Origin of the sequence: Phenylobacterium sp. (assembly GCF_004299445.1) — a bacterium.
Taxonomy (GTDB): Bacteria; Pseudomonadota; Alphaproteobacteria; order Caulobacterales; family Caulobacteraceae; genus Phenylobacterium.
Window position 1 is genome coordinate 55,223 of record NZ_SCTC01000050.1, and the last position, 82,207, is coordinate 137,429.

At 68.6% G+C, this 82,207-nt stretch carries 97 protein-coding genes and 2 tRNA genes (1 of these 99 only partly in view); 51 read left to right on the forward strand and 48 right to left on the reverse strand.

Annotated features, from left to right (window positions below; all coding sequences use genetic code 11):
* A protein-coding gene (locus tag EPN98_RS13370) for a hypothetical protein (RefSeq protein ID WP_293363265.1) crosses the window boundary here: on the forward strand, positions 1-57 show its 3' portion. The gene continues 1,077 nt to the left of window position 1, outside the view; 57 of the gene's 1,134 nt are visible here — the last part of the coding sequence; the start codon falls outside the window, past its left edge; its stop codon occupies positions 55-57.
* Between the two features lie 19 nt (positions 58-76).
* Here EPN98_RS13370 and EPN98_RS13375 read toward each other — a convergent pair whose 3' ends face one another.
* The 4 genes from EPN98_RS13375 to EPN98_RS13390 all read right to left on the reverse strand — a co-directional run bounded on the left by EPN98_RS13375 (position 77) and on the right by EPN98_RS13390 (position 3,545).
* Positions 77-1,429 carry a hypothetical protein gene (locus EPN98_RS13375; RefSeq protein WP_293363266.1) on the reverse strand — a complete coding sequence of 451 codons (1,353 nt, stop codon included), beginning with the start codon at positions 1,427-1,429 and terminating at the stop codon, positions 77-79.
* A complete protein-coding gene (locus tag EPN98_RS13380; RefSeq protein ID WP_293363267.1) occupies positions 1,426-1,794 on the reverse strand; it encodes an EamA family transporter in 369 nt (122 codons plus the stop codon). The genes EPN98_RS13375 and EPN98_RS13380 overlap by 4 nt, the downstream gene beginning before the upstream one ends.
* The gene (locus EPN98_RS13385; protein WP_293363268.1) at positions 1,791-2,426 is read right to left on the reverse strand and encodes a methyltransferase domain-containing protein; all 636 of its coding nucleotides are present in this window, start codon (positions 2,424-2,426) and stop codon (positions 1,791-1,793) included. Before EPN98_RS13385 ends, EPN98_RS13380 begins: the two co-directional genes overlap by 4 nt.
* 66 nt (positions 2,427-2,492) lie before the next feature.
* A complete protein-coding gene (locus EPN98_RS13390; RefSeq protein WP_293363269.1) occupies positions 2,493-3,545 on the reverse strand; it encodes a glycosyltransferase family 2 protein in 1,053 nt (350 codons plus the stop codon).
* A 136-nt stretch (positions 3,546-3,681) separates the two neighbouring features.
* Here EPN98_RS13390 and EPN98_RS13395 point away from each other — a divergent pair, with 136 nt between their 5' ends.
* On the forward strand, positions 3,682-4,515 hold the full coding sequence (locus EPN98_RS13395; RefSeq protein WP_293363270.1) for an ABC transporter permease: 834 nt from the start codon (positions 3,682-3,684) through the stop codon (positions 4,513-4,515).
* Positions 4,512-5,258, forward strand: coding sequence for an ATP-binding cassette domain-containing protein (locus tag EPN98_RS13400; RefSeq protein ID WP_293363271.1), 747 nt, complete (start codon positions 4,512-4,514; stop codon positions 5,256-5,258). The genes EPN98_RS13395 and EPN98_RS13400 overlap by 4 nt, the downstream gene beginning before the upstream one ends.
* A 7-nt stretch (positions 5,259-5,265) precedes the next feature.
* Here the strand turns inward: EPN98_RS13400 and EPN98_RS13405 are convergent, their stop codons facing one another.
* On the reverse strand, positions 5,266-6,963 hold the full coding sequence (locus EPN98_RS13405) for a glycosyltransferase family 4 protein (protein ID WP_293363273.1): 1,698 nt from the start codon (positions 6,961-6,963) through the stop codon (positions 5,266-5,268).
* Between the two features lie 97 nt (positions 6,964-7,060).
* On the opposite strand from EPN98_RS13405, the gene EPN98_RS13410 reads away from it, so the two are divergent.
* Positions 7,061-8,566 carry a hypothetical protein gene (locus tag EPN98_RS13410; protein WP_293363274.1) on the forward strand — a complete coding sequence of 502 codons (1,506 nt, stop codon included), beginning with the start codon at positions 7,061-7,063 and terminating at the stop codon, positions 8,564-8,566.
* A gap of 21 nt (positions 8,567-8,587) precedes the next feature.
* On the opposite strand, the gene EPN98_RS13415 is transcribed toward EPN98_RS13410, so the two are convergent.
* Both EPN98_RS13415 and EPN98_RS13420 read right to left on the reverse strand, forming a co-directional pair.
* Complete coding sequence (locus EPN98_RS13415; protein WP_293363275.1) at positions 8,588-9,325, reverse strand: alpha/beta hydrolase; 738 nt, start codon at positions 9,323-9,325, stop codon at positions 8,588-8,590.
* A gap of 22 nt (positions 9,326-9,347) precedes the next feature.
* The gene (locus EPN98_RS13420) at positions 9,348-10,130 is read right to left on the reverse strand and encodes a class I SAM-dependent methyltransferase (RefSeq protein WP_293363276.1); all 783 of its coding nucleotides are present in this window, start codon (positions 10,128-10,130) and stop codon (positions 9,348-9,350) included.
* Between the two features lie 260 nt (positions 10,131-10,390).
* On the opposite strand from EPN98_RS13420, the gene EPN98_RS13425 reads away from it, so the two are divergent.
* Positions 10,391-11,479 carry a GSCFA domain-containing protein gene (locus EPN98_RS13425; protein ID WP_293363277.1) on the forward strand — a complete coding sequence of 363 codons (1,089 nt, stop codon included), beginning with the start codon at positions 10,391-10,393 and terminating at the stop codon, positions 11,477-11,479.
* Positions 11,472-12,278, forward strand: a complete 807-nt coding sequence (locus EPN98_RS13430) for a hypothetical protein (protein WP_293363278.1) — start codon at positions 11,472-11,474, stop codon at positions 12,276-12,278. The genes EPN98_RS13425 and EPN98_RS13430 overlap by 8 nt, the downstream gene beginning before the upstream one ends.
* Before the next feature lie 217 nt (positions 12,279-12,495).
* Here the strand turns inward: EPN98_RS13430 and EPN98_RS13435 are convergent.
* A tRNA-Gly gene (locus EPN98_RS13435) sits at positions 12,496-12,570 on the reverse strand.
* A 112-nt stretch (positions 12,571-12,682) separates the two neighbouring features.
* On the opposite strand from EPN98_RS13435, the gene EPN98_RS13440 reads away from it, so the two are divergent.
* Both EPN98_RS13440 and EPN98_RS13445 read left to right on the forward strand, forming a co-directional pair.
* The gene (locus EPN98_RS13440) at positions 12,683-13,276 is read left to right on the forward strand and encodes an HD domain-containing protein (protein WP_293363279.1); all 594 of its coding nucleotides are present in this window, start codon (positions 12,683-12,685) and stop codon (positions 13,274-13,276) included.
* A 4-nt stretch (positions 13,277-13,280) separates the two neighbouring features.
* The gene (locus tag EPN98_RS13445) at positions 13,281-14,225 is read left to right on the forward strand and encodes a hypothetical protein (protein WP_293363280.1); all 945 of its coding nucleotides are present in this window, start codon (positions 13,281-13,283) and stop codon (positions 14,223-14,225) included.
* A gap of 5 nt (positions 14,226-14,230) precedes the next feature.
* Here EPN98_RS13445 and EPN98_RS13450 read toward each other — a convergent pair whose 3' ends face one another.
* The 3 genes from EPN98_RS13450 to EPN98_RS13460 all read right to left on the reverse strand — a co-directional run bounded on the left by EPN98_RS13450 (position 14,231) and on the right by EPN98_RS13460 (position 15,849).
* A complete protein-coding gene (locus EPN98_RS13450) occupies positions 14,231-15,115 on the reverse strand; it encodes a TraB/GumN family protein (RefSeq protein WP_293363281.1) in 885 nt (294 codons plus the stop codon).
* Between the two features lie 28 nt (positions 15,116-15,143).
* Positions 15,144-15,341, reverse strand: a complete 198-nt coding sequence (locus tag EPN98_RS13455; RefSeq protein ID WP_293363282.1) for a helix-turn-helix transcriptional regulator — start codon at positions 15,339-15,341, stop codon at positions 15,144-15,146.
* A 91-nt stretch (positions 15,342-15,432) separates the two neighbouring features.
* Positions 15,433-15,849: a hypothetical protein gene (locus EPN98_RS13460; RefSeq protein ID WP_293363284.1), complete on the reverse strand. Its 417-nt coding sequence runs from the start codon at positions 15,847-15,849 to the stop codon at positions 15,433-15,435.
* A 280-nt stretch (positions 15,850-16,129) separates the two neighbouring features.
* Here EPN98_RS13460 and EPN98_RS13465 point away from each other — a divergent pair, with 280 nt between their 5' ends.
* On the forward strand, positions 16,130-16,288 hold the full coding sequence (locus EPN98_RS13465) for a hypothetical protein (RefSeq protein WP_293363285.1): 159 nt from the start codon (positions 16,130-16,132) through the stop codon (positions 16,286-16,288).
* A gap of 57 nt (positions 16,289-16,345) precedes the next feature.
* On the opposite strand, the gene EPN98_RS13470 is transcribed toward EPN98_RS13465, so the two are convergent.
* On the reverse strand, positions 16,346-17,365 hold the full coding sequence (locus EPN98_RS13470) for a 2'-deoxycytidine 5'-triphosphate deaminase (protein WP_293363287.1): 1,020 nt from the start codon (positions 17,363-17,365) through the stop codon (positions 16,346-16,348).
* A 297-nt stretch (positions 17,366-17,662) separates the two neighbouring features.
* On the opposite strand from EPN98_RS13470, the gene metZ reads away from it, so the two are divergent.
* Positions 17,663-18,847, forward strand: a complete 1,185-nt coding sequence (gene metZ / locus EPN98_RS13475) for an O-succinylhomoserine sulfhydrylase (protein WP_293363289.1) — start codon at positions 17,663-17,665, stop codon at positions 18,845-18,847.
* On the opposite strand, the gene EPN98_RS13480 is transcribed toward metZ, so the two are convergent.
* Positions 18,844-19,662 (reverse strand): amidohydrolase family protein, encoded by an 819-nt coding sequence (locus tag EPN98_RS13480; RefSeq protein ID WP_293363290.1) that lies wholly within the window; start codon positions 19,660-19,662, stop codon positions 18,844-18,846. The genes metZ and EPN98_RS13480 overlap by 4 nt on opposite strands.
* 82 nt (positions 19,663-19,744) lie before the next feature.
* Here EPN98_RS13480 and EPN98_RS13485 point away from each other — a divergent pair, with 82 nt between their 5' ends.
* A complete protein-coding gene (locus EPN98_RS13485; protein ID WP_293363291.1) occupies positions 19,745-20,194 on the forward strand; it encodes a MarR family winged helix-turn-helix transcriptional regulator in 450 nt (149 codons plus the stop codon).
* Here the strand turns inward: EPN98_RS13485 and EPN98_RS13490 are convergent.
* Positions 20,191-21,084 carry an Hsp33 family molecular chaperone gene (locus tag EPN98_RS13490; protein WP_293363292.1) on the reverse strand — a complete coding sequence of 298 codons (894 nt, stop codon included), beginning with the start codon at positions 21,082-21,084 and terminating at the stop codon, positions 20,191-20,193. The two genes, EPN98_RS13485 and EPN98_RS13490, sit on opposite strands and share 4 nt — an antisense overlap.
* Positions 21,085-21,265: 181 nt before the next feature.
* Positions 21,266-22,861: a serine hydrolase domain-containing protein gene (locus tag EPN98_RS13495; protein WP_293363294.1), complete on the reverse strand. Its 1,596-nt coding sequence runs from the start codon at positions 22,859-22,861 to the stop codon at positions 21,266-21,268.
* A gap of 293 nt (positions 22,862-23,154) precedes the next feature.
* On the opposite strand from EPN98_RS13495, the gene EPN98_RS13500 reads away from it, so the two are divergent.
* Positions 23,155-24,018: an SDR family oxidoreductase gene (locus EPN98_RS13500; protein WP_293363295.1), complete on the forward strand. Its 864-nt coding sequence runs from the start codon at positions 23,155-23,157 to the stop codon at positions 24,016-24,018.
* Between the two features lie 193 nt (positions 24,019-24,211).
* On the opposite strand, the gene EPN98_RS13505 is transcribed toward EPN98_RS13500, so the two are convergent.
* From EPN98_RS13505 to EPN98_RS13520, 4 genes are all read right to left on the reverse strand, one after another.
* Positions 24,212-24,853, reverse strand: coding sequence for a hypothetical protein (locus tag EPN98_RS13505; protein WP_293363297.1), 642 nt, complete (start codon positions 24,851-24,853; stop codon positions 24,212-24,214).
* A gap of 204 nt (positions 24,854-25,057) precedes the next feature.
* Positions 25,058-25,369: a hypothetical protein gene (locus tag EPN98_RS13510; protein ID WP_293363298.1), complete on the reverse strand. Its 312-nt coding sequence runs from the start codon at positions 25,367-25,369 to the stop codon at positions 25,058-25,060.
* A gap of 63 nt (positions 25,370-25,432) precedes the next feature.
* Complete coding sequence (locus tag EPN98_RS13515) at positions 25,433-25,732, reverse strand: hypothetical protein (protein ID WP_293363300.1); 300 nt, start codon at positions 25,730-25,732, stop codon at positions 25,433-25,435.
* A gap of 63 nt (positions 25,733-25,795) precedes the next feature.
* Positions 25,796-26,251 carry a hypothetical protein gene (locus EPN98_RS13520; protein WP_293363301.1) on the reverse strand — a complete coding sequence of 152 codons (456 nt, stop codon included), beginning with the start codon at positions 26,249-26,251 and terminating at the stop codon, positions 25,796-25,798.
* 263 nt (positions 26,252-26,514) lie between these two features.
* On the opposite strand from EPN98_RS13520, the gene EPN98_RS13525 reads away from it, so the two are divergent.
* Positions 26,515-28,083, forward strand: a complete 1,569-nt coding sequence (locus tag EPN98_RS13525) for a winged helix-turn-helix domain-containing protein (protein WP_293363303.1) — start codon at positions 26,515-26,517, stop codon at positions 28,081-28,083.
* Positions 28,084-28,235: 152 nt separating this feature from the next.
* Here EPN98_RS13525 and EPN98_RS13530 read toward each other — a convergent pair whose 3' ends face one another.
* Together EPN98_RS13530 and EPN98_RS13535 are read right to left on the reverse strand one after the other, a co-directional pair.
* Positions 28,236-29,204: an HWE histidine kinase domain-containing protein gene (locus EPN98_RS13530; RefSeq protein ID WP_293363304.1), complete on the reverse strand. Its 969-nt coding sequence runs from the start codon at positions 29,202-29,204 to the stop codon at positions 28,236-28,238.
* 138 nt (positions 29,205-29,342) lie between these two features.
* Positions 29,343-30,098, reverse strand: coding sequence for an alpha/beta hydrolase (locus EPN98_RS13535; protein ID WP_293363305.1), 756 nt, complete (start codon positions 30,096-30,098; stop codon positions 29,343-29,345).
* Positions 30,099-30,155: 57 nt separating this feature from the next.
* Here EPN98_RS13535 and EPN98_RS13540 point away from each other — a divergent pair, with 57 nt between their 5' ends.
* The 5 genes from EPN98_RS13540 to EPN98_RS13560 all read left to right on the forward strand — a co-directional run bounded on the left by EPN98_RS13540 (position 30,156) and on the right by EPN98_RS13560 (position 35,130).
* Positions 30,156-31,319, forward strand: a complete 1,164-nt coding sequence (locus EPN98_RS13540; protein WP_293363307.1) for a glycosyltransferase family 4 protein — start codon at positions 30,156-30,158, stop codon at positions 31,317-31,319.
* Positions 31,319-32,293: a glycosyltransferase family 9 protein gene (locus EPN98_RS13545; protein ID WP_293363308.1), complete on the forward strand. Its 975-nt coding sequence runs from the start codon at positions 31,319-31,321 to the stop codon at positions 32,291-32,293. Before EPN98_RS13540 ends, EPN98_RS13545 begins: the two co-directional genes overlap by 1 nt.
* Positions 32,294-32,412: 119 nt before the next feature.
* Positions 32,413-32,934, forward strand: coding sequence for a translation initiation factor IF-3 (infC, locus tag EPN98_RS13550; RefSeq protein WP_293363309.1), 522 nt, complete (start codon positions 32,413-32,415; stop codon positions 32,932-32,934).
* Positions 32,934-33,806, forward strand: a complete 873-nt coding sequence (gene bla, locus EPN98_RS13555) for a subclass B3 metallo-beta-lactamase (RefSeq protein WP_293363310.1) — start codon at positions 32,934-32,936, stop codon at positions 33,804-33,806. The genes infC and bla overlap by 1 nt, the downstream gene beginning before the upstream one ends.
* Positions 33,807-33,891: 85 nt before the next feature.
* The gene (locus EPN98_RS13560; protein ID WP_293363311.1) at positions 33,892-35,130 is read left to right on the forward strand and encodes an MFS transporter; all 1,239 of its coding nucleotides are present in this window, start codon (positions 33,892-33,894) and stop codon (positions 35,128-35,130) included.
* A 58-nt stretch (positions 35,131-35,188) separates the two neighbouring features.
* Here the strand turns inward: EPN98_RS13560 and EPN98_RS13565 are convergent, their stop codons facing one another.
* The gene (locus EPN98_RS13565) at positions 35,189-35,377 is read right to left on the reverse strand and encodes a hypothetical protein (protein ID WP_293363312.1); all 189 of its coding nucleotides are present in this window, start codon (positions 35,375-35,377) and stop codon (positions 35,189-35,191) included.
* Between the two features lie 303 nt (positions 35,378-35,680).
* Here EPN98_RS13565 and rpmI point away from each other — a divergent pair, with 303 nt between their 5' ends.
* The 6 genes from rpmI (at position 35,681) to pheT (ending at position 40,584) form a co-directional block, all read left to right on the forward strand.
* Positions 35,681-35,881: a 50S ribosomal protein L35 gene (rpmI, locus tag EPN98_RS13570; protein WP_293363314.1), complete on the forward strand. Its 201-nt coding sequence runs from the start codon at positions 35,681-35,683 to the stop codon at positions 35,879-35,881.
* Positions 35,882-35,894: 13 nt separating this feature from the next.
* Positions 35,895-36,251 (forward strand): 50S ribosomal protein L20, encoded by a 357-nt coding sequence (gene rplT / locus EPN98_RS13575; RefSeq protein ID WP_293363316.1) that lies wholly within the window; start codon positions 35,895-35,897, stop codon positions 36,249-36,251.
* A gap of 112 nt (positions 36,252-36,363) precedes the next feature.
* Positions 36,364-37,473 (forward strand): phenylalanine--tRNA ligase subunit alpha, encoded by a 1,110-nt coding sequence (gene pheS, locus EPN98_RS13580; RefSeq protein ID WP_293363317.1) that lies wholly within the window; start codon positions 36,364-36,366, stop codon positions 37,471-37,473.
* Positions 37,474-37,526: 53 nt separating this feature from the next.
* Positions 37,527-37,880: an ASCH domain-containing protein gene (locus tag EPN98_RS13585; RefSeq protein WP_293363318.1), complete on the forward strand. Its 354-nt coding sequence runs from the start codon at positions 37,527-37,529 to the stop codon at positions 37,878-37,880.
* Positions 37,880-38,212: a DHCW motif cupin fold protein gene (locus EPN98_RS13590; protein ID WP_293363320.1), complete on the forward strand. Its 333-nt coding sequence runs from the start codon at positions 37,880-37,882 to the stop codon at positions 38,210-38,212. The genes EPN98_RS13585 and EPN98_RS13590 overlap by 1 nt, the downstream gene beginning before the upstream one ends.
* 2 nt (positions 38,213-38,214) lie before the next feature.
* Entirely contained in the window at positions 38,215-40,584 is a 2,370-nt protein-coding gene (pheT, locus tag EPN98_RS13595; protein ID WP_293363322.1) for a phenylalanine--tRNA ligase subunit beta, read from the forward strand.
* Positions 40,585-40,596: 12 nt separating this feature from the next.
* On the opposite strand, the gene EPN98_RS13600 is transcribed toward pheT, so the two are convergent.
* Entirely contained in the window at positions 40,597-41,100 is a 504-nt protein-coding gene (locus EPN98_RS13600) for a winged helix DNA-binding protein (RefSeq protein ID WP_293363323.1), read from the reverse strand.
* A gap of 138 nt (positions 41,101-41,238) precedes the next feature.
* Here EPN98_RS13600 and EPN98_RS13605 point away from each other — a divergent pair, with 138 nt between their 5' ends.
* The 6 genes from EPN98_RS13605 (at position 41,239) to EPN98_RS13630 (ending at position 47,596) form a co-directional block, all read left to right on the forward strand.
* Positions 41,239-42,471, forward strand: a complete 1,233-nt coding sequence (locus tag EPN98_RS13605; protein WP_293363325.1) for a cytochrome P450 — start codon at positions 41,239-41,241, stop codon at positions 42,469-42,471.
* 56 nt (positions 42,472-42,527) lie between these two features.
* Complete coding sequence (locus EPN98_RS13610) at positions 42,528-44,981, forward strand: TonB-dependent receptor (RefSeq protein ID WP_293363326.1); 2,454 nt, start codon at positions 42,528-42,530, stop codon at positions 44,979-44,981.
* Between the two features lie 30 nt (positions 44,982-45,011).
* Positions 45,012-45,404 (forward strand): nuclear transport factor 2 family protein, encoded by a 393-nt coding sequence (locus EPN98_RS13615; RefSeq protein WP_293363327.1) that lies wholly within the window; start codon positions 45,012-45,014, stop codon positions 45,402-45,404.
* Between the two features lie 277 nt (positions 45,405-45,681).
* The gene (locus EPN98_RS13620) at positions 45,682-46,386 is read left to right on the forward strand and encodes a PEPxxWA-CTERM sorting domain-containing protein (RefSeq protein ID WP_293363328.1); all 705 of its coding nucleotides are present in this window, start codon (positions 45,682-45,684) and stop codon (positions 46,384-46,386) included.
* A 94-nt stretch (positions 46,387-46,480) separates the two neighbouring features.
* Entirely contained in the window at positions 46,481-46,933 is a 453-nt protein-coding gene (locus EPN98_RS13625; protein WP_293363330.1) for a VOC family protein, read from the forward strand.
* 105 nt (positions 46,934-47,038) lie between these two features.
* Complete coding sequence (locus tag EPN98_RS13630) at positions 47,039-47,596, forward strand: TIGR00645 family protein (RefSeq protein ID WP_293363331.1); 558 nt, start codon at positions 47,039-47,041, stop codon at positions 47,594-47,596.
* A 15-nt stretch (positions 47,597-47,611) separates the two neighbouring features.
* Here EPN98_RS13630 and EPN98_RS13635 read toward each other — a convergent pair whose 3' ends face one another.
* The gene (locus EPN98_RS13635) at positions 47,612-48,268 is read right to left on the reverse strand and encodes a DUF1134 domain-containing protein (protein WP_293363332.1); all 657 of its coding nucleotides are present in this window, start codon (positions 48,266-48,268) and stop codon (positions 47,612-47,614) included.
* A gap of 157 nt (positions 48,269-48,425) precedes the next feature.
* On the opposite strand from EPN98_RS13635, the gene EPN98_RS13640 reads away from it, so the two are divergent.
* Both EPN98_RS13640 and lepA read left to right on the forward strand, forming a co-directional pair.
* Entirely contained in the window at positions 48,426-49,196 is a 771-nt protein-coding gene (locus EPN98_RS13640; protein ID WP_293363334.1) for a pYEATS domain-containing protein, read from the forward strand.
* A 61-nt stretch (positions 49,197-49,257) separates the two neighbouring features.
* Positions 49,258-51,063 carry a translation elongation factor 4 gene (lepA, locus tag EPN98_RS13645; protein WP_293363335.1) on the forward strand — a complete coding sequence of 602 codons (1,806 nt, stop codon included), beginning with the start codon at positions 49,258-49,260 and terminating at the stop codon, positions 51,061-51,063.
* A gap of 9 nt (positions 51,064-51,072) precedes the next feature.
* Here the strand turns inward: lepA and EPN98_RS13650 are convergent, their stop codons facing one another.
* Positions 51,073-51,486 (reverse strand): DUF4279 domain-containing protein, encoded by a 414-nt coding sequence (locus EPN98_RS13650; protein WP_293363337.1) that lies wholly within the window; start codon positions 51,484-51,486, stop codon positions 51,073-51,075.
* 163 nt (positions 51,487-51,649) lie between these two features.
* Here EPN98_RS13650 and EPN98_RS13655 point away from each other — a divergent pair, with 163 nt between their 5' ends.
* Complete coding sequence (locus EPN98_RS13655; protein WP_293363390.1) at positions 51,650-51,907, forward strand: alkylphosphonate utilization protein; 258 nt, start codon at positions 51,650-51,652, stop codon at positions 51,905-51,907.
* Positions 51,908-51,917: 10 nt separating this feature from the next.
* On the opposite strand, the gene EPN98_RS13660 is transcribed toward EPN98_RS13655, so the two are convergent.
* Both EPN98_RS13660 and EPN98_RS13665 read right to left on the reverse strand, forming a co-directional pair.
* On the reverse strand, positions 51,918-53,204 hold the full coding sequence (locus EPN98_RS13660) for an amidohydrolase family protein (RefSeq protein ID WP_293363339.1): 1,287 nt from the start codon (positions 53,202-53,204) through the stop codon (positions 51,918-51,920).
* Between the two features lie 70 nt (positions 53,205-53,274).
* Positions 53,275-53,472 carry a hypothetical protein gene (locus EPN98_RS13665; RefSeq protein WP_293363340.1) on the reverse strand — a complete coding sequence of 66 codons (198 nt, stop codon included), beginning with the start codon at positions 53,470-53,472 and terminating at the stop codon, positions 53,275-53,277.
* Between the two features lie 251 nt (positions 53,473-53,723).
* On the opposite strand from EPN98_RS13665, the gene EPN98_RS13670 reads away from it, so the two are divergent.
* On the forward strand, positions 53,724-53,834 hold the full coding sequence (locus tag EPN98_RS13670) for a hypothetical protein (protein ID WP_293363342.1): 111 nt from the start codon (positions 53,724-53,726) through the stop codon (positions 53,832-53,834).
* Between the two features lie 3 nt (positions 53,835-53,837).
* Positions 53,838-54,029: a hypothetical protein gene (locus EPN98_RS13675; RefSeq protein ID WP_293363343.1), complete on the forward strand. Its 192-nt coding sequence runs from the start codon at positions 53,838-53,840 to the stop codon at positions 54,027-54,029.
* Positions 54,030-54,052: 23 nt separating this feature from the next.
* Here EPN98_RS13675 and EPN98_RS13680 read toward each other — a convergent pair whose 3' ends face one another.
* From EPN98_RS13680 to EPN98_RS13705, 6 genes are all read right to left on the reverse strand, one after another.
* On the reverse strand, positions 54,053-54,256 hold the full coding sequence (locus EPN98_RS13680) for a hypothetical protein (RefSeq protein ID WP_293363344.1): 204 nt from the start codon (positions 54,254-54,256) through the stop codon (positions 54,053-54,055).
* Positions 54,257-54,258: 2 nt separating this feature from the next.
* The gene (locus EPN98_RS13685) at positions 54,259-54,537 is read right to left on the reverse strand and encodes a hypothetical protein (protein ID WP_293363346.1); all 279 of its coding nucleotides are present in this window, start codon (positions 54,535-54,537) and stop codon (positions 54,259-54,261) included.
* A gap of 16 nt (positions 54,538-54,553) precedes the next feature.
* Positions 54,554-54,766 carry a hypothetical protein gene (locus EPN98_RS13690; RefSeq protein ID WP_293363347.1) on the reverse strand — a complete coding sequence of 71 codons (213 nt, stop codon included), beginning with the start codon at positions 54,764-54,766 and terminating at the stop codon, positions 54,554-54,556.
* A complete protein-coding gene (locus tag EPN98_RS13695; RefSeq protein ID WP_293363348.1) occupies positions 54,763-54,945 on the reverse strand; it encodes a hypothetical protein in 183 nt (60 codons plus the stop codon). Before EPN98_RS13695 ends, EPN98_RS13690 begins: the two co-directional genes overlap by 4 nt.
* A gap of 32 nt (positions 54,946-54,977) precedes the next feature.
* The gene (locus EPN98_RS13700) at positions 54,978-55,184 is read right to left on the reverse strand and encodes a cold-shock protein (protein WP_293363349.1); all 207 of its coding nucleotides are present in this window, start codon (positions 55,182-55,184) and stop codon (positions 54,978-54,980) included.
* A gap of 306 nt (positions 55,185-55,490) precedes the next feature.
* Positions 55,491-55,916 carry a tautomerase family protein gene (locus EPN98_RS13705; RefSeq protein ID WP_293363351.1) on the reverse strand — a complete coding sequence of 142 codons (426 nt, stop codon included), beginning with the start codon at positions 55,914-55,916 and terminating at the stop codon, positions 55,491-55,493.
* Positions 55,917-56,020: 104 nt separating this feature from the next.
* Here EPN98_RS13705 and EPN98_RS13710 point away from each other — a divergent pair, with 104 nt between their 5' ends.
* Positions 56,021-56,572, forward strand: a complete 552-nt coding sequence (locus EPN98_RS13710) for a TetR/AcrR family transcriptional regulator (protein WP_293363352.1) — start codon at positions 56,021-56,023, stop codon at positions 56,570-56,572.
* Positions 56,573-56,591: 19 nt separating this feature from the next.
* Here the strand turns inward: EPN98_RS13710 and EPN98_RS13715 are convergent, their stop codons facing one another.
* Positions 56,592-58,169 (reverse strand): winged helix-turn-helix domain-containing protein, encoded by a 1,578-nt coding sequence (locus EPN98_RS13715; protein WP_366558479.1) that lies wholly within the window; start codon positions 58,167-58,169, stop codon positions 56,592-56,594.
* Positions 58,170-58,254: 85 nt separating this feature from the next.
* On the opposite strand from EPN98_RS13715, the gene EPN98_RS13720 reads away from it, so the two are divergent.
* Both EPN98_RS13720 and EPN98_RS13725 read left to right on the forward strand, forming a co-directional pair.
* Positions 58,255-58,935 carry a PEPxxWA-CTERM sorting domain-containing protein gene (locus tag EPN98_RS13720; protein ID WP_293363354.1) on the forward strand — a complete coding sequence of 227 codons (681 nt, stop codon included), beginning with the start codon at positions 58,255-58,257 and terminating at the stop codon, positions 58,933-58,935.
* A 6-nt stretch (positions 58,936-58,941) separates the two neighbouring features.
* Positions 58,942-59,895, forward strand: a complete 954-nt coding sequence (locus EPN98_RS13725; protein ID WP_293363356.1) for a calcium-binding protein — start codon at positions 58,942-58,944, stop codon at positions 59,893-59,895.
* Positions 59,896-59,904: 9 nt separating this feature from the next.
* Here the strand turns inward: EPN98_RS13725 and EPN98_RS13730 are convergent, their stop codons facing one another.
* The 3 genes from EPN98_RS13730 to EPN98_RS13740 all read right to left on the reverse strand — a co-directional run bounded on the left by EPN98_RS13730 (position 59,905) and on the right by EPN98_RS13740 (position 61,619).
* Complete coding sequence (locus EPN98_RS13730) at positions 59,905-60,933, reverse strand: hypothetical protein (RefSeq protein WP_293363357.1); 1,029 nt, start codon at positions 60,931-60,933, stop codon at positions 59,905-59,907.
* A 24-nt stretch (positions 60,934-60,957) separates the two neighbouring features.
* Positions 60,958-61,338, reverse strand: coding sequence for a DUF2784 family protein (locus EPN98_RS13735; RefSeq protein ID WP_293363359.1), 381 nt, complete (start codon positions 61,336-61,338; stop codon positions 60,958-60,960).
* 86 nt (positions 61,339-61,424) lie between these two features.
* On the reverse strand, positions 61,425-61,619 hold the full coding sequence (locus EPN98_RS13740) for a hypothetical protein (protein ID WP_293363360.1): 195 nt from the start codon (positions 61,617-61,619) through the stop codon (positions 61,425-61,427).
* A 282-nt stretch (positions 61,620-61,901) separates the two neighbouring features.
* On the opposite strand from EPN98_RS13740, the gene EPN98_RS13745 reads away from it, so the two are divergent.
* The 5 genes from EPN98_RS13745 (at position 61,902) to EPN98_RS13765 (ending at position 64,913) form a co-directional block, all read left to right on the forward strand.
* Positions 61,902-62,039, forward strand: coding sequence for an entericidin A/B family lipoprotein (locus tag EPN98_RS13745; RefSeq protein WP_293363362.1), 138 nt, complete (start codon positions 61,902-61,904; stop codon positions 62,037-62,039).
* Between the two features lie 68 nt (positions 62,040-62,107).
* Positions 62,108-62,503: a DUF983 domain-containing protein gene (locus tag EPN98_RS13750; protein WP_293363363.1), complete on the forward strand. Its 396-nt coding sequence runs from the start codon at positions 62,108-62,110 to the stop codon at positions 62,501-62,503.
* Positions 62,504-62,587: 84 nt separating this feature from the next.
* Entirely contained in the window at positions 62,588-62,746 is a 159-nt protein-coding gene (locus EPN98_RS13755; RefSeq protein ID WP_293363365.1) for a DUF3309 family protein, read from the forward strand.
* Between the two features lie 112 nt (positions 62,747-62,858).
* Positions 62,859-64,193: an MFS transporter gene (locus EPN98_RS13760; protein WP_293363366.1), complete on the forward strand. Its 1,335-nt coding sequence runs from the start codon at positions 62,859-62,861 to the stop codon at positions 64,191-64,193.
* A complete protein-coding gene (locus tag EPN98_RS13765) occupies positions 64,194-64,913 on the forward strand; it encodes a DUF599 family protein (RefSeq protein ID WP_293363368.1) in 720 nt (239 codons plus the stop codon). It abuts the gene before it with no gap.
* Here the strand turns inward: EPN98_RS13765 and EPN98_RS13770 are convergent.
* From EPN98_RS13770 to msrA, 3 genes are read right to left on the reverse strand one after another with little or no spacing between them, the layout of a single operon-like run.
* Positions 64,879-65,220 (reverse strand): MmcQ/YjbR family DNA-binding protein, encoded by a 342-nt coding sequence (locus EPN98_RS13770; protein WP_293363369.1) that lies wholly within the window; start codon positions 65,218-65,220, stop codon positions 64,879-64,881. The two genes, EPN98_RS13765 and EPN98_RS13770, sit on opposite strands and share 35 nt — an antisense overlap.
* A complete protein-coding gene (locus EPN98_RS13775) occupies positions 65,217-65,561 on the reverse strand; it encodes an MmcQ/YjbR family DNA-binding protein (protein ID WP_293363371.1) in 345 nt (114 codons plus the stop codon). The genes EPN98_RS13770 and EPN98_RS13775 overlap by 4 nt, the downstream gene beginning before the upstream one ends.
* 10 nt (positions 65,562-65,571) lie before the next feature.
* Complete coding sequence (gene msrA / locus EPN98_RS13780; protein WP_293363372.1) at positions 65,572-66,225, reverse strand: peptide-methionine (S)-S-oxide reductase MsrA; 654 nt, start codon at positions 66,223-66,225, stop codon at positions 65,572-65,574.
* Between the two features lie 134 nt (positions 66,226-66,359).
* Between msrA and EPN98_RS13785 the strand changes: the two genes are divergently transcribed.
* The 3 genes from EPN98_RS13785 (at position 66,360) to EPN98_RS13795 (ending at position 68,362) form a co-directional block, all read left to right on the forward strand.
* Positions 66,360-67,283 carry a tetratricopeptide repeat protein gene (locus EPN98_RS13785; protein ID WP_293363373.1) on the forward strand — a complete coding sequence of 308 codons (924 nt, stop codon included), beginning with the start codon at positions 66,360-66,362 and terminating at the stop codon, positions 67,281-67,283.
* Positions 67,250-68,224 carry a hypothetical protein gene (locus EPN98_RS13790; protein ID WP_293363374.1) on the forward strand — a complete coding sequence of 325 codons (975 nt, stop codon included), beginning with the start codon at positions 67,250-67,252 and terminating at the stop codon, positions 68,222-68,224. The genes EPN98_RS13785 and EPN98_RS13790 overlap by 34 nt, the downstream gene beginning before the upstream one ends.
* A gap of 48 nt (positions 68,225-68,272) precedes the next feature.
* Positions 68,273-68,362: transfer RNA gene (locus tag EPN98_RS13795), tRNA-Ser, on the forward strand.
* Between the two features lie 371 nt (positions 68,363-68,733).
* Here the strand turns inward: EPN98_RS13795 and EPN98_RS13800 are convergent.
* Positions 68,734-69,399 (reverse strand): hypothetical protein, encoded by a 666-nt coding sequence (locus EPN98_RS13800; RefSeq protein ID WP_293363375.1) that lies wholly within the window; start codon positions 69,397-69,399, stop codon positions 68,734-68,736.
* A gap of 115 nt (positions 69,400-69,514) precedes the next feature.
* Between EPN98_RS13800 and EPN98_RS13805 the strand changes: the two genes are divergently transcribed.
* A complete protein-coding gene (locus tag EPN98_RS13805) occupies positions 69,515-70,222 on the forward strand; it encodes an IS6 family transposase (protein ID WP_293363376.1) in 708 nt (235 codons plus the stop codon).
* Positions 70,223-70,362: 140 nt separating this feature from the next.
* Here the strand turns inward: EPN98_RS13805 and EPN98_RS13810 are convergent, their stop codons facing one another.
* Together EPN98_RS13810 and EPN98_RS13815 are read right to left on the reverse strand one after the other, a co-directional pair.
* On the reverse strand, positions 70,363-71,208 hold the full coding sequence (locus EPN98_RS13810) for a hypothetical protein (protein WP_293363377.1): 846 nt from the start codon (positions 71,206-71,208) through the stop codon (positions 70,363-70,365).
* The gene (locus EPN98_RS13815) at positions 71,205-72,980 is read right to left on the reverse strand and encodes a hypothetical protein (RefSeq protein ID WP_293363378.1); all 1,776 of its coding nucleotides are present in this window, start codon (positions 72,978-72,980) and stop codon (positions 71,205-71,207) included. The genes EPN98_RS13810 and EPN98_RS13815 overlap by 4 nt, the downstream gene beginning before the upstream one ends.
* Before the next feature lie 218 nt (positions 72,981-73,198).
* Here EPN98_RS13815 and EPN98_RS13820 point away from each other — a divergent pair, with 218 nt between their 5' ends.
* From EPN98_RS13820 to EPN98_RS13835, 4 genes are read left to right on the forward strand one after another with little or no spacing between them, the layout of a single operon-like run.
* Entirely contained in the window at positions 73,199-73,843 is a 645-nt protein-coding gene (locus EPN98_RS13820) for a hypothetical protein (protein WP_293363379.1), read from the forward strand.
* A gap of 12 nt (positions 73,844-73,855) precedes the next feature.
* The gene (locus EPN98_RS13825) at positions 73,856-74,347 is read left to right on the forward strand and encodes a hypothetical protein (RefSeq protein ID WP_293363380.1); all 492 of its coding nucleotides are present in this window, start codon (positions 73,856-73,858) and stop codon (positions 74,345-74,347) included.
* Positions 74,348-74,381: 34 nt separating this feature from the next.
* Positions 74,382-74,729, forward strand: coding sequence for a hypothetical protein (locus EPN98_RS13830; RefSeq protein WP_293363381.1), 348 nt, complete (start codon positions 74,382-74,384; stop codon positions 74,727-74,729).
* A gap of 23 nt (positions 74,730-74,752) precedes the next feature.
* Positions 74,753-75,559, forward strand: coding sequence for a hypothetical protein (locus tag EPN98_RS13835; RefSeq protein ID WP_293363383.1), 807 nt, complete (start codon positions 74,753-74,755; stop codon positions 75,557-75,559).
* A gap of 6 nt (positions 75,560-75,565) precedes the next feature.
* On the opposite strand, the gene EPN98_RS13840 is transcribed toward EPN98_RS13835, so the two are convergent.
* The 5 genes from EPN98_RS13840 to EPN98_RS13860 all read right to left on the reverse strand — a co-directional run.
* Entirely contained in the window at positions 75,566-76,165 is a 600-nt protein-coding gene (locus EPN98_RS13840; protein WP_293363384.1) for a hypothetical protein, read from the reverse strand.
* Positions 76,159-77,916: a hypothetical protein gene (locus tag EPN98_RS13845; RefSeq protein WP_293363385.1), complete on the reverse strand. Its 1,758-nt coding sequence runs from the start codon at positions 77,914-77,916 to the stop codon at positions 76,159-76,161. The genes EPN98_RS13840 and EPN98_RS13845 overlap by 7 nt, the downstream gene beginning before the upstream one ends.
* A 15-nt stretch (positions 77,917-77,931) precedes the next feature.
* On the reverse strand, positions 77,932-79,443 hold the full coding sequence (locus EPN98_RS13850) for an Hsp70 family protein (RefSeq protein WP_293363386.1): 1,512 nt from the start codon (positions 79,441-79,443) through the stop codon (positions 77,932-77,934).
* Positions 79,444-79,453: 10 nt separating this feature from the next.
* Complete coding sequence (locus EPN98_RS13855) at positions 79,454-81,226, reverse strand: hypothetical protein (RefSeq protein ID WP_293363387.1); 1,773 nt, start codon at positions 81,224-81,226, stop codon at positions 79,454-79,456.
* Between the two features lie 101 nt (positions 81,227-81,327).
* Positions 81,328-82,207 (reverse strand): hypothetical protein (locus tag EPN98_RS13860; protein ID WP_293363389.1); only part of this gene is annotated, 880 nt, incomplete at its 5' end.

Here is an 82,207-nt window from a genome sequence, read left to right on the forward strand (position 1 = left end):
CAGGCGGTGCTGGAACAGGTCGAGATCGCCGTGAACGAGGCGCTGACGGGGGGATAGTCCCGAACGCCGTGGCGCGTCAGGTCGACCGGCGCAGCCTCGGGTCCAGGGCGAGGTAGAGGGCGCCGGTGATGGCGGCGACGTCCAGGACGTAGAGGTAGCGATAGTCGCAGGCCAGCGAGATGACAAAGAAGCTCGCCGTGAACGCCAGCGCGCCAGCCAGCAGGCCCGCGATCATGAGATCGGCCGGGTCGCGACGGATCAGCAGGACGACGCCGACCACCAGGGCCAGCCCGGCGAAAGCCACGTGGCTCATGGCCGGGGTGTCCAGGAACCAGGTGACGTAGTTGTAGAGCCGGCCGTCGTCGCGGTCGCGGCGGGGCGGCATCTTCAGGTCGGCCAGCGCGGCGGCCGGCCCCTCGACGCCCAGGTGCACGGGCAGGCAGCGGTCGATGTCGGGCGTGGCGAACACCCAGCGGAAGACGTCCGCCCGGAGGCGCAGATAGAGGCCGGGGTCATCGGTGACGAGGCGCAGCCACTCGGCCCGGATGTCGCCGCGCTCGGCCTGCTTGATCACGGGCCCCAGCACGGAGTCGCCGACGATCGGGTCGGCGCGGACGGGGGTGTAGATCGACGGCGCCTGCTGGCGGATCACGTCGTCCAGGTCGGGACGGACGCGGTCCAGCTCCGGCATCTGACGGCCGGGATCGAGGGCGGCGGCGCCCACCAGGTCGTAAGTCTGCAGGATGCGCAGGCCGCGGCCGCCGGCGCTGTCGGGCGGGCCGACGCCCGTGGGCTGGGCCACGATCGAGAGCACGAAGGTCAGCGCGGCGACGCCGCCCAGCCAGCCTGCGCCAAGGCCCAGCGCCCGGACGCGCCCGGCGGGCCAGGCGACCACGGCGATGGAGAGGCCGGCGAAGACCGCCAGGATCAGACCGTTCTGCCGGAACAGTCCGGCGGCGGCGAACAGCAGCGCCGACAGCGCCAGCGCGAGCCAGGGCCGCTCGAGGCGGGTGCGGGCGGCCACCGCGAGGGTGACGAAGCCGGCTATGGTCGCGGTGGCGAACAGGACGTCCTTCCAGACGATGGCCGGATAGATCATGGCCTGGGGCAGCGCGATGGCGCAGAGCGCCGCGACGGGGCCGAGCCAGGAGACCTGAGGCCGCAGCCGCGCCAGCCCCATCCAGGCCCCGAACAGCAGCACGCCGTTCAGCACCACGATGGCGGCGGCCCCGGGCGTGATCCGGTCGCCGAGACCCAGCAGCCAGCCGTAGATCGCCGGGTTCCAGGTCTCGCGGACGCCGAACCGCCCCTCGTGCAGGCCCAGCACCGAGTCGACCGAGAGGTGACCCGGCAGGTTCAGCCGCAGCATCAGGCCGAGCCCGGCCGCCAGGATCAGCACATAGACGAGTCGCGCGGCGTTCAGGCTCACGACCAGGACCGCCCGATCACCGCCAGGCCCGCCACGATCAGGGCGACGCCGGCCCAGTAGCTGGGCGACACCGTCTCACGCAGCAGCACGAAGCTGCCCAGCGGGACCAGCACGAAGCTGAGCGCCATCAGCGGATAGACCCGGCCCAGGGGCGCATGCTTCAGCGCCGCCACCCAGAGCAGCGTCGCCGCCGCGTAGAGCGCGAGCGCGACGCTCAGCACCAGCAGGCCCTTGGGCGCGTCCAGCGGTCGGCGGAAGTCGACGCTGGCCGAGGCGATCTTGAAGAGCAGCTGGCCGGTCGAGATCACCGCCACGCACGTGAGCGGCGCCAGCAGTCCCCACCAGAGTCCGGGCTGGGCGTTCACGGCCGCTTCGCCCGCCAGGCGCTGAGCGCGAACAGCGGGATGCCCGCCGGCTGCAGACTGCGCGCCTCGCGCCGGAAGCAGGCCTGCGCCTGGCGCTCGATGTCGTAGATGGTCTGCACGTGATAGTGCCCGTCGAAGCCCGCGAGCCGGCGGCCGAGACGGTAGAGCGCGTTCTCGGTGGGGCCCGAGAGGATGAACACGCCGTCGGGCCGCAGCGACCGGGCGATGGTCTCCAGGATCGGGCCGATCTCTTCGTTATGCTCGAGGCTGTCGAGGGCGAACACGGCGGCGAACCGGCCTTCCCCCAGTTGGGCGCCGTCCTCGCGCCGCGCTTCGGGGATGTTCCTCTTCAGCGCGCCCACCAGCACCTCGTTCTGCTCGACGAAGTGGTAGTCGCCGCGGATCGGCTCCAGAACCTGACGCAGTTCCCCCGTAGCCGAGCCGAAATCCAGCACCGGGCCGGCGGGCGCGAAGCGGGCGTACAGGCGGGCCGCGGCGGTCAGCCGGCTCCAGGCGGTCCAGGCGGCCAGCGGGTTGCGGTGCACGTAGGAGGGCACGCAGCTCTCCTCCAGCGTCTCGAACTCCCGACGGACGTCGAACTGGGTGCGCAGCGCCGCGCGGCGGGATTTCACAGTGTTCGAGAAGAGCATTGCGTTGTGGATACACCCGCGCCCGCCCAAGTGGTCAAGCGCGCCGGGTCAGGCGTCGGCGCGGGACGCCATCTCCTGGATCGCCCGCAGATAGGGGTGGATCGGGCGATTGGGGACGTTCAGCACGTCGAAGTTCATGGCCTGCAGCAGGAACTGGGCGCCCAGGATCACCGGCAGCGCCGCCAGCATGACCACGCCGGCCGAGGCCGCCTGGCCCGGCACGCGGTTGGCCAGATAGCTCAGCGCATAGCCGACGCCGAACAGCAGCGAGAACAGGCCGAAAACCAGCTCCAGGCTGGCGGCGTTGAAGTCGCGGACGAAGTACTGGCCGACCACCCGCTGAGCGAAGTTGCGCATGTGCTTCAGCGCGAAGGGGCCGACGATCTGGCCGATGCGGATGTTCGAGACCTCGTCGGCATAGCGGGCCGGCATGGGCACGTCGCGCACCACGGCCCGCAGCGTGCCCAGGTGGTAGAGGAGATCGGTCTCGAAGAAGAACCGGCGCGAGACCCGCTTCTCCATCACCAGCCGCCCGACCGTAGCCTCCATGGCGGTGTAGCCGTTGGTGGGGTCGAAGATGTTCCAGTAGCCGGTCGACAGCTTGGCCGCGAAGCTGAGCATCGCGTTCCCGAGCACCCGCACGGTCGGCATGGTGGTCAGGTGGCTGATCGAGGTGAAGCGGTTGCCCTTGGCGTAGTCGGCCTCGCCCAACAGGATCGGCGCCACCAGATGGGCGGCATGGCTCAGGTCCATCTGATCGTCGCCATCGACCTTGACCATCACGCGGGCGCCGCGCTTCACGGCCTCGGCGTAGCCGGCCATCGTGGCGCCGCCGACGCCCTGGTTCCTGGCCAGCCGGACGACCACGACCCGGGGGTCCTTGTTCTCGGCCTCGATGAAGTCGCCCGAGCCCTCGGGACAGGCGTCGTCGACGCAGACGATCCCCTCGAACCACGCCGGCGTCTTGGCGATCACCCGCAGGATGTGCGCCTTGACCTTGTAGCAGGGCACGACCAGCCAGACGCCGGCGCCTTCCAGCGACGGCATCGGGAGCGCCGGGGCGGCGCGATCGACGACGGGCGGGGGCGCGTTGCGGGACACGCGTCCGGCTAACACGGAAGCCTGCGCCGTGGCAAAGCGCCGCCCTGCACGCCGTCTCCATGAAATGCCATCGGGCGCCGTCCTTGCGCCAGGGTACCCCGGCTGTTACCTCGCACGCCTTCTGTCGGGAGAGGCCATGGACTCCGCCACCCACATGCTGCGGACCGGTCGGCGCGGCGCGCTGTTCCAGTTGCAGATGGCGCTGAGGGACCTGCAGAACTCGTTCGCGAGGATCGGACTGGCGTGGTCGCTGGCCACCCACGACGTGGGTTCGCGCTATCGGGGTTCGGTGCTGGGCCCGTTCTGGATCACCCTTTCGATGGGGCTGATGGTGCTGGGGATCGGTTTCCTCTACGCCAGCCTCTTCAACCTGGCCCTGGACCAGTTCCTGCCCTACGTGGCGCTCGGCATCGTGTTCTTCGGCGTGATGACCGGCATCATCAACGAGGGTTGCGACACCTTCGTGCACGCCGCCAGCATGCTGTCCCAGACGTCGCTGCCGATGTTCACCTTCGTGTGGCGGGTGGTGTTCCGGAACCTGATCAACCTGGCGCACCACCTGGTGATCGTGGTGGGCATGCTGGCCTTCTACGGCCAGTGGAAGGTGGCGAACGTGCCGCTGGCGCTGCTGGGCATCTTCCTGATGCTGCTGAACGCCAGCTGGGCGTCGCTGCTGGCGGGGATCGCCTCGGCCCGCTTCCGCGACATCCCGCAGATCGTGATCTCGGTCATGCAGTTCGCGATCTTCATGACCCCGGTGTTCTGGCTGCCCGACCGCTTCGGAAAGCACCAGGTGTTCCTCGACTTCAACCCGTTCTACCACCTGCTCCAGTCGGTCCGGGCGCCCTTGCTTGGCCAGACCGTGTCGGGTCACTCGTACGTGGTGCTGGTGACGATGGCGGTGGTCGGCTGGCTGGTCACCTTCCTCGTCTTCGCCCGCACCCGCCGCCGGATCGTCCACTACCTATGACGAAAGCATCGATCACCGTCTCGGACCTGACGATCCGCTTCCCGGTCTATGGGGCGGACGCCAAGTCGCTGAAGAAGGCGCTGGCCCGGGCGGTCAGCGTCGGCGGCGCGCTGGGCCGCCACGCCGGCGTCACCGATGTGACCGCGCTGGCCAATGTGAACCTGCAGCTCAAGGCCGGCGACCGGCTGGGGCTGATCGGCCACAACGGCTCGGGCAAGACCACGCTGCTGCGGGCGCTGTCGGGCGCCTACGAGCCGGACGAGGGCACCATCGATGTCCACGGCCGGATCGCGGCCCTCTTGGACCTGTCGCTGGGGATCGATTCGACCGCCACGGGCTACGAGAACATCCGCCTGCGGGGCCGCATCGCCGGCCTGTCGACCCGCGAGATCGACGAGCGGATGGACGAGATCGCCGAGTTCACCGGCCTGGGCCCATTCCTCTCCATGCCGGTGAAGACCTACTCGGCGGGCATGCAGGGGCGGCTCGCCTTCGCCGCGGCCACGGCGCTCGAGGCCGACGTCCTGCTGATGGACGAGTGGATCGCCGTGGGCGACGCCGAGTTCCAGAAGCTGGCCCACAAGCGGCTGCTGAAGCTGGTCGAGCGGGCGGGGATCCTGGTGCTGGCCACGCACGAAGCCCCCCTGCTCAAGCTCTACTGCAACAAGGTCATGAAGCTGGAAGGCGGCGTCGCCTCCGAGGTCATGGACATCCGCCGCCTGGATGAACTGCTGGCCGGCTAGCCTGGTCCTACGCCAGCCAGTCGACCAGCCCGTACTTGGCCATCCACGCGATCCCCAGCTCGACGGCGCGGCGCTGGGGCGGCTCAAAGGCGAGCAGCACGTCGCGCACGGCTGTCCCCGGCTGGGCCGCGACGATGTCGAACGCCCGGGCGCAAAGCTCGGGCGGCGCCCGGAATGCCGGGAAGGCCATGTCCAGCGGAATCGAACCCTCCGCCAGCACCGCCTCGCGAGTGACGCCGGGCGCGGGCGAGAGCCTCGTTTCGAGAGTCAGCGTCGTGGTGGCGAAGCCGGCGAAGTCACGGAACGGATCGCCCTTCACCGGATCGGACGGCGGACGCGGAACGGGATCGGCGGATGCCGCCCGCACCTGCGCCAGCTCGTCGGTCAGGTCGTGGATCTGGCGCGCGACGACAGGCCAGTCGAACGCCTCGGCCACCCGCCTGCGGCCGGCCGCGCCCATCGTCCGGCGCAGATCGGGCGAGGCGATCAGCTGGGCCAGGGCGTCGGCCGCCTTGCCTATGTGAACCGCTGTATGCTGGGCCACGCCGCCGACGTAGGCCTGGTACGTCTGGGCCTCGATGGTGTGCCGCTCGACCATCCGGGCGCCCAGGCCGCCGCCGGCGGGGCCCAGCAGGGTCGGGATCAGGAAGCCCTCGGTTCCGTGGCGCACGGTCGAGCGATAGCCGTCCCAGTCGCTGGCCACCACCGGCAGCCCGGCCGCCATGGCCTCCAGCGGGGTGATGCCGAAGGTCTCCTGGATGTTGTCGACCAGCGTCAGGAAGATGTCAGCACCGGCCCAGAGGTCGCCCAGCAGAGCCCGGTCGTTGCCGTCGAGAAAGCGCACATCGACACCGGGCGCATGCGCGCGGGCGGCCGCCTGGTAGTGGCCGCGGTCCGGCTCGGCGGGGAACCAGCCGGCCATGGCGAACACCACCTTGGCCCCGGTGCGAGCGCGGGCCTGTTCCACGGCCTGGAACATGGGCTGTGGAAAGGCCTTCTCGTAGTACGACAGCCGCCCCACCCACAGGACCAGGATGTCGTCGGGCGACAGCGCTAACTGCGCGCGCGCGCGGGCCCGCGCGTCCGGTCGGTCCGCCAGCGCGGCGAAGGCGGGCGCGTCCACGCCCAGCGGGATGACCGGCAGCGCCGGCTGTGGCGGTGGCCGCCCGCCGGTCCGCTCGGCCAGATGCTCGCCCCAGCCGGCGAACATGGCGCTGAGGTTGTCGCGTACGCTGGGCGAGGTGCAGATCAGCGCGTCCCAGGGATGCATGGGCCCGGCCGCCGTCATGGCGATGATCTGGCGCATCGCAGGCGGCCCAAGGGTGTGGATCAGTCCGACCAGGCTGTAGGCGCGATCCGACACGAGTCGACGGCGCATCCAGGCCAGGTCGTACAGCTCGGGCTGCCCGCGCAGCAGCACGCCCGCTTCCTCAGGCGCGCGGCTCTGGGCGAGCGGCGCGGTCGCGATCTCGGTCGACGGCGCGCGGTTCTCGAACAGCGCGGCCCTCAGCTCGGCGAGCTCGGCCGGCTGGACGCTCAGGACGTCGAGGCGCTCGTAGCCGCCATGCCGGGCCAGCGCCTGCCAGAGCTGCAGGTTCGCGACGTCCTTGCCGAACGGGTTGGTCCCCAGCCCCATGCGCCCCGGAGGGTGCAGGATGGCCAAGCGGCCGCGCGGCGCGGTCCCGGACGTGGCGACGTTACTCATCCCCGCTCTCTTAGAGCCCCAGGCGCCGCCCCGTCGACCCGGGCGGTTCCCCTGTTCTCGCGAACCGGCTAGGCAGGCCCTCGGATCGGAGGTGTCGATGCACGGCGCAGACGCGGCCCCGCTGAGGGCCCTGGACGGACGGGAAACGGCGGTGCTGACGCGAACGCCGATCGCGGCCACGCGGTTGCGCTACCTTGCCGACGACCCCGCGCCGTTCGGCGCCGCCCACCTCGCACGCAACCCCAAGACCGAGCTGGCCAGCGATCCGGCCGACCGTTCGGCGGTCGAGGTTATGGCCGCGGACGACATCGACCGGCTGCTCAGCCACCCGGACGCTGACGCCCTGCTGGCCGCCTGCGACACCGTGGTGGCCGCCGTGCCGCCAGCCGGCGCCGACGCGCTGGATCGACGGCTCAAGGCGCTTGCCGACCAGGGCTTCGAAATTGTCGAGCTGCAGCCGTCCGACGCCCAACGCGGCTACTTCGACGATCGCGCGACCAACCTGGCGCCCGCCTGGCGCGCCGGCGCCCTGCCCGCCGAAGCCAGCATCGAGACGCTTGTGGTCGTCGGGGTCCGCGCGGGGGGCCGCCCGCCTCTGCACCTGCGCCTCATCACCTTCGCGCCGACCCTGATGGACATCCGCACGCGACTTCCTGCCGAAGCGATGCGGACCGAGGCCGATATGATCGTCACCCACGAGAAGGTGCCGGCGCCGATGCCGGCTTTGCCGGTGGACGAACCCAAGATCTCTGTGTTGCAGAGGCCCGCGGCCATGGAGCCCAAGGCCTGGCGCGACGCCATCGCCGCCCGGGCCAGGGCCGGCTGGATCGTCGTGCTGGAATACGACGACCATCCCGAGCTGGTGGCCCGCGTGCGCAACCGCACCCTGGGCCCCGACGACTGGCTTCGCTTCTCCCACGTCCACGCCGTGCAGACCTCGACCCCACCGCTGCTGAAGCTGTTCGGCCAGCACAATCCCGAGGTCCGGATGCTGCCCAACGCGGTGTTCCGGCTGGAGCGGTTCCCGGAACGCCTGCCGCGGCGGGTGTTCTATGGCGCGGTGTCCCGCGGCCCGTTCGCGGCGGGCGTGGCCGCCACCCTGGGGCCGGTGATCGAGGAGTTCCCCGACGTGGAGTTCATCGTCGTGGGCGACCAGGCGGTGTTCGACGCCCTGCCCACCCAGCGCAAGCAGCTGCGCGGCTACATGCCGTACGACGAATACCTGCAGCTGATGGGAACCTGCGCGGTGTCGCTATCGCCCATCGAGGGCAGCGAGCATCAGGAGACCAAGAGCGACGCCAAGTACCTCGACGGCGCCGCCCGTGGCGTCCTGACCATCGCCTCGCCCACGATCTATTCCGGCGTGATGCGCCACGGCCGCAACGGCCTGATCGCCGAGACCGTGGCCGACTGGGCGCCGCTGCTGGCCCAGGCCCTCCGGGACGAGGACGCCAGCCGCGTCATGGCGCGCAACGCCTGGGACTACGTCGCCGGCGCGCGGATGTTCGCGGACCAGATCCGCGACCGCCACAACTGGTACCGCGATCTCTGGGCCCGCCGCGACGAACTCAACGCCGCGCTGTTCAGGCGGTTCGAGGCCTAGCCTTCAATCCGAGACCGGGCGCTATCCCGCGATGGCCTGGCGCAGGGCGGCCAGGAAGACGGCCTGAGATTCCTGGAGGACGTTATGGCCGGCGCCGGGGGCGACGCTGAGCCGGATCATCGGGTGGGCGGCCATCAGGGCGCGCTCGGGTTCGTCGACCAGGCTGGGCAGCTTCTCGAACGGCGCTTCGGGGAACAGCGGACGGTCGCCGACCAGGACACGCGCAGGCTTTCGCAGGGCTTCCAGCAGGCCATCGTAGCGCCGTTCGGCCACGGCGGTCTCGGTCACGCCGAAGACGTTGACGATGAAGTCGCGCTGCGCCTTGTCATCGGGGCCGGCGGCCAGCTTGTGGCGCAGCGTCGGCCACATCGGCCACACCTTGCTCATCACCAGGGGCGGTTCGATGACCAGCAGGTTGCGCACCTGCGGCGCGCGCAGGCCCAGGGCCACCAGCCCGCCGATCGAGGCCCCGCACCCGATCACCGTGCGGCCCGCGAACGCATTCGCGATCACGTGCGAATAGGCCGAGGCGTACACCCCCACCGACGCCGAGATCAGCGTCGGGCAGTGGTTGCCCGGCAGGTGACCCGAGACCACGTCGCAGTCGCCGATGTGGGGCGCCAGGTTGAACAGCGGACCCCGGGCGATCGCAAACGCGCCGGCGATGGTGACCAGCAGGGGCCGCGTTCCCTCGAACGCGGCGGCCTCGCCCACGAGAACGATGGGCCCGAACGGCGTGTCAAAGGTGCGGCTTTCCACGACGCTGCGTCCGGTATGGCCGCTACGGCCGGGCGAACAGCGACAGGTTGAAGTAGCCGGTAATGGCGTCGGCCTGAATGGGCCGGTTGGTCTTCCAGTAGGCCTCGAACAGCTCCGGCGTCAGCTGGAGGGGCAGGTACTTGTCGAGGATCTCGAAGTATCGGTCGTACAGCACGGTCGAGCTCGGATCGAGGTTGCTGACCATGATACTGCCCGTGGGGCGCACATCGACGGGCGTGATCCGCAGGTCGGGCCGCAGCTCGCGCAGGACGCTGACCACCTTCCAAACGTCGCCCGTCCACCAGCCCGCGATGGCCTTGTCCTGGCGCAACTCACGCCTGTGCTCGCGCTCGGTCATCTCAATGTTCACCGGCAGGCAGTCGTCCAGCAGGATGAGCGAGTTGCGGTCGCAGAACCGTTCGGTGTTGAGGAAGTCGCGCAGCAGATACTCGAAGACGTGCAGGCCATCGAGGAACGCCACGTCCACGGTCCCGCCGAAGATGGCGCGCGGGTCATGGTCGCGGAAGAACTCGTCGCTGGTCATCTGGTAGAGGTGCAGGACGCGCTTGGAGCCCACCGGATTGCGGTCGATCACGAAGTTCGGATCGACACCGATGGTCGGGCAAGGCGCCACGGCCACGGTCTCGCCGGCGCGGACGCCGACCTCGAGGTAGTTGCGCGCCGCCTTCTTCGTCAGCACCTCGCTGATGAACTGGCGGTAGGTCGGACCAATCAGAGCCTTGCGCGGCGGTGGTGGCGCGGCGGCGGGGATCGGGGCGGGGGCGTCTGCGCTGGGGTCGCTCATGAGCAGTCGGGAAGGTCCGTTGAAGCGGGTTTGTCCTTAGGCGATGGGCGGCGACGCCTGTCAACCGGGCGGCTTGTCGTCGTTGGCGTCTGACGCGCCCCAGTGTCGATGATCGCCGTTTCGGCGGCCACGTCGATACGGTCGACTCGTCTAACCGCCGCCCGATGCCAGCGATCCGTCTCTTTGCAGCGCCCGTGCGGCAGGTGGCAGTCTTGGCGGCGAGCGCGTAAGGTCGCCCGACACTGAACCGGAACTATAAATTGGCTGGCGATAATCCCTACGACGGTCTCCCGAAATCCGCCTTCTGGAAATCCGGTGTCGTCACCGAATCTCCGCTATCCCTCGAAGGCCTCTACGAGCCCAAGTTCCGCATTACCCAGCAGGATCGGATCGCGACGGCGGGAAGCTGCTTCGCGCAGCATATCGCGCGTTTTCTGAAGGCGCGGTCGTTCCAGGTCATGGACGCTGAACCGGCGCCTCCGTTTCTCCCAGAAGGCCTGCGGCAGGCCTACGGCTACGCGACCTACTCGGCCCGCTACGGCAACATCTATTCCTCAACCCAGCTTCGCCAGCTCGCCGCCGAGATCTTGGGGGAATTCCGTCCGCAGAACTTCGTCTGGCGGAAGGGCGCGGCGTTCGTCGACGGCCTGCGCCCCGCCGTCGAGCCCGACGGCTTCGCCAGCGAGGACGAACTCCGGGTCAACCGCGCGTTCCACCTGAACCGCGTTCGCGCCCTCTTCCAGAACATGGATGTCTTCGTCTTCACCCTGGGCTTGACCGAGACTTGGCGAGACCGCGCCTCGGGGACCGTCTTTCCCACCGCGCCCGGCATCCTGGGCGGCCGCTTCGACCAAGCCGCCTTTGAGTTCCACAACCTGACCTACGGCGAAGTCTTCGCGGCGATGACCGACTTCATCCGGCTTGTATCAGCCCTGCGTCAGGGCCGCCCGCTGAAGATCATCCTGACGGTCTCGCCCGTGCCGCTCACCGCCACGGCCAGCGGCAAGCACGTGATCAGCGCCACAGCCTACTCCAAGAGCGTACTGCGCGCCGTCGCCGGCGACCTGGCCGCCGCCCACGACTTCATCGACTACTTCCCGTCGTACGAGATGGTCACCAATCCGGCCGCCCGGGGTCAGTTCTTCACCGACAACCTCCGCACCGTGAGGGAGTCCGGCGTTCAGGCGGTCATGGCCGCGTTCCTCCGGGCGCATGGCGTCGAGACGGCGCAGCCGGCGGGCCTGACGCCGCCACCGCCCGACGTGCACGGCGAGGCCGACTTCACCCTCGACGGCGGCGCCAGCGAAGCCCAGTGCGAAGACGCGTTGCTCGAGGCGTTCGGTGGCTAAGGCGCTGGTTCTCGGCAATTCGCACGTCGCCGCGGTGAAGGTCGCCTACGACCAGAACCGGACCCTGTTCGGCGATATCGCGTTCTTCGGCGCCACCGGCCTCGACCTCGCTTTCACGACGGTCGAGGAGGGACGGATCGTGGGCGCCGACCGCGCCTGCCTCGACATGACGATCCTCAAGCACTTCTCGCCTGAGGCGAAGGTCGAGTACCTTGAGAAGTACCTCGCCCAAGGCCGCCCAAGCCGAGCGGTGGGCGAGCAGTTCCAGGCGACCGGCGGCTCGGCCCGGATCGAACTCGGCGACGTCAGCGCCATATTCTACGTCTGCGGCGCGTCGCCCTACGACTTCGCCCGCGCCGGCGAAGGCTTCGCGCCCATCTCCAGCGGGATGCGCCGGGTCCTCCTCGGCGAGTCGCTGGACAAGCAGTTCCTCCTTCGCAACCAGATCCTGGCTCTCAGAGCGCAGCGCCCCGGCCTCCGCCACTACCTGGTGGGCTCGCCACTCCTCGCCCGCGCCAACGTCAAGGCCGACGCCGTAGGCATGGCCGCGGTTCGCCAGAAGCGCGCAGCCATCCAGGACCTGGCCAGGAACTATCTCTTCGACGACGTCTTCATGCCGGACGAGGCTGTCCTCGAGCCCAACCTCGTCGCCACCCGCGCCGAGTTCTTCCAGAGCGGCCGGGAGCACGCGCTCGATTTCCAGCGGGACGCGCCCGAGGCCCGCAAGACCGACCACTACCACGTCAACGGCGCCTACGGACTCCATGTGCTCAGCACGTTCGTGGCCCCGCGCATGTAGAATGGGTCCGGCGTACACCGGCGGCCTTTGCGCCTGAAGCGTTTACGGGGGCTCAGAGGCCGAGACGTTGGCGTAGGGCGAAGAGAAGGCCGGGCGGATCATCAACCGCTCCGTCGGTCGCGACGCCGGATCAGGTTTGACGAGCCCGCGAGAATGCCGCCGGAACGGGGACCGTCAAACCGGGTGCAAACTCGCCTAGCCAATTTGGGTTAAGTGTTGGAGCGGCCGGGGGGAATCGAACCCCCGACATTCAGCTTGGGAAGCTGACGTTCTACCTCTGAACTACGGCCGCATCGCAGAGGGGCCTTCATAGCGGCGGGGCCTGCCGCAGCCAAGGCCCGACATTGACCTCGGCGCCCCCCGGCCGCACGATCGTTCCTGAACAACGATAGTGGGAGGCTGCGATGGCGGATGACGCTGCGATGGACCGGGCGAAGTTCACGGCGATGACCGAGGGCACCGCCGAGGACTGGGCCGCCATCGGCCGGGCCAGCCAGGCCCACCGGGGCGAGCACGTGGACCGGATCGTCAGCCACCTGAAGCTCCTGGACAACGACTACGGCGGCTTCTCGGTCGATCGGCTGGAACATTCGCTGCAGACCGCCACGCGGGCGCACCGGGCGGGCCAGGACGAGGAATATGTGGTCTGCGCCCTGCTGCACGACATCGGCGACATCCTGCTGCCGGCCAGCCACGCCGAGTTGGGGGCGGCGATCCTGAAGCCCTACATCTCGGAGCGGAACCACTGGATGCTGGAGCACCACGGCATCTTCCAGGGCTACTACTTCTTCCAGCACCTTGGCCTGGACCGCGACATGCGCGAGCAGTTCCGCGGCCATCCCGACTTCGAATACACGGCCCAGTTCTGCCACCTGTACGACCAGAACTCGTTCGACCCGGCCTATGACTCCATGCCGCTGGACGCCTTCGTGCCGATGATGCGGCGGGTGATGGACGTCCCGAAGCACTCGATCTACCGCAAGCCCGCCGCGGCCTGAGGCCTTGGCGCGCGGGATCGGACTGCCGGCGCTGCTGACCGCGATGGCCCTGGCCGGCTCGGCGCTGGCCCAGCCGCCGCCGCAAGCCCAACGGCCGATCTCGCCCGGGGAGCGCGCCCGCGAGGGCGAGGCGATGCTGAACGCCGCCACGTTCCAGCGGCGCGGCGAGGATATTCTCAACAGCTGCGGCCGCTCGGTGCGGCCCCGGCCCGCGGCCGCCGACCTGAACGGCGACGGCCGCCCCGAGGCCATCATCATCGACGTCGATCCCGCCTGCTACGGCGGGACGGGCGAGGCGTTCTGGGTGATCCAGCGGCAGGGGCCGGCCCAATGGGCGCTGGTCGGCGCGGGCCGGGGCCGCCTCAAGCTTCTCGACACCCGCACCAACGGCTGGCGCGACTGGACCCTGGATGGGGCCGGCTGCCAGCGGACGTGGACGTTCCAGCCGGGCCAGGGCTACGTCTCGCTGACGCCCTGCCCAAGCGACGGCGGCGCGGGCCCTGCGGCGGCGTCCCCGATCTCGCCCCCTTCATCCCCGCCAGCGGCCAGTCCCGCCGACCGGGCCGGGGCGTTCCGGGCGGCGGGCTTCACCGCCACCCGCGGCAAGTACCTTGCCTGCGATCCGCGCCAGGAACTGGAGATCGAGATTCGCGACCTGAACGGCGACGGGCGGCCCGACGCAGTGATCAGGAACACCGGCCTCGAGTGCTTCGGCAATACCGGCCAGGGCTATGTGCTGGTGACCAAGGAGGCCTCGGGCGCCTGGCGCAAGCTGTACGAGACCAGCGGCGTCCCCGAGTTCCTGCCCACCCGCGGCGTCGGCGGCTGGCCCGACATCGTCAACGGCGGGCCGGGGTTCTGCTTCCCCGTGATGCGGTGGAACGGCCAGGATTACGCCACCGTCCGCTGGAAGGAAGAGCAGCGCGGCGCCTGCGCGGGGCGCCGCTAGAGCGGCTACTGCCGCTCGGCGGTGACGCCCAGCTTGGCGAGTTCGACCTGCAGGCTGTCGGGGCCCACCAGGTGGCCCGCGCCCACCGTGACGAACGAGGTGCCAGATCCGGCCAGCTTGGCCTTGAGCTGTCCGGCCCAGTCGCGGTTGCGGCGGGCCAGCATGGCCTCATAGACCGCCGGGTCGTCGAGGCCGCCCTCAGCCAGGAACACGGCGGCCAGTCGCTCCTGATCGGCGGCCAGCCAGGCGGCCAGCATCTGCTCGGTCATCGGCACGGACTTGTCGAAGTCCTCCAGCGTCGCCTTGAGCATCGCCAGCTCGACGGCAGGCGGCAGGTCGGCCAGGAAGCGGATCTGCTGCTCCAGGGTCTCCAGGCCGCTGATCGGCTTGCCCGCGGCCTTGGCCTGGGCAGTGAGGCTGAGTTCGACGCCCGCCTTGGGGTCGAAGCCCGCCTTCACCAGCGGCAACGTGGAAAGGCTCATCGAGGCCAGCCAGGGGCGCATCACCTCCACCGCCTGGGGCGGCGTGCCGGTGGCCGCGACTGCGGCGGCCAGGCGCTCGCGGTCCACGGGCTCGAGGCGGGTGGACAGCTTGGTGGTCAGGTCGATGCCGTACTTGGGCAGGATCGCCTGCATGGCGGCCACGTCATCGGCCCCGACCACCTCCAGCACCAGGTCCTGGCTGGCGGCGAACGCCCTGTCGATCTTGGGCGAGCGCCACTCGGTTCCGGGTCGCAGGATGTGGATCGAGCCCAGGATGTAGATGGTCGAGTCGTGGTCCTTGATCGCCCAGAGGGCGGGCGCGGCGGCGGCCGGCGCCGCCAGCGCGGTCAGGGCGAGGGCGCACGCGGCCAGGGCGCGGCGGGCGCGATGGGTAAGCTTGGTCAGCACAGTTTGCTCCGAATGCGTCGAGAGGGGTCTAGACCGCCTCGTCTTGAAAAATCTCTTCGATCGAGAGGCCGAACAGCCGGGCGATCTTGAAGGCCAGCGGCAGGCTGGGATCGTACTTGCCGGTCTCCAGGGCGTTGACGCTCTGGCGCGAGACGCCCAGGCGCTCGGCGAGGTCGCCCTGGCTCCAGTCGCGCTCGGCGCGCAGCACTTTCAGGCGGTTCTTCATCCGAGCACCCACTGGACGAGGCCGCCGACGCAGAAGCTCACGACCAGCGCGGTGGAGAGCAGCAATAGGAGGGCGGAGTTCATCGGCGAGCTCATCGACGGCTCCACCACCAGCCGGCCCAGGCCACGAGGTATCCCGCAAGCTGCGACATCAGCACGGTCACAGCGCCGGCGCTGAACGCGTCGGACGCGGACGGCCCCATGATCAAAGGCGCCTGGATGACTTCGCGCTCGACCAGCATCATCACCAGGCAGGCGACCATGATCCCGGCCGAGCCGCCCCAGTACCAGGCGAACTTGTGGGCTTCCTGGGCCACCTCATCCAACAGCCGCCACCAACGCAGCGTGAGGTAGCCCGCAGCGGGGAGGACGAGGACCACCAGGGCCAGCGCGCCCCACGCCGGCAGGCGGAAGCCCGCAAAGTGCTGAGCCGAGGCAATGAAGCCGGTGATCATCCCCAGCAAGATCAGTCCGCCCCATACGGCGCGGCGACGTTGTTCCAGAGTCACGAGTAAGGTCTCCTTGTCTGAGTGACAAGGAAACATGACAGAACGGATCTGTCAAGCACACTAGACAAAATGTCGCCTCAGCTTGTCTCAGGAAAAATTTCGCAGGCGCCCCTGGCGGCGGAGGCGATCAGTCCCAATGTCTATCTGGCGGGACCGGGCCCCTCTGACGATCAGGGTTGATCGTGATGTCGGACCGCACAGGTGCGCCTGGGGCCCGGCGGTCAGCGCCTCTCCCCCCTCGCCCCCCGGACTCCGGGCGCGCCTCCCTCAGGAGGAGCTCATGCGTGACCACCCCATTTCCAAGCTTCGCAATCTGTACCGGCTGCTCGAGCAGCGGCTTGGCGACGAACGGCGCAAGCCGCGCCCCAACCGCTGCACCCTGCAGGCGCTGGAGCGCCGCAGGCTGCAGGTAAAGGCCCAGCTGTCAGGCGCCCGATAGTCTCCCAGCTGCGGGAGGGTGGGCCGAAAGGCCTGCCCTCCCGACTTCTTGGGAATGCTATTCCCCCCAGATGCGGAAGTGCTTGGAAAGCTTCAGGCCCTGGCGCTGGTAGTGGGATCCGCTCTCGCCGTAGAGCCGCGTGGGCCGCTCGGTCAGGGGCTCGTAGACCAGGCGCGCGACGGTCTGGCCGTCTTCCAGGATGAACGGGGTCTCGTGGCTGCGCACTTCCAGCACGCCCTTTGACCCCTTGCCGTGCGCCTCGTCGGTGCCGAAGCCGGGGTCGAAGAAGCCGGCGTAGTGGACGCGGAATTCCCCCACCGACGGATCGATCGGCGTCATCTCGGCCGCCTCCATCACCGGGATCTCCACCGCGCCCTTCGACGCCAGGATGTAGAACTCGCCGGGATCCAGCAGCAGCTGGCCGTTCCGCGGGATCAGCGGCTCCCAGAAGTCGCGGGGGTCGTGGCCGTCCTCGTGATCCAGGTCGACGACGCCAGCGTGGCGGCGGCCGCGGAACCCGGCGATCTCGCCCGTCAGGTCGACGCCGACGCTCTCGGTGCGCAGCCGCTCGGGCACGCCCGCCTTCAGCCGCAGCTGGTTCAGCCGCGTGCCGGACCGCACCAGCACCGAGAAGGTCTGCGGCGCGATCTCCATGTAGAGCGGCCCGTCATAGCCCTCGTCCACGTCGTCGAACGCGTGGCCATAGTCGGTGATCACCCGCACGAACACGTCGACGCGTCCGGTGGAGCTCTTGGGATTGGCGCGCGCCGACACGCCCCTGGGCAGCTTCACGGCCTCCTGCAGCTCGGCGATGTAGACGCAGCCCCGCTCCAGCACGGCGCCCTTGGTGAGGTCCAGCTCGTGCATCGCCACTTCGCGGATGCGGTCGCGCACCTTGCCGTGGCGCGGCAGGAACGAGGCCCGCACCCGCCACGCGCGTCCGGCCAGCCGCAGGTCGAGGCTGGCCGGCTGCACCTGATCGGCGTCGAACGGCGTCGTCGACGTGATCGCGCCTGTGGCGATCAGGGCTTCGATGGACTGGCAGGGCAGGATGCCCGGGACATGTAAGTCGCTCATGGGCGGCGAAGCCTTAGCGCAGAACGGCGGGCGCGCAAGGCTTAGACTCCTCTCCGCCCGTGAAGCGAAGCGGAACGGAGAGGGAGAGGGAGAGGGTAGGGAGAGGGCGGCTGGGTGACGGTGCGGTCGGTCTAGAAACCACCGTGGATGCGGCGCGTCGAGCGCCACCCTCTCCCTGCCCTCTCCCTCTCTCGCTCCGCTCGGGGGAGAGGAGAGTGGCCGCAGCATCGAAAGCGGACCTTGACGCGGCGGGGCGCCAGGGCGTTCAAGGCCCGCAGTTTTGAGCTGGAGGCCGTTATGGCGGAAGACCCGCGCGATTGGGATATCGAGACCCGAGCGGTGCGCGGCGGCCTCATGCGGACCGAGCACGGCGAGATCTCGGAAGCCCTCTTCCTGAACCAGAGCTTCGCCTACGAGAGCGCCGCGGCGGCCGACGCCCGGTTCGCCGGCAATGCGCCGGGCTTCATCTACCAGCGCTTCGGCAACCCTACGACGCAGATGTTCGAGGACCGGCTGGCCCTGATCGAGGGCGCCGAGGCCTGCAAGGCCACCGCCTCGGGCATGTCCGCGATTCAGCTCTCGCTGATGGGCCTGCTGCGCGCGGGCGACCACCTGGTGGCGGGCCGCGCCCTGTTCGGGTCGTGCCGCTGGATCGTCTCGGAGCTTCTGCCGCGCTTCGGTGTCGAGACCACCTACGTCGACGCCACCGACCTCGACGCCTGGAAGAACGCGGTGCGGCCCAACACCAAGGCCTTCCTGGTCGAAAGCCCCGCCAACCCGCTGCTGGAGGTCACCGCCATCGGCGCGGTGGCCGACATCGCCCACGCGGCCGGCGCCAGGCTGGTGGTCGACAACGTGTTCGCCACGCCGATCTTCCAGAAGCCGCTGGCGCTGGGCGCCGACGTCGTCGTCTATTCGGCCACCAAGCACATCGACGGCCAGGGCCGGGTGCTGGGCGGGGCGATCCTGGGCGCCGCCGACCTGCTGACCGAGGCGTACAAGGACATGCACCGGCACACGGGCCCGGCGCTCTCGCCCTTCAATTCCTGGGTGCTGCTCAAGGGGCTCGAGACCCTGGAGCTGCGCGTGCGCAAGCAGACCGAGAACTGCGGCAAGGTCGCCGACGCGATCGCGGCCCATTCCAAGGCGCTGAAGACCATCTACCCCGGCCGCCCCGACCACCCGCAGGCCGCGATCATCGCCAATCAGATGACCGGCGGCGGCAATGTCGTGGCCTTCGACCTGGGCAGCCGCGAGGCCGCCTGGCGCTTCCTGGACGCGCTGCAGATCGTCGACATCTCGAACAACCTGGGCGACGCCAAGTCGATGGCCACCCACCCCTGCACCACCACCCACCGCTCGATGCCCGAAGCCGAGCGGCTGGAGATCGGGCTCACCGAGGGCTGGGTGCGGATGAGCGTGGGACTTGAAGGCGCGAACGACCTGATCCGCGACGTCAGCCGGGCGCTGGACGCGGCTTAGGCCGCCAGCCGGAACACCTTGCGCGCCGCGCCTTCCAGGAACAGCCCGCGCGCCCGTTCGTCGAGGCCCAGGTCGTCCAGGCCCGCCAGCGCGTGCTTGGGCGAGATCATCGGCCAGTTGGTGCCGAAGAGGACGCGGCCGGCGCCCTGCCCCTTCATGAAGTCGACGAGCGACGGCGGCAGGCGCTTCACCGTGTAGGCCGAGGTGTCGACGTAGAAGTTGGGGTACTTCCGAGCCAGCGAGAACACCTCGTCCATCCAGGGATAGCCCACGTGGCCGCCCACGACCTTCAGTTCCGGGAAATCGAGCAGCACGTCGTCCAGGTAGGGGATCGGGCGGCCGGGTTCCGAGCGGCACAGCGGGCCGGTGTGGCCGATCTGGGTGCAGAACGGCAGCCCCGCCTCCACGCACGCCACATAGACCGGATAGTAGCGCCGGTCGTTCGGCGGCAGGTCCCACAGCCATGGCACGACGCGTACGCCGACGAACGCCGGGTTCTGCGCCTGCTCGCGGATGGTGCGCACGCAGCCCATGGGGTCGTTCAGGTCCACCGAGAGCAGGCCCCGCAGCCGGTCGGGCGCCTCGGCGCAGGCGGCGGCCACTTCCTCATTGGTGATCAGCCAGCCGCGCGGGCCGCACCAGGCCGACAGGATCGTGACGTCGACGCCGCCGTCGTCCATGGCCGCCAGGGTGCGGGCTGTGGTGACCAGCGGCTCGTCGCCGGTCTTGCCGGTCCAGCGGTTGAGCGTCGCCAGCCACGGCTGGGACTGGAACAGGGCGTTGGGCTGCTGGGCCCAGACGTCGATGGCGCCCATCGCGGTCGCTCCCGATTAACTTCACATGTGAAGTAAATGCAGTCATTGAGCCGCCGTGTCAACGCGGGCTAGCGTTGCGCCCATGGATCCTGCCGGCCGCGAGCGGCTCTACCACCTGCTGCAGACCGCCGCGCACCGGCTGAAGACCCGCGCCGACCGCGACAGCCAGGGCGTGGCCGGGATCAGCGCGGCCCAGGCGGCGGTCATGTTCGTGATCCAGCGCGAGGGCGGCGCCACCCAGCGCCGCGTGGCCGAGCAGCTGAAGCTGAACGAGAGCGCGGTGACCGCCATGGTGGGGCGGCTGATGGAGGCCGGCTTCGTGGACCGCGCGCCCAGCGCCACCGACGGCCGGGCCTGGACGGTGTCGCTGACACCCGCGGGGACGACGGCGCTGGAGACCTTCCGCGTCAGCCTCGACGCCATGAACGCCGAGATCACCGCAGCCCTGGGCGGCGAGGCGGCGGTGGTCCGCTTCGCCGAAGGCCTGCGGGCGCTGCTGGAGATCCCTGCGGCGCGCAGGGACCCCGGCTAGACCGTCGCCAGCTCCTCGGGCGCCACGGCATACACCCGGCTGCAATACTCGCAGGTGACATGGATCTTGCCGTCGGGCTCGACCATGTCCTCGCGCTCGGCCGCGTCGAACGACTTCAGCACGGTGACGATCCGCTCCTCGCTGCAGCGGCAGAAGGCCCGCAGCGGCTGCGAGCCGAACACGCGCACGCCGTCCTCGTGGAAGAGACGGAACAGCAGCCCGTTCGACGACAGCTCGCCGTCAACCAACTCGTCCTCGCCCAGGGTCTCGAAGAACGCCTGCGTGCGGTTCCAGGCCTCGATCGTCTCGCCGCGGGTGTCGTCGGCGGCGATGTACTGGATGAGGAAGCCCCCCGCCCGCGCGCCGCCGCCGGACTGGCCGACCGCCAGACGCACGCGGGTCGGCGTCTGTTCCGACTGCGCGAAATACTGCTCGGCGCACAGGGCCAGGGTCTCGCCCTGGATGTCGGTCATGCCCTGGTAGCGGTCCATGTCCGGGCCCTGGTCGACCGTCATCATGAAGACGCCGTCGCCCAACAGGGTCTTGGCGCCCGGCCGCTGGAAGCCCCCCGAGACCGCCGCCACTTCGTCGGCGTCGAACCGGCAATAGCCGCGCAGGCCGCCCGAGGTATCGTAGTCGGCCACCACATAGCGCACCGGGCCCGAGCCCCGGGCCTCGACGATCAGCCGGCCGTCGAACTTCAGGTTGGAGCCCACCAACGCGGCCAGCGCACAGGCCTCGCCCAGAAGGTTGGCGACCGGCTCGGGATAGTCGTGACCGCGCAGGATCGCGTCGATCGAGGCGCCCAGCCGCGCGATGCGGCCGCGCACGGGCTCGCCTTCGATCTGGAACGCGCCGACGACGTCGTCGGGAATAGGGGTGTCAGGCATGGGGCCCAATATAGGACGAGCGGGCGATGTTGCGAGCATCCCTCCCTTAATGGGGAGGGACAGCTCGCCGCAGGCGAGCAGGGTGGGGAAGTCACGATCCTCACCGACCGCAGCACTCCGGCCCACCCTTCCCCACCCGTCTCGCCCCGCTCGCCCCCCTCCCCATCAAGGGAGGGAAAGCTCAGGAGCCCGGCACGCGGCGGAACTCCAGCGCGTAGACCCGGCCCTCGGTGAACTTGAGCCCCACCGGTTTGCCGCCCTCGTCACGGACGACCCGGACCAGCGTCCCCTCCGCCTGGAAGGCGTCCTTGTAGAGCGGCCGCGCCATCATCGGCGCGCTGGGGCGGTCGGCCGGCGTGATTACCAGCGCGCCGCCACGAATCGAGGCCAGCAGCACCGATCCGGCCTCGAGGCTGGAATAGGCGCCCGCCAGCTCAGCCAGCTCGGCCTCGGTGGGCGTCACCGGCTCGACGCGGCGATAGATCATCGCCTCACCGTCGTTCTGACGTCGCTCCAGGCGGCCGGGGCCGAACGTCCAGTCCATCTCGGCGGCCCGATAGCGGCCCTTGCCCATCGGCGTCAGGGTCCCGCCGCCCCGCACGCTGAGCGCGCCGTTCTCCGCCGCCAGCCGAAGGACGCCACCCGCCCGCTCGTCGACGTAGACGCCCGGCAGGCTCGCGAGTTCGTCGGCGGGTTGGGCTACGGACGCCGCCGCCGGGGGGGCCGTGGGCAGATAGAGCTCGGCCACCTTGCGGCCGGTCTGGTTCGGGTTCACCGCCGCCGCATTGCACAGCAGCGCCACCGACAGGCCCTGGGCCGGGAAGCGGGCCAGCCAGGCGCGGTAGCCGGCCGTGGCGCCCGAGTGAGCGATCTCGGTCTGGCCCTTGAACGACTGGGTCACCAGGCCCCGGCCATAGGCGATCCTGCGCCCGCCGGTCAGCACCGCCTGCTCCTGCATCTTCGCGCTGACCGTCTTGCCCAGCCGGCCCTGGGTCAGGGCGTCGTTCCAGATCAGGAGGTCGCCCACCGTCGTCAGCAGTCCGCCGTGGCCGTAGGTGTTCTCGAACGGCATGTCCTGGAAGAAGCCGCCGCCCGGGTTACCGCCGTAGGCGACGGCGCGACCGGGCACGATGCGCCGGAAATTGTCGCGCCAAGAGGTGTGACCCATGCCCAGCGGCTCGAAGATCCTGAGCTTGGTGAAGTCGGCCAGGCTGTAGCCCGAGACCCGCAGGACGATCCAGGCGGCCAGATTGTAGCCGGTGTTGGTGTAGGAATAGGCCTCGCCCGGCGTGTAGTTCAGCGCCTTCTGGCGCGCCGTGATCTGCAGCACCTCGACCGGCGTGTAGACCCGGCTGGTCCGCGGCCAACCGGCCAGCTCCATCACCGAGCCCCAGTCGCGCAGGCCGCTGGTGTGGGACAAGAGCATGTCGATGGTGATCGGCTTGCCGTAGTCGGGCATCTCCGGGAGGTATTTCCGGATGTCGTCGCTCAGCGCGATCTTGCCGTCCTCGACCAGCAGCAGGATGGCCGCGGCGGTGAACTGCTTCGAGACCGAACCGGCCTCGAACACCGTGTCGGGCGTGATGGCGACGCCATGCTCCAGGTCGGCAGACCCGTAGCCGCGCAGCGTCGGCGCCTTGCCCTTCTCCTGAACGCCCAGGGCGCAGCCCGGGGTCTGAGAGGTGTAGCGGGCGAACAGGGCGTCGAGGCCGGCGGGCTGGGCCTGAGCCGCCGACGCTGCGAGCGCGAACGCACCCGCCAGAACCACAAGACGCATGCCGAAACCCCCGAACAGACACTCGCCGACATTGAACCACGGAAAACGCGGAAGGACACCGACAGGGCTTACCGGCGAGCCCCTGCGCGCCGCAGGCGCTGTCCTATTCAACCACGAACCACACGAACCACACGAACACGCAGCGGCGCACTCCGAGGTAGCTCATTGGCGTTCGTGTGGTTCGTGTGGTTCGTGGTTCAAAAGACGGCGCTTCGCGCGGATACCGCCGACTGCGGATTGGCGAGGCGCTTCTTCAGGGTGATGGCGGGCGCAGGCCGCGCTAAACAACAGGCGTGAGCAACCTCTTCCTCTTCGGCTACGGCTTTTCCGGGCGGGCCCTGGCGCGCAGACTTGCGGCCAAGGGCTGGACGGTCAGCGCCACCTACCGCAACGACGCGACCGCGGCGCAGATCGCCGCCGACGGCCACACGCCCATCGACCTCGGCGACCGCGACGCCATCACCGATGCGCTGGGCGAGGCCCGGGCGCTGCTCGCCACGGCGCCGCCCGGGTCGCAAGGGTGCCCCGCGCTCAACAACCTCGTGGGCCCGATGGCCGAGGCGAACGCCTTCCCGGACTGGGCCGGCTACCTCTCGACCACCGGGGTTTACGGCGACCGCCACGGCGGCTGGGTGACCGAGGACAGCCGGCTGGCCGCCCAGTCGGTCGAGGGCGCGCGCCGGGTCGGCGCCGAACGCGACTGGCTGGACGTGGGCCGCGGCATGGGCCTCACCGTCACGATCTTCCGCCTGCCCGGCATCTACGGCCCCGGCCGCTCGGCCTTCGACCGCCTGCGCGAGGGCCGCGCCCGCCGCATCGCCGCCCCGGGCCAGGTCTTCTCGCGCATCCACGTCGACGACCTCGCCGCCGGCCTCGAAGCCTCGATCGTCCGCCCTCGCGCCGGCGGCATCTACAATCTGTGCGACGACGAGCCCGCGCCCAACAGCGAGGTCATCGCCTACGCCGCCCGCTTGCTGGGGATGGACGTTCCGCCCGAAGTCGCCCTCGCCGACGCCAACCTCTCGCCCGCCGCCATGCGCTTCTACGGCGAGAGCAAGCGCGTCTCGAACGCCCGCGCCAAGGCCGAACTCGGCTGGCGACCCGCCTATCCGACCTACCGCGAAGGGCTGGCGGCGATCCTGGCCGCAGAAACCTAGGTCCTCCCCCGCAGGGGGGAGGGGGTTATGGTGATCGCGGAAACGAGCGACGCTCGTGACCAGCGCCTTACGTCGTTCCGAACTGCCCGGGAGTGGGCTCTCCCAACGTCTGGGAACGGGGGCCACCCAGACACAGAAACGCCGCCGATCCTGCGACCGGCGGCGCGTGTCTGTCAGGCCAACGCGACTACGCCTATCGCGCCGGAACTATGCTCAGGTCCGGCCGATAGCGAAGGACCCGATAGTTCGTGCGCCCCACGATGCCGGCGGCTTCGGGCGGCAGCTTCGCCGCGGTCGAGGCTTTGGCGAACTCCGCCGGGAAACGGTCCAGGTCGGCGAAGGAGTCGAACATCACCAGGACATTGAACTCGTTGGGATCGCCGCCCAGGCCGCTCTGTGACACCAGCACGCCCTTGGCGTTGGTCTTCGCGACAACCGCCGTGAGCGCCTTCAGGTTGGCCGTGTAGGCCGAGACGCGGCCCGGTGAGACGTTCTGGGTCGAGAGGACCGCCACCTTGGCCTGATAGCCCGGCTTCGGTGCGACGCTGAGTTCCGGCCGCGCCGTGATCAGGTAAATGCGCGCGTCCGCGACCATCGATCGCGACTTCTCAAAGACCGCTGCGGCCTCCGCCTGATTGCTTGGAGGCGTGTCGTAGCTTGAGAGCCCCGTAATCGGGCTGACGAAGTAGTACTCGCCACCTGGACCCAGGCTCGTCGACCAGGCCCCGCGTTCCTTGACCCCGCCTTTGATCCGCACGGGATTGGCTGTGCTCTTTTGCCAGTCCTGGTACGCCTGTTCCTGGCCGGGCTTCACGTGCACGAGCGTGACTTCCATAACTTGGGGCGCCGCAGGCTGCTGCGCTAAGACCGCACTTGGCGCCGCCGCAGCGATCGCCAAGCCGCCAAACACAGCAATACATTTCATATTGTATTTGAGTATATTCATGTTTCCTACCCCGACTTAAGCGCATTAATTCTGCGCTGTTTCACATTTCCAAAGTAATTGTGGAAAATTAGAATGGTGGATTTCTGCCAGACGTCAGATGTCCATCTCGACCGAGATCTGACGAAGGACGATGTCGGAGACCGGGTTGGCTCGCGCGGCCGCCAGGATGCCCTGCATCTCGCTGTCCGACGCCAGCTTGTCCTGCGTCGCACCGAAGTCCGCCCAACTGGGGTGCTCGGTGACGAGGCTGAGGGTCGCCGGCGTCGCGCCATACATCTGCTGAACGATGCGAGCCTTGACCCCCACACGTTCGAACACCTTTTTCACCTTGCTCAGCAGGGCGACGGTTTCGTCCGCCTTGCCGTTGTGGGCGCGGACCGTGGTTACGCTCAGGACTGTCGGCATGATGGTCTCCTTGGGTGATGAGATGTGGCGCGAAATCGTGATCGACCCGCACCGGCCTTGACCTCAGATCGGCAGCCAGAACGCGGTGTCGATGCTGGGATTGTCGAAGAGGTCCTCGTCCCGCGCCGCCTGAAGCAGCCGGGCGTAGTCGGGATCAGCGTTGAGCCTGGCCTGCGACGCCTGGAAAGCGGGCAGGTCGTCGTACTGGCTGATCCAGATGATCTCCTGCGGGCCGCCCAGCCGCGCCGAGACGTTGACGGTCACGCCCGTCTTCTCACGTATCAGCTGGGCCGCCTCATGGGCCCACGACGCGGCACGTCCGGGCGAACCCGTGACGCGCACGATCATGGAATAGGTGAGCATCGGGAGGTCCTCAGGTCATTCTGGAAGTTCCGGCGGCGCCGGGGAGGGCGCCGCCGGGCCGCGTCAGTCCTTCCAGGCGCCCTGGAGGGTTCCGGCGACGAGTGTGCCCATCTGCGAGAAATTGCCGACCTTGCCGACGTACTTGCCGCCGGTGCCCACCATGGCGCCCCAGCACGGCGCGACCTGGTCCTTGGGATCCGGCGCACCGCAGACGAGCTGTTGTGAGAGACGGTCCTTTCCGTTCTCGACCACTTGGCAGATGCCCGCGCTTGGCGTCTCCGCGCCCGGCGTCGACCAGAATATGCACTCGTAGGTCGAGGTTGCAGTCGCGCCGCTGCGGGTCTGGGTCGTGGCCGTCCCCTTGAGGTGGCCGGCCTGAATAGGGCCATTGGGTCCGACGGCGGGCATCACCAGCGCGATGGCGGGGTCATTCTTGAACACCCCCGTGAAGGATTCCGCTGAAGCGGGCGCGGCTGCGGCAAGGGTCGAGAGCAGGGTCAGTGCGACGATGATTCTCATGGGCGCCTCTCGGTTTTCTGTTTCGGGAACAGCGGTTTGTCGGCACTGCGATCTGCGCTAACCTTCCCTGTCCCGGTCGCGCTCTCAGGTCCGAGTGCTGCCGCGGACCGTTTCCGGGGGGGAGGCGAGAATTTGCCAAGGGCGCGGGTGTCGGCGGGTTGCTCTCCGGCTGTCGCGACGCAGGTGCGTCGCGGAGCACATGAGACGCGCTGCGAGACCCGGCGGACACGGGCTGGAACCGATGATTCGCCGATGAATCGCCGATGAGCGGGTTGCAGACTCCTGGCGCGATCGACCTGGCGCACGAGCGCCGGTTCGCCCTAGGCGGGCTGGAGGTGCGTCCGTCGACGCGCGAGCTGGTCGCCGGCGGCCAGTCCGAGGTGCTGGAGCCTCGGGTGATGCAGGTGCTGGTGGCCCTGGCCCGAGTGCGCGGCCAGGTGGTCTCCCGCGACGATCTGATCCAGGCCTGCTGGGGTGGTCGTGCGGTGGGCGAGGACGCCATCAACCGCTGCACTCAGGCGATCCGCAAACGGGCCGAGGCGCACGGCGGCTTCGCGGTGACTACGATACCGCGGGTCGGCTACCGCCTGGACGAGTCCGCGCTGCCGTTCGCCAAGCCGGCGCTTGCCGCTCCCATTAAGCCCTCCATCGCCGTGATGCCGTTTGCGAATCTCTCAGGCGACCCTGACCAGGCGTATTTCGCCGAGGGCATGATTGTGGAAATCACCAACGCCCTTAGCCGCTTCAAGTCGCTCTTGGTCATCGCCAGCAGCTCCACCCTGATCTTCAACGGCAAGTACATAGATGCTCGGGAGGCGGCCCTTCAGTTGGGGGTTCGCTATCTGCTCGAAGGGAGCGTCCGAAGAGCCGGGAGCCGGCTTCGCATAAACGTCCAACTTGTCGATGGGTCCGATGGCGCGCAGATCTGGTGTGAGCGCTTCGAGAGCGCTCTGGACGATGTCTTTGCCCTTCAGGACAGTGTGGCGTTGGCTGTCGCGGGCAGAATCGAGCCGACGGTGCAGTCTGTCGAGGTCCGGCGGGGGGCGAGCCAGCCGACGACGAACCTGGGCGCCTATGACCTCTACCTGCGCGCCTCAGCCTTGTTTCACGCCTTCGTCGGGGGCCGTCACTTGGAAGCGCTCGATCTCTTGAACCGGGCCATCGCGCTGGATCCGGATTTTGGCCAGGCGCTGGCCCTGGCGGCGTTCTGCCACCGTCAGATTCTTACGAGCGGATCCCCGGGGGACGCCGAAGACCACCGGCGACAGGCTCTCTCCCTGGCAGAACGGGCCCTGAAGGCAGCCACAGACGATGCTGAGGTGCTCGTTACGGTTGCCGCGGTTCGCGCGTTGTTGGGTGAAGATGGGGACGGAGCCTGCGACCTGGCGGACCGCGCCATCGCCCTGAACCCTGGGTCAGCTGCGGTCTGGACCTTGAGCGGCGTCACCAGGCTAGCCGCCTGGCGGCCCGAAGCCGCCTTCGAACATGCGCAGGAGGCGATACGGCTCAATCCGACGGGCCGGACGGGCCAGATCGGAACCATGGGCCAAGTTCGCTTCTGGCAGGGCCTCTACGACGAGGCGGCCGGCCTCTTGGGAGAAGCCGTCCAAGAGGCCGAGTATCCATACTGGCACGCTCTGTTCGCATCGTGCCTTGGGCATCTAGGAAAGACTCGGGAAGCCCAGTTGGCCTTGGCGCGTTGCCGCGCCCTGTCACCCCAGGCCCTCGACGAAATGGCCCACGAGAACATTTCGAGCCGTAGTGGACGCCAGCTGTTCCTGGACGGTATTGCAGCGGCAGAGGGGACGGCTCCGGCGGCAAATCCTGAATAGGTCCGCTTCGGATGGTTTCTCCCCGCTGGGTCAGCGCCGGAAACTTGCCGTTCCGAAGGGTCGAGGCCGCAACGCTGGGCTGGCGCCCGGCCTATCCCACCTATCGCGAGGTACTGGCGGCGATCCTGGCGGCTGAAGCCTAGGTTCGCGGCTCAGGGCGCATCGACCGGGCGAACGGTGATCTCACACACCACGCCCTCAGGCTTGTGGTGCAGCTGCACGTCCTCCAGTCCAGGCTGGCGCCTGAGCAGGCGGGTTCCCAGCCCGCGGCGGCTGCTCTCGACCACGGTCGGCCCGTCTCGCTCGACCCAGCGCAGCAGGACTTCCGGCCCGACGCCATCGGCAGGAGACCAGGTCAGATCGACCCGCCCGCGTTCCACGGACAGCGCGCCATACTTGACCGCGTTCGTCGCGAGTTCATGCAGCGCCAGCACCAGCGGCACGCAGGACTCCGCCCGGAGGGTGCAACTCGGCCCCGCCACGCGAAGGCCGCCGTGATCCCGGAAGGGCGCCAGGGTGCGCTCCGCCAATTGCGCGAGCTCGCAGGTTTCCCAGTGCCCGATCGACAGGAGGTCGTGGGCGTGACCCAGCGCCTCGAGCCGTCCCTGAAGGATGTGCTGAAACGCCTTCGGGTCCGGCGCACCGCCCTTCACGGTCTGCGCGACGAGGCCCTGCACGACGGCCAGGGTGTTCTTCATCCGATGCTGAAGCTCGGTGTTGAGAATCCTCTCGCGCTCGTGCGCCGCCTGCAGCCGGACGAGCGCCGTCCGCAGGAGCGCCGCCGCCAGCACGATGATTCCCGCCGCCACCAGAAACACCAGCGTCCCGGCCAGATCCCGCTCATGCCCCGCCAGCTGGTAGCGGGGGGGCACGAAGAAGTAGTTGGCCGCGATGGCCGACAGCAGAACCAGGCCCACCCCTGACCGCCACCCGAGGAAGAGCGTGCCGAGAAGCGCAGCCGGGTAGTAGGTCGGGAACCACAGGGTCATTCCCAGCCAGGGATCGAGACCCATCCGCATCAGCGTCGGAACCGCGACGCCGACCCCGACCCCGAACGCGGAACTCACGAAGCCTGGCCGGCTTCGCGTCACGGCGTCCTGCAGCCGAGCAAGGATCGGCATGTTCGTCTCCGGCTGTGGTCGGCTTAGGAAGTCGGCTCAGTTCGGACGCGGGCGCCGGAGAGGACCATATCGGGCACGCGGAGCGTCACCATGACCTCGTCGCCCGCGAAGCGCCACCTAAAGATGCAGCCGTTCAACTCAGCTGTTGCATCCGGACACCTCCTCCACCGCCGCGATCAGCCGGGCGATATCCTGCGGGCGCGACAGGCGGTGGTCGCCGTCCTTGATCAGCGAGAAGACCACGTCCGTCCCCTTCAATCCCTGGGCCAGCTCCAGCGCGTGGCGCCATGGGACGTCGGGGTCTTCGCCGCCCTGCAGGATGCGGATCGGCATGGTCAGCGGGATCGGCTCGCCGCCCAGGATCGACCACCGGGCGCCGTCCTCCAGCAGGCCGCGGCTGATCGGATAGGGGTCGCCATATTCGCTGGGCCGCAGCCAGACCCCGTCGGCGGCCAGGGCGGCATGCCCCTCGGGCGGAATCTCGGGCGTCATCAGCTTCTCGGTGAAGTCGGGCGCGGGCGCCACCAGCACCATGCCGGCGATCCGCTCGGGAACGACCATCGCGGCCAGGCAGGCGATCCAGCCGCCCATCGACGAGCCCACCAGCACAAGTTCGCCCTCGGTCAGCTCGGCGATCACCGCCAGCGCGTCACGCCGCCAGCGGCTGATCGTGCCCGCCGCGAAATCCCCGGTGGAGGCGCCGTGGCCGAAGTAGTCGAAGCGCACATAGGCGCGCCGGTTGGCGATCGCCCAGTCGGCCAGCGCCTGGGCCTTGGTCCCGGTCATGTCCGACATGAAGCCGCCCAGCCACACGACGGTCGGCCCCTCGCCGGCAACCTTCATCCACGCCACACGCTCGCCATCTGGCCGTTCGAGGAGTCCGCTCGATTCCATTCGTCACCCCGCTCGCCGGTGTTCTGTGCGCCTGCGAAACAGTCTAGACAAAGCCCCGTGCCCTTACCCCCCGATTTCACGCTGCTGCAGGTGGTCCCCGAGCTGGAGACGGGCGGGGCTGAGCAGAGCACGATCGACGTCGCCCACGCCGTGGTTCAGGCCGGCGGCGCCGCCCTGGTGGCCACGCGCGGCGGGCGCATGACAGCGCGGCTGGAGGCTGACGGCGGCCGGCTGGCCCAGATGCCGGTGCAGACCAAGAACCCGCTGACGATGCTGGGCAACGCGGCGCGCCTGGTCAGCCTGATCCGTCAGGAAAAGGTGTCCATCGTCCACGCCCGCAGCCGGGCGCCGGCGTTCTCGGCGCTGTGGGCGGCGCACGCGACCGGCACGCCGTTCGTCGCCACCTATCACGGCGTCTACAAGGCCCAGTCCGGGCTCAAGCGCTGGTACAACGCGATCATGACCCGCGGCGACCTGGTCATCGCCAACTCGGACTACACCCGCGACCACGTCCTGAGTGAGCACGGCATCGACCCCGGCAAGCTGGTCACCATCCCGCGCGGCGTCGACCTGGGTCGCTTCGACCCCGCCTTCGTGGCGCCCGCCCGCGTCGAGGCTCTGCGCGCCGCCTGGGGGATCTCGGCCGACGACCACCGCACGCGCATCCTGCTGGCCGGCCGGCTGACCCGCATCAAGGGCCACCTCATGATCGTCGAGGCCGCGCGCCGGATGGCCGAGGCCGGGCGCGACGACTTCCTGATCCTCTTCGCCGGCGACGATCAGGGCCGCACGGGCTACGCGGCCGAGGTGCAGGCCGCCATCGATGCGGCCGGGCTGTCGGGCGCCATCAGGATCGTCGGCCATTGCGACGACATGCCGGCCGCCTACCTGCTGGCCGACCTGGCCATCCTGCCCACCAACGTGCCGGAATCCTTCGGCCGCGCCGCCGTCGAGCCCCAGGCCATGGGCCGCACGGTGATCGCCTCGAACCACGGCGGCGTCACCGAGACGATCGTCGACGGAACGACCGGCTGGCTGGCGCCCGTCGAGGACCCCGGGGCCTGGGCCGCCGCCCTTGGCCGGGCCATCGATATCGGCCCCACCCGCCGCAGGGAAATGGGCGAAGTCGGCCGCAACCGCGCCCGGCAGCTCTACTCGGCCGACGCCATGTGCGCTCAGACCCTGGCCGCCTACGAGCGCGTGCTGGAGGCGCGCCGCTGATGGCCCGCAACGTCGAGCGCATCCTGGTGATCAAGCTGTCGGCCCTGGGCGACTTCGTCCTGGCGCTGGCGGCGATGAAGCAGATCCGCAAGGCCCATCCCAAGGCCCACATCACCCTGCTCACCACCCCGCCCTTCGAGGCGCTGGGGAAGATCTGCCCCTACTTCAACGCCGTCGACACCGGCGGGCGGCCCGAGACGTTCGCGCAGTGGATGGCGCTGCGCAGCCGGATCAAGGCGGCCGGCTACGCGCGGGTCTACGATCTGCAGACCTCGGCCCAGTCGAACCGGATCTTCCAGCTGCTGCGGCCCGGCCCGCCGGCCTGGTCGGGCATCGCCTTCGGCTGCTCGCTGCCGCACAAGAATCCGCTGCGCAACGGCATGCACACCCTGGAGCGGCAGGCCGACCAGCTGAAATCCGCCGGCATCTGGCCCGACGCCCCCACCGAGCCCGGCTCGGCCCCGCCGCCCGACCTGTCGTGGATCGCCAAGGCGCGGCCGCCCGAACGGCCGGTGCCCGGCGCCAACAAGCCCCGGCCCTACGCGATCTTCGTGCCGGGCGGTTCGGCCCACCGCATGGACAAGCGCTGGCCGGTCGAGAAGTACTCCGAGCTGGCGCGCATCCTGTACGGTCGCGGCCTGGACATCGTGGTGGTGGGCGGCCCGGCCGAGACCGAGCTGGCGCATGCCATCCAGCGCAGCGTGCCGCGCGCCCGCGACCTCACCGGCCGCACCGACTTCGCCAGCGTCGCGCTGCTGGGCCAGAAGGCCGCCCTGGCCGTTGGCAACGACACCGGGCCCCTGCACCTGGCCGCCGCCGGCGGGGCGCCCACCATCGTGCTGTTCTCCAAGGCTTCCGATCCGGCGCTCTCGGCCCCCCGGGGCCGCGTGGCGATCCTGCGCGCCGACAACTTGGCCGACCTGCCGGTGGCCCAGGTGGCGCAGGCCGCGGGATCTTTGGTCCCTCTGACCTAGCGCGCGCCTTGATACTGGGGCCCCTGCGCGTCATATACTGGCCCGACGACCGGATCGCTTCGCGCGCGCCGGCGTTTTTTGCGTTTCAACAGTCCGGAGCACTGCCTATTCGCCGCCCCATGCAAGCGCCGCCCGTCAAAGAAGGGCCGCGCATGAACGAAGATATCCGCGTCCCCCGCGTTCTCCTCATCGACCAGCACGGTGAGAAACAAGGGGTGATGCCGACCTCGGCCGCCATCGAAGCCGCCGAAGAGGCCGGCCTCGACCTGGTCGAGATCGTGCCGAACGCGGACCCGCCCGTGTGCAAGATCCTGGACTACGGCAAGTTCAAGTTCCAGGAGCAGAAGAAGAAGAACGAGGCGCGGAAAAAGCAGAAGGTGGTGGAGCTCAAGGAAATCAAGCTCCGGCCGAACATCGACATCCACGACTACGAAGTGAAGTCGCGGTCCATGCATCGCTTCTTCGAAGAAGGCGACAAGGTGAAGATCACCCTGCGCTTCCGTGGTCGCGAACTGGCCCACCCGGAACTTGGGATGAAGCTGCTCCAGAAGGTGAAAGCCGACTTCGAGCCCATCGCCAAGGTCGAGTACGAGCCGCGCATGGAAGGCCGCCAGATGATCATGATCCTGGCGCCCCGCTAGTGCCTCAGGCCCTGACCCGAGTTGCAGGAACGGCCGCTTTCGCAGCGGCCGTTTTCGTCTCCGCCGCCGCCGCCGCGCAGACCCCGGATGACTGGGCCACCCCGGTCAAACCGTTCAAGATCGGCGACAACCTCTACTACGTCGGCTCCTCGGACCTCACGGCCTTCCTCTTCGTCTCGAAGGCGGGCCTGATTGTTCTCGACGGCGGCGAGGCGGCCACCGGCCGCCAGGTCGTGGCCAACATCCGCGCCCTGGGCTTCGACCCGGCGCAGGTGAAGATCCTGCTGAACACCCACCAGCACTTCGATCACGCCGCCGGACTCGCCGAGATCCGCAAGGCCGCGCCCAACGCCAGGCTCTACGCCAGCGCCGCCGACGGGCCGATCATCGCCGCCGGCGGCAAGGGCGACCCCTTCCTGAAGGGCAAGGCCTACGAGTACGAGCCCGTGCCGGTCGCGAAGACGATCAAGGACGGGGAAAAGGTTACGCTGGGCGGCTGGACCCTGACCGCGCACATCACCGGCGGCCACACCGCCGGGTGCACCACCTGGACCTTCCCGGTCACCGTGGCCGGCAAGATCCGCCAGGGTCTGGTCCACTGCTCGTCCAGCGTCCTGCCCGGCTACAAGCTGGGCAAGGCCGAGACGTATCCGGGGATCACCGCGGCATTCGAAAAGAGCTTCGCCACCTGGAAGGCCCTGCCCTGCGAGGTCTTCCTGGGCTCGCATGGCCGCTTCTTCGGCATGCCGGCCAAGGCGAAGGCCCTCGAGGCCGGCAAGGCCGACGCCTTCGTCGATCCCGCGGGCTGCAAGACCTTCTACGCAGGCCAGGAAGCCGCCTTCCGCGCCGAGCTGAAGAAGCAGAACCCTTAGCCGCCGACGCCTACGGGCGTCGTGCAACCCGGATAACGTAGCGTCCAAGCTTGCCCGTCCCGGCGGGCCGTCCTAACACCCTTGCATGTCCGACACGCCGCCGCGGGGGGCGACGCCGCCTCCGTGGGCCGCGTTGTCGCTCATCGGCATCATCTTCCTGAACATGCTGGGCTTCGGGATCATCGTCCCGTTGCTGCCCTTCTACGCCAAGTCGTTCGACGCCTCGCCGATGGAGATCGCCCTGATCTTCTCGGGCTTCTCGATCGGCACCTTCTTCGGCGAACCGTTCTGGGGCCGCCTTTCGGACAAGTACGGCCGCAAACCCCTGCTGATCATGACGATCGCGGCGAACGGCCTCTGCTACCTGGCGCTGGCCTTCGCGCCCACGGCCATGGCCGCGTTCGGGATTCGCCTGCTGGGCGGGCTGTTCAGCGGCAACGGCTCAATCATACAGGGCTACATCGCCGACGTGACGCCGCCCGAGCGGCGCACACGCACGATGAGCTACATGAGCGCCGGCTGGAACGTGGGCCTGATCGTGGGGCCGTTCATGGGCGGGGTGTTCGCACGGCCCAGCGCCGGACCCATCGGCTTCCAGCTGCCGCTGTTCATCTCGGCCAGCTTCTTCCTGGTGTCAGCGGTCTTCATCCTCCTGTTCATCCGCGAGAGCCGCGAACGCGACCTCTCGAACAGCCACCGCCCGAACCGCTGGGCCGCCACGGGCGAGGCCGCGCGGCATCCCGTGATCGGTCCGTTGATGCTGCTCACATTCCTGGTCGGCTTCGCCTTCACCGGCATCGAGTCGATCTTCGGCCTCTGGACCCTGGCCCGCTACGGATGGGGGCCGCAGGAGATCGGCTGGGCCTTCGCCGTTGTCGGGGTCGCCTCGGCGATCACCCAGATCTTCGTGACCGGTCCTCTGTCCGAGCGGTACGGACAGGGCCGCATGCTGGCCATCGGCATGGGCGTCACCATGCTCTGCATGGCGCTGCAACCCCTGTCGGTGAACGGGCCGATGACCATTGCCCTGCTCACGCTCAGCGCGGTGGGGCAGTCGGTCGCCTGGCCGAACGTGAGCGCCCTGATCTCCGAGACCGCCGACCCGCACCGGCAGGGCCAGATCCTGGGCCTCAACAACGCCATGGGCGCCCTGGCGCGCGTGGTGGGTCCGATGTTCTCCAACCTGGGCTTCGCCCACGTCAGCATCCATGCGCCCTACGTCCTGGGCGCCATCGCCGTCGCGCCGACGATCCTCATCGCGCTGGCCGCTGGCCGGCGCGCGCAGGCATGGCGACGCGATCAGACCGCTCAGGTCATCGAATGACCCGGAGAATGGCGCCCCTCAACGGGATCGAGCGCTGACGGCGCTGAGGCGCTCTGCCCTAAGCCTGGATGTCCAGCACCTGGCCCTTGCCAGGCTCCCGGGCGGCCTTGGCCTTCACGGCATCTTCGTCGGCCTTGGCCTTGTCATCGGCGGCCTTGGCGGCCTGGGCCTTGTCGTTGTCCACGGGCGGTCGGAAATTGACCGGCGGTTGCGCGGCGACGGACCCAACGGAAGAGGTGCTCGACATGCTGGTCTCCAGCGCCGCAGTCCGCGGCAGGCGATCACGCAATAGCCCATTGCGGAAAACCGGCGCTTAAACGTTGCCGTTAACGCGGAGAAAAAGTGCGTGCAGCCTCCCTGAACGTTATGTCGGGAGGCCCCAGTATGGTCTGAATCCCTGGCGCCAACCTGCCGCAGAGCGGCGAAAAGCGTTGCGCCGCACCCATCCTTCCGCTACTAGCCCGCCCCTTCGGAACCGCCTGGCCCCAAGGCATGCCAGGGCGGTTCATCAACACGACCAGAGGACGGGATCTTCGGACCCCGACGTGAAATGCCCAAACTGAAGACCAAGTCCGGCGTGAAGAAGCGCTTTCGGATGACGGCGTCTGGAAAGCTGAAGGCCGGCGTCGCCGGCAAGCGCCACCGCCTGATCAGCCACAACGCCAAGTACATCCGTCAGAACCGCGGCACCAAGGTGATGAGCGAAGCTGATACCAAGATCATCAAGCTTTGGCTCCCGTACGGCCTCTAGGAGAATCTGACAGATGGCACGCGTGAAAAGGGGCGTTACCGCCCACGCCAAGCACAAGAAGGTTCTCGAGCAGGCCAAGGGCTTCTACGGGCGCCGCAAGAACACCATCCGCACCGCCAAGGCGGCCGTGGACAAGGCCGGCCAGTACGCCTACCGCGACCGTAAGGTCCGTAAGCGCATGTTCCGCTCGCTGTGGATCCAACGGATCAACGCCGCGGCCCGGACCGAGGGTTTCACCTACTCGCAGTTTATTCACGGCCTTGAGAAGGCCGGGATCGAAATGGACCGCAAGGTCCTCGCCGACGTCGCCGGCGCCGATCCGGTTGCTTTCAAGGCCATCGCCGACAAGGTTCGCGCCGCGCTGGCTTAAGGCCTGGGTCTCTCAAAGACCTGACGCTTTCAAGAAGCCCTCCGGCCGAACCGCCGGAGGGCTTTTTGCTGCCTTCCGCTCAAGACACTCCTCCTCTAGAGCAGACCGCCTCATGACCGACCTGACCCGAATGGAAGCCGAGTTGTCGGCGCGCGTCGCCGCCGCCGCAGATCTCGCCGCCCTGGAAGCCATCCGCGTGGAAGCGCTGGGCAAGACCGGCTCGATCTCCGAGCTGTTGAAGACGCTGGGTAAGCTCACGCCCGAAGAGCGCCGCGAGCAGGGACCGAAGATCAATGGCCTGCGCGACGCCGTGCAGGCCGCCATCGCCGCCCGGAAGGACGCGCTGGAGACCGCCGCCCTCGACGCCAAGCTGGCCGCCGAGCGCGTCGACCTCTCGCTGCCGCCGCCGCCCGAACGCCGCGGCCGCGTCCACCCCACCATGCAGGTGCTGGACGAGATGATCGCCGTCTTCGCCGACATGGGCTTCAGCCTCGCTGAAGGTCCGGACATCGAGGACGACTTCCACAACTTCACGGCGCTCAACTTCCCGCCCAAACATCCGGCGCGGGAGATGCACGACACCTTCTGGCTGCCCGAGGACGAGCGCGGCGAGCGCAAGGTGCTGCGCACCCACACCAGCCCGGTGCAGATCCGCACCATGCAGCGTCTCAACGAGAAGCTGCCGTCGTGGATCGCCAACGGGCAGGAGCCGCCGATCCGCGTGATCGTGCCGGGCCGCACTTACCGTTCGGACTCCGACGCCACCCACACGCCGATGTTCCATCAGCTGGAAGGCCTGGTCATCGACCGCGACATCCACATGGGCCACCTCAAGTGGACGCTGGACCAGTTCATCGCGCGCTACTTCGAGACGCCGATGGTCGAGTCGCGCTTCCGCCCGCACCACTTCCCGTTCACCGAGCCCAGCGCCGAGATGGACGTAAAGTGCGACCGCTCGGGCGGCGACGTGAAGATCGGCCAGGGCAACGACTGGATGGAGATCGTCGGCTGCGGGATGGTGCACCCCAACGTGCTCCGCAACTGCGGCCTCGACCCCGACCAGTGGCAGGGCTTCGCGTTCGGCTTCGGCGTCGACCGGCTGGGGATGCTGAAGTACGGCATGCCCGACCTGCGCGACATGTTCGCCGGCGACACCCGCTGGCTGGACCACTACGGCTTCTCGGCCTTCCAGGCGCCGAACCCGGCGACGGGGCTGTCATGACAAGCGCAGACCTCTCGGGCCTCGAACGCTTCGCGTTCGGGGACAGCCCCCAGATGGCCGACGAACTGCTCGCGCTAGTTCTGGCCGGCGTGAAGACCGGCACCTGCTGGCCCGTCGCCGAGGGCCTGAAGGGGAGCGCCGACGGCGCGCGGTACGTCGTACTGGACAGCGCCGGGCATCCGCGTGCGCTGATCGAGTCCGTGCATCTGGAACAGAAGCGCTTCGACGAGGTCGACGCCGACTTCGCCCGCTCCGAAGGCGAGGGCGATCTCTCTCTGGAGACGTGGCGCCGCATCCACGAAGAGTGCTTCACGCGGCAAGACACGTATGCGCCTGACATGATGCTCTGGTGCGAGCGGTTCCGCCTGGTCGAGGTCATCGACGTCAAGACCGCGGGCGCACGCTGATGGAGCTGCCAGCCAGCACATTCGACGTCACCGACTGGTCGGCGATCGAACCGACCCGCCATCCCGGCGAGACGGGCGAAGCCCTGTGGCGCACTGTGATGCTGGGCGATGTCCGCATCCGGCGCGTGGACTACACGCCGGGCTACCTCGCCGACCACTGGTGCGATCGCGGCCACATCCTGTTCGTCCTCGCTGGCGAGCTCGACACCGAACTGAAGGACGGCCGCACGTTCAGGCTGACTGCCGGCATGAGTTATCACGTCTCCAATTTCGGCGACCCCGCGCATCGGTCTTCGACGACCGTCGGGGCGCAACTCTTCATCGTGGATTGACCATGAAGTTCACCCTTTCCTGGCTCAAAGAGCACCTCGACACCACGGCCGACGTCAGCGCGGTGGTCGAGGCCATGACCATGGCCGGCCTCGAGGTCGAGCATGTGGAAGACCCCGGCAAGAGACTGGCCGCCTTCACGGTCGCCAAGATCGTCGAGGCCGTGCAGCACCCCAACGCCGACAAGCTGCGGGTCTGCCAGGTCGACACCAAGGATGGCCGCCTCGAGATCGTCTGCGGCGCGCCGAACGCGCGCGCGGGCCTGACCACCATCTACGCCCCGATCGGCGCCTATGTGCCCGGCTCGGGCGTGACGCTGGAAGCGCGCCCGGTCCGCGGCGTGGTCTCCAACGGCATGCTGTGCTCGGCCCGCGAGCTGGAGATCTCGGAGGAGTCCGACGGCATCGTCGAGCTGTCGGACGATCTGCCCGTGGGCGCCAGCGCCGTCGAGGCATTCGGCCTGGAGGCCGCCATCGACTTCGAGGTGACGCCCAACCGGCCCGACTGGCTGGGCGTCCGCGGCATCGCCCGCGACCTGGCCGCCGCCGGCCTGGGGACGCTGAAGCCCGATACGACCGCGCCGGTGAAAGGAAGCTTCCCCTGCCCCATCGAGATCCGGGTCGACGGCGACGCCTGCCCGGTGTTCGCCGGCCGCCTGATCCGGGGCGTCAAGAACGGCCCCTCGCCGGCCTGGCTGCAGCAGAAGCTGGTCAGCGTTGGCCTGCGCCCCATCAACGCCCTGGTGGACGTGACCAACCTGGTCTCGCAGGACCGCTGCCGGCCGGCGCACGTCTATGACGCGGCCAAGCTCAAGGGCCCGGTCATCGAAGCCCGCCTGGGCCGCGAGGGCGAGAGCATCCTGGCGCTGGATGGCAAGACCTATGCGGTCGGCCCCGAGATCTGCGTCATCGCCGACGCCTCTGGCCCTGTCTGCCTGGGCGGCGTGATCGGCGGCCAGGACTCGGGCTGCTCGGACGAGACCACCGACGTGTTCCTGGAATGCGCCTGGTTCGACCCGATCCGCACGGCCCAGACGGGCCGCACCCTGGGGATCAACTCCGACGCCCAGTACCGCTTCGCCCGCGGCGTCGATCCGGAGTCCCCGGTCCCCGGCCTGGAACTCGCGACCCAGCTGATCCTGCAGCTCTGCGGCGGCGAGCCGTCCGAGGTGCGCGTGGCCGGCCATGCGCCCGCCCCGCCCAAGGCCATCGCCTTTGACCGCGGCTATGTGAAGAAGCTGTCGGGCCTCAACGTCCCGCCGTCCCGGATCGACGACATCCTGACCAAGCTGGGCTTCGCGGTGGACGGCGACGCGGTGACCCCGCCCAGCTGGCGCCGCGACGTGGAAGGCAAGGCCGATCTTGTCGAGGAAGTGGCCCGCATCGAGGGCTTCGACGCCCTGCCGGCCGAACCCCTGCCCGAGATCGCGCGCCCCGCCGGCGGCGTGCTGACGATCCGCCAGCGGCGCATGCGCGACGCCCGCCGCGCGCTCGCCGCCCGCGGTTATGCCGAGGCCATCACCTGGAGCTTCATGCGCCAGGAGTGGGCCGAGATGTTCGGCGGCGGCGACCCGAAGCTGGTGCTGACCAACCCGATCGCCTCCGACCTGTCGACCATGCGGCCCACCGCGCTGGGCAATCTGATCGACGCCGCCGCCCGCAACGCCCGCAAGGGCTTTCCCGATGCGGCCCTGTTCGAGGTGGGCCCCAACTTCCGCGGCGACCAGCCGGCCGACCAGTGGACGGCGGTCACCGCGCTGCTGGCGCCGCACTCGCCCAAGCACTGGGCGAAAGCCGGCGGCGATCCGCTGTTCGCCCTGAAGGCCGACCTGCTGGCGCTTCTCGACGAACTGGGCGCGCCGCAGCTGCAGGTGGTCCAGGGCCAGAACGCGGGTTGGTGGCACCCGGGCCGCTCGGCCCGCCTGCAGCTGGGCCCGAAGGTGGTGATCGCCGAGTTCGGCGAGCTGCACCCGCGCATCCTGAAGGCGCTGGACGCCGAGGGGCCGATGCTGGCCTTCGAACTCAGCCTGGATGCGATCCCCGAGCCCAAGAAGAAGGGCGTGAAGACCAAGGCGGCGCTGGAGCTGTCGCCGCTGATGCCGCTGACGCGCGACTTCGCGTTCCTGGTGGGGGCCGACACGCCGGCCGGCGACCTGGTCCGCCCGATCCTCGGCGCCGACAAGGCGCTGATCGCCGACGCGCGGGTGTTCGACGTCTACGCCGGAACCGGCGTGCCGGAGGGCCAGAAGTCGGTCGCCGTCGAAGTGGTGGTCCAGCCCCGCGAGAAGACGCTCACCGACGGCGAGATCGAGGCGCTGTCGGGCCGGATTGTGGGGGCGGTCGAGAAGGCGGTCGGAGCCAAGCTGCGGGGATAGGGCGACTTCGCCTTAGTCCAGGCCCGCCGAAATCTCACTGACACGGGCCAGGAAGTTGAGGCCCTGGGCGATCTCATCGTCGCTTAGGGGCGCGATGAGCTTGGCGATGTGCGCCACCCCGTTACCGATCATTGCCGCCAGGAATCGCTCACCCCTTGGGGTCAGCGTGACCACCTTCTCGCGCCCTGACGTCGGGTCCTCGTCGATGCTGACGAGCCCCGGTTCAGGCTGCGCCATCTGTCGGATGGCCTTGGAGATCGCCGAACTCGTGACGTCAAACCAGGTCGTGATCGAGGCCTCGATATCCTTGCGCCGCATCGAGCGCCCGTCGACGCCCTCCGAGTGGATCAGCCAGAGGATCACGGTCTGCTGACGGCTGATCGCGCCGCTGCTGAGGGCCGCCTCGGTCGCGAAGCCCACCCGATAGTGAAACGGATAGAACAGCTGGAGGAACTCTAGCGGCGCACGGGCCCGCAGGGTCTCTGCGGCGGCGACCTGCGTCTCTCGTTCGTCCACGCGACCCCCTCGACCCACGGCCTTCGGAACGACGGTTGACATACTTCGCATTTCGAAACAATGTCGCTCCGACACTATCTCTGTACGACATAATATAGTTGAGACACAAATGGTCTCGGCCAGCTTGGGGGAGACGGAGTGGCTGTAGCTGAGATGGCGATTCAGGCGGCGCGGTTGAACAGCCCGGAGGTGATCGCAAACCCTTATCCCTACTACGACCAGCTTCGCGCCGCGTCGCCGGTTCATGGCTATGTGGATCTGCCGCCCGGGACAGTGCCCGGTCAGGATGAGCCCAAGATCAGCTGGGCCGTGCTGCGCCATGCGGACGTCGTGGAGGCCGCGCGCGATGCGCAGACGTTCTCGTCGGCGGACCCGCTGCAGGCCGAGAGCACGGCGCCGACGCTGATGCTGGTCAACGACGATCCACCGCGGCATTCCAAGCTTCGCGCCATCGCCCACAAGGCCTTCACGCCGCGCCGGATCCTGGAAAAGGGGCCCTGGGTCGCGCAGGTCGCGGCCGAGATCCTGGCGCCCTGCGGCGGCCGCTGCTTTGATTTCATGACCGACGTGGCGCCCGTGCTCCCGGCGCGGGTGATGGCGAAGGTGATCGGCGTAGACGACGCCCAAGCTCCGCGGTTTCGCAACTGGGCGACCGCGTTCATGCTTTCAGCCGACCTGACGCCGGCGGCCCGCGAAGCCAGCAACCGCGAGGTCGCCGCCTTCTTCGTCGATCATGTGAACCGCCGATACGCCCTGATCGAGCGTGGCGGCGACCCGCCGGATGACCTGGTCACCGCGCTCATCCTCGAAGACTCGGACGGCCAGCGGCTGACCCGCGACGAGGTCACACGCTTCTGCATCACGCTGCTGGTCGCGGGTGCGGAAACCACGACCTTTCTACTGGGCAACCTGGCGGCCACGCTCCTGGAGCAACCGCAACTGTTCAGCGCGATGCGGGCCGACCGCTCGCTGATCAAGCCCTTCATCCAGGAAGTGTTGCGACGCTCCGGCCCGCCGCAGCGCCTGTTCCGGATCGCGACCCGCGACACACGCCTTGGCTCGGCGGACATCAAGGCCGGCGATTGGGTGGCGCTCTTCTTCGCCGCCGCAAACCATGACCCCGAGGTCTTTGAAGATCCGGGCGCGTTCCGGCTCAACCGGCCCAACGCGAACCAGCAGCTGACCTTTGGCCACGGCATCCATCACTGCCTTGGGGCCGGCCTCGCGCGGCTGGAGGCGGAGTGCCTGCTCAGCGCCCTTCTCGATGGTTTCGCCGGCCTTGAGCCTGGCGACGGGCCACCGGTCCGACAGACCGCCAGCTTGCTGAACTACGGCCTGGAACGCTGTCCGGTCCGCCTGATTCCCGGCTGAGACGGCCACCGAACGCACCAAACAAGAAAATCAGACTGCCTGGGGAGGCCACCACCATGAAGCGTCATGACCTGAAGCTGTTCTTGTCCGCATCCGTCCTGTCGATCGCCTTCAGTGCGCCTGGCATGTCCTACGCACAGGACTCCGCTCAGCTTGACGAAGTCGTGGTCACCGCCCAACGGCGCGAAAACAATCTGCAGGACGTTTCGGCCGCCGTCTCCGCCCTCACTGCGGCGCAACTGGCGGAACGCAACCTCGCCAACATGCAGGACGTCGGGGCGCTGAACCCGGCCCTGCAGGTCTCGATCTATCAGGGTGAGGCCTCGGTCTTCATTCGGGGTATCGGCACGCCGATCATCGTGGGCGGCTCCGAGAGCTCGACGGCGACCTACCTGGACGGGGTCTATGTCGCCCGCCCGGCAGCGGCGGCGGCGGCATTCTTCGATCTCGGCAATGTGCAGATCCTTCGCGGCCCCCAAGGCACGCTCTACGGCCGCAACGCCACCGGCGGGTCGGTGCTGCTCACTTCACGCCCACCCGGCGACGTCTTCGAGGCCGAAGCCCGCCTAACCCTCGGCAACTACGATCGAATGGCGGCCTTTGGCGCGGTCAGCGGCCCCCTGAGTGATCGCTTGAGCGCCCGGTTGTCGGTACAGCTGGAGAATCGGGACGGCTACACCACAGTCACTCGTCCGAACGGGTCAAAGACGGATGTCGAGGATCGACGGGATCTGACGTCGCGCCTGGCCTTGCGCCTGAGGGCCGCCGACGATCTGACCCTGGACGCCACCGTCGACTACTACCGCGCCCGCGACCGGTCTCAGGTCTTCCAGTACGTGGGCCGCGGGTATGCCGATCTGCTGGCCAGCCCTGCCACCTACTACACCCTGTTTCCGATCATCCAGCCCTGGCTGGCGTTCAACTCAAGCGGCCGCCAGAGCCCGCCACTCTCCCGAAATGAGTTTGGCGACCTGAACTACTTCAACAGGCCGGAGATCTGGGGCGCGACGGGCAAAGCGACGTATCAGCTGGGCAAGGCCGAACTGTCTGCGATCACCGGCTATCGGCGTACTCGAACGAACTTCCGGGACGACATCGACCTCACCGACGCCTTCGCGTCCTCGATCACGCGCACGGAACGCCACTGGCAGTTCACCGAGGATCTGCAGGCCAACATCGAATTCTCCGAACGCTTCTCCGCCATCGCCGGCGCTTCCTACCTGAAGGAGAGCGGGCGCCTGACGAATGAGTTCGACGGCCCGTTCTTTCCTCCCCTTCTTCAAGGACTGTCAGCGCAGCTGCCTTTCCTGGGCATCCCCACCACGGGGTATGGTCCAGGCTGCTGCCAGTTGCGACTGAACGGCGAGACCGGGACACGCGCGCTTTCCGCGTTCGTGGATGGCCGGTTCAAGCTCACCGAGCGCCTACAACTGACCGGCGGCGTTCGCTACAGCCACGAGCGCCGGACGGGCGCCCAGGAGTTCGGCGTATTCAGATCTCCGGTTCCCAACGCCCTGCTCGGCGCCCTCGGGTTCTACAACGTCGGCGATCTGCAGCCGGTGACGTTCAAGGCGACAACACCGCATGTGGCCCTCGAGTACCAGGCCACGGAAACCCTCTTCGTCTACGCGAGCGCGAACCGCGGCTTCAAGGCGGGCGGCTTCAACATCGGCAGCCCGCAGAACACGCCCTACAATCCGGAAAAGATCTGGTCGTACGAGGTGGGCGCCAAGTCGGAGCTGTTCAACCGACGTCTTCGTGTCAACGCTGCCGCGTTCTACTACGACTACTCGGACCTGCAGGTGCAGGACAGCGTCGGCCAGTCAACCATCATCCGCAACACGGGTTCGGCGACGATCAAGGGGTTTGAGGTAGAAGCCCTGGCCCGGCCGACATCCCGGCTGGAACTCGAGGTCGGCTTCAGCTGGCTGGACGCGCAATTCGACAGCTTCAACCTGATCGAGCCGAACCGACCCGTGCTCTACAATCCCTTCACCCCCAGCGTAGGGCCCGTGGCCGCGCCGTTGTTGACGCCGGGATCAAAGATCGTCTCCTTCTCCCCGACGTTCGGTCTCGTTCCGGTCGGCGCGCCACCCGGCTTCACGCCCGGAACGCCCTTCATTCAAAGCTACTCCGCCGTCGTCGATCTTGGCGGCAACCGCCTGCCACGGGCGCCGCGCTTCAAGGCCTCCGCAAGCGCCAGCTACAGCTTTCAGGTCGGCTCCGGCGAGCTGAAGGTCCGCGCGACCTACGCGTGGCAGGATGATGTCTTCTTCACCGTCTACAACATCCCGACCGCCGCCCAGGACGCCTACGGCGAGTTGAAGATGCGCGCCACCTATCAGCCGAATGACGCCGACTGGTCGGTCTCTGTATTTGGCGAGAACCTCTCGAATGAGAAGGCGCTCACCAACGGCATCATCACAGGCCAAGTCTATGGCGGCATCGTCATCGGAAACATGATCCCGCCACGAACGGTAGGGCTCGAACTGAACATGAAGTTCAGGTGACACCCCGTCTCAATCTTGAAAGTTCACGGCATGACTCCGATCGAGACCACCAAATCGGTCTTTGCTGCGTTCGGCGCGGGCGACGTCGAGGCGATCGTCGCCCTCCTGGACCCCGATATCGAAATCGAATTCTACGGGCCTTCGATCATTCCGTACGCGGGTCACTATCGCGGCAAGGCGGAGGCTCGGCGCTTCTTCGAGACCGTGCTGTCGTCGGTCGATATCCATCAGTTCGATCCTCTCGACTTCTTCGGGGAGGGGGACAAGGTGACGGTGACGGGTCACCTGCGTCTGACGGCACGGTCCACGGGCGGTGAAATCGAGTCCGACTTCGCCCACGTGATCACGGTTCGCGGCGAGAAGTGGCTGCGGTTCCGCGACTTCATGGATACGTCTGTCGCCGTCGCGGCGTTCTCGGCCTGAGCTGCACCGCCTATGCTGGTGGTGCGGCATGGACCTGGTCCGGCATCTGCGGCGCAGTCGGTCCCTGGTCGCCAAGTCCGTCGCCATCAGGCAGTGATCCGGCCGCGGGACGGACTCATGGCGCCCGACGCGTGGTCCAGCCCAGCCAGGCGTCGGGTCGTATGACCGGCATACGACCGGAGTCCAATTGATGGCTGCGACATGAGCGCACTACCTGAGCGCCTCATCTTGAGGAGGGTGCGCTTTGGAAACTTCCCTGACTTCGGCGAAGCTTCGCTTGAGCTTCGCGGCCCTGTCGGCGGGCGCCTTGCTCAGCGCAGGACCGGCGACGGCGGCCATCACCTGGTTCGCCCCGGTGGACAGCACCGGCAAGAGCAGCGACGTGATCAACACCGGCGAGTTGCTCGACGCGGGGACCTTCGGCGCCACGACGACTGTCAACGGCGTGACTTTCCAGAACATCGGGCTCGGCGTCCCGAACACGTCGAACTATGGCGTCCTGTCCAACTACGGACAGTTCTCGTCGGACTGGGATCCGGAGTACCGCACCCTGGTGGCGTCGACGGCGTACTTCGTGCTGCCCACGCAGGTCGAGCTGCAGCTCGGAACGCTGGCGGCGGGGAAGTACATGATGCAGCTGTTCCTGCCCCAGTGGGACGCCAACTGGGCGACAGCCTTCTCGCTCAACGGCGTCTTTTCGGCGCCGGTCCAGGCCGGCGGCGCGCTGGCCGGCGGCCCGAACTACCCGGGACGCACGATGCCGCAGTGGGTGAAGGTGGAGTTCGATGCGGACGGGGTCACCGAGTACGCGATCCGCACGGAAGGCGTGACCCGATACCAGCTGCTGTCGGCCTTCCAACTCCGCACCGTGCCGTCCACCGGCGCCATTCCGGAACCATCGACCTGGGCGATGATGATCCTGGGCTTCGGCCTGGCGGGCGCCGCATGTCGCCGACGCAAACAGGCGGCCTGCGCGGCCTGACCCCGCGGACGAGCCGGGCACATAAGCTCCGGCATCCGTCGATGAGCGCGCGCCGTTGACTTCCGCGCAGGTCACAATGGCCTGATCGCACCCCATGGAAGTCAACGGCGTCGCACATACCTTCATCACGGCGGGCGATTTCGAGAGGTCGGTCGCCTTCTACCGGCAACTGCTGCCGTTCCTGGGCATGCGCGAGGTGGCCGACAGCGCCGACACTTACTACTGCGTCGGCGGCCGAACCGGCTTCGGCATCCGTCGCCCCGATCCCGAGCACGCCGGCGCCCGGTTCGTGCAGTTCCGGGTGGGTCTGCATCACCACTGCTGGCGCGCCCGCGAGAAGGCCGACGTGGACGCGCTGTACGTCTTCCTGCAGTCGATCGGCGCCAGGATCGTCCACCCGCCACAGGACGAGCCCTGGGCGCCCGGCTACTACGCCGTGCTGTTCGAAGACCCCGACGGCATCCGATTGGAACTCAACCACGTGCCGGGTCGCGGGCTGTTCGACACGGAAACGCAGCGGGTCGGGGCGTCGCTGGACGGGCGCTAAGCCCTCCCCCAGAGGACAGCTTCATCCAGGATGATGCTGGGGCCGCAGACGCAGGCCGACGCCCGCCGCCTTGCGCGCGCGCCACAAGCGCGATCAGGTAGGCCCATGGACAAGCTCGAACCGTCCGCCCGCATGGCGAAGCGCAAACCGTCGGCGGAGCTCCTCCTGGAGCTCTGGCTGTTCCGGGCCCGCTGGCTGATGGCGCCGTTCTACGTGGGCTTGGTGTTCGCGCTCGCCGCGCTGTTCGTCGTATTCGTCCAGGCGGCGATCAAGGACCTCTCGCATCTGGGCGACATGTCGCCGGAAGCGGCCATCCTGATGGCCCTGACGCTCATCGACCTGTCCCTCGCCGGCAATCTGCTGCTGATCGTGATCTTCTCGGGCTACGAGAACTTCGTCTCAAAGATCGACACCGGCGACGACGAAGATCGGCCGGGATGGATGGGCACGGTGGACTTCTCCGGCCTGAAGCTGAAGCTCGTGGCGTCGATCGTCGCGATCAGCGCCATCGCGCTGCTGAAGGCGTTCATGGAGCTCGCGGAAGGCAAGGACATTTCCGACCGCCATCTGGCGTGGCTGGTCGGAATCCACGTCGTGTTCGTGGTGTCCGGCGTTCTGCTGGCCCTGATGGATTGGCTGGTCGGCAAGACCCATAAGTCGTGACGTCCCCGCCGAGCGCTAGAACGGGATGACGCTCCGCTTCCGGGTATAGGCCAGGTAACCCACGTTGGCGCCCAGGCGCAGGCCGACGCCGGCGCGGATGGGAGCCAGGGTGACATCCTCGGCGCGCTGGTAGTTCACGCCCAGGCCGCCCACCAGATAGGCGGTGCCCTCGACGCCCGGGAAGCGCTGGAAGATCGCCTCGGGCACATGCAGGTTGTAGCAGAGGGTGAAGACCCGGCTGGCGTTGCCGCCCCAGTCCCAGCCCACCGACGGGCCCTGCCAGAAGACCTCCATCGGGGTCTTGTCCTTCATGTACAACAGGCCGCGGCCGTAGCGCAGACCCAGGACGAACGAGCCCGAGCCCTCTTCGCCGGCGATGTAGGCCGTGGGCCGGCCGTTCTTGGCGAACAGCCGCTCCACCGCCGCGCCCGCCGCCTCGGCGGTGACGCCCAGAAAGTCCGAGACGTTCCGGACGATTTCGTCCTGGCTGTAGGTGCCCGCCTCGCCTGCCGGGGCGCCGGAGGGGCCGGCCGAGGGGTACGCCGGGGTCGAGTTCGGAGGCGGCGGAGCTTCGGCCGGCGGCAGCGGCTGCGACGAAACGGTCTGGGCCCGGGCGAGCGTCGGGGCGCTCAGCGTCACCAGGCCAGAAACGATCAGTTTGCGACGATCCATGGGCGCGTCTTTCGCCTCCACCTAAGTCAGAATCATGTCCCGCCCAGGGGTCTTGGATGGCCGACGTCGCCTTAACGGCCGATTAACCACGTTCGTCAGCGGGCCGCGGAACGCTTCCAGATTGCGTAACGATGGTTTTCCACTCATGGTGACGGTTATGGCCAAGGGAACGCCACCCGCCGCAGGCGAGAGCCGACCGGACTTCTCGAAGTTCGGGACTGTCGGCTTTGTGCTGATCGCCGCGGCCCTGCTGCTCTATGGCCTCAACGTCTTTGACGTTGTCGACGAACCGATCGGCAACGACCTGCTGATCATCGGCGGCGCAGGCGCGCTGTTCCTTCTGCTGGCCAACATCGGACCGCTGATCGAGTCGCTGAAGTGGGGCAAGGACGGCCTGGAGCTGAACTTCAACAGCGCCATCAACGCCGACGTACAGCGGCTGACCGCCAAGGTCGGCGAGCTGGAAATCAAGGTCGACGAATGCTGCGGCCAACAGAGCGCCGCCCCCACGTCCCGGCGCCTGACCGCCGGCGCCCCCGCGCCAAAGCTGGAAGCCCCTCACAAGAGCCGGCCGGTCCTCGATCCGGACGACAAGAACAGCGGCCGTTTCGGCGGGACCGACCACGCCGGCGGCTTTCGCCTGAGCGCTTCCTTCGAGGGCGGCGGCGACTGGGCGACCGTGAACCTGGCCGTCACTGCGGACGGCGCCGTCGCCGACCTGCGGCCCGGCGAAGCGGTGGAATTCCACCTGCACGAGACCTTCCCGACGCCGATCATGCGCAGACCGCTTCGCGATGGGGCGGCGCACCTGAGCTTCACATGCTGGGGCGGCTTCACGGTGGGGGTCTGGATCCCGTCGCGCGGGATCGAGCTTGAGCTCAATCTGGCCCACGCGCCGGGCGCGCCCAAGGTGATCCGCGAGCACTGAGGCCGCCGCGACAGCCCGGCCGCTATGTTGCGCCTGCGAATGTGGTAGAGGGGCGCGCAAGATGACCACGCCTCTGTCCCACATCCGCAACTTCTCGATCGTCGCGCACATCGACCACGGCAAATCCACGCTGTCGGACCGGCTCATCCAGGAGACCGGCGCGCTGACCCTGCGCGAGATGACCGAGCAGGTGCTCGACAACATGGAGATCGAACGCGAGCGCGGGATCACCATCAAGGCCCAGACCGTACGCCTGGAATACAAGGCCGACGACGGCGAGACCTACATCCTCAACCTGATGGACACGCCCGGGCACGTCGACTTCGCCTATGAGGTCAGCCGCTCGCTCGCCGCCTGCGAGGGCTCGATCCTGGTCGTGGACGCCTCGCAGGGCGTCGAGGCCCAGACGCTGGCCAACGTCTACCAGGCCATCGACAACAACCACGAGATCGTGCCGGTCCTGAACAAGATCGACCTGCCGGCAGCCGAGCCCGACCGGGTGCGCCAGCAGATCGAGGACGTGATCGGGCTGGACGCCTCGGACGCCGTCGAATGCTCGGCCAAGACCGGCCTGGGCATCCACGACGTGCTGGAAGCCGTCGTGAAGCGCCTGCCGCCGCCCAAGGGCGACCCCGACGCGCCGCTGAAGGCGCTGCTGGTCGACGCCTGGTACGACGCCTATCTGGGCGTGATCGTGCTGGTGCGGGTGATCGACGGCACGCTGCGCGCCGGCCAGCGCATCCGCATGATGCAGCAGGGCTCCACCCACCTGATCGACCGCATCGGCGTCTTCAAGCCCAAGCGGACCGACCTTGAGTCGCTAGGCCCCGGCGAGATCGGCTTCATCACCGCCCAGATCAAGGAAGTCGCCCACGCCGCCGTCGGCGACACGATCACCGACGAAAAGCGGCCCGCGGCCCAGGCCCTGCCGGGCTTCCGCGAAGTCCAGTCGGTGGTGTTCTGCGGCCTCTTCCCGGTCGATGCAGCGAAGTTCGAGGACCTGCGCGCCGCCATCGGCCGCCTGCGCCTGAACGACGCCAGCTTCACCTACGAGATGGAGACCAGCGCCGCCCTGGGCTTCGGCTTCCGCTGCGGGTTCTTAGGGCTGCTGCACCTGGAGATCATCCAGGAGCGCCTGTCCCGCGAGTTCGACCTGGACCTGATCGCGACCGCGCCGTCGGTGGTCTATAAGATCGGCCTCACCAACGGCGAAGAGATCGAGCTGCACAACCCGGCCGACCTGCCCGACCCGGTGAAGATCGCCACCATCGCCGAGCCCTGGATCAAGGCCACGATCCTGACGCCCGACGAGTACCTGGGCTCGGTGATCAAGCTCTGTCAGGACCGCCGTGGCAGCCAGCGCGAGCTGAGCTACGTGGGCTCCCGCGCCCTGGTGGTCTACGACCTGCCGCTGAACGAGGTGGTGTTCGACTTCTACGACCGCCTGAAGTCGATCTCGAAGGGCTATGCGTCGTTCGACTACCAGATCGAGGACTACAAGGTCGGCGACCTGGTGAAGATGTCGATCCTGGTGAACTCCGAGCCGGTGGACGCCCTGTCGATGCTGGTCCACCGCGACCGCGCCGAGGCCCGTGGGCGCGGCATGGTCGAGAAGATGAAGGACCTCATCAACCCGCACATGTTCCAGATCCCGATCCAGGCGGCGATCGGCGGCCGGATCATCGCTCGGGAAACCGTCCGCGCGCTGCGCAAGGACGTCACGGCCAAGTGCTACGGCGGCGACGCCAGCCGCAAGCGCAAGCTGCTCGACAAGCAGAAGGCCGGCAAGAAGCGCATGCGCCAGTTCGGCAAGGTCGAGATCCCGCAGGAAGCCTTCATCGCCGCCCTGAAGATGGATGCGGACTAGAGAGCGACCCTAGTCATCGAGCGGCGCGTAGATATCCAGGTCGAGTTCAAGGCCTCGTAGCCCGATTGCTGCCAGTGTCGCGGGCGACAGGGTGCTGCCGTCGTTGCCGGATTCAAGGAAGAGGCCGCAGAATATGTCGCCGCGATACCGCGCCGACAGTTCCCTCCATGTCTCAAGGTCGGAGGTCAGACGGCTCAATAGCTCAAGGATCTGGCCGTCCAGATCGCCGGGCTGTCGGCGATCGACCTGGAGCCTCCAACTGCCTGTTCGAGCAATCTTCTCGACGCCGCGGGACGTGAGCCAGACGCCGCCCTTCCGCACGCCGATGGTCGGTGGGGCGCCTATCCTCAAGGTGATTTCCTGAGGATCGAGGTCATCCCCGAAGAAACGAAGCGACGCAGCCGTTTCTCTCAACCTACCCAATACGGATACTCCAGGCCCTTGATCTCATGGCTAGCATTCTGCCTGCCGCCGAAAGCCACTCAAGATTGGCGCGAACGGGACTGACCCTCTATGACCCGGCCAAGGCAACGGGGGCCACATGAGCAGCGACGAATTCGTCTACGACGAGGCCACCGGCGAGTGGATCAGCGCCGCCGAGGCCGCCACTCAGGCGGCGGCCGCCTCGCAGGTCGAGGTGCGCGACGCCGTCGGCAATCTGCTGGCGGATGGCGACAAGGTCACCCTGGTCAAGGATCTGCCGGTCAAGGGCGCGGGCATGACGCTGAAGCGCGGCACGGTGATCCGGTCCATTCGGCTGACCGGCGACCCGCAGGAGATCGATTGCCGGCACGAGAGCATCAGGGGCCTGGTCCTGCGGGCCGAGTTCGTCCGCAAGGTCTGACGGCCGGTCCTTAGGGCGCCACCAGCCGGCCGCCCTTCAACACCCCGGCCACGCGCTCCAGCACGCGCACGTCGGCCAGCGGATCGCCCTCGACGGCGACGAGGTCGGCGGCGAAGCCCGGCGCGGCCTGGCCGAGGTCGCGCTCCATCCCCAGCGCCGCGGCCGATTCCAGGGTGGCCGCCCGGATCGCCTGGGCCGGGGTCATGCCGTAGCGCACCATGTAGGCGAACTGCCGCGCGCCCAGGCCGTAGGGGTAGACTCCGGCGTCGGTGCCGAAGCTGAGCTTCACGCCCGCCGCCACGGCCTTGCGGAAGCCCTCGCGCTGGACGTCGGTGGTCTCGCGGTTCTTGCGCAGATACTCGGCCGGCCAGCCTTCCTTCGTGCCGAACTCCTCGATCCAGTCGCCGTTGTAGATGTCCATGTCGAGCCAGACGCCGCGCGCCTTGGCCAGGGCGATCCCCTCGTCGTCGATCAGGCTGGCGTGCTCGATGGTGCGCGCGCCGGCGCGGATCGCGGCCTTCACGCCCTCGGCGCCGTGGGCGTGGGCGATGCAGTACTTCCCAAGGGCCTTGGCCTCGTCGCAGGCCGCCTTGATCTCGGCCTCGGTCAGTTCCAGCGCGCCGGGCTCGCTGCCCACGGCCAGCACCGCGCCGGTGGCGATGATCTTGATGAAGTCGGCCCCGCCGCCGATCAACCGCCGCACGGCGGCGCGCGCCTGGGCCGTGCCGCGCACCTCGCCCATCCGGAACTCCGGCGGCGCGACCTGGCCCGTCTTGAGGCCCGTCACCGCCCCGCCGCCGCCCGGCGTGGTGATGTAGCCGCCCGCCACGATCATCCGCGGCCCGTCGACCCATCCCCGGGCGATGGCGTCGCGCAGGGTCACGTCCGACAGGCCCCGGTAGGCGCCCACGTCCCGTACGGTGGTGAAGCCTGAGCGCAGCATGACGCCCGCCGTCTCAGCGCCCTTGAGCGCTGTCTCGGCAGGTCCGTGCTTCAGGGGCTCAGCCGGGTCGTTGGATTGCCCGAAGCCGTCGGCCACATGGGTGTGCAGGTCGATCAGGCCGGGAAGGACGGTGTAGCGCGACCAGTCGAGGATCGGGCCGTCGGCGGGCGGGCCCGTCCAGGGGCCGACCGCCGCGATCCGCCCGTCGACAATCGTCAACAACCGGTCGGGTTGAACCTCTCCGCGCGCGACATCCACGAGATGGCCGGCGCGAATGTACTGGGGCGCGGCGTGCGCCGCCGCGATCCCGGCCAAGGCCAATGCGACGCCGATCAGCGCCGTTCTCCAGCCCATGCGAAACTCCCCCAGCCAACGAATGCCGGAGGCTTTCCGACTCCCGGGCCGGGAGCAAGTTGTTCTCAGATCAGGCGGCTGTGGCCTTCGCGTAGCGGGCGGCGCGGTCCACGGCGCGCGCTTCTTCCTGTTCGGCCAGGACGCTCCAGACGCGGGCGGCCTGCTCGTGCTTCGCGCGCACCTGAGCCAGCGGCGTCGCGGCCCCGGCCGTCACTTCGGCCAACGCGCGGGCGCGGTACTCTTCAGACCGGATCGGATACTGGGTCACGCAGGCTCCTTCGCAATGCGCGGCAAGTCGATCGCCGCGCCCACCTGCTTAATATATGTATGACCCGACACATTTTCCAGACCTGAAGCTTGGAATCACGAATTCCTCGAAATTTCTTACCAGTCTAAGAATCATTTTTGCGACTTGGGATTTAACCCCCGACGATTGATGCATGGGCGTGATATGCTTCTCGACATCTTGGATATTTCATACTTCCGCCGCTAGACGGCCCGAAATCTTGGAGACAACACATGGCGAAGGGTCAGAAGCGGTCCAGCAAGGAACTCCGCAAGCCCAAGCAGCCGGCGCCGAAACCAGCCGAGGTCGTGCGCGTACTGGGCGTTGCCCAGCGGAAGGCCTGAGCCGTGGGCCTGCGATCCTGGCTGGGCAGCCTGCGTGAAGACGACGCGGCGGTGCGCTCGGAAATCTGGCGGCTGGGCAACGCCCATCGCGGCGAGCCCCTCGAAGGCGCCCGGCGTGAACTGAGAGACCCGGGGATCAGCTCGGCGCGGGCGTTGCTGCTGCGCGCGTGCATCCGCCAGCTCGAAGCGCGATAGCGACGACCGGCGAACGCGGCCGGTCAGAGGATGCGGTCGCCACCCTGGCGCACGAGGAAGGCCGAGCCCGCCGCGGTGATATCCCAACCCTGCCGGCTACGGCTGGCCAACCCCAGCTCGACCAGTTGCTGGGCGTCGGCGATGCGCAGGAACGGGGTGACGTTGCCAGCGTGCTTCTCGGAGAGGTTTCGTAGCGCGAGCAGCTCGCCTTCGGTCAGGGCGCGCACGATCAGAACCTGACGTCCACGAAGACTTCGCCGCCGCCGGTGGAATGGCCCACCATCGTCAGGCGGACCTCTTCGCCACCTTCGAGCACCAGCACGCCTTCGCCGGCCTGGAAGGCCTGCAGGGCCAGTTCGGGATCAATGGTGATGGAGCCCCGAAGCCGGTTGACGCCCAGGCGCAGGCGCGTGGGGTCGCCCTCGATCGCATAGTCGGCGACGCCTGTGTGGCCCAGGAAACGAATGGATCCCACGCCGTGGACGACGGGCAGTTTCTTGCGGATCAACGGCCGGCTCCTGAACCTAAAAGACGGTGGTGGAAACGCCCCAAAGGCGCCGGTTTATGTCCCCGGCAAGGTCTTCGGCCTCGGCGCGCGTGACGCCCGGCCGCAGATCCAGGGTGAACAGGGAATTGCTGTACGAGGAGGGCTGACCATGGGTCGGCTCGAAGGCCAGATAGGGGGCGCCGTCCTCGCGGATCTGCACCGTGCATCGGTGCTGCTGTTCGGGGCTCATTGCAGGATGCTCCTGTCGCCCTTCGCGAGGCGGCGGTTGAGGCGCTGGATCAGGTCGTCGGCGTCGAGCCAGGCCATTCCGGCCTGCTCGGCGCCGGCAAGCACCACCGCCTCGCCCGTCCATCGGTCGAACACCGTCCAGCCCTGGGGGTCGCGTCTCGTGTCGTAGTGGATCGCCACGTTTGGTCGCCTCCAGGGCGCAGACGTCGGCGTCAGGCCTGGAGCTGGCCGGCGGCCATCTTGCCGCTCTTGCGGTCCTGCTCGAGTTCGAAGCTGATCTTCTGGCCTTCGTTCAGCGACGACATGCCCGCGCGTTCCAGCGCCGAGATGTGCACGAAGACGTCGTTGCCGCCGTCATCGGGCTGGATGAAGCCGAAGCCCTTTTGGCCGTTGAACCATTTCACGACACCAGTTTGCATAATGATCTCCTCGATCATGAGTTTTCGCGCCCGAAATGGGCTTGAAGATCAAATTTTCGAAGAGGATCGAAGGCAAACATTGCGCTGAATTCAATGAATTCCGCGTGCATGTCGCCGAGCCATAGCGATATTTGACCGGATGGAGATGCACCCGATCCGGACTCTAAGCAAGGAATATATGGAAGAAACTTCCAGACCCGAAGCGATATCGAGGAAATCTCAATCAAATCACGCTCTGCGCAAGCAAAGCTGTACTGGTGACCCTGAGCCGGGATCGGAGGGCCGGCGCCCTCCGATCCATGAACATCAGCGCCCTGTCAGCGGCGTCGGCCGGTTCTCTGCGATCCAGCGCTTTTCGTCCTCCGTGCCGGCCATCGGCGGCCGGATGCCCTGGATCGACCACAGCTCGAACGACGTCTCGTCGATGTGGAACTCCCAGTCGAAACCCTTGTCGCGGATGAAGGGCGCCAGCGCCTCGTCGCACTGGCCGATCCACCAGGTTCGCGCCTCGGCGGTCGGCAGTGTTCGGGCGATATGGTCCACCCAGATGCGCACGAAGTTGGTCGCCGGCTGGCCGCCCACGAAGAACGAGTCGGCGGCGACCTCCTGGAACACCACCCCCACGTAGAACTTGGGCAGGCGCGAGTAGAGGGCCGTGATCCGCTCGGAGAGTTGCTGCTTCTCGTCGGCCGTGAAGGCGCCGACCGGGTGATAGATTTTCCAGAGCGGCATCGCCGTTCCCCTTCTTTAATTTGATGACATTCATCATCATAATGGACAGAGCGCCTGTCAACGGCAATAATGACGACCGTACGCATAACTGTCGGATGGAGCCGATGCGGATCAGCAAGGAACAGGCGGCGGAGAACCGCGAGCGGGTGGTCGAGGCGGCCTCAGGCCTGTTCCGCGAGCGCGGCTTCGACGGCGTGGCCGTGGCCGACCTGATGCGCGCGGCGGGGTTCACCCACGGCGGCTTTTACAACCACTTCCCGACCAAGGAGGCGCTGTCGGCCGAAGCGCTGGGCCGCGCCTTCGACGACATGGCCACCGTGCGCGCCAAGGCGGCCGACATGGCCGAGATGCTGAGGGGCTATCTCTCCCGGGCCGCGCGGCGGACGCCAGGAAAGAGCTGCCCCGCCGCCGCGCTGGCCGGAGACGTGGGGCGCCAGCCCGCGCCCGTGCGCGAGGTCTTCGCCGACGGCGTCGAAGGCATGATCGAGAGTTTCGCCGCTCAGATCGGCGGACCCGACGCCCGCGCCCGCGCCACGGTGCTGCTGTCGCAGATGGTCGGTGGCGTGATGCTGTCCCGCGGCGTCCCCGACGACCACCCCCTGGCCGACGAGATCCTCAACGCGACCCTGGCCCGTTGCCTGGCCGACCTCGCCTGAGGGGATCCCCGAAATCGGCTCAGGCCGTTCGCTGGAAGTCGGGCGTCTTGCCCACGGCCCGCCAATAGTCCGCAAGGCCGATACGCCGGACCAGATCGCCAAATCGGGGGTCGCTGCGCAGCACCCCGGTGACCGGCACGAACAGCATATGCGTCTTGCGGCGGCGCTGGTCGTCGACGACCACCTGTCCCGGGCGCCAGCGAACACTGGCCATCAGCGGCCCCTCCTCCAACAGATAGGCCTGTGCGACGTCGTACGCCCGGTCCACCGCGCCCAGGCCGCTGAGCAGCAGCAACGCGTTGATCGAATTGCTAGGGCCGCGCACCACCTCGCCCAGCAGTCGGCTCACCGCGGCGTCGACCTCGGCCCGGCGACCGCTGCCAATCGCGGCGGTGGCCAACTCCAGCGTCTGGACCATCCAGTCCGGCAGAGGGGGTCGCCCGGCGGCGTCTCGGACATGCGCCAGCGCCCGCTCGGGCCGGCCCGTGAAGGCCAACGTCCACAGGCGCGCGAACCACACCGCCGGATGCTTGGGCCATAGCTGCATGGCTCGATCGGCCGCCCGGTCGGCCTCTTCCACGCGCCCGAGGATCCAGTAGGCATAGATCAGGCGGTACTGGACACCGACATGCAGCGGCTCGCGGGGGGAGAACGCCAGCCGCATACGAACGCTTTCGCCCACGCGCCCGACCGCGACCAGCAGGAAGGCCAATTCGTCAAGCGTCGGGAGGTGGTCTGGCGCGACCTTCAGCACCTCGCGCATCCGTTGTTCGGCCGCCAGCCAGTCGCCGAAGTACGGAGGGACAATCGCCAGCGCGGACAGCGCGTCGATCTGGCGTGGATCGAGCGCGAGCGCGCGGCGCGCGGCGTTCTGCACCGCGGCCAGCGCACCGGGGGCCTGACCGGGCGGCGAGGCGTCAACGAGGGTGACATTCGCCAGAGCCAGGCGGCCCCAGGCGGTGGCGTCGCGGGGCGCCAGGGCCACCGCCTGCTCCAGTAGTTGCACCGCGCGCGCCGAAGCCTCGGGAGTCCTCATGCGCGCAGCTTCTTCGCTACGGGCGATGAGGTCCTGACGCGCGGCGTCGGCTCCACGCCTATCGATCGCCAGCCAGCTCAGCGCGCCGGCCGCGAGCACAGCCCCGGCGCCGCCCAGGACGTGGCGTCGTGACCGGGCGCCGGCGACGCGGCCCTGGACCGCCGCCGTCTGCGGCGCGGACGACACCAATCGATAGCCGGTTCGCGGCACGGTCTCGATCGTGAAGCTCTCGGCCGCGACATTGCGGGCGACCCGGCGGATGTCGGCGACAGCGCGATTCAGGCTGTCGTCGCCCACCACCGCATCGCCCCAACAGCGCTGGAAGATGTCCTGCCGGGTGACCACTGCGCCGTCCGCGTCCGACAGGGCCAGCAGGACCTGCATGGTGCGCGGCTCGAGGGCGGCGACGCCGCCTGGCCCCCGGACGACGCGCGTAGAGGGACTGACCTGCGCGGAGCCGAGCGGGAAGTCCTGGCGACCCGCAAGTTCAGCGACCGTAAGCCGTTCCGTTTGCCGTCTATCGAGCAACCCCGGCTCCCCCCGTCGGGCCTTCGTCGGCAAATCCTCAGGTCTCCATCATGGCCTGCTCGCAACCCGGCCCGCAAGCATGCGGCGTTTCGTATCGCCAAGCGGAGTTCGTATCGACATGCCTGCCGCCCGCACCAAGCTCGCCGCCCTGACCGCACTTGCAGCGTTCGCCGGCGTCCCATTGCCAGCCCACGCCGCCGTCACCGACGCGGCCGGTGATTATCTCGCCACTTACACGGGCCCCCAGGCCGGCGACCTGGACCTGCTCGAGGTTGACGCCGCGCTCGGGGCGTCCGAGGTCGGTTTCCGCGCGGTTCTCAACGGGGACGTCGGAACCACGGCGGGGGCGTTTGTGGCCTTCGGGGTGAACCGCGGCGCCGGCACGGCGGGACTGTTCCAGCTGAATGCGCCGAAGATCGGAGCACATGCGCTGCATGACGCCGTGGTGCTGCTGCGGCCCAACCTGACAGGTACGGTCGTCCTGATCGGAGCCGGCGGCGCGCTGACGTTCACCAGCCTGGCCCCCGGCTCGATAAGCGTGTCAGGCGACACGATCACGGGCCTCGTGCCGCTCTCGATGCTGCCGACCACCGGGTTCGCCGCGGCCGACTACACCTATGTGGCCTGGACACGCAGCGGACCGGGCTCGAACGCCCTGGTGGCGGACTTCGCCCCCGGGAGCACCACGTTCAGCGCGACCGTGCCGGAGCCCGCGGCATGGGGCCTCATGATCCTGGGCTTCGCGGCTTGTGGCGGAGCCCTCCGCCAGCGGCGCTTCCTCGCGGCTCAGGTCGCGTAACCGGCCATGGCTGAGTTCTTCGGAACGGCCGGGGACGATGTTCTCGACACCGACCCCGGCCACAGTCTGAACCGCAACGACATCCTCTGGGGTCTCGGCGGCGACGACAGGCTGCTGGAAGGCAGCGGAAACGACACCCTGATGGGCGGCGAGGGCAACGACACCTTGAGCGGCGGCCCTGGCGACGACCTTCTGGACGGCGGCGAAGGGTTCGATGTTGCCAGCTACGAAGTCGCGCCCCACGCCATGGACCTGACACTGCCCCTTTCAGGCCCGATGGTGGCCGGGGCGAGCATCGACACACTGCGCAGCATCGAGGGTCTTCGGGGAAGCAGCTTCGATGATCTGTTACGCGGCAATGAAGCCGACAACCGGATCTATGGAGGCCCCGGCGGCGACGTCATCAGCGACCCCGGCGGCGCCAACTATCTGCGGGGCGAAGACGGCGACGACGTCATCACGGGAGGTTCGGGCTTCGACGACATCAACGGCAACATGGGCAATGACACCGCCCAGGGCGGCCTGGGCCAGGACTGGGTCGTCGGCGGCAAGGACAATGACAGCCTCTCCGGCGGCGCCGACTATGACCTCGTCTACGGCAATCTCGGCGCCGACACCTGCGACGGCGGCGAGGGCAACGACATCATCCGCGGCGGCCAGGACAACGACGTGGTCCGCGGCGGCGACGGCGACGACTACGTCTCGGGTGACCGCGGCGACGACACCATGACCGGCGACGCCGGCGCCGACACCTTCCACAGTTTCGGCGAGGCGGGCATCGACCGCGTCACCGACTTCAGCCTGGCCCAGGGCGACCGCGTCCAGCTCGACCCCGGCACCCAGTACACCCTGGCACAGGTCGGCGCCGACACGGTGATCAGCATGACAGGCGGCGGCCAGATGATCCTGGTGGGGGTGCAGCTCAGCACGCTCACGCCCGGCTGGATCTTCGGGTTCTGACGCCCTCCGTTATTCGCCGACGTCGACCTTCTCGGGCGCCTTGCCTTCTCGCTCGGCCTGGCGCGCGCCGCCCAGGATGCCGGGCAGGGCGTAGTTCCCCTCGTGGCAGGCGTACTCGTAGACTGGACCCTTGGCCGTGTTCAGCGGCATCTCGCCCCGCCAGGGCTGCGTGTAGACCGACGGATCGTCGACGGTGAACTGGTAGAGAATCTGGCTGTCCGAGATGCGGGTGAAGCGCTCGGTCACCTTGGCGTCCTTCGAGACGAAGAAGGTCGTCGGGATGCCTGGCCGCAGCTGTTCGCCCGGGTTGAAGTGGGTGGTCTCGACCACCAGGGTGTCGCCCTCCCAGTGGCCCACGCTGTCGCCCATCCAGAGGCGAACATGCGCCGGCGGCCGGGTCTTGTCGGCCAGTCGGATGATCCGGGCGTCGTGGTTCATCTCGACCACGATGACCACGTGATCCTTGGCCTGCTGGATCTGGTAGGTGTTGTTGTAGAGGACGTTCATCATCGGCGGCCCGGCCGTCGAGCCGAAGCCCATCAGGCAGCGCTCGGCCACCTGCCTGGCCTCCGGGCCGTCGAAGTTGGTCTGGATTTTCACCACCTCGGCCATGAACTTCTTCCGGCCCTCGGCGCTGTAGGGCAGCTTGCCGTCGGCCGGGTCGACGATCCACGACGAGCGCCGCTCGCCAGCGATCTCGCCGACCCGTGTGCCGGGGTCGATCCAGAAGGCGTTGTAGCCGCCTACGTCCTGGCCCGCCTTGGGCGCGGGGGCGTTGGGATCCGTGTCGCGCGCGTCGGACGAGCGCATCCTCGCATAGCCCTGCTCCAGGGCCTTGGCCTGCGCCTCCGAGATCACCAGGTCCTTGAACTGCGCCGGACGCTCCAGCTGGGTCACCGAGGCGTTGGTCCACGTGCCGGAGAAGTCGGGCTGGCCGAAGCCGTTGCGCGGGGCCTTGTAGCCGCCGGCCGCCGCCGGGGCCGCCACGGCCGCAGCCATCAACAGCGCCGCCGCCAGGCGCAGGGTCGAAGCCGCCATCTCGTCCTCCCCAGGATCGGTCGTTCAGCGGAGTATGCGCGCTTCCGGTCTCACCCACCACCACAGCGCCACCACGTAGGCGAGAACGGCGAGGTACATCGTCGAGAACACCCACATCGGCAGCGGCCAGTAGATGAGACCGTTGATCCAGCGCATGATCAGCGGATCGTGGGCGCCTTCGCCGGTCAGGGCGGCCTGCCAGTCGGTGAGGAAGCAGGCCCGGCCGAGCGCCGCCTGCGCCGCGACGACCGCCAGTGATCCCAGGTGCAGAAGCCGCAGCCCGCGCCGCCGCACGAACCGCCAGCCTCTGGCCGCGCCCAGCGGAATGACCACCAGGCCCGCGACATTGAAGACGATGACAGCGACGTGGGCGGCCAGCACAAGCTGGCCGAGGGCGAAATTCATGACCTCAGTGTGCGCGCGTCCCCCATCGAACGCATCATCCCCTGGAGCGCATCAAACCGAGCGGAGAGCGAGGGTGCGGGACCGCGCTAGAGCTGGTTGAACTCGCCGCAGCGGCACTTCACGACCACGTCGGCCAGGAAGCTGCGATCGGCGCGGAGCAGTTCTTCGCCGCAGGCCCCGCACGCGAAGGACGAGCCTTCGCCATCGCGGGGGGCCTCATCGGCCTGGAGCACGGTTCGGCGGCCAACGAAGAGACCGGGGAAGGTACGCAACTCGATCATCAGACTGCTCCAGGATGGGCCAGAGGCCACGCGCCGGCTCTTCGCACTGCAGCAATCATACCGCAAGCAATGTTGCACTGCGATGACGGCGTTCTCTGCGAAAGAGCGGCCAACGCCTCCGGAACAGGCGCCGGCGCCCCGGGATGGGCCTGAAGGCCGGAACGCCGTTCGACCTATGGGACGCGCCGGCGGCGCCGCAATGCCGCCGCAAGCTTGACGGCATAGGCCGGCGCATAAGACCTAAGCGTCACCGTCAACGGGCTTCGCCCAAAGAGGTTCGCCATGCGCAAGCTGATCGTTCTCACCGCGGCCGCCGCCGCGCTCCTGGTTTCCGCGTGCAACACCGTCTCGGGCCTGGGCAAGGATGCGCAGGCCGCCGGACGCGCCGTCACCGGGGCGGCTGAAGACGCGAAGAAATAGTCGGCGAGGCTGCGGCCAAAGCGCCGCGCGGCCTTTCTTCCGGCCGCCATCGGGCGCATATGGCCGGCATGGCCGAGATCGCATACCCCCTGTTCCGTTCCATCGGACGCGGCTTGGCGCACCAGTGCCCGGCCTGCGGCAAGGGCCGCCTCTACGGTCGCTACCTGAAAGTCCAGCCGCGTTGCGCCGCGTGCGAGCACCCGCTCCAGCGCTACCCCGCCGATGACGGCCCGGCCTACCTGACGATCCTCCTGATCGGCCACCTGATCATCGCGCCGCTGCTGATCTTCCCGATTGTCTGGGAGAGTCCGGCGTACGTCTCCCTCCCGATCCTGTTGGCGGGCCTCACGGCGGTGACCCTCAGCGCCCTGCCGCGCATCAAGGGCGGCTGGATCGGCCTGATGTATTCCCTCCAGGTCACCGACCGCGACGCCAAACTCCACACCGCCGACGTCGCCGACTAGCGTTCGCCGGGCCCTTGCGTCTGGAACCCGACCTCTGCGCGAGCGTTGCCTTGCGCGGTCGGGGGACTGTGGAGGAGAGCCTGCATGTCCCTTGGGACCATCCTGATCATCATTCTGATTCTGCTCCTGCTGGGCGCGCTGCCCACGTGGGGGCACTCGCGCAGCTGGGGCTATTTGCCGAGCGGGGGTCTCGGCCTCGTGCTCGTCATCGTGGTTATCCTGGTCCTTCTCGGTCGGATCTGACGCCGCCGGGCGGAAGCTCCGCGCGGTCGATGGGTCCGCTGATCCGTCGACCGCTCTAGGCGCAGGCGCGCAACGCCCCTAGCATCCCATCCAGGATGGATGGGGAGGATGCATGACCGCAACGGAGACCGGGGCCGACGCCCAAGTTCCGGCGGCCCTCTTGGCGCCTGGCGTCACGGCGGGACAGCGGTTCAAGGCGATCCTGGGGGGATCGGCCGGCAACCTCGTCGAGTGGTACGACTGGTTCGTCTACTCGGCCTTCGCGGTCTATTTCTCGAACCACTTCTTTCCAGGCGGGGATGAACTGGCCGGGCTCCTGAAGACCATGGCGGTCTTCGCGGTGGGCTTCTTCGCCCGCCCCCTGGGCGCCTGGCTGATGGGCCTCTACGCCGACCGCGCCGGGCGCAAGACCGCGCTGACGGCCGCCGTCAGCCTGATGTGCGGCGGCTCGCTGATCATCGCCGTCCTGCCCAGTTACGAGACCATCGGCGTCGCCGCCCCCATACTGCTGGTGTTCGCGAGGATCCTGCAGGGCCTGTCGGTGGGCGGCGAGTACGGCGCCAGCGCCACCTACCTCTCCGAGATGGCCGGGAAGCGCCGCCGCGGCTTCTGGTCCAGCTTCCAGTTCGTGACCATGGTCATGGGCCAGCTGATCGCCCTGGGCCTGCTGGCGCTGATGCAGACCACCATGGACAAGGCCGACCTTGAGAGTTGGGGCTGGCGCATCCCGTTCTTCATCGGCGCGGCGATGGCGGTGGTGGTGTTCTGGATCCGCGGTCGGATGGACGAAAGCCAAAGCTACGAGAACGCCCAGGCCGCCGGTGAGGAACGCGCCCGCACCATGATGCTGTTCACGCGCTATCCGCGGCAGACGCTGATCATCTTCCTGTTCACCGCCGGCGGCTCACTGGCCTTCTATGCGTTCACGACCTACATGCCGAAGTTCCTCACCGGGACGGCCGGCTTCGCCGCGCCGACGGCCACGGCGATCACGGCAGGGGCCCTGGTGGTCTATCTGCTCGCCCTGCCGCTGTTCGGCTGGATCAGCGACCACCTGGGTCGCAAGGCGACGCTCTGGATCGCGTTCGGAGGGGGCGCCGTGCTCTCCTATCCCTTGATGCACACGCTCGCAGGGCAGGACAGCGCCTGGATCGCCTTCGCCCTCGTGTCGGTGATGGTGTTCCTCATGTCGGGCTACAACGCCGTCAGCGCCGTGGTGAAGGCCGAGCTGTTCCCGGCCAATGTCCGCGCGCTGGGCGTCGCCCTGCCCTACGGCCTGGCCGCCGCCGCGTTCGGCGGCACCGCCGAGCCGATCGCCCTCGCCTTCAAGCAGGCCGGCGCCGAGATGGGCTTCTTCGTCTATGTGTCGGCGCTGATGGCGCTGTCGTTCGTCGTCGTGTTCTTCCTGCCCGACAACCGCAAGCACAGCCTGATCCTCGAGGACTGAGTGCACCCCTACGACGCCCTGGCGCTCACCGTCTTCGTCCTGGCGTGGGTGTTCTATCAGCCGCTGCTGGCGGCGTTCGGAAAGCGGCGCGGCGGCCTGCTGAACACCGACATGACCGTGATCCGCACGGCCTGGATGCGCACCATGACGGGGCGCGAGGTGCGGCTGATGGACGGCCAGCTGCTGGGCCATGCGCTCAACTCGGCCTCGTTCTTCGCCTCGTCCAATCTGCTGCTGATCGCGGCGGCGGCGGGCGCGCTGTTCGGCGGCGAATCCACGTTCCGCTCGGTCTCGGCGCTCGACATCGTGCGCACCTCTTCGCGCCTGCTGTTCGAGATGCAGCTGGGGCTGGTGCTGATCGCGCTGGCCCGCGGCCTGCTCGACTTCATCTGGTCGATCCGCCAGCTCAACTACTGCCTGGCCGCCATGGGCGCGACGCCCGAGCCGCTGCCTGAAGCCGAGCGCCAGGCCTATGGCGACGTGTTGGCCCGGATGCTGAACCCGGCGCTGGGATCGTTCAACTCGGGCGTCCGCGGCTACTATTTCGCGCTGGCGGCGGCGGCCTGGTTGTTCGGCCCCTGGGCGTTCATCGCCGCCACGCTGGGCGCTCTGACCCTGCTGATCTGGCGCCAACGCAGCTCACCGGCCGCGGTCGCGATCCACGATTTCCGGCTGTTGCTGGAGGCTAAAGACCCAACTCCGCCCGGGCCTTCTTCGTGAGCTTGCTGGCAACGATCTGATGGGCGGCCTCCAGCCAGCCGGAGGCTTCGCCCATCGCCACGGAATCCGGATCCACCACGACCCAGCCGCCCTTGGCGAAATAGGGCGCCTGGCGGCCCGGCCCGCCGTCCGAGGTCAGCACCTCGAAACCGATCTCGCTGACCTTGAAGGCCAGGCCGTTATCGAAGCCTACGACGGCGAACACCTTGCCGCCCACCTTGTAGACGTCGGACCCGCCCCACTGGACGACCATGGTCGCAGCCGGGAGTCCCAGCGCGAACGCCTGGATCTCCTCGCGGCTGATCACGCGATCCCCAGCTCGACCTTGAGCTTCTTCGGCAGCTTGGCGGCTACCAGGCCGTGCGCCGCCGTCACCCAATCTGCTACCTCGGCGGCATCCTGGCTCCGGAGGTCCTTCAGGCTCACCCACCTGGCCCGAGCCAGATATTTCGATGGTTCGGCCCGGCCTGTTCCGGTCAGGACGTCGAAAGCGATCTCCGAGGCCTTGAACGAAAGGTTCGAATAGGCACGGTCAGTGGCGGCGAACATCTTGCCGCCCACGCAGTAGCAGTGGTCGTCGCCCCACTTGATGTCGAGCATCGCCCCCGGCAGCGCCATGGCCGCGGCGTGCAGTTCGTCCTTCGTCAAACGGGCGCACCTAGGCCCGGACGCCCACGCCGATCGGGCAGACCACCCCGGTGCCGCCGATCCCGCAGTAGCCGTTCGGATTCTTCGCCAGATACTGCTGGTGATAGTCCTCCGCGAAGAAGAACGGCCCGGCAGGCTGGAGCTCGCTGGTGATCCGGCCATAGCCCTGCTTGGACAGCTCCACCTGATAGGCGTCGCGCGACGCCGCGGCTTCAGCCGCCTGGGCGTCGTTCGTGACGTAGATGCCCGAGCGGTACTGGGTGCCGATGTCGTTGCCCTGGCGCATGCCCTGGGTGGGGTCGTGGTTCTCCCAGAACGTCTTCAGGAGGTCGCCATAGCTGACCAGCTTGGGATCGAAGACCACCAGGACCGACTCGGTATGACCGGTCCGCCCCGAGCAGACTTCCTCATAGGTCGCGTTCGGCGTGATCCCCTGCTGATAGCCGACGGCCGTCACGTAGACGCCCGGCACCTGCCAGAAGATGCGCTCGACGCCCCAGAAGCAGCCCATGGCGAAATAGGCGACCTCAAGCCCCTCAGGGTAGGGCCCCTTGAGCGGGCGGCCGTTGACGAAGTGGGTCTCCGCGGTCGGCAGCGCGTGCGGGCGTCCGGCCAGGGCCGTGTCGGCGGTCGGCAGGTCGAGGGATTTCTTGGCGAAGAACATCATGCGCCTCCGGGAGGATGGGTCGGCCCGTATGTAGGTGTGCGAGCGTTGTTTTGCATGTCGTGATCAGCCTAACTGAACCGGCAGGCCGTTTGTGGGAATATACGCCCGATGGCTCGCGAGGAGGATGTCCGATGCGCGTTCTGAAAATCGTGCTCCTGGCCGGCGTGATCGCCGGGGCTTCGATCACCGGGGCGATGGCCGCCGGCGGCGGCGGTGGGGGCGGCATGAGCAGCATGCCCTCTGACACCGGCCCCCGCTATGATCCGGCCGAGGAATACGCCAAGGCCATCCGGGCCATCCAGGAAAAGGACTACAAGGCCGCCGCCCGCTCGGCCCAGCGCGTGGCCGACGCCGCGCCAAAGAGCCTCGACGGCTGGAAGCTGCTGGGCGTGGCCCAGGCCGGCGCCGAGAATTGGAAGGGCGCCAAGCGGGCCTACGAGAGGGCCTTCAAGCTGGCGCCCGAGGACGAAACCGTCCGCGGCGGCCTGGGCCTCGCGCTGGCCAAGCTGCAGGACGCCAAGGCCCAGGAGCAACTCGACTGGCTGAAGGCCCGCGCGGCCAGCTGCACGTCGAACTGCGCCACGTTGAGAAGCCTGGCCGCCGACGTCGAGAAGGCCATGACGCCCGCCGGCGCGACCGGCGCAAGCGCCGCGCTCGAGCATAGCGGCCTGATCTTCTCGGCCGACGCCGGCGACCGGGCCTATGTCCAGGCGGTCGGCCTGATCAACGAGAAGCGCTACGACGAGGCCCTGGCCTCGCTGGACGCCGCCCGCGCCGCCTTCGGCCCACACCCCGACATCCTGACCTACCAGGGCTACACTTGGCGCAAGAAGGGCCAGTTCGACCGGGCCGAGGGCTACTACAGGCAGGCCCTGGCCATCGCGCCGGACCACCGCGGCGCCACCGAGTATTACGGCGAGCTCAAGGTCGAGCGCGGCGACATGACCGGCGCCCGGCAGATGCTGGCGAAACTGGACGCGTCCTGTGCCTACGGGTGCGCCGAAGCCGAGGAGCTGCGCCGTTGGATCGACGCCGGCGGCGAACCGGGGCTCTAGCCGGGCTGGCGCTCGCCGCCGCGGGCTTCCTCGCCGCCGCGACCGCCGCCGAGGTCGCTCAGCCGCTCCAGGCCCTGCATTGGGTGACGCCGGACGCCGACCCCGTGGCGACCTTCGCGTCGCAGCCCACCGAGTGTCTCCACACACCCGCCGACCCCGCCGCCGCCCAGGCCGTGGAGGTGGGGCGCGCTGCATTCCGCACGCCGCTGCTGCTGGGCGGCCAGGCCGCCCGCGTCAGCCTCACCTGCGAGAGTTGCCACCGCTCGGGACGCGGCAATCCTGAGTTCCAGTTCCCCGGCGCGTCCGGCGCGCCGGGGACCGCCGACGTCACCCTGTCGCTGTTCTCCAGTCATCGAGGCAATGGCGTCCACGACCCGCGGCCAATCCCGGACCTTTCGGGTCCGCGCGACCGGCTGAAAGTGGCCCCCGATCAGCTCCCGGCCTTCATCCGCGGCCTCATCGTCGAGGAGTTCGACGGGCGGGAGCCGCCGCCCGCCGTGCTGGCGGGCCTCGCCGCCTATGTCCGCGCCCTCTCGCCCGGGGCCTGCCCAGCCGAGGCCCGTGCGCCGTTGCGCCCGGCAACCCTGCTCGCCGACGCCCGCCGCGCCCTGACCGCCGCCGATCGGGCCTATGCCGCAGGCGATCGCCCCACCGCCATCCTGATGGTCGCGGCCGCCCGCGCCCGCCTGGGCCTGATCGACGAACGCTACAAGGCATTGCCGGCCGAGGTCGCCCGCCTGCGCGCCGCCGACACCCGCCTGACCGCCCTGCAACAGGCCATGCGCGAGGGTCGCGCCGACGCCTCTACCGACCTCGCCCGCTGGCTCCGCCACTCCCGGCGCCTGGAAGCCGCGCTGGCCGCCCGCGAGGCCGCGTCCCTGTTCAACCCGACCCGCCTCAAGGCGGCGGCGAACCGCCGCTTGCTCCCAAAGCCCACCTGACGGTATATGCCCGCCTTCCGCTCGGGGGCCCGCCCCCCGCCGCGGCGTGGTGAGGTGGCCGAGTGGTTGAAGGCGCACGCCTGGAACGCGTGTATAGGGGAAACTCTATCGAGGGTTCGAATCCCTCTCTCACCGCCATCTAGTCAGCCGATATCCCTGATTTTCGCTGCGGCCCGCCCCAACCGGCGGACTTCGCGGGTCTATTCCCAGCCTAACTCCCGTCAGAGACGCCTCTCCGGGCGCCCTATCGGGCCCAGCCGGGCCGATTGCTGGGCCGCGTCTCCGCGCGTCTGCGATCCAGTGGAGTTTCCCTGCTAACAGGGAAATTAGCAGGGAATTTCTGCATTCTCTGGCGTCGCAAACCGGATGCCGCGCGGAGATTTCCCCACAGAGTCAGTCGCCTGGCGTCCGAGACCAGGGAACGAGAGCCTCGCGGAGCAGGGATTTTGTAACGCGATGAACAGGGAATTTCCCGCGCAGAGCAGGGAGTTTTTCTAGGAGCAGGGAATTCAGTTCAGAGCCTCGGCCCAGGCCAACTGATCCGGCCAGGACGCTGGAAGGTCCGCCCCGATGATGGCCTGCAGGGTAAGCCCCGACGGCTGGCGCCCCTCCAGGATCCGGATCTGCAGGTCGGGAGCCAGGAAGGCTAGCTTGATCAGGTTGCGATCGTAGGCGCTGGCCGGGGACGCGGCGAGTATGGCCTGTTCCGGGCGTCCGACCGCTCCGTCGCCGAGCCCGGCCAGCAACTCGTGCGAGGTGCGCAGGGCCCGAGCGAGCACCAGATCGGTCCGCTGATGGGGGTCGGCGCGCCTCCCGTTAACGTCGGTGATCACGATCTTGCCGCCGCGGAGCGCCAGCCGCACGGATTGAATGATCCGCACACGCGCCTGAGTCCCAGCCTCGACAAGAACCCTCTGGCTCACAGCAAGTCGGGCCTGGACCTCGATCGCCGCGTCGGCGGGGTCTAAGGGACGGCCCAGCAGCCCCACCGGATCAATCACGATATGAACGCATGTCGGATGGACCTCGACCCGTTCCACCGCGTCCAGGGTGTCTTGAACCGAATCCCGCACCAGACGCTCGATGGCCGCCGCGGGCACACGCCGGATCGCATCGTCCAGTGATGACCGGCGCCGTCCCGTCTGCACACCGGTCGAGACGTAGTAGCGGTACACCTGCCCCTTCGCCCCTCGCGTGAACGTCGGGCTCATGGGCTCGCCGTCACCGTCGAAAATGGCATTGTCAGCCCAAACTCACCACCCGGTAACCGAAGCGGCTGAGACGGCCGTCATGGCCAAGTCCGACAACCCCTTCCGCTGGTTCGATTCCTCGCCGGAGGTGATCCAGATGGTGGTGATGCTGTACGTCCGTTTCCCGCTGTCGCTGCGCAACGTGGAAGACCTGGCGTTCGAGCGCGGCGTCGACATCTGCCACGAGACGGTCCGCAAGTGGGTGAACCGCTTCGGTCCGATGTTCGCGTCGAAGATCCGCTCGAAGCGCGTGGCAGCCATGCGCCAGCACACGCATTGGAAGTGGCATCTCGACGAGGTCTACGTTCGGGTCCAGGGCGAGATGAAGTACCTGTGGCGCGCCGTCGATCACGAAGGCGAGGTGTTGGAGTCCCTTGTGACCACCACCCGCGACAAGGCCGCGGCGCTTAAGTTCATGAAGAAGCTGATGAAGCGACACGGGTGCGCCAGGTCGATCACCACCGACGGGCTCCGCTCGTACAAAGCCGCCATGAGCGAGCTCAATGTCGCCGAGCGGCAGGAGGTCGGTCGCTGGGCCAACAACCGGGCTGAGAACTCTCACCAACCCTCCCGACGACGGGAACGTGCGATGTTGCGGTTCCGACGGATGAAGACGCTTCAGCAGTTCACCTCGACCCACGCCGCCTTCCACAACCACTTCAACCAGGAGCGCCACCTCATCAGCCGCCACGTCTACCGGGAACGCCGCTCAGCCGCCCTGACTGAGTGGAAGTCGCTCGTCGAGTGAGGCCGTTCGGGTTGGGGGAAATGCGCCCGGCTGGAGACTAGTTAGACTTGGACTGACAGCACCCACCTGTTCGTTCGAATGCGCCTCACACCTGATAACTCGCTGCCAGCAGGGGCTAAGCGCCCGCCCCTCGGCCAATCCTATTGACCACACTGCGACGTGTCGCCGGCCTTGCAGGCGGCCACGCGTGCTTTCCACGCTTCGAGGTCAGCTTGCCGCTTTCGCTCGGTTTCCTGCACCTGAGCCTGGTAGGCGGCGATCTGCGCCGCGTAGGCGTCGGCAGTGGCCTTCTTGGCTGCTTCGAATTCGGCGGTACGGGCTGCGTTGCGAGCGTCGATCTGCTCAAGCCCAGCCTTTACACGCGCGTTCAGGTCGGCGTCTCCGCCACCTGACGGCAAAGCCACCAACTCAGTCTGCGCAGGCCGTGGTGCGGAAGTTGGCGTGGCGCTGGCCAAGACTGCGTTCGGGGCCGCAGGCTCGACCTTGGGTTGGACAGCCGGTTTGGGCGCAGCCGGCGCCGCCGGAACCGTCGTTTTCACCGGGGCCGGGCGTGTTGGGGCCGACGCAACGACTTGGGGCGCCGGGGGCGGCGTTGCAGGCGCAGGCGAACCTGGCGGGGTCGGCGCGTTCGCGGCGGGCGCGCCGAGCGGGAAGACGCACGTGAACACCCATCCGCTCACGCCGCGTCCGTTCTTGTCGGGCGCTTCGGCGCAGCCTGCGGGCTCGGAAAGCGTGACGCCCAGGCGCTTGAAGCTCGCCGGAACTGTGGACTTCAGGCGAACGTAGACGGCTTCCGCGTCAGGATCGGCGCCGAAACTTCGCGCGCCGTCCGGGCCATCGGCGATGAACTGGCTGAACGCGATGCGTCCATCCGCGACGGCGTACCAGGTGTTATCGGTCCGATAGATCCGCGAGGCTGCGACGGCCGGTTGCGTCAGGGTCATCGCAACGACGCCGGCCAGCGCGAGCATAAGGCGGCGGGTCATCGCTTGGTGAGCTCCGAGTTGGGCGCCGACGGCGCGACATCAACGGCTGTGCGCGTACGCGTCCAGCCAACGGCGCAACGTCCGCCAGGCGTTCCCTTGGCCTCGAACATGGCGCTGCGCTGGAAGCGTCCGCCTGCGTCCTGCAGGACGATGCGATAGGCGCCGGCCTCCCCAGGACGTGTGGCGTAGCGGATCTCGCCCGGCAGCGTATCCCAGTAGCGGATGTCGGCTTGGGGCCGCGCCGCCTTGGCCGCCATGTTCGAGATCAGGCCGACCGCCAGGAACGCCATGCCGGCGTAGGCGGCCGCCTCTCCGCCACTGTTGTTCACATTGTAGCCCTGCGCCTGGAGGCTCTGGGCCTGCATCGTCATCTGGTTCGCGGTCTGGACCGCGATCAGCGACGCCTGGGTCATCGTGTTGCCGAACTCGGTGGCGTTCTCCTTGAACTGGGCCTTCCCGGCCAGAACCGCATCGATCATCCGGCCGCCACGCGTACTGGCCTGCCAGAGGAGGTTTTCGCCCGACGTGGCCACCGTCGGCGCCACCGTCGGCGCCTCGACGTGCGCGCGGGCGGCTTCGGTCAGTTGCAGTCCGTAGGGCTGGAGTGACGCGAGGGCCTCATTGCGGCGTTGGCCGCTGACCTGCGCCTCGGCCTGCGCCTTCAGCGACGCCTCCCGCACGCCCGCGAGGTCGGCGCCCGACTTGTCGGCGGCCAGCGCCGCATTCAGCGCCACACGCTCGAGCGCCAGGAGCTCGACGTCACGCTCGCGCGCCGCAGCGGCTGCTGCGGCTGCGGCTGCCTTCGCCGTTGCCGGGGCCGGGCGCTTAGCGGGCGCGGGGCTGGCGGGATCGGCGAGCGGCTCCGCTGGGGTCGCCTCGGGCGGCGTCAGAAGCGCCGCTTCGAGAGTCTGGGCGGTGGCCTGGGCCAGGGCGCGCTGGTTCGCGGCCAAGGCTTCCTGGTCCTTCAGAGCTTTGGCGGCCTGCTCGTCTGCCTGAGTGGCCTGCGTGAACGCGTCGACGGCCGCCTGTGCGCGCCCCAGAAGAGCGTGCTCAGCATCACTCCCGAGGAAGGTCACACCCGCCTCGTCGTAGGCGACGCCGCGGAACCGAAGGTTCTCCATGTACTGCCCATCGGCCCACTTCTGCGGCCCAACGCCGACATCGGCGAGCAGCAGGACGCGATCCTCTGGCTTGGGAATGGCGATATCCGGCCGAATTTCCCTGGCGCGCTGATAGAATTCGTCGGCCCGGCCCTGGTCGCCAAGGCACTGGCTGGCCCACCCCGATAGCACCTCGAGGCTCGCGTAGTCCGACTTGTACGTCTCGGCCTCGGCGAACGCGTCCTGGAGCTGACCCTGCTGGAAGCTGGCGCGAGCGTTCTCGTAGTCCCCCTGACGAAGGTAGACGACGCCGCGATAGTAGAAGGCCATGGCCCGCTCGTAGGGCTCACCCTTGAAGTCCTTGGTGGACTCCTTGACCCACAGCGACCGCGCCTTCTTGGCCTTTTCATTGTCAGCGTAGATGGCCTCGATGCGCTCGAGCGCCTGATCGAAGGCCAGGGCGGCTGTCGCGTCGTCGCCCAGCTGCAGCGCGGCCAGTCCGGCGCGGTTGAGGTTCAGGACGCGGTTTCGTTCGCCCTCCAACATCACGCTGCGAAAGAAGGGATGCAGGGCAGGAGGCTTATCGGCCAGATAGGCCGCAATGTCGGCTTCCTTCGGCGGCTTGGCCGGCGCGCTCCAGGCCGGCGACACGCTGGTCGCGAGCAGGGCCAAGATCGAAACGCCGGCAGCCAGCCTGCGACTCGTCGCGACGACCCTCGCGCGTTGTCTTTCAACGCTCTCCCGCATCACGACCCCCCTCGCCGTAACCCGTTATGTCAAAGCTATGCTGTGGCGGTGAGCGGCCCGAGTCAACGGACCAGCCGGCGTTCGACGAACTGTCGTCAAGCTACACAGCGTGTTATCGTCGCCGCCGCATACGGGGGGATTTCATGCGTATTTTGCGATCGTACGGGGCGGCGTGCGCCGCGGTCGTGTTGGTGATTGCCGGCAGCGCGGAGGCCGGCCCGAAGCGTCCCAACACCTCAGGCAGCAAGGCGCAGGAACTGGATCCGTCCCGTCGCGGCGCTATCGCCGGCGTAGGCATCGAGGGTCGAGACATCATCTCCATGTCCGACCAGATGGCGCGGGATATCCTGTCGGTGCCCGACGTCGCCGGGCGGACCACCGCGCCGCGGGTGATCATCGACGACGCCTATTTCCGCAACGAGTCCACCCAGCGCATCAACAAGGCGATCATCACCGATCGCCTCCGGGTGGGGCTCAACCGCGCCTCGGCCGGGCGCCTGGTGTTCGTGGGCCGCGAGTTCGCAGACATGGTCGCGGCAGAGCGCCAACTGAAGCGTGAAGGCGTCACCGACGTCGGCACCACCGGCATGACCCGCGCACAGGCGGGCGCAGACTTCCGGCTGACCGGTCGCATCTCGTCGCTTGACCAGGCGCAAGCCAGCACGGGGATGATCCAGCGCTACAACCAGATCACCTTCGAACTGGTGGACCTGGAGACCGGGATCGTCACCTGGAGCAACGTCTACGAGTTCGAGCGCGCGGGCGCCGACGACGTCGTTTATCGGTAGCGTGAGGCCAACATGATGACGCGCGTTGTCCGAACTGCGGCCATCGCGGCGCTGGGAGTGGTCCTGTCGTCTCCCGCCGCCGCCGACCTCAGGCCCGTCGCTGCTCAGGGCGTACTGAAGTGCGACTTCTCGAAGGCCCGACGCGACCGGCCTTCGGGCCCGATGCTGACACCGCTGGTGCGGGGCGCATTCTCGCCCGTGCCCCTGGAGACGGTGCAGTTGGTCGACAAGAAACTGCAGCGCAAGCTGATGGTGCAGGGCGTCGTAGCCCAGAAGACCCAGACCGATACGGTCGAAGTCGTGGCGCGCCTGGTGAACTGCACGGGGAAGCCAATGCAGGTCGAGGCGCGTATCAGCTTCATGAACGACCAAATGACGCCCACCGAGCCGCCCTCTGGATGGCGCCGCCTTTTTCTCGAGTCGAAGGCCATGGGCGTCTATGCTGAGAAGTCGCTGGCGCGCGATCCGAGGCACTATCTGATCGAGGTGAGGACGGCGGATTGAAGCCGCCCGTAAGCGTCACCTGGGAGACGAGGCCATGAGGCTGCCGAACATCGTTCTGAGCGTGACGCTCGCGGCAGCTGTGGCCGCGCCCGCAAGCGCGCAGGCCGAGCCGCAGCGGCGCGGGCCCGTGCTGCCCGTGATCCGTGAGCAGCTGTCGCGCTACCCTCAGCATCCGCGGTTCGAGGCGCGCGGACCGGTCACCATCAGCTCGATCGCAAGTTCGGTATGGTCGGGGCCCGTGACGACCACACACGAGTTGACGACGCGAAACCGGTCACGCTGGTCGGATCCGGTTTTCAGCGACACCTGGAACCGGCTTCGAGCCGAACAGGATGAGGTATGGGTCGACCGTGATCCTGGACCGGCGGACACGCGCCGCTGAACCGGCGACGCCTGGGGGGAAAGATGCAGCTGAAGACCATTCTCCTGGCCGCCGCGCTAGTCTCCGCGCCAGCCCACGCGCTCGCCCAGTACCGCACGGAAGCGCCGACCGCGCCAGGTTACCGACCAGGCCAGCCCCAGGTGCTCGCGGCGCCGCCCCCTGAAAATCCGGAAGCTCAGAGCCAACAGGCGACCACCGCGTTCCGTCGCTGGTACGCCTCGGCGCAGCGGCCTGCCTTGCTGATCTTCTGGAACCGCGAGCTCAGCGATCAGGCGACCACCCAGTACGCCGAGGTAAGCACCACCCGCGAGCAGGTGCAGGGTACGCCGGAGAGCGGAGCCCAGTCCAAGGTGGCGATGCAGGAGGCCTATCGGCGCGCCATGGGACCGGGCCAGTACGCCGCCCTCGACCCGATGCTGTCGGCGCGGCTGGAGACGGCGTTCCAGGCTGCCTGGCTCCAGTCGGGTGTCGAAGTCGTCGACCGCACGGCGCTGATCCGTAAGATGTCCACCGTCGCTTCGAAGGAGGATCGGGCGGATACGCAACTGCTGGAATCGGTGGCGCTGGAACAGGGTGTTCAATACCTCGTCGAGGTGCTGCCCAACGCCACCCAGAGCTCCCCGACAGGCTTCAACTTCCTGGTGAAGGTGAAGCATCTGCCGAGTTCCACCGTGATGGCTCAGTTCCTGAGCGCCGCTCAACCTCCGGCGGGGCCGAGCCGCTGGGCCGCAACGCCCGGCGGGTTCGAAAAGCGCACGGAAAACCGCACCACGCCCGAAACGGTGGGCGCCCAACTGGCAGTGGAGACAATGGGTCGGCTGGTCCGCTGAGCGCGATCAGCCGCCGTTGCGGGCCAGCGTGAAGGCGATGTTGCCATCCGCGCCCTGGACAGCGCCAGTCAGGCGATCGGCCGACTCTCGCATCAGCCGCACGGGCGGCCACGCTGGGCCCCCGCGATCGGCTGTGCCGACCCCAAACGTGACGATCACGCCGTCCGGCATCTCCAGCAACGTCGTCGCCCGCTTGAACGCCACCGCTTCCGGCCCCTGGCAGGCGAACGTTGCGTCGCCCTCGTAGGCCCCGGGGCCGTTCTTGCGCCGGACCATCAGCGCCCCGCTGCAGTTGGCCGTGCTGCCGCCGACGACCGCGAGCGTCCAGCCCTGGCCTTCAGAGAACCCCTCGCCCGCCGTCTCGTAGTCTGCGCCGGCCAGCGGCGGCGGGGCCGCGCGACGGCGCACCAGCAGCGGCGAGACCGGCGCCGCGGGCGGCGGGGCGACAACCGGCGCAGCTGGAGCCGCTGGCTTCGACGGCTTGGCCTTGCCGCCGCCCTGCTGAGGCTGGGCTGCAGGGGGCTTGGGAACCACGACCGCCGCGGCAGGCGCAGCGATCGCAGCGACCGCGCAAATCAACAGGGCGGCGCGAAGACGGCTCAGCATCGCTTCAACCTCATACGGGTGGGACTCGCGCCCATCTCCTCGGCGGCGAGTTCGTCGCCCTCGAGGCGGTAGCGAAAGGCGCGGCCCGCTTGCGCCTCGGGCGCCTCGCCAATTGTGAAGATGGTCGATCCGTCGGCGCCGATAAGGCGCTCGCGGTAGACGCCCTGCCCCGGCCACGACACCGAGAGCTTACCGTCCGCGAACGTCCATTGGCTGGCCGCCTTGCAGTCGCCGTCAGACCAGGCACCCGCCAGGCGGCTGGCGGCGGCCGCTTCCGCCTTGCTGGCCGCATTGCGCAGCTCGCCGTCCATCGCCGCGAGCCGACGATAGTCGGCTTCCAGGATCTTGAAGCGTTCCAGCGCCCCGCGCGTGTCGCCTGCCGACAATAGCGCCTCGGCTTCGGCCAGCCGCACCTGGGCGCCTTCGAGGTCCGTCGCCGCCCTGGCTTGCAGAGCGTCGCGCCGAGCCGCGACGCGCGTCTTCTCAAGGTCTGCCTCTACGAAGCGCGGCAGAATCTCATCGTAGTCGCTGCTCGAGTTCGCACCCTCCAGCCGCTCCTGTAGGCGCAGCGCATCCTGCTCGGCGCGATCGGCGTCGCTCCGCGCCTTGGCCAGCTGGGTCTCGGCGCGCTGCGACATCACCTTCACGACGCCTGCCAGCCGCGCGGCTTCGGCGCCCGAGTTTAGGCCCCGCCAGGGGGCGGCGGACTTCCAGGCTGGATACGAGAGACCTACCGCCAGGGCCGCCGCCGCGCCCAGGCCGCCAAACAGCAGGCGCCTACGGTCGATCTCGGGCAACCACACGCCCAACGGGCCCGGCAACCGGATGCGTTGATCGCTACCTTCGAGCGCGGCCGCCAAACCGTTGAGGTCGGGGAATCGACGGCCTCCCGGCGAAACGGCCCGCGCGACCGCCTTGGCCACATGCGGCGGCGCATCCGGGCGCACGGCGCGGAGGTCGCTGCCCTCGCCCATCGGCTGGCCCGACAGCCATTCCCAAAGGAGCCGCCCCAGCGCCGCCTGGTCGACTCCCGTGGCGAGCCCCCCCGCGGCCACCAGCGCCAGCGGTACGAGTCGACCGCCGGCGGTGCGCCACACACTGTCGGGTGTCAGCTCGCGGGGCCGCAGTCCGTCGCCAGCGGCTGCTAGACTCCGCGCCAGTTGCGCCACCGCGACCGCGGCCATCCTCGGCTCAGGAAGGCGCCGAACCTTTCGCGCAGCGTCGATCTCGTTGCGCAGCGTCATCCCGCCGTCGGCGCGGAAACTGACGTAATTGCGACCACCGACTACGCCCGCGGTGAAGTCCAGCGGCTCGTCAGACTGCCAGGCTGCCGCCAGGGTCGCCAGGCGGGGCTCGTCGGCGCCGCTCCCGGGCAGGCACACGACGCGGCGCTCGCCGTCAGGGAACAAGGTCGCGAAGCTGGCCACGGCGCCGCCGCCGGCCCAGATCTGCTCGCCCAGCGCCAGCCGCGGGTCGTCGGGGGACACCGTCGCCGCTGCGACCGGGGCGCCCTGGGGGCGGGCGACCGGCAGGTCCGCATCGCCGTCGTCCCGGCCCATCAGCACCGCCTGAGCCTCCCGCAGGTCGTCGAGTTGGCGGCTGAACTTGCTCCGAAGCGCGTCTGTCGGCGCCGAGGCGATACGAGCCTCAAGGGCGGCAGACCGCTCGGAGACAACGGTCGAAAGGGCTTCGCGCGAAACGTCTGCGTCCAAGCCCAAAAGCCGCCGCGCCGCATCGACGTCCACGCTCACGCCTCCCCCATAGCTTCAGTATGCGCCCAGGCTCACCGACGCCACAAGCGGCCGCTGGCTCTCGACGGGGATCGTGCCCGCCGACTCCTCCTGCAGCACCCGGTCGATCGATCGCCCCGTTAGCGGATCCATCGCCGTCACCCGCACGAGGCCTTCGGCGTTGCAGCCGATCTCGAGATCAACGGGGTAATCCGCGCGAGGGGCCAGGATCGGCCCGAAGCTGAACCGCCCGAGGCTCGTCTCCGCCGCTCCGTCGCCGCGAACCTGCATGAACTCCAGGGTCACGTGCGTCTGGTCGGCGCGCGAGGTGAAGACGGTGCGTCGACATGCGGCGGGCAGGGGCGTGTTGCGCGCGATCAGGGCCTCCAGTGTCGTAGCCCCGGTCGTTGCGTCACGGACCCTCAGGCAGAGATCGGCCGTCGCGACCTGTCGGAGCCGGGTGTACGCGCCCGGATCGGCGGCGAAACGCTGGGCCAGGATCGCCGCACCGTATGCGACAGCTTGATGGGGCTGTTTCAGCGACAGGTCCGAGGCCGGCCGTCCCCAGCTGGCCGACACCGCCGCCCCAGCCTGGGGCAACAGAGAAGAGCCACCGGTCATCATCACCTTGTCGATGTCGCGCCAGTCGAGGCCCGCCTGCGCCAGGCATCGCTCGCAGGCTTCGATCGAACGCGCCACGGCGGGCCCTGCGATGCTGTCCATCTGGGCGCGCGACAGCGTGAAGTCCCAAGGCTGACCCATGAGCATAACCGACCGGCGGACGGCTGGCCCACCTGGTCGCGAGAGGCTGATCTTCGCCTCTTCCGCCACCCTCCGCAGCCGCTGAGACGTGGCCGGGTCGGCCAGGGGCGAGACGCCGAGCCTTCCCAGCATCTCGGCGTCGGTCAACTCCATGATGGCCTGGTCGATGTGGCGGCCGCCGAGCGCCGCGTCGCCGTCGCTGGCCAGGACGAAAAGGCCATCCGGCGACGTCTGCAGGAGGGTGACGTCGAAGGTGCCGCCGCCGAAATCGTAGACCAGAAGGGTGCGATCGGCATCGCCCTCCTCCTGGCCGTAGAACGCCGCGGCAGCGACTGGCTCTTCGATCAGGCGCACGTCTTCGAGCCCCGCAAGGAGGGCCGCCGCCCGGGTCGCACGCCGCTGCTCGTCGGTGAACTGGGCCGGCACGGTGAGCACCGTCGTGCCTATGTCCTCGCCCGAGAACACGCTGGCGTCGCGCAGCATCTTGCGCAGGATCAGCGCGGAAAGGCCGACCGCATTCCATTCACGGCCCTGATGATCGACGTAACTGAAGTCGGGTCGGGTCAGCAGCGACTTCACGAACCTCGCCACCTGTGCGTCCGGGACCTCTTCGAGAAGGTCATCGACGGCGCCGCCGATGAGGCAGCCCTGGGCGCCCAGGTAGACCGCGCTGGCGGTGCGGAACTGGCCTGCGTCATTGAGATCGGGGAACAGCGCCGGATGCCCGAACGCATTCACATGCGCGATCATCGAATACGTCGTGCCGAGGTCGATGCCGGGATTCATGAGCGGACCGTCAAGCCGGAGGCGTTGAAGGCGCGCGCGCCGGAGCGCCCAATTCGCGCCGCGCTTCTCCGGCCGCCCGCTCCAGCCCGCCGACTGCACGCTGTAGGGCCGGCCCTAGGCCTTGCACCTCACGCAGGCGATCCTCGACGACCTTGAGCCGCGTCCTGGCGCTGCGCCGATCGCCCTCGGCGCGCTGGAGGCGCGCAGCGCCCGCCGCCCGTTGCAGGGTATCGATCCCTCCGAGGGCGTTGCGACGCACGTCTTCCAGGACGCCCTGCAACCGCGCCTGCCGCTCGCGCAGCACGTCCCCCAGCATCCGCGACAGCTCGGGTGAAAGCACGTCGCGCAGCCGCAGGAGTTCGTCGTCGAAGTTGATGTCGTCCTCCTTGCGCCATGAATAGAAGGTCCACCCCACCGCGCCCAGGAAGACGAGCAGGAAGACGGGCGCGAGCCCGGTCATGCGCCGGACGTTGAATCCCAGGAATCCTCCGATCAACGACAGAACCATTAGCACCACGAAGAGCAGACGACGCCCCTCGCCCAGGCGTTGGACAAAGCCCCGCTTGCGCATCTCGCCCCGGTACCGGACCTGCAGGTGCAGCGCCTCCTCGATCGGCGTCCAGATCTCGTCCACGACGTCCGGCGGGCCCATCCGCATCCGCTCGGGGACGCCCATCTCGGCGCCTGCGCGGTCAAACGCCTCATCCAGTCGCGCGACGGCCAAACGGATGCGTTCCGCGTCGGCTTCTATCTGCCCCTTGAGCGCCTCGGTGAAGCGCGCCTTCAGCTCTTCAGCCACTTCGGGCTTGAGGCTGAGGCGGATTTTCTTGCCGGCGGGTTCCTGCGCCAGATCCTGGCCGCGAAGGTTGCCCAGGAGCTCTTCCGAGAGCTGATAAATCTCGCTGTTACGCAGGCCGGCGCGGCGGCCGGAGTCGCGCAGGTCCTGGGTCAGCCGGCCGAGTTCCTCGGCGACCTGCCCCTTCAGCCGGTCGAGCCGCTGGCGCGACTCATCGTCCGGCGTGGCGGCGTCCGCAGGCCGGGCCTGATCGACTTCGCGCCGTTGCCGCGCCTGCAAGAGGCGCTCCTCGGCCTGTCGCCGATCCCCGATCATTTCGCTCGCCGCCAGCCCCGCGCGCGCCTGCTCCAGCGCCGCGATCTGCCGCCGCACATCCTGGGCCCGCGGCCCGGAGATCAGGTTCGCCTCAGGCGTCAGGTCATCGGCGACGGAGATCGGCGCGAGCGCCACCACGCCGGCGGGAGGGAGGCCGGGTCGCAGCGACGGGTCGGTCGGTCCCTGGAACGCGACGCGCCAGAGCACCGCCCCGGCCGACGTCAGTTCATCCACCGCCGCCTGTAATTCGCTGGGGTCCTGCCTCACTCGCTGCGCGACGATCACGAGCCGTGAGCCCGTCAGCCGCGTCGACCGAGCCACGACGTCGGCCGGCGCCGGACAGATGACCAGCGTCTCCAAGGCCGCCGGCAGGCCGACCGTCAACCCCGCCCCCCCGGCCGCTGAGATACGGCCCGCCAAGTCGCCGGCGGGCGGCAGGGGTTCGCCCGGCTGGCGCGGGCCCACCTGCAGGTCCGGGATGCGCACGGGCGGCGTCGCCAGTAACGGCTCGCGATCCGACGCCGACAGGCCCAACGCCCAGCTCAACGCGCGTGCGCGCGTCTCCTCGTCCGTCGCCAGGATCACGATTGTCAGCGGGTCTCGAGGGCCGAGGCCCTGGATGCGGGCCAGCTCATCCGCCAGCGGCGTGTCCGCCTGGCCTCGCTCCAGCACGCCGGCGGCGCGCTGGAGGTCGTCCAGCGCTTGCCTCAGTCCGAGCCCAGGGGGCGAAGGGGACGCAACTGTACTCATGACGCGACGTGGGACCCGTTGGTTCAGAACGCGTGCATCGAGGCCTGCGAGGCGGCGCTGGAGGCCTCGGAGGCCGCCTGCATCGCCTGTTGGGCGTACTGTTCGGCCATTTGCGCGGCCTGCATGGCCGCCTCGCGCTCGCGCTCGGCGTCCTCGCGGGCCTGCCGCGCAGCCTCCAGTTCCTGCTCGGTCTGGGCCTTCAACTCCTGCACCTCGGCCAACAGGCGCTGGACTTCGGACTGGGCGTCGCTCGCCCGCGCACGCTCCTCCTCGGCGCCCTCGCTGGCGTGCTGAGCCGCGTCGCGATGCGCTTCGGCCTCCGCCTGGGCTGCGGCGGTGGCGTTGCGCGCCGCGTCCGCGTCGGACGCGTGGCTCTGCGCCGACTGCTGCTCTGTCTGCGCCGTGCTGGCGGCCGTGGTAGCCGCTTCCGATTGCTGGCCAGCGGCGGTGGAATGGCTGGAGGCCTCCTCGGTGGCATGGCTGGCGCTGGCGGCGCTGGCGTGGGCCGTCTCGGAGGCGGTGTGCGCCTCGGATTCCGCCGTCTTTGCGCCCTGCGCGCTGGTCGTGGCCTCGCCCTCGGCTCCGGTGGCGGAGTGGGCGGCGCCCTGGGCTTCAGAGTCAGCCGCGGTCGAGCTCTGCGCGCTGCCGTGAGCCTCGGTGTCGGCCGTCGCCGCCGATTGGGCTGAGGTGTCCGTCCGGTCGCGGGCGTCGCCGGCCTGGGCCTCGCTCGCCTTCGTCTCATCGAGGACGGCCTTTCCTTCCTCGTTCTGCGACTTGGCCTCGTCAAGGACGGCCTTGCCCTCTTCGGTCTGAGCCTTGTTCTCGTCGAGGGTAGCCTTGCCCTCTTCGGTCTGGGCCTTGTTCTCGTCGGTGGTGGCCTTGCCCTCTTCGGTCTGGGCCTTG

Excerpts from the sequence above, each read along its gene's own strand:
- EPN98_RS13395 (WP_293363270.1), top strand. The coding sequence starts at position 3,682 with ATGGACTCCGCCACCCACATGCTGCGGACCGGTCGGCGCGGCGCGCTG.
- EPN98_RS13400 (WP_293363271.1), top strand. The coding sequence starts at position 4,512 with ATGACGAAAGCATCGATCACCGTCTCGGACCTGACGATCCGCTTCCCG.
- EPN98_RS13405 (WP_293363273.1), bottom strand. The coding sequence starts at position 6,963 with ATGAGTAACGTCGCCACGTCCGGGACCGCGCCGCGCGGCCGCTTGGCC.
- EPN98_RS13410 (WP_293363274.1), top strand. The coding sequence starts at position 7,061 with ATGCACGGCGCAGACGCGGCCCCGCTGAGGGCCCTGGACGGACGGGAA.
- EPN98_RS13420 (WP_293363276.1), bottom strand. The coding sequence starts at position 10,130 with ATGAGCGACCCCAGCGCAGACGCCCCCGCCCCGATCCCCGCCGCCGCG.
- EPN98_RS13440 (WP_293363279.1), top strand. The coding sequence starts at position 12,683 with ATGGCGGATGACGCTGCGATGGACCGGGCGAAGTTCACGGCGATGACC.
- EPN98_RS13455 (WP_293363282.1), bottom strand. The coding sequence starts at position 15,341 with ATGAAGAACCGCCTGAAAGTGCTGCGCGCCGAGCGCGACTGGAGCCAG.
- EPN98_RS13465 (WP_293363285.1), top strand. The coding sequence starts at position 16,130 with ATGCGTGACCACCCCATTTCCAAGCTTCGCAATCTGTACCGGCTGCTC.
- EPN98_RS13470 (WP_293363287.1), bottom strand. The coding sequence starts at position 17,365 with ATGAGCGACTTACATGTCCCGGGCATCCTGCCCTGCCAGTCCATCGAA.
- metZ (WP_293363289.1), top strand. The coding sequence starts at position 17,663 with ATGGCGGAAGACCCGCGCGATTGGGATATCGAGACCCGAGCGGTGCGC.
- EPN98_RS13480 (WP_293363290.1), bottom strand. The coding sequence starts at position 19,662 with ATGGGCGCCATCGACGTCTGGGCCCAGCAGCCCAACGCCCTGTTCCAG.
- EPN98_RS13485 (WP_293363291.1), top strand. The coding sequence starts at position 19,745 with ATGGATCCTGCCGGCCGCGAGCGGCTCTACCACCTGCTGCAGACCGCC.
- EPN98_RS13490 (WP_293363292.1), bottom strand. The coding sequence starts at position 21,084 with ATGCCTGACACCCCTATTCCCGACGACGTCGTCGGCGCGTTCCAGATC.
- EPN98_RS13495 (WP_293363294.1), bottom strand. The coding sequence starts at position 22,861 with ATGCGTCTTGTGGTTCTGGCGGGTGCGTTCGCGCTCGCAGCGTCGGCG.
- EPN98_RS13505 (WP_293363297.1), bottom strand. The coding sequence starts at position 24,853 with ATGGAAGTCACGCTCGTGCACGTGAAGCCCGGCCAGGAACAGGCGTAC.
- EPN98_RS13510 (WP_293363298.1), bottom strand. The coding sequence starts at position 25,369 with ATGCCGACAGTCCTGAGCGTAACCACGGTCCGCGCCCACAACGGCAAG.
- EPN98_RS13515 (WP_293363300.1), bottom strand. The coding sequence starts at position 25,732 with ATGCTCACCTATTCCATGATCGTGCGCGTCACGGGTTCGCCCGGACGT.
- EPN98_RS13520 (WP_293363301.1), bottom strand. The coding sequence starts at position 26,251 with ATGAGAATCATCGTCGCACTGACCCTGCTCTCGACCCTTGCCGCAGCC.
- EPN98_RS13525 (WP_293363303.1), top strand. The coding sequence starts at position 26,515 with ATGAGCGGGTTGCAGACTCCTGGCGCGATCGACCTGGCGCACGAGCGC.
- EPN98_RS13530 (WP_293363304.1), bottom strand. The coding sequence starts at position 29,204 with ATGCCGATCCTTGCTCGGCTGCAGGACGCCGTGACGCGAAGCCGGCCA.
- EPN98_RS13535 (WP_293363305.1), bottom strand. The coding sequence starts at position 30,098 with ATGGAATCGAGCGGACTCCTCGAACGGCCAGATGGCGAGCGTGTGGCG.
- EPN98_RS13545 (WP_293363308.1), top strand. The coding sequence starts at position 31,319 with ATGGCCCGCAACGTCGAGCGCATCCTGGTGATCAAGCTGTCGGCCCTG.
- infC (WP_293363309.1), top strand. The coding sequence starts at position 32,413 with ATGCAAGCGCCGCCCGTCAAAGAAGGGCCGCGCATGAACGAAGATATC.
- EPN98_RS13560 (WP_293363311.1), top strand. The coding sequence starts at position 33,892 with ATGTCCGACACGCCGCCGCGGGGGGCGACGCCGCCTCCGTGGGCCGCG.
- EPN98_RS13565 (WP_293363312.1), bottom strand. The coding sequence starts at position 35,377 with ATGTCGAGCACCTCTTCCGTTGGGTCCGTCGCCGCGCAACCGCCGGTC.
- rpmI (WP_293363314.1), top strand. The coding sequence starts at position 35,681 with ATGCCCAAACTGAAGACCAAGTCCGGCGTGAAGAAGCGCTTTCGGATG.
- rplT (WP_293363316.1), top strand. The coding sequence starts at position 35,895 with ATGGCACGCGTGAAAAGGGGCGTTACCGCCCACGCCAAGCACAAGAAG.
- pheS (WP_293363317.1), top strand. The coding sequence starts at position 36,364 with ATGACCGACCTGACCCGAATGGAAGCCGAGTTGTCGGCGCGCGTCGCC.
- EPN98_RS13585 (WP_293363318.1), top strand. The coding sequence starts at position 37,527 with ATGGCCGACGAACTGCTCGCGCTAGTTCTGGCCGGCGTGAAGACCGGC.
- EPN98_RS13590 (WP_293363320.1), top strand. The coding sequence starts at position 37,880 with ATGGAGCTGCCAGCCAGCACATTCGACGTCACCGACTGGTCGGCGATC.
- pheT (WP_293363322.1), top strand. The coding sequence starts at position 38,215 with ATGAAGTTCACCCTTTCCTGGCTCAAAGAGCACCTCGACACCACGGCC.
- EPN98_RS13610 (WP_293363326.1), top strand. The coding sequence starts at position 42,528 with ATGAAGCGTCATGACCTGAAGCTGTTCTTGTCCGCATCCGTCCTGTCG.
- EPN98_RS13615 (WP_293363327.1), top strand. The coding sequence starts at position 45,012 with ATGACTCCGATCGAGACCACCAAATCGGTCTTTGCTGCGTTCGGCGCG.
- EPN98_RS13625 (WP_293363330.1), top strand. The coding sequence starts at position 46,481 with ATGGAAGTCAACGGCGTCGCACATACCTTCATCACGGCGGGCGATTTC.
- EPN98_RS13630 (WP_293363331.1), top strand. The coding sequence starts at position 47,039 with ATGGACAAGCTCGAACCGTCCGCCCGCATGGCGAAGCGCAAACCGTCG.
- EPN98_RS13635 (WP_293363332.1), bottom strand. The coding sequence starts at position 48,268 with ATGGATCGTCGCAAACTGATCGTTTCTGGCCTGGTGACGCTGAGCGCC.
- EPN98_RS13640 (WP_293363334.1), top strand. The coding sequence starts at position 48,426 with ATGGCCAAGGGAACGCCACCCGCCGCAGGCGAGAGCCGACCGGACTTC.
- lepA (WP_293363335.1), top strand. The coding sequence starts at position 49,258 with ATGACCACGCCTCTGTCCCACATCCGCAACTTCTCGATCGTCGCGCAC.
- EPN98_RS13660 (WP_293363339.1), bottom strand. The coding sequence starts at position 53,204 with ATGGGCTGGAGAACGGCGCTGATCGGCGTCGCATTGGCCTTGGCCGGG.
- EPN98_RS13670 (WP_293363342.1), top strand. The coding sequence starts at position 53,724 with ATGGCGAAGGGTCAGAAGCGGTCCAGCAAGGAACTCCGCAAGCCCAAG.
- EPN98_RS13690 (WP_293363347.1), bottom strand. The coding sequence starts at position 54,766 with ATGAGCCCCGAACAGCAGCACCGATGCACGGTGCAGATCCGCGAGGAC.
- EPN98_RS13700 (WP_293363349.1), bottom strand. The coding sequence starts at position 55,184 with ATGCAAACTGGTGTCGTGAAATGGTTCAACGGCCAAAAGGGCTTCGGC.
- EPN98_RS13705 (WP_293363351.1), bottom strand. The coding sequence starts at position 55,916 with ATGCCGCTCTGGAAAATCTATCACCCGGTCGGCGCCTTCACGGCCGAC.
- EPN98_RS13710 (WP_293363352.1), top strand. The coding sequence starts at position 56,021 with ATGCGGATCAGCAAGGAACAGGCGGCGGAGAACCGCGAGCGGGTGGTC.
- EPN98_RS13720 (WP_293363354.1), top strand. The coding sequence starts at position 58,255 with ATGCCTGCCGCCCGCACCAAGCTCGCCGCCCTGACCGCACTTGCAGCG.
- EPN98_RS13725 (WP_293363356.1), top strand. The coding sequence starts at position 58,942 with ATGGCTGAGTTCTTCGGAACGGCCGGGGACGATGTTCTCGACACCGAC.
- EPN98_RS13730 (WP_293363357.1), bottom strand. The coding sequence starts at position 60,933 with ATGGCGGCTTCGACCCTGCGCCTGGCGGCGGCGCTGTTGATGGCTGCG.
- EPN98_RS13735 (WP_293363359.1), bottom strand. The coding sequence starts at position 61,338 with ATGAATTTCGCCCTCGGCCAGCTTGTGCTGGCCGCCCACGTCGCTGTC.
- EPN98_RS13740 (WP_293363360.1), bottom strand. The coding sequence starts at position 61,619 with ATGATCGAGTTGCGTACCTTCCCCGGTCTCTTCGTTGGCCGCCGAACC.
- EPN98_RS13745 (WP_293363362.1), top strand. The coding sequence starts at position 61,902 with ATGCGCAAGCTGATCGTTCTCACCGCGGCCGCCGCCGCGCTCCTGGTT.
- EPN98_RS13750 (WP_293363363.1), top strand. The coding sequence starts at position 62,108 with ATGGCCGAGATCGCATACCCCCTGTTCCGTTCCATCGGACGCGGCTTG.
- EPN98_RS13755 (WP_293363365.1), top strand. The coding sequence starts at position 62,588 with ATGTCCCTTGGGACCATCCTGATCATCATTCTGATTCTGCTCCTGCTG.
- EPN98_RS13760 (WP_293363366.1), top strand. The coding sequence starts at position 62,859 with ATGACCGCAACGGAGACCGGGGCCGACGCCCAAGTTCCGGCGGCCCTC.
- msrA (WP_293363372.1), bottom strand. The coding sequence starts at position 66,225 with ATGTTCTTCGCCAAGAAATCCCTCGACCTGCCGACCGCCGACACGGCC.
- EPN98_RS13785 (WP_293363373.1), top strand. The coding sequence starts at position 66,360 with ATGCGCGTTCTGAAAATCGTGCTCCTGGCCGGCGTGATCGCCGGGGCT.
- EPN98_RS13805 (WP_293363376.1), top strand. The coding sequence starts at position 69,515 with ATGGCCAAGTCCGACAACCCCTTCCGCTGGTTCGATTCCTCGCCGGAG.
- EPN98_RS13810 (WP_293363377.1), bottom strand. The coding sequence starts at position 71,208 with ATGACCCGCCGCCTTATGCTCGCGCTGGCCGGCGTCGTTGCGATGACC.
- EPN98_RS13820 (WP_293363379.1), top strand. The coding sequence starts at position 73,199 with ATGCGTATTTTGCGATCGTACGGGGCGGCGTGCGCCGCGGTCGTGTTG.
- EPN98_RS13825 (WP_293363380.1), top strand. The coding sequence starts at position 73,856 with ATGATGACGCGCGTTGTCCGAACTGCGGCCATCGCGGCGCTGGGAGTG.
- EPN98_RS13830 (WP_293363381.1), top strand. The coding sequence starts at position 74,382 with ATGAGGCTGCCGAACATCGTTCTGAGCGTGACGCTCGCGGCAGCTGTG.
- EPN98_RS13835 (WP_293363383.1), top strand. The coding sequence starts at position 74,753 with ATGCAGCTGAAGACCATTCTCCTGGCCGCCGCGCTAGTCTCCGCGCCA.
- EPN98_RS13840 (WP_293363384.1), bottom strand. The coding sequence starts at position 76,165 with ATGCTGAGCCGTCTTCGCGCCGCCCTGTTGATTTGCGCGGTCGCTGCG.
- EPN98_RS13850 (WP_293363386.1), bottom strand. The coding sequence starts at position 79,443 with ATGAATCCCGGCATCGACCTCGGCACGACGTATTCGATGATCGCGCAT.